We start from the raw sequence: 114,256 nt of genomic DNA on the forward strand, positions 1-114,256 counted from the left end.
TATTCGTGGCCATACCTTTCGACTCTAAGGTCAGCGCAGGAAACCTTCATAGTTCCGGTTCAGCAGCTGACTCTCGATCTGTTTGACCGTATCAAGGCCGACGCTCACCACGATCAGCACCGACGTGCCGCCGAGCGCCAGGGTTTGGGTGGTGTCGGTGGCGCCGAAATGCAGCAGCAGGTTCGGCAGCACCGCGACCACGCCCAGGTAGAGCGATCCGGGCAGCGTAATGCGGCTCAGGACGTAGCTGAGGTAGTCCGAGGTCGGCTTCCCCGGGCGATACCCCGGGATGAACCCGGCGAACTTCTTCATCTCGTCCGCGCGCTCCTCCGGATTGAAGGTGATCGCGACATAGAAGTACGTGAAGAACACGATCATCGCGAAGTAGACCCCGACATACACCGGGCTACTCGGATTCACCAGATACTTCTTGATCAGCACCTGCCACGTGGCCGGGTCACCCGAATCACTTTGAGTCAACTGCGCCAACAGATTCGGCAGATACAGCAGCGATGATGCGAAGATCACCGGAATGACCCCGGCCTGATTCACCTTCAACGGCAGATACGTCGACGACCCGCCATACATCTTGCGCCCCACCACGCGTTTGGCGTACTGCACCGGAATCCGTCGCTGCCCTTGCTCGACGAACACCACCCCGACGATGGTCAGCAATGCCGCACCGCAGATTCCCGCGAAGACCAGCGCCCCTTGACTGTCCAGAATCGCCATCCCCTGCGTCGGAATCCGAGACGCGATCCCCGCGAAGATCAACAGCGACATCCCGTTTCCCACACCCCGCTCGGTGATCAGCTCACCGAACCACATGGTCAGCGCCGCCCCGGCGGTCATGACGAGCACAACGATGATCATCGAGAACAGCGAACTATCCGCCAGCACCGACTTGTCACACCCCGGCAGCAGCCGCCCGTGCCCGGCCAGCGCCACCAGGGTCGAGGCCTGCAACACCGCCAGCGCGACGGACAAATACCGGGTGTACTGCGTAATCGTGTTCTGCCCGGTCTGCCCCTCCTTGCGCAGCTCCTCGAACCGCGGAATCACCACCGCCAGCAACTGAGTGATGATGCTCGCGGTGATATACGGCATGATCCCGATCGCGAACACCGTCAGCTGCAACAGCGCCCCACCGGAGAACAAACTGATCAGCTGATAGATCCCACCCGACTGCCCACCCGACGCATTGTCGACACAGTCCCGCACGCCCTGGTAATCCACCCCGGGCGACGGCAACGTGGCCCCGAGCCGATACAGCGCGAGCAATCCGAGCGTGAGCAGAATCTTCCGCCGCAGATCCGGAGTCCGCAAAGCCGGTGCGAGGGCGGAAAGCAAGAGTCCTCCTGTGAACGTTGCTGTTGCACAGGCGAATCCCGCTATGAGTGATCAGCGACGAGCCTGCCGGGACCCCCGACGCTACGGATCACCCACCCGACTCCACGTCGCCCGAGAGGCGGACATATGCCTCCCTCGATCGGGGGAGGCATACGTCGCGTCAGACCGGCTTTCGCGCGGCGATGAACAGGTCGGGTTCCGGCGTGGCGTCCGGGTGATCGGGCTGGAATTCGACGACTCGCTGGCGCAGCACCTCGAGGCCTGCGTCGGTGAGGCGGCGATGGAACTCCTCGGGTGGATAGCTGCTCACGGTGACCGGCTTTCCCATGAATTCGATATCGATGCCCTCGATGTCGGCAGGTACGGTCGCGAGTACGAAGATGCCGCCGGGGACCAGCCATCGAGCGAATTCGACCAGGGCGGCGTCGATTTCGGCCCTGGTCAACTGCAGCAGCGGGAAGAACGCCGTTACCGCATCCCAGCTGCCCTCCGGGTAGGACAGTGTGCGCAGGTCCGCGATCTCGAAACGTGCGCCGGGGACCTGTGCGCGGGCTATCTCGATCATGCCGGGCGATACGTCGCATCCGGTGACCTCGTGCCCTGCGGCCACCAGCACCTCGGCGGTCGGGCGACCGGTACCGCAGCCGACGTCGAGCACCCGCGCTCCGTCGGAGAGCTGGGTCAGCAGCCATTCGAGTTCCTCGCGATGCGCCGAATGCCCGGCGAAGGCCTTTTCGTAGTCTCTGCCCAAGCTGTCGAATACCTCAGCGGCCGAAAGTCCCATGTCGCCCAACGTAATCGAGTGGGCGTGCGGAGGCAGCGGTGATCGGTGATTCGGGCGATTTCGGATGGTGGCTCGAAATTCGGTGGTCGGGGGTTCGGTGGCTCGGACACACTGCCGGGCATGGCCATATCGGAGAAGCGTGCTTGGGTGCCCGGCCGTAGCCGGGCGACCACGCTCAGTCTGACCTCATGGGTCTTGTTCGCGAGCTCGGGTTCGCTCGCGGCGGCGGTGATGGCGGCGGGCTGGTCTCCGGCGGCGGTGACGTCGGTGCGTATCGTGCTGGCCGCGGGATTGCTGGTGCCCGTCGTTGCGGTGTTGCGGCCGCGGGCGCTGCGCTTCGCTCGGGCCGATCTCGGGTTCCTGCTGGGCTACGGACTATTGGGAGTCGCCGGAGTTCAGCTGTTGTTCTTCATCGCGGTCTCCCGCATTCCCGTTGGGGTGGCGATGATCCTGGTCAATATCGCCCCCGTATTGGTCGCGGTGTGGGTGCGAGTGGTGCGGGGCACCTTGCTGCCCGAATTAGCTTGGGCCGGAATATTATTGGCCATCGCGGGGCTCATGATGGTCGCGCAGCCGTGGCGGGTGACCGGCCTGGATCAGCTCGGCGTCGCCGCCGGGATCGGTGCGGCGATCTGCTCGGCCGGATATTTCCTGATCGGCGAACACGTTGCGGGCAAACATGATTCATTCGGAGTGACCGCCGCGGGATTGGCTATCGGCGCAGTTCTGGTGGCGCTGATCGCCCCGCCATGGTCACTTCCATTTCGACAGCTCGACAACGTCGCGGCACTGGGAAATACGCATTTTCAAGTATGGCTCGTGCTGTTGATACTGGCCGTGGCGGGCACCGTGCTGCCATACGTGGCGGGACTATTGGCGCTACGAGAACTCCCCGCGGTCCTGGCGAGCGTGCTCGCCCTGGTCGAACCGCTGGTTGCGGCCGTACTGGCCTGGCTGCTGCTGGGCCAGGCGATCGGCCCAGCGCAATTGGCCGGTGCCGCAGTGCTTCTCACCGGCGCGGTACTGGTGCAAACGGCCCTGCCCGCGCCGGATCACAACTCCTAGTCGGACCGGTTGGCAGTACCCGCGGCGCGCGGTTGTTCGCGATTGATCAGGAGGGTGCGGCGGCGTTCGGCCATTGCCTCGGACGGTGATTCGTCGGTGGTCAATGCGGTGAACAGGGTAAGCGCATCCTCAATCGCTTCACGCGCACCGCGTACGGCGGCGGGCGTGATGGCGTGGTCGGCGTCGCCGATCAGGATGACCGGTGGCGCGGGTGGGCGGGCGTCGGCGAGAGGGACGCTGCGGGTATTCGAGACGTGAATCGTGGTGGTGGCGTCCAGGATTGCGCCGATCAATGCTGTCGCGGTGGGATCGGCGCCGAGGATCGTCTCGGCCCAGTCCGCCGCGGGATGAAAGCCGGTGTCGCTCTCGGCAATCGGTTCCCGGGTGAGGCGGGTGAACCAGAAGACCGTCTTGTCTGTGGCGAGATGCCCGAAGGAGCTCAGCGGCATGGGGCCCGGGCCGAACTGGCCATGGAAGTGCATGACGGTCGGATCGGTAGGCAGCGCGACGGGATGTGAGGTCTGGCCGTAGATGACGATCTGCCCGGCGTAAACCGGTGTGCGCGTGGGCTCGAGCAGCCTGCGAGCGAGCGAATCGATACCGTCGGCGGCGATGACCAACCCATCGCCGGGCAGCTCACCATCGGTACCGCGCAGCGCACCGGTGCCCAGGTCGATATCGGTGATGGTGTGCCCGTAGCGAATATCCGTGGCTGCGGCACTGGCGAATTCGGTGAGCACACGCATCAGTTCGGTGCGTTCGTAGAGCCGATGCCCGCGACTGGGCCCGGTATTGCGGCCCTCGGGCAGATAGTGGAACGCGAAGCCGCCGGGAATCGGGTGCGATGCGGCGTGCAGCGCCTCGAGCGACACACCGAGTTCGCTGAGCGACCCATGGGCGTCGCCGTCCAGAACCATGAACGCGCCGGTGGCAGGACCCGTCCGGCGTTCATACACGGTGACCGGATGTTGTTGCCGGGCAAGGGCTCCACCGAGAACAGTGCCTGCGATACCACCACCGAGAATGGTGACCATGACGAGTCTCCTTAACGCTGGATGAGTCGGGTATAGCTGCGAGCAAGGTCGACCAGGTGATCGGTACCCAGGCTATCCGCGGTGAGGATGGCGACCGGTGTCTTCGAATATCGCCGCAGTGACCTCAGTTCGATGAGCTGTCCGGCGGCGGGGTTTCGGGGTGGTGGGCTCCGATCGCGACGAAGAGTCGTTCGACGGTCTCGATGGACGCGTCGGTGATCTGGAAGTGGGTGCCGTCGGGGAGTTGGACGTTGAGTGATTTGATTCGGTAGCGGCCGACCCAGTCGCGCAGGATTTGGATGAGCATGGTGATCGCTCCACCGGCTCCCAGCGCACCGAGCAGCAGCTCGGTGGCCAGGGCCGGTTCCGTGGAGCCTCGCAGTAGGTAGGCGTCGTCGAAGGTTGCGGAGTTGCCCGATGAGGTTGCGCGAGTGCGGATATCGGTCCACAGCTCGTTGTCTGTCCCGTCATCCGCCCAGAAATGCACGCCCAGCGAATCCTCGCGGTGCACGAAGAATTCGACCTCGATCTCGGGTACCGCGGATTCCCGATGGGATCCGATGTCGGAGTTCGGCTCGCTCACCGCTACACCCTGTCAGTAGTCGCGCGGTTCCGCAGCCCATGTACCGGTCCGACATCGGGCAGACCATCGGTGTCGAGTCAGAGACCTGCCGGAACAGGCTCTGCCACAGCGGGTTCGGGTGTCCGGCTGCGATCGGACCGCAGGGTGAGCAGGGCGATGGGGATGCCGAATGCGACGATCGCCGCGGCGATGATGATCGCGAAGCGGTAGCCGTCCAGGAATGCGGGCAGGGGTGCCGCGCCGTCGTGGGCGGAGGCCGCGGCTCGGGTGGTCAGGATCGCGCCGACGATGGTGACGCCGAGCAGGGCGGAGATTTCGCGACTGGCGTTGATGACCGCGCCCGCCGCACCGGCCGAGGCCGCCGGCATCTGGCCCATGATGGCGGTGTTCAGAGGCGCCATCAGCAGGCCCGAGCCGACACCGAAGGCGACGAACGGTGCGATCAAGTCGACGAAGCGACCACCCTCCCCGACCGTCGAGATATCCAGCAGCGCGCCGACGATACCGGCAACGCCAAGTGCCACAGTGATATTCGTGCCGAGTCGGCGAGCGGCAAGGGGCGCGACGGGCGAGATCGCGACCATACTCAGCGCCATCGGGATGAATGCCGCGCCCGCCATGGTCGGAGACAGGGCCAGCACATTTTGCAGGTACATGGCGGTGAAGAAGTAGATGCCCATCACGCCGAAGCCCCACAGCATCATGGTGACCACGCCACCGCTGAAGACGCGCGAGCGGAACATCGACATATCCACCATCGGGTCGGCACTACGCGATTCGACGATGATGAACGCCGCCAGCGCGACCGCGCCGAGGGCGAAGCAACCCAGGATGACCGTCGAGGTCCAGCCCCGGCCCTGTCCTTCGATGAGCGCGTAGGTGATCGCGAAGAGTGCGACCGTCGAGGTCACCAGGCCGGGCAGGTCGAGACTCGGCCGCGCCTGATCGCGGGTCTCGTCCAGGGTCAGGGCGGTCAGCGCGAAGGTGGCGATGCCGAACGGGACATTGATCAGGAAGATCCAACCCCAATCCGTGTGCTGGCTGATCACCCCGCCGGTGAACGGCCCGAGCGCCAAAGCCAGTGCGCCGATGGCACTCCAGACCCCGACGGCTTTGGTGCGCTCGGACTCGTCGGGGAACAGCCCGGCGATGATCGCGAGCGTCGGTGGAATCGCCGCCGCCGCGCCCACGCCCTGTAGTACGCGCGCGCCGATCAGCACGGTTTCGTTGCCGGCCAGCCCGGCCAGCAGTGACGCGAAGGTGAAAACGGCCAGTCCGCTCAGGAACATTCGCCGCCGTCCGAACAGGTCGGCGAGTCGTCCGCCGACCAGCATGAGCCCGGCGAACACCAGGATGTAGCTGCTGACAACCCATTCCAGGGCCGAGATGGACAGGCCGAGATCCCGCTGGATCGACGGCAGCGCCACATTGACCACGTTGTTATCGAGAAAAGTCATGAAGGTCGCCAGCGAAACCCCGATCAGGGCCCACCAGCGACGCGGCAAGGTCAGCACAGTACTGCTCCTATACGTCGTTCTTATACGTTGTTCCTGTACTGCGTACATGTACGAGGCAATCAGACCTGTACGGTGTACATTTGTCAAGTGGCGAAAACGGAGAATCGACTGAGCCGGGAGTCGGTGGCAGAGGGCGCGCTGGCGCTGGCCGATGCCGAGGGCCTGGACGCGCTGACCATTCGGCGGTTGGCGCAGGAACTCAATGTCACGCCGATGGCGCTGTACTGGCACTTCAAGAACAAGGACGAGTTGCTCGACGGCGTACTCGGCCGACTGTGGGCGCGGGTGGACACCACCCGCGATCGCTCACTTCCGCCGCTGGGGCAATTCCGCGTCCTGACCGAATCACTACTCGGCGTGCTGCGCGAACATCGCGCAATGGCTCCGCTGCTGCAGATTCCACGCAGCGCTGAACCCTCCCCCGGGTTCCTCGATGCCGTCGAGACCGCACTCGACATCCTGGTCGAGTTCGGATTCGATGTGCCGACCGCCGCCTCGATCTGCACGAACGCGCTGCGAACCACGACCGCGCTGGTGCTCGGCGAGCCGGGAGCCGCCGCGCCGCAGCAGAGCGCCGACGAAGCGGCCGAAACCACCCGGCGCAAGCGTCTCGCGTTGGAAAGCCTTCCGCCGCAACGTTATCCGCACGTTGTGCAGGCGGCGCCGTTCCTGACCTTCTGCGCCGATCCGGAGGATCACTACACCTTCGGTGTCGACTTCTTCATCGGCGGTATCGCCGCCCTCCCACTCCCCCGGTAGGCGGGCGGCGAATCACCTTCTAGGAGTGCAGGTGTACCGGCAGTGAGCCGTGCCCGTTGGAGATGAACGACGCGATCGAGCCGAGTTCGGCCGGATCCTTGGCCAGCCGCATCTCCGGGAACCGTTCGAACAGCGCCGACAGCGCGATTTCGGCCTCCAGACGGGCCAGCGGTGCACCCAGGCACAGATGGACACCGTAGCCGAAGGCCAAGTGCGCCTTGTTTTCTCGCGTCACATCGAAATCACCGGCGGTCTCGCCGTGTACCTTGGGATCGCGGCCCGCGGCGGCGTAGGAAGCCAGAATGGGTTCGCCCGCGGCGATCTGCACCGGCCCCGCGTCGGTGCCGACCTCGATACCCTCGACCGCGTAGCGCAATGGCAGGTGGGCGACCGGCGCTTCGAATCGCAGTGCCTCCTCGATGACATCGGACCAGGTCACCTCGCCGGCGTCGAGCTTGGCGCGCTGTTCGGGCTGGGTCAGCAGCAGGAAGATGGCCTGGTCGAGCAGGTTCACGGTGGTCTCGTGACCGGCACTGATGACCAGCAGCAGGGTGTCGACCAATTCCTGTTCGGTCAGCGCGGAGCCGTCATCCTCGTCGCGGTGCGAGATGAGCACACTGGTCATGTCATCGGCGGGATGCTCGGTGCGGTAGGCCACCAGCTCACGCAGAATCCGTTGCATCTCAACGAAATTGGCCAGCGCCTGCTCGGCGGTGAAGGTGGTGTCGAAGATGCCGTCGACACAGGTGCGCAAACCCGCGTGCAGCGAATCGGGAACCCCCATCAACTCCGAGATGACCCCGATCGGCAAAGGGTAGCAATAGGCTTCGCGCAGATCCACGGGTTGCCCGGCCGGGGTCAGGGCCAGCTTGTCGAGCAGATCCGAGGCCAGCGCCTGCACCTGCGGCCGCATCGCCTGGGTGCGGCGAGAACTGAACGCGGGCCGCACCAGCTTGCGCAGCCGGGTGTGGTCGCTGCCGTAGGCGGTGAACATATTGGCGACCGCGACCCAGGTGTAGAGCGGCCAATCCTGGCCCACCGCACCGGATTTGAAGGCGGGCCAGTGCTGCCGGGCATCCTTGGACACCCGGGGATCGCGTAACAGATCGTGCAGGATCTCCTGATCGCTGACCGACCAGGCGTGGATCCCACCGGGCAGCTCGACCTTGGTGACCTGGCCCAGTGCGCGAATCCGCGCCGACTCACCTTGAATATCTTTGCCGGTCGGGTCCAGCACCAGCGGCGTCGTGTGCTCCATCGTCATTTCCTCACTCGAGTGGATACGGCATATGCGGAGTAGGGGGGAATTCGACGGGCAGCGCGGTCAAAGCTCGGTTGAACGGGCCGGGCCGCCAGACGAGATCATCGATGGCGACGGCCAATCGGAGTTCGGGCAGTGCGTCGAGCAGGTAATCGATTGCGTCCATGGCGATTTGGTAACCGAGCTGCCGGGCGGGGCACTGATGGGGACCGCCGCCCCAGGCCAGATGTGATCGGTTGCCGAAGCGATCGTGTCGATCGAGCCGGATGGTGGGGTCGGCATTGCAGGCGGACATGCTGATCAGCACCGGCTGGTGCGCGGGCAGCCAGACACCGTCGATCAGCATCGGCTGCGGCGGGTAGCTGACGCAGTAGTTCGCCATCGGCGGATTGGTGAACAGCACCTCATCGAGGGCATCGCGGGTGGACAGGCTGCCACCGATGAGGTCACCGGCGAAGCGATCGTCGGTCATCAGCAACAGCAGGGTGTTCGAGATCAGATGGACCTGCGGCTCGCTTCCGGCGCCGTGCAGGGTGACCAGTTGATGAATGAGTTCCTCGGTGCTCAGGTCGGTGGACCTGAGCATTTCCGAGGTCACGTCGGCGCCGGGATGGGCGCGCTTGCGTGTGATGTGCTCGGCCAGCGCCGCCGCCATCATGGCGCTTCCGGCCTCGGCCTCGCCGCCGGAGTCGAACATCAGGGCCATACCCTTGGAGACCAGTTCCAGGGTGTCGTCGTCGAAGCCCAGGATGACGGCCAGCACCCGATAGACCAGCGGATAGATGTACTGGCCCAGCAGATCCGCCTGTCCGGTCCCGCCGGCGAATTCGGCGATCAACGGTCCGGACAGCCGCTCGATGACCGCGTGCATACCGTAGAGATCGACGGTATCGAGTGCGGAGACATTGGCCGTGCGGTAGCGCGTGTGCTCATATCCGCTGCTGCGCAAGGCATTCGGACGCCATTCCATCATGGGTCGCACCGGGCAGCCGGCGGGCACGGAGTCCTGCCAGATGCGCGGGTCGGCGGGAAAATGCTGCGGATCGTTGAGAATCCGCAGCGCGGTCGCGTAGCCGATGACGAGGGTCGCGGGCACGTCCGGCGCGAGCTCGATCGGCACCAGGGACCCGTGCGATCCGCGCCAGCGCTCATAGAGCTGATGCGGATTCGTGGCGAACTCGGCGGTGTACATGGGTTCCCGCAGGTTCGAGATGGTCACAACACTCCCTCTGAGAAGATGAGTTGACAGACGATCAAAGCACGGCGGCACAAGCGAAATTGACTCCGGGACGGCTGTTCGCTCATGGAAATGAGCTGAGCCGCAAAGCAATCGGACCTCCCCACGCCCTCCCGGTATCGGTGTTACCACCCCGTCGGCAAGCCGGTCCTCACATCGGTTGCCCCGGAGCAACTTTCACTGCGTCCGACCCTACGTTAGCCACTCGGATACTGTGTCGCAGCATATTCCCAGACGGCACACCCATCCGGCGCCCGGCATCCGCGGGCCGATATGCCGCGCTTGCTGCGGCGAAGCGAATCTCGTCCGTTTCGCAGGACGCCCAAACATGCGTCGGCCGGTTGGCTGGAACCCGCAGTTCCGCGCCGCCGAGCGGCGGAGGCCGGTATGAGGTGATGGAGGGTCATCATGGCGCCATCCGTTCCGCGCGGGGTATTGGCCCCGCTCGCGTTGGCGCAGTTCATCTGTAGCTTCGCGGGCTCGAACATGAACGTGATGATCAACGACATCAGCACCGACCTTGGGACCACGGTGCAGGGCGTGCAGGTGGTGATCACACTGTTTCTGCTGGTGATGGCCGCGTTGATGATTCCGGGCGGCAAGCTCGCGGACCGGTACGGACGCAAACGCTGCCTGCTGGCCGGACTACTCGTGTACGGGGTCGGCGCGCTGGCGAGTGCGCTCGCGCCCGGGCTGGGCGTGCTGATCCTGGGAAACTCGATACTGGAAGGCATCGGCACGGCGCTGTTGATTCCGCCCGTCTACATCCTGACGACGCTGCTGTTCACCGAATCCGTCGCGCGGGCGAAGGCATTCGGCATAGTGATGGCGATGGGCGGTGTCGGGGCGGCCGCCGGACCGCTCATCGGCGGGCTCATCACCACCACACTTAGCTGGCGTGCGGCCTTCCTGTTCCAGGCAATCGTCGTCGGGTTGATCGCGGTGCTGGGGCGGCGTATCGCGGATCCATTGCCGCCGGACCCGGAATCGTCCTTCGATGTCCTCGGCGCGCTGCTCTCGGCGTGCGGTCTGATCCTGGTGGTGGCGGGAATACAATTGGCCGACAACGATATTCGACTCACGATTGCATTGATCGGAGTCGGAGCGCTGGCGTTGGCGGGCTTCTTCGTCAACATTCGCGCCAAGGAGCGCCGCGACCGCGAACCGCTGATCGCGACGAGAATGTTCACCGATCGCACGGCCAACCTCGGCCTGATCACGCAGCTGCTGCAATGGCTGCTGCTCATCGGCACATCCTTCACGGTCGCGACCTATCTGCAGGTGATACGCGGATACAACGCCGTGCAGACCGGGGTGATATTCACCGCGGCCACCGCTGGATTGCTCGTATCCTCGCTTGCCGCAGCACGTTTCGCACGCAAACGCAGCCAGCGCACCCTGATTCGAGTCGGCTTCTTCGCCAGCGTCCTTGGCCTGGGCGCGCTCGCCGTCTCGGCCGGGCGCTCCCAGAATCCGTGGGCGCTCACACCTGGACTGCTGGTGCTGGGCCTCGGGATCGGGCTCATGCTCACCCCTTCGGTGACCGTCGTGCAATCCAGCTTCGGCGAGGATGACCAGGGCGAGATATCGGGCCTGTCCCGCAGCGCGTCCAATCTCGGCTCCGCACTGGGCACCGCTCTGGCGGGCACCATCCTGGTCGGCGCTCTCACCACCCACGCCTACGCCACCGCGACGCTCGCATTGGCGGGGATCGGTCTCGCGGGCTTTGTGGTGGCATCACTTCTCCCGTCACGCGCCGTCACCGACAATCACCCGACATAGCAAGACTCGCTATTACCTTACGGTCACACCGATGCAACGTGAGCAGGTGTAACTGCGCATATCACACAGACTTTCGTGAAGAATACTCAATAACATAACGGTTGCGCACCGGGTTGTTCTCTGCCAAGATCGACGCCAGTTGCGATGAGCGAACCGGCATGAGGGGCAGCGCCGCCCGGGGAAGCCGGTTCCATTCGATTGCTCGTCGGCAACCATCTGCCATCGTTTCGGGAGGGAACTGTGCCGCATACCGAAAGTGCGCCGGACACACTGCGACAATGCGATTCGCTCATCACCGCGGCCGCCGAGGACCTGGCGGCCGGACGCTATCGGGCCGTACTGGGCGAGCTGCTGCGCGCCGGGGTCGTGGAATCGATACTCGATCCCGCTGCGGGAGTGGGTAATCCAGCGCGCGAGTGCTGTATCGCGCTGGAGCGAATCGCCAGGCACTCGGTGGAATTGGCCGAGGCGGTCCAGGTACAGGCGTTGGCGGCCAATACGATTCGCCGTCACGGCTCCGATCGACTGTGGTCGGCGCTGGGGCCGGGATTGCGCACCGGGGAGATTCTCGCGGTCAACTGCATGAGCGAGCCGAACGCGGGATCCGATCTGTCCGCGCTCGAACTCACGGCGGTGCGCGATGGTGACCGATACCGCCTCACCGGGTACAAGAATTGGGCCGCACATGCGGCGGTCGCGAACGAGTTGATCGTGTACGCCCGAACCAGCGATGCCGGGATCGGCGGTATCACCGCGTTCCTGGTACCCGCGGATACGCCGGGAGTACGCGTGTCCGCACCGTTCGAGCAGCTGCGCGGGCTCGCGATTCCGGTGTCCGACATCGTCTTCGACGATGCCAGCGTGCCCGCCGAACGGATCCTGGGCCGCCGCGACCGCGGTGCACTGGTCTCCGACATCCTGGTCACGCAGGGCCGACTCGGGTTGGCGGCCTGCGCGATCGGGCTGGGCGATGCCGCGTACGAGCGGGCGCTGGACTTCGCCGGGTCGACCGTCAGATTCGGGCAGGTACTCATCGAACACCAAAGTGTCGGTTTCACTTTGGCCGATATGGCGACCGGTCTGACGGCGGCACGGCAACTGCTGTATCACGCGTGCGCGGGCTTCGACCGGGATCCGCTGACCTCGACCCTGGTGTGCGCGCAAGCGAAATTGTTCGCCACCGATACCGCGGCGCGCATCACCGCCGACGCGGTCGAACTACTGGGCGCGAGCGCGTACCTGCCCGGCGAGCCGGTCGAACACTCGATGCGGCAGGCCAAGCTGCTGCAAACCCTGCAGGGCACCAACAGAATTCAACGCCTGACCATCGCGAATCGGCTCCGGACCGATGCCGAGCGCTAGGAACGCCAATGCTGCTGTATGAGAGCTTGATCGCCGCGATGCTGCGGTATCCACACACCCGGGTCATCGGTTCGAGACAGACACGGACCTACACCGAATTGCTCGACGAACACATCCAGAAACGCGACATCCTGCGGGCGACATTCCCGCGAGATGGCGCGCGCATAATGATTGCCGCCCAGAACTATCCGGGGTATCTGTCGACCCTGCTGGCGGTATGGGCCGGCGGCGCGGTGCCGATTCTGGCCGATCCGGCGCTGACCGCACACGAACGCGCCGCCTTGATCGACGGTTGCGGCATCGATGGCGTGATATCGGAACCGGCCGAGAGCGATCCATCCGATGGCGCGACTGTTGCCCTGGATGCCCGGACTTCGTTGCGTCCCAGCGGATTCAGGGGAACGGTTCCGGATATCGCGTGCGACACCGAATTGGGCAGGTTGACCTCGGGATCGACGCGCACACCGGCATGCATCGAATTCTCCGCCGCCGCGGTGCTCAACGCCGCCACGACCTGGGCCGCCGCTGTCGAGTTGACCCCAACCGACCGAACCCTTTGTCTGGCGGGCATTTACAACGGGCTGGCCTTCAACACGACCGTGATACCGAGCCTGCTGACTGGCGCGGCCATGGTGCTGTCGTCCGCACCCCCGACGGGTGGCACCGTCCTGCGATTGATCACCGCCACCGCGCCGAGCATCCTGGTCGCCTTTCCCGCCGCATACGAACGACTGGCCGCACACCCAGCTGAGTCCATGCCACTCGCCACGCGAGAAGCATTGGCGGGCATTCGATTACGACTGTCGTCGGCTGCACGGCTGCCCGAATCCACCGCGACGCGATTCGAGTTGCTGTCCGGACCGGTATGCGACTACTACGGTCTGGCCGAAACCGGCCCCGTCACTTTCGATTCCGCGCCCGAAGACGGTCGCCATGGCCGTCCCCTGCCCGGTACCACGATCCGCATCGCACCGCGTGCGCACGACGGTGTGCCGATCCTGCATGTGCGCACCGCGTCGATGGGCACCCGATACCTCAACTATCCCGGCGAATTCGAACGCAACCTCGCCGAGGACGGCAGCTACATCACCTCCGACACCGGCACATTCGTCGACGGCCGACTACGCCTGGACGGACGGGCCCGGCCGACCCTGGAGGTCGGCGGCCGCAAGTTCAGCATCGAATCGGTGCGCACCGCGATCCTGGACTATCCCGGCGTCAGTGACTGCCATATCGCCCAGCTCACCACACCCACCGGCCGCGACTGTGTCGGAGCACTGGTGGCCGCCGACTCCGGATTCGACGTCACCGCGCTCACCGGCCATCTGCGCGTCCACCTGGCCCGCTTCAAGGTGCCCGAGGTGATCCTCGTGGTGCCCGAACTTCCGCGCGGCACCACCGGCAAGGTGCGCGCCGTAGCCGCGCGGTCCCTGCTCACCGCGACTTTCGATCGAACCGGAAGCGAGAACTCCTGATGCGGCACATGATTGCCGACGACCTCACCGGCACGGTTTCCGCACTGGTGGCCACCGCCACCGACGGCACCATCGACGCCGATACCGCCCGCCGCTCCGAACACACCTTCGCCGACGCGGGGATGACCTCGCTGTCGTTCCTGCGATTGATCGACGCCCTGGAGATCACCTACGGCCTGGAAATCGACCTGGAGACCGATCTGGATTCGATGCGGACCGTCGCGCTCATCGTCGCCTACCTCGCGAAGCAGGGCGTCAAGTGACCCGGGACGGCATCGGGATCGTTGGTGCGACCGGCCGACTGGGTTCGGCGATCGGGCAGGTCTGCGCGGCCCGCGGGGTGCCGCTGCTGGCCGCCGCCTCGACCAGCGGCTGGACCGTCGGCACCCGCGCACCGGCGGTACTGATCGATGCCAGTCGACCGGCAGCGTTGACCTCGACCATCGCGTTCTGCCGTCGTCACAGCAGCGCGCTGCTGTACTGCGTCTCCGATCCCGGTCCGGAGGATCTGCTGCGACTACGCGAACTCAGCACCGAGGTCCCGGTCGGGTTGATCGCGAATCTCAGTCCCCTGCAATGGATTCAGACCCGAGCGGTGGAGCTCTCCGGCCACCTCGCGCACGCGCTGGAGCTCGATGCCGAGATCACGGTCGTCGACCGCCACACCGCCGCCAAGGTGGATGCGCCGTCGGCCACCGCCCGGCTGCTGTCCGAGGCGCTGGAAAAGCGCGCGGAGGTGATCTCCGAACGCTTCGGTGTCCGGGTCTGCGACCATCGCGTGCTGTTCGCCTCCGGCGGAGAAACCTACGAAATCACGCATTCGGTAAGGGATCTGGCGGTCGCCGCGGCGGCGGCAGTCCGACTGGGCGAGCAGCTCGCCCGCGCGGGTGCGGGCTGGTACACCACGGACGCGCTGTATTCCCGCATTACCGCACTCTACGAAGGAGATTGACGAATATGGCCGCGTCCGCTCCCCTCGTCATCCAGGCCTGCGTCGGCGCACGAGCGCTGTCCGCGAGTGGTCACGACGATTTCAACCAGGGCCAGATATCGTGCCGCCGGCCCGGCAGCGCACAGTTCCACATCAAGGGCGCTCTCACCGGTTTCGATGAGGCAACCCCGGCCGATTTCGTCGTCGCCGATACCGATCCGTGCGCCCCGGCGGATGTCAAAGCGCCACCGGAACTTCCACTGCACCAGGCCATTTACGCCGCTCGCCCCGAGGTCGGCGGCATCGTGCACTCGCACGCCCCGGCAGGTCTGGTCTTCGGCGCGCTCGATGCCGAACTCGAACCGCTCAGCCACGAGGGCGCACTGCTCGCCGGGGAGGTGCACCGGTTTCGCGAGACCAGCAATACCGTGCTCAGCATCGAAGTCGGCGCGGCCATCGCGAAATGCCTCGATCAGGGCATAGCGGTGTTCCTGGTCAACCACGGCAGCGTAATCACCGGGCGCAGCGTGCGGCACGCGGTGGTGTTCGCGCTCATGCTCGAACGGGCCTGCCGCCTGCAACTCGACGCGCTCGCCGCGGGCCGCGCCTATTCGGTCTCGAACGCGATCGACGTCATCGCCAAGCGCGACTTCATCTTCGCCGACCTGTCGGTGCGCTCCTACTGGGAACACACCCAGCGCGGCGTGCGGCGCGAACACCCCGAGATCGAAAGCTGGACCTGAGATGAGTTCCATCGCGATCGCGCGGCTGGGCTGGTCCGATCTGATCGAACCGGTCCCCCAGCCCATTGCCGGGATCGAACCGCTGACCGGCACCCTGGCCGCGGTGGTGGCACGCATCGAGGAGATGATCGGCCGCCACGGTGATTCCCAGGCCCGACGAGTGCCTTCCGCCGGCGCCACCTATCCGTACGAAATACTGCTCACCGCAGCCGATTCCGGTCCGCTCGCGCTGGTGGATCTGTCCCGGCGGCAGGTCGTGGTGCGTGTTCACGATCGGTTCCCGGTCGATGCCGCCCGCTATCGATGCCTGCTGGTGGGCAGGCCCTGGCTGTCGATGCGCAAGTACGGGCCGCGCGGGTATCTGTATCACCTGCTCGACTGCGGTCACGCGGCTTTCAATTTGGCGCTGCTGTCCGCGAATACGACCGGTGCACAGTCATTTACCGAACAATTTGATCCGACCCCATTGCGCGAGAATGTCATTGGAGACATCCTGGCCGCTGGATCGGTCAACCCGCCGACAGCACCCGGACCGACAGCGGGCTGGCGCATGGTCCGCGCGGGAGATACTCGACTCCAGGCCGGACGGACCGCCTTCGAGAAGTGGGCGAGCCGAATCAGCCCGCCGGGGCTCGAGCATCCCATTGCGTTCGACAGCGTGCGGCAGCTTCCCGGGGAACTGTTCGATGCGGTGCCCGAGCGACGTTCCGCGGCCGCGCTGAGGTCCGGAGTAGATCCGGGAACGCTGGACGCCGTAGTCGCCGACGCGGTTCACGCCGCGAATTCCGCACTGGCACAACTGAACCTGCCCTGGCCCGGAATCGCAGTTCTCGGTAGCGCGGGGCTCGGCACACCCCTGCTCGACGGCGATCTACTCACCGGCCTCAGCGGGCAGGAGCAACTCGTCGACGCCGATGCCTTCATCGTCCTGAGCGCTCCGCGCGGTGCGGACGAGAACATCGACGAACAGCGCCAAACTCTGCTGTTCGCCGCCGGGGTGGTGGGGCAGACGATCTATCTGACCGCCACTCGGCACCGGGTTGCCGTCACCGGTATCGGCGGGATCGAACCCGAGTTCTGGAATCGCGCGCTGCCGCCGGGCCATCAGGCTGTGTACCTGCTCGGCCTGGGACATCCGGCCGCCGGGGCGAAACGCGACGCACTGTACCCGGGAGCGCACGGATGAACCGCGACTCCTCCCGCTATGAAAGGCATTTCGAGCCATGACATCCATCGAACCCGTGACACCGGCCTCGTGCCTGACCCGCGACACGCGGCGGCAGGCCGCGCGAATCCTGGCACAGGCGTTCACCGCCGATCCCGTCTGGGCCGAGCTGAAACCGCGCCGCGAGACCCGCGCCCATCGCGCGCTCTACTGGGTCTTCCGCGGCGAGATCACCATCGCGGCGGTGCTGGGCGGATACGTGGCGATGACGTTCGACAGTCAGCACAATGTATCCGCGGTCGCGATTGCTTACATACGCCGTCGTCCACGCGGATTCCCCTGGTGGACAGCGTTTCTCCGCATTCCCGCGATAGTCCTTCTCGGGGTGTCGAGAACCTTCCAGTCGGCGCGTATGGGATTGGCGGCAGAGGCCCACCAGCCGGACTATCCGCACATCTACGCCTACTACGCCGGATCGACCACCCTGGGCGGCGGCACCGTACTTGTCCGGCGGCTCATGAAAATGGCCGCCCGCGAACACCTTCCGATCTACAGCGAGGCCAAATCGGCGGAAATGCTGGAGATGCTGCGGATTCTGCACTGGCGAATCGCGGCACCTATCGATATCGGCTACGGACGCCAACTGATCCCGGTCGACTGGGCTCCACCCGGCCTCGACGCCGGTATGTACCAACCCATTCCACGCACGTCAGTCCGAAGGATCGGTCAGCGATGACACTTGCCAAATTTGCGAAGCGCATCGAATTCGCGGGTATGCGACTGCTCGTCCGCGACCTGGAAGATATGCATCGGTCGCCGATCTTCCGGATCATGGAGGCGGCGACCACCACCCACGTCCGGGTCGGCGGATCCGCACGCATCATGTTGAGCTCCAACAACTATCTGGGCCTGGCCAGCCATCCGAAAGTGGTCGAGGCGGCGCATTCGGCCATCGACCGGTTCGGTAGCGCCAGCACCGGCAGCCGGGTCGCCAACGGCAGCTATGCGATTCACGCCGAATTGGAGGCCGAACTCGCCGACTGGCACGGTACCGAGGCCGCCATGGTGGTGACCACCGGATACCAGACCAATGTCGGGACGGTCAGCGCACTGGCGGGTCCCGGCGATACGGTCGTGCTGGATTGGGCGGCACATGCCTCACTGCACGACGGTGCGAAAATGTCCGGGGCCGCGGTCGAACGGTTTGACCACAATGACACCGGCCAGCTGCGCGCGATTCTGGCCCGCACCGCGGCCACGCCCACGCTGGTGATCATCGACACCGTCTATTCGATGGAGGGCGATGTCGCCCCGCTCGACGAAATCGCCGGGCTGTGCACCGAATTCGACGCGATGCTGATGGTCGATGAAGCGCACGGGGTGGGCATTCTCGGCGCCGAGCGAACCGGAGCGGTGGAACTGTACGGGGTGAGCGATGCCGTGGACATCCGGATGGGCACCCTGTCCAAAGGCATCGGATCCATCGGCGGGTATGTGGTCGGATCACGCGATCTCATCGACTATCTGCGCACCCATGCTCGCGGATACCAGTTCACTACTTCGGCGACGCCCTCGTCGGTCGCCGCCGCCCTGGCCGCGGTGCGCGTTATCCGCTCCGCCGAAGGCGCGGAATTGGCGCAGCGACTGCTGGTGAACGCGCGGTTCCTGCGAGATGCGCTGACCGCCAAGGGAATACCCGCGCTGGGTAGCACACCGACACCCTGGGGCACCGAGCTCGTCGGCCCCATCGTCCCGGTCCCGGTCCTGGATGAGGTCGCCCTCATCGACCAGTGGAATCAGCTCTTCGAACGCGGAATCTTCATCGGCATCAGCGTCTTTCCGGGCGTGCGAATGGGTAAACCGCTGCTCCGGCTGTGCGTGCAGGCCGAGCATTCGACCGCTGACCTCGAATTCGCCGCCGACACCATCGCCGAAACATACCGGCACGCAGCCGAACCCGCGTCCGTCTGATTCGACGCGCCCGCACCGACAAGGATCTCCATGGGAACCATCGCCATCACCAAGAACCTGCCCGGCACCCCCGAGGTATTGTTCGAGACCATCACCCGCCCGAGCACCTGGGATCAGTGGTTCAGCATCCACCGCGATTTCGTGGGCGAGCCGCCCGAAAAGCTCTCTACCGGAGCGGAACTCGTCTCCAAGGTCACCCTGCTCGGCATGAACGGCGAAGTCCGGTGGTCGGTACGGGAATTCGACCGGCCGCACCGGCTCGTACTGCGCGGCAAGGCAATGGCCGGGGTGAAATGCGAATTCACCTATCTGCTGCGCGCCATCGACACCGGAACCGAGATCACCGCGGGCGGGGACTTCAGCGGTCCCCTGATCACCGGCGTGCTGGCCACGACACTGGAAAAGCATGGGCTGGAGCAGCTCATCGTGACCTTGGACCGGCTCGCCGATCTAGCGGCGCGGGGTTGACATGACCACGTCCAAAGCGGCGGTCGGCATCGGTGCCGAATCGCCCGAACACGCCCGGCCAGTCCACGGAATCATCGCCAGGATCGCCGCGGCCGCGATGCGGGCACCGAAGATCACCCTGGCCATCGCCGCCGCACTGCTGGTGGTGAGCGGTGCCCTGGGCAGCACGCTCACCGAGAAGCTCTCGGCCGGAGGGTTTCTCGAACCCGATACCGAGGGTTCGCGGGCGGCCGCGGTGCTGGCGGAGCACTTCGGATTGACCAGCATGCAAATGGTCTTCACGGTGACCGGCCCGGCGGGCGCGACCGGGCAGCCGGTCATCGACACCGGGCGACGTATCGCGACCGAACTGCGCGCCGAACACGATGTCGCCGGTGTGCTGACACCGTGGGACGGTACGGCGGCGGGAGCGGCGCTGCGCAGTACCGACGGCACGATCGCGGCGATCATCGTGAGCCTGCACGGCAACGATAACCAGGCGATGAACACCTCGCACCGGCTCGCGGAACGATTCACCGGTTCCGATAGTGCGGTCACCGTCGCCGCCGGCGGGCCGGCGCTGGCCTACTACGAGGTGAATCACAAAGCGACCGAAGACGGTTCGCGCGCCGAGATGATCACGCTGCCGCTGAGCCTGCTGCTGCTGGCGCTGCTGCTGCGCAGTGCGGTCGCGGCCGCGATTCCGGTTGCCGCCGGATTCGTCGCCATCGGCGGCACGGTCGGGTTGCTCACCGCGCTGTCGACGACGACAGACGTCTCGGTGTTCGCCGTCAATGCCAGTGCGGCAATGGGTTTGGCGCTGTCCATCGACTATGCGCTGCTCATCATCAACAGGTTCCGCGAATACCTCGACGACGGCAGTGAGCAACACGCCGCGATCCTGCTGGCGGTTCAAAGCAGTGGACGCGCGGTGGTGTTCTCCGGCATCACCCTGGCACTCTCGCTACTGGGTGCGATGTTCTTCCCGATGGGGTTCGTGCGGTCGATGTCGATCGCGGGCATCGCGGTGGTCACACTCTCGGTGGTGCTGGCGCTGACCTGTGTTCCGGCACTGCTGGTGCTGTTCGGCGAACGCGTCGAACGCCGCCGCAATCCCGGTCGGCCGGTGCAGGAGAGCCGCTTCTACCGCATCGCGCGGTTCGCCCAGCGGCGGCCGATCCTGGTGACGATCGTCATCGTGGGCTCGCTGCTGGGACTGGGTACGCCGATGCTGGGCATCCGATTCGGGCTGCCCGATGACCGGGTGCTGCCACGGGACGCGGCCGTCCACCAGGTCGGGGATACCCTGCGCGAACGCTTCCCCGTACAGTTGGCCGGAACGATTTACGTTGCCATGCCCCATGTTTCGCCACAGCAGATGGCCGGGGTGCGCGAGTATGCGACGGCGATCTCCCAATTGCCCGGCGTGACAGGGGTGACCGGCACCGTTGGCAATTACGGCGGCGGCGCACAGCTCTCCGCGCCGGCGGAGGCGATCGACGGCCCGGCCTATCTGGCCGTGGCCACACCCCTGGACCCGAATACCACCGCGGGCAAAGACCTGCTCGGCGCGGTGCACGCACTGCCCGAGCCCACCGAGGTGCTGGTCGGCGGCCTGGCTCAGCAGAACGCCGATATCGTCGGCGGCATCCGGCAGGCCTTTCCCCGTGCGCTGGCCTGGATCGTGATCTCCTCGTTTCTGCTGCTCCTGCTGCTGACCGGCAGTGTGCTGCTGCCCTTGAAAGCCGTTGTACTCAACAGCCTTTCGCTGTCGGCGAGTTTCGGCGCACTGGTCTGGGTGTTTCAGCAGGGACATCTGGGCGGGTTCGGCACCGTCACCACCGGGGTGACGGTGTGCACCATCCCGATCGTGCTGTTCTGCAGCACTTTCGGGCTGTCGATGGACTACGAGGTCTTCCTGCTGTCCCGATTCAAGGAGGAATGGCAGGCCTCGGGCCGCACCCGCGCGGACAATGATCGTGCGGTGGCGATCGGCATCGCCCGCAGCGGCCGGGTGATCACCGCGGCGGCGGTGGTCATGGTGGTCGCGTTCTCCGGGCTCATCGCCAGCGGCATCGCCGTCAACCGGGTACTCGGGGTGGGCATGACACTGGCTATCCTGCTGGACGCCACCGTCATTCGGCTCTTCCTGGTCCCCGCCGTCATGCGATTGGCGGGCACCTGGAACTGGTGGGCGCCCGCGCCGCTACGACCGCTGCTGGCGAAATTCCAACTCCAGCACTGACGGTCGCGTCGGCACGGCGTCCACCGGACCGGCCGGGGTGCGCCCGGCGGCGATCAGGCGGTATCGAGCTCTCGGCGCGCGCGCAGCGATTGCGCCTTCGCGCGGGTTCGCAATCGCTGCGCGGAGCGGGAATCGCCACACAGTTCCGCGAGATCGGCCAGCACCGCGTCCACCGGGCCGAATGTCGCTACGCCGCTGTCGAATCCGATGAGGGTGCCGGAGTGGGGCTCGAGGGCGCGGTAGAGATCGGCTGCCGCGTCCACCGCGCCGAGCTCGATCGCGGCGTATGCGCGGAACGCCGTCATGAGTTGGCGGTAGAAGTCGTCTCGTACGTGGGGATGCCGATCGAAGAGCTGACGTGCCCGAACTCGGTCGCCCGCGTGCAGGAGCGCGAGAATGTATGGCTGGGCGACCAATTCGGGCTCCACCCGATAGAGCGATTCCAGCCGATCCACCAGACCGGAGATATCCCCGCGCGCCCAGGCCACCACCAATTCCCCGAGTAGCAGCACCTCGCTCTCGTTCGCGATACCGGACCTGCCGACGCGGACGCCGAACTGCCGATAACCCGCCTCGGCCGCATCCAGATCACCGCACAGCACCGCGGTGACGGCCGAGAACGCGGACAGCGTATCCAGCAGCGGGCGCACCTGTGCGGTGGTGGCGCATTCGACCGCACAGGCCGCGTGCAGGCGCGCGGCGGCGACGTCGGCGTCGCGGCAGGCGCTCCGGAACCGCAGGTAATGCGCCATGGCCTGATAGCCGAACGAGCGTGCGGCACGTGCGGCGTCCATCAGGTCATCGGCGACCGTCCGCCAGCCGTCGAGCATCGCGGGACCGGTCACCGTGAAAGCGAGCGCACCCAGTGCCGCGCAGAGCAACTCGGCATCACCCGACGCACGCGCCAACTCGACCGCGATGCGGGCGCGGTCGTGCGTTCCCGGCACATTGCCCTCGACCTCGGATTCGTACACCAGTGCGATCAGCAGCCGACTGCGCTCGGCCACCGTTGTCTCCCCTGCGAGCATCGCTTCCAAGGCCAGACGCATTCGGGCATCGGGGGTGCGCCACTCCCGGATCGACCAGAGCGTCGATGAGCGCCAGCAGGTGATCGCCTGGATCAGGTAGGTCCGATCGCCGAGTGACTCGGCCAGATCCAGGGCGCGTTCCCGGGTGGCGCGGGCAGCCGCCGCGCTGCCGTCGTGCGCCAGCGCGTCGGTGAGCGCGCACAGCGCGTCCAGCAGCGCCACGGTGTCGGGGCGGTCGGCGGATGCGCCGGCGTGACCGGCGAGTTCGTGTAGTTCCACGGCATCTCGCCATAACCGCGCGGCCGCGCCCCGCGCGCCGTCACGATCACGGCTGCGGGCCGCGATGATGACATAGTCGAGTGCGTGCGCGGCGGTGGCACGGGTGGCTCCGTGAAATGCGTGCCGCGCCGCCAAGGTCGGATCACCGGCGTCCAACAGCTGCGGCGGCGCGATCTGCTCGATGAACTCCAGTGCACCGCAGTGCATTCGCTGACGCCGTAGCGGAGATATGCTGCGGTACAACGACTCCTGCGCCAGAGCGTGGCAGAGTTCGATGCGCCCGTCCGGGTCGAATCGCACCAGTCCGCCCACCATCGCGGCTTCGACGCAGTCCACGATCAAGTCCTCCGGCAGGGCGGACAACCCGGTCAGCACGTCGAGGTCGATCGCCCGGCCCCACACCGCGATGTGCTGTAGCACCGTTCGCACGTCCGCCGGAAGCCGCTCGATTCGCTCGGCCAGCACCGCGCGAATACTGTCGGGCATCGACTGCCGATCGCCGTGCGCCGCGATACGTTTGGACAGCTCACGAATGAAAAGTGGGTTGCCGCCGGTCATTTCGTGCAGCGAACGCACGGTGTCGGCATCGACCGACACCAGCCCGGCCGCGCGGGCGATCTGCCGGGTTCCGGCCGGATCCGCTCCGGTCAGCTCCAGCCGTGCGGCGATGCGATCGGCGAGCACCGCTTCGGCGGCGCGGACCGCGGGCGGCAATTCCCACTCCCGCGCGGTCACGATGATCAGCACCGGCTCATCGAGCAACCAGGTGCCCAACTGGCACAGCACCTGGAGCGTCGCGGCATCGGCGCGGTGCACATCCTCGAGGACCAGCACGACGGGACCACCGCGGGCGAGTTCGCGGCATCTGAGGCGGACCGCGCGAACGAGGGTGAAAGGGTCGGGCGAGGCACCCCGATCGTGTTCGGACATCGACTCGTCGCCCAATCCGGCGAGCAGCTCCGACCACGGCCAGGCGGGCGGCGCGCCGTCCACTTCCGGGCAGCGTCCGCCCGCCGTGGTCCAGCCCTCCCCGGCCAGCGTCGCCGCGACACTCGCCGCGAGCGTGGTCTTACCGGTGCCGACATCACCGACGAGCCAGATCAGGCGGAGCCCGGCGGCGCGAACCTCCTGCGCGGCCGACCTAGTGATGGCGAATTCGTTTGGATAGCAAGTGGTTTCGGTGCTGGACGGCGGGTAAGTCGGGCGCGGTGCCTGTTCGACAGGTGTGCCGTTCTCGCGAGTGTCCGAGGCGGTCACGACGATAGCCGCGGGCCCGTGATCCACGCGTTGATCGGGGCCGCCGGGATTACCGCGCTCATCGGCGATTCCGGAGTGGCCGCGTTGATCGCCCGCCACGGATTGACTCAGGATGGCCGATTCGAGGTCGTTCAGTTTCGCCCCGGAATCGATGCCGTATTCGGTGCGCAGAAACTCGCGGGTGCGGCGCACGGTCGCGAGCGCGTCCACCTGCTGGCCGAGCCGATACTGCGCCAGCGCGAGCAGTCGCGCGGTTTCCTCGCGGCCGGGGAATTCCTCGATATGACGGCGCAGGGTGGTGACGACTTCACCGAATCGATCCAGTTCCAACGCGGCCTGCGCCCGCAACTCAATGGCGCTCGCGTGTAGATCGGTCAGTCGCGCGACCTCCGAAGCCGCCCAGGAGGCGTCGGCGAAGGATTCGAAAGCGTCTCCGTGCCAGCACTTCAGCGCCTCACCGAGAATTCGATAGCGTTCCACCGGGCCGGGGTGATCGGCCGGATCGTGAACGCGTTCTTCGTATTCGCGCATGAGCGTCTCGAACTGCCAGGCATCGACATTTCCCGAGTCCAAACGCAGGGCGTACCCACTGCCTTCGGAGACCAGAATCCGAGCGGGCGTTCGAGGTCTTCGCGTCGGCTCCAGCACTTTTCGCAGATTATGGATCTGAACCTGCAACGCGGTCGGCGCGTGCGGTGGCGGACTGCCCTCCCACACGTCCTCCACCAATCGGTCGACCGCGAGAGTTCGCCCTCGGGCCACCACCAATCGACCCAGGATCGCCTGTTGGCGACCCGCTCCTATCCGCGCGGTCCGGCCCGCCAGCACGACTTGCAACGGGCCGAACACCCGCACCTTCGGCTCTGTAATCACGCGGCGTTCCTCCGATCTCGAACTATCGGTAGCACTTTCCCAGACAGTGGTCGGTAAATTACCTCCGTACCACAGTCTTGACAAATCTCGGCCAATCTTTGATGCGTCATCAAAGCCATTGCCCGACAGCACCGCACGCCGCCGGCCCGAACACACCGGCACCGTCGCAACTGTATTCACAGAATCCGACGGTGTCGCCACACGGCAGAATTACAAGATCGCATCGAATTGAATGGGAAGTCACGGGGAAGTCACGCGTAAGCAATCGGGAAGCGGCCCAACGGATAATCGGCGGGACACATTGCCACGACCTCGGGAGTTGAAGAGTATGGGAATCTCGGCCGATATCCGACCCGATCGGGAAATCTGCGATACGAATGTGATCGGGCGATTCCAGGATGCGCGGCAACAAGCCATCCTGACCGGATTACTGGGCGTCGCCGAACGTGTGATGGAGCTGACCGGATATCTCCTGACACCCGCCGCCGATGCGAATTCCGCACCGGACCTGGAGTTTTCGGAAGTTTCGGAACCGGAAGCCCTCGGCCTGTATCGGGACCGCGACGGCGATGTATGGCAGCGTACCGGCACCGGCTGGCGACTGTGTATCCAGCAGGGTGTAGCCGTGCACGACACCTCGCGCTGGAATTGGGCCGACGGTCATATGAGCGAGTACGGACCCTTCGTACCGATCGCATCGAGCTGAATTCAGTACATACGCAATCCTTTCTGCCGAATCGAGAGTGGGACGATGACCGATTCATCACGCGCACATATCGCCCGAGACGAGTTCACGCCCATCGCACGTCCGGAGCTCTACGCCCGGCTCGACGCGGCGGTGGCCTCCCCCGTCGGTCACGTCCTGCGGATCTCCGCACCGGCGGGCAGCGGGAAGACCGTCCTGATCACCGACTGGCTCGGCAATCGCCTGCGGCACACACTGCCCGGTGTGCACACTGCCCAGTTGACTCTGACCGATCACAACAGCGCCGCGGGCGAATTCGGCAGGGCACTACTGGAATGCGCGGGTGCGCGTGAGCGGCCCACCGTTCTGGTGATCGACGACGCGCACCGAATCACCGATCCCGAATCGATCGCACTGTTGGAGGAGTTCATCGACAATGCCCCGGCCACCCGCACCACGGTGCTCGCGGCCCGGCACGATCCACCGCTGCGCTGGCACAACTCGGAGCTGCGCGGCGGTGTATCGGACTTGCGCGCAAGTGATCTGGCTTTCAGCCCGGCGCGGGTGCGGGAGTTGTGCGAACGGCACGGTTACCGGGCCACCGATGCCGAACTCATCACCATCATGCGATTGACCCGCGGCTGGGCCGCGCTGGTGCGGATGGCGGTGCGGCATCTGGCCGCGCATCACGATCGGCCGACCGCGCTGGCCGAACTGGCGCTGGTACCGCCCGCGATCGCGGACCTGTTCGACGCGGATATCCTCGAACCGCTGCCCGAGCACATCCGCCACTTCGTGACCACCCTGAGCGTGCCTGCCTCGTACACCGCCGCACAGGCCGAATTCGTCACGGGCACAACGGCGCAGCCGATTCTCGACGAACTGGTTCGCACCCGGTTCCCGATGCGGAGCGTCGCGCGCGAGGGCGATCTCCGGTTCACCTACCATCCGCTCTTGCGCGCGTATCTGCTCGCGCAGAACCGCAGGCTCGGTCAGCGCACCTGGGCGGAACTGCACGCGCGCACCGCGCAGTGGTATCTGTCCACCGGGCAGCCGATGTCCGCACTGCCGCATCTGCTCCAGGTCACCGAACCGAACGCGCTGCGACAGTTCCTGCGCGAGCACGGATTGCGGCTGGTGCTGGAGGGCAACGGCCCCGGTCTCTTTCGGCAGCTCGAGCACGGCAGGCCCACCCTGACCGCCGATCCGTACCTGCGCGCGCTGCGCACCGTGGCCGCACTGGAACAGCGCGATATCAGCAGGGCGACAGTGCATTTGGATCTGCTGCTGCGCCGTCCCACCGAGCCGGGTGTCCTCGCGCCGACGTCGTGGCTGACGCCGCTGTCGCTGGCCACGAGTGCCGCCATCGCGCTATCGACTGGTGCTGGGATATCCGAATTCCTTATCCCGCAGCGCATTCCGCTCACCGGCCAACCCGATATCGACAGCTACACCGCCATTCAGATCGGCACCGTCATGATGGCGCGCGGCGATATCGCTTCCGGTGACGTGCAATTCCGGCGCGCACACGCGCTCGCCGACTCCACCGGCAACCCGCGCCTCACGGTGCGAGCCGATATCCGCCGCGCGGTGGTCGCCGGACTCGGCGGCGCGGTCGGGCGCATGCGGAGCCATGCCGAGCACGGCATCGACGTCGCTTCAGCACACGATCTGCGCGACTCCCACGATGCGCGCCAAGCCACGGCGATCGCCGCCTTCGCCGAATACCTTTGCGGGGAAACGGTTTCCGCCACGCAGACGCGGGCGCGACGCGCACTCGGCACCGAACTCGCGCCGGGGCCATACACGGAGTTGTTGGAACGTCTGGTCGCCTTCGACGAGGCCGACGACAAATACGATGCGGCCGAATCTCTCCGTCGCGCACTGTCGGTGCTGTTGCGACGCCCACCCCTGCTACCCGCCGTGCTCGGCCGACTGGTGCCGCATGTGGTCCGCGTCCTGATCGAGGTCGACGCGACCCACTCCGCGCGCCTGCTCATCGATCAGTGTGCGTCGCGGCTGGGCGATACCCCCGACATCGTGCTGGCGCGGGCACTGACCCACATCACCGATCGCCCGGAATCGGCTCGAGCACTTGTCGATCCGCTGCTTGCGGCGGATCTTTCCCGCCATCCGGTCAGCATGATCACCGCATGGCTGGTCGAAGCGAGCGCCCGCGCCGCGCTGCGAAATCCGCCGAAGGCCCGCGCCGCCATAGCCACCGCGGTGCACCGCGCCGCGCCCGATCACCTGGTGCGGCCCTTCCTCGATGTCCCGGGCGCGGGTGCGCTGCTGGACGAGCACAGCGGAACCTTCGGACGCGACAACGCATTCGCCGATGCCGTCCGTGCCCATCCCGCCATCCGCCGCCCGCGCTCGCTGCCGAGCCTGACCGCCACCGAGCTGACCGTGCTGAACCAGTTGCCCTCGGGGCGAACCGCTCAGCAGATCGCCGATGTGCTCGGCGTATCGATCACGACGGTCAAGACGCACCTGCGCGGTATCTACGCCAAACTCGGCGCGAGTTCCCGCGCCGGTGCGCTCGACCTCGCCCACCGCAGTGGACTGCTCTAGCCGCGGTTCACGACGCCCGGCTGTGCCAGGACCCGATCGCCCAGATGATGACCACATCCAGCACGATGATGAGCATCGACCAGGCCGGGTAGTACGGCAGCGACATGAAGTTCGCGATGATCGACAGCGATGCCACGGTCATGGCGGCGACTCGGCCCCACGCGGTGCCGCTCATCAATCCGATTCCGGTGAGTACCAACACGATTCCGGTCACGATGTGTATCCAGCCCCACGCCGTGGTGTCGAACCGGTAGATGTATTCGAGCCCGGCGACGTACAGCTGATCGGCGGCCACCGCGGATATGCCCTGCAGCAAATCGAGCACGCCGACGGTCACCAGCAGGATCGCCGCGGCGATGGCTCCGCCCGGTACCCGCTCCTGACGCACCTCGCTCTCTGCGCGCAATGTCATGGTCAGCCCTTTCTCGACAGTGATGGGTGCACCACGAAACCTGCGCCTCGGCACCGCCGCGCGCCTCCCCCGATTCGGATGAGCCCGGCACCGGGCACGGACCCCGATGCGGCGAGCGCGGCCGAACTCATCCGGGGCGGAGGAGGAGTGCGGACGGCCGCGCCCGCACCGTCATTCGATATCACCCATTCCGGGTTCAGCCCGGGTCACCGAAGGGTCGTCGATATGTCGTTCTGGGACATCGTGTGGTTCATCGTGCTGAGTTTTCTGTTCTTCGCCTATCTGATGCTGCTGTTCTCGATCCTTGCCGACCTGTTCCGCGACAGCGGCGTCTCGGGCTGGGGCAAGGCGCTCTGGGTGCTCTGCCTGCTGTTCCTGCCGTTCGTCACCGCGCTGATCTACTTGATCACGCGCGGCGGTTCGATGGCGGCCCGATCGACCGCGGAGAGCATCCGCCGGCAGGAGGCGCAGAACGACTACATCAGGCAGGTCGCCCGCGCGGACACCACCGCACAGCTGTCCGATGCGAAGAAGCTGCTGGACGAGGGTGCGATCACTTCGGATGAGTTCGCGAGTCTCAAACGGATGGTGATCGGATGAGCTCCCCCGTGCTGTCCGGAGATGAACGCACCGAGCTGGAACGCCTGCGCGCCGCCGTGGCCGCCGAATCCCGCGGACCCGGGCCCGCGCTGCGCTGGGCCGCGGCCGGAGTGCTGCTGACACTCATGGGAATAGTGTTGCTGGGCGCGGTCACCGCCCGATTCGCTCGCGGTGAGATCTTCGATACCGATCGCTATGTCGCCACCGTCGCACCGCTCGCCTCGAATCCGGCGATCCAGAGCGAGCTGGCGGACCGGCTCACCGAGACGATCGTGACCCATGTCGATATCGCGGGGGCGACCGCGCAGGCCGTCACCGCGCTGACCGATAACGCCGGGCAACTCGCGGACCGGCCGCGCATCGCCGCCGCGCTGGACAATCTGCCGACACTGGTTGCCACACAGGCGGAATCATTCATTCATCAGACCGCCGCGACGCTGGTGGCCAGCGACGAATTCGAACATGCCTGGACCACCGCGAACCGCCTCGTGCACCAGAGCCTGGTCGGGGTAGTCACCGGACAGACCAGACCAGGGGTGCAGGTCGACGCGAACGGCACCGTGAGCATTGCGCTGCAACCGATCCTGACCACCGTGCGCGAGCGGCTCGATGAGCGCGGGTTCACCTTCGCCGATCGGATTCCGGAGGTGGATGCGCGATTCGTGCTCTTCGAGGACACTCAACTGCCCAAGGCGCAGCGCATCGTGCGCGCCCTGGACCGGGCCGCGACCCTGCTGCCGTGGATCGCGGCGGGGTGCGCCGTCGGTGCGGTCGGGTCCGCGCCGAGGGGGCGTCGACTGCGCGCGCTGGCCTTGACCGGGCTCACGGGCGCGCTGTCCATGGTGGCGCTGGGGGTCGGCCTGGTCATCGTGCGCGGGCTGTACCTCGACGCGATACCGCCGGACACCACCTCACCCGAAGCCGCGCGGGCCATGTTCGACACCGTGGTCGCACCGCTGCGCACCAGTATGCGAGCGGTCGCGACCGTATCGCTGTGCACGGCGCTGGCCGCCTATCTGGCCGGGCCCTCGTATTCGGCGCGTGCGGTGCGCAACGACTTCCGGCGGGCGGTCACGGCGGTGAAGCGTCGCACCGGCGACCGGAAGCCCAGCGCCGCAGCACAATTCATCGCGCGCCGGCGGATGCCGCTGCGGCTGGCCGTGCTCACCATCGCCGCGCTGGCATTGCTGTTCTGGTCCTATCCGACCGCCATGGTCGTGGTGGGAATCGCGGCAACGGCGGGACTGTCGCTGATGGCGCTGGAGGGTATCGCGCAGTCCGTGCCCGGCTACGAATCACGCAGCTCCACAATCGAATTCACCCGAGGAGATGACCGATGAACCGTTACCCGTCCATCGCCGACCACGGCCTGATCGGTGATCTGCAGACCGCCGCGCTGGTCTCCACCGAGGGCACCATCGACTGGTTCTGCCATCCCCGTTTCGATTCCCCCAGCGTATTCGGATCGCTGCTCGATCATCAGCGGGGCGGGCACTGCCGGGTTCGGCCCGCGCAGCGGCCATTTCGCACCCGGCAGATGTACTTTCCGGACACCGCCATCCTGATCACCCGCTTCATGACCGATATCGGCACCGGTGAGGTGATCGACTTCATGCCGCCCGCCGGGCGCGACAGCACCGACAGTCATCGGCTGGTCCGCATGCTGCGCTGCGTGCGCGGGCGCATCACCTTCGAACTCGACATCGCCCCGCGCTTCGATTACGGACGTCGCGGCCACGCGACCCAAATCACCGCGGACGGCGCGATATTCGATGCCGGTGACACCGGTCTGACGCTGCACGCCGTACGCGAACCCGAGGATCCACGGCTCGCACAGGTACAGATCTCCGAGGACAACGCCCTGCACGGGTTGCTGCCGCTGCATGCCGGACAGGTACGCGGATTCGTGCTCGAAGCCGGTGCGGTGCGCACGCCGCAGGCGATTCGAGTACCGGAGGTGGAGCGGATATTCGACGATACGGTGCGCTTCTGGCACGGGTGGATCGCGCACTCCACCTATCGCGGCCGGTGGCGCGAGATCGTGCACCGGTCCGCGATCACGCTGAAGTTGCTGACCTACGCCCCCACCGGCGCGATTGTCGCCGCACCGACCGCCGGACTGCCGGAACAGCTTGGCGGCGAACGCAATTGGGACTATCGGTACACCTGGATTCGGGATGCGTCGTTCTCGGTGTCGGCACTGCTCGCACTGGGTTTCACCGTGGAGGCCGCGGACTACGCGGCCTGGTTGCGCGGACGCTATCAGGGCAAGGACTCGCGGCTGGAAATCATGTACCGGGTGGACGGCACAGCCGATCTGCGCGAGGAGACACTGCCGCACTGGGAGGGCTATCGCGGCTCCCGCCCGGTCCGCATCGGCAACGACGCGGCGGGACAACTTCAGCTCGATATCTACGGTGAACTGCTGGACAGCATCGATACCGCGGATCGGCAGGGACTGCGCATCAGCCATCAGGGGTGGCAGCGCGTGACCGAACTGCTCGACTGGCTCACCGACAACTGGGATCAACCCGAGGAGGGCATCTGGGAAACCCGCGGCGGCCGAGCCGATTTCACCTACGGCAGGCTGATGAGCTGGGTGGCCTTCGATCGCGGCGTGCGGCTGGCCGAGCGGCACAGCCTGCCCGGACCGGTGGATTCGTGGCGGCAACAGCGCGACCGCATCGACGCACAGGTCTGGGAGCGCGGCTGGAATGAGCGCAGGCACTCGTTCGTACAGCGCTATGACTCCGATGTGCTGGACGCGGCGCTATTGCGTATGGCCCAGGTCGGATTCGTCGCACCGCGCGATCCGATGTGGCTGTCCACGCTGTCGGGAATCCGCCGGGAACTGATGACCGACAGCCTCGTGCACCGCTACGACCCGAGCGCCTCCCCCGACGGGCTCGCCGGTTCCGAGGGCACCTTCTCCCTGTGCACCTTCGACTATGTCAACGCCCTGGCCCGCGCGGGCAATCTCTCGCAGGCCCGGCTGGTATTCGAGAAGATGCTCACCTACGCCAACCACCTCGGCCTCTACGCCGAGGAAATCGCCCTCACCGGTGAGCAATTGGGGAACTTCCCCCAGGCCTTCACCCACCTCTCGCTCATCGACGCCGCGCTCACCCTGGATCGAGCTATGGACGCCAGCCCACAACCTGTCGGCTGATCCGGCACTACTCGAGATCCGGTCTCGGTACACCTGGCAAGCACGCCGCACCCGATGCGGATAGGTTGCCTATCGTGCACCGAGGCCGGAACCACAGCGCCACAACCCACATATGGCGTGTGGAAGCACGGCGTTGTCCGGCCTGATCGTCACGATCGGCAAACTCGCCCCGGTGGCCTTCCTGTTCGCGGCCGGGGCGCTGTTCGCCCGTCGTGGAATCATCGCCGGGGAGGTGTCGAAGGCTTTCTCCGAGTTCGCGTTTCGACTGGCGATTCCCGCCTATCTGCTCGGCAGCCTGTATGCCGCCGATCTGCGCCGGGTGTTCAATGTGCCCGCGCTGGCCGCGTACACCGTCACGGCGGTCGTGGCGGCGGCCGCGGTGGCGGTGATCGCCCGGGCGCGGGGCCGGACGACTCGTGAGATCGCGCTGCGCATAATGGCTGCCTGCCAGGTCAATACCGCGTACATCGCCATCCCGGTATTCGGGTTGCTGTTCGGGGATGTGTCCCCGATCTTCCCGGTGATCCTGTTGCAAGGTGTGCGTGCTCACCACCGTGGTGATCGCCATCATGGAGTCCGCGTCCCGCGATTCCACCGTTCACAGCGGATCCGCTGTCCTGCATGGCATTCGGGCAGCCCTGACCACGCCGCTCGTGCTGGCCTGCTGGGTGGGGATCGCCGCCAACGCCGCGAATGTTCCCGCCCCGCGGTGGCTATTGGACTGCCTGTCGATGGCGGGCGCGGCGGCCGCACCGGTCGCCCTGTTCGCACTCGGCCTGCATCTGGGCGCAGCCGGACTTCAGCTGCGCGGCGCCGACCGCGACGAGTACTGGCTGATCGCAATGAAATGCGTCGCGTTCCCGGTGCTGGCATACACCGTGGCGCACTTCGGTTTTCACCTCGCGCAGCCGTGGCTCGGCTACGTCGTGCTGATCGCCGCCATGCCGAGCCCGCAAAACCTGTTCATTTTCGCCCAGACCTATGACACCGACGTCGATCTCGCCGCGTCGGTGGTGGTGAAGTCCACGCTGGTCACCCTCCTGCTGCTGCCGCTGTGGGCGGTGGCCGTGGTGCGGTCCTGAATTCGGTTACGGCAGTGCGCGCATGGTCAGCTCCTGACCGTCGCTGGTGCGGATCACCAGATCCGAGGTGGTGGCGCTGACCGTGATATTGCGGAAACGGCCGGTGCCGGTGAGTTGTTCGACGACCGGGCGCAGGCGCGCGGAGCGGTGGTCCAAGGAGTTGGATTCGTCGGGGGTGAGACCGAGGATGCCGTGGTAGGTGCGCGGGGTGGTGGTCAGACCCTCGGGTTGCCAATTCATGCGGGTGTCGCTGGCGAGCATGGCGTTGAGGGTGGCGCACGCACCATCGGTGGTGCACAGGCGCAGCGGGACTTCGTCTGCGGCGTAATCGAAGTCGCGGGTGGTCAGGGTCCAGCCCTGCGGATCGCGGTAGGTGAAGTGCACACCCGAGGGCGGCGCCAGGGTCAATGCCGAGGTATCGGAGGCGCGGTTGTCCAGGACCGGGGCGAGCATCGGCTGGTCGGTCGGGGTGAATTCCCACTCGACGGCGGGGTCGATCGGCTTGTGCCAGAAGCCTGTTCGCTCGGCGTCACGGCCTTCCACCCGCAGTTCACGCTGGAACGACCGGTTGCCGGTCTGATGGATGCTGATCGTCGAGGTGATCTCGCCCGGGATCTTCGGCTGCCGTACCCAACGCGGCGCGGGCAGTTGGATATTGGCGTATTCGTTGAACGGCGGGCGCAGTTGCGGGAAGCGGGAGAATTCGTGCTCGAAGTTATTGGGTGCGGAGTCGTAGGCGGATTGGTCTTCGTACGAGTACGAGAAGAACAGGGTGTCCGCACCGGAGATGTCGAAATCCCAGAGCCGAGTGAACAGATCGCCGTATTCGTTGATCACGAAGGTGGTCGAGCCCGCCGAGCTGAGGTTGATCGCGCGGAACCGGCCGTTCAGCGGGCCCGGCACCTCGTAGCTGTAATCGTCTGCGAGCGTCGGGTCTTCGGGATGGAATGGATCGCTGCCGGGCAGCCACGGGTCGAGGATGACAATCCGGTTCCCCTCGGGCGACAGCACGTACACCGTGGTGACTCCGGCTCCGCCGACCGGCACATCATGTCCGGCCGTATCGGTCCAGGATCCTTCCTGACGGAATGGCAGGACCTCCTTGTACACCGGGTCGAGCCAGGACAGGCTCCACGCCCGCGAGCCGGACCGCACCCGCTGGCCCGAGGGATCCAACCAGACCGGTGCGCCGAATCGCATTGTCCACCACCAAATCTCCGGTGTCTGATCCGCCGACTCCAGGCTGTACACCCGACCCTCCGGCCCGGTCGCGGCCAAGCGCCCGCCGTCCACCGAAATGCCGGTGAGCTGCCCGCGCAGGCAATTCGGCATCGGCGGAATCCGCCACCCCGATTCGCCCTCGGTGGCTTTGACATACAGGTTCTGATCCAGCAGCGCGAACTGCCATGCGTCGTTCCAGCCGCCCGCGCTGGTGCGCAGATCGATGTGCCGGGGCAGCCGGGCCGCGATATCGGCGGGGACGAGTGGCATTGTCCACAAACCGATTCCGACATTCGGATAGTGCAGCGGCACCGGCCACGCCCCAGCACGCCCGGGCAGGGACAGCGCCGCGCAGCTGAATACCGGCGGCAGGATCCCGAACGGCAGATACTCGTCGGCCGCGGCGGGACCGGCGCACAGCAGTGACAGTGCGGTGAGCCACGCGGTGAGCCCGCCGCGCCAGCTGTTACGCATCGAATGTCCTTCCGTTCCTGGTGAGTCGGAGGTCATGACCGCGACATGGGGACGTTCACGCCCTCGTCGGTACGCACCCGCAGCATCGAATTGGTCGCGGTCACAATGGCATTGCGGAACCTGCCGGTTCCGGTGAACTGCTCGACGATGGGCCGGAGGCGGTCGTTCATGGCATCCCACTCGTCCTGCGCGATGACCACGAAGCCGTGGTATTCGCGCGCGGTATCGCTCAATCCCTCCGGCTGCCAGCCCAATCGAGGAGCGCTGGCGAGGTAGGCGACCAGATCGGTGCACGCCTGCCCCGCGCACAGCCGCAGCGGCAGTTTGTCGGTGGCGTAGTCGAAGTCGCGTGTGCTCAGCGTCCATCCGGCCGGGTCGCGGTAGTCGAAATGCACGCCGGTCGGTGCGGCGAGCGTCGCGGCGGCGGTATCGCCCGGTCGATTGTCGAGCGGATCACCGGTGAGGATCCGGTCCGTCGGCGCGAAGACCCATTCGGTGTTCGGGTCGATCGGCTTGTGCCAGAACCCGGTTCGGTCGCCATCGCGACCCTCCACCCGCAATTCCCGCTCGAAGGAACGACCGCCGGTCTGATGAATGCTGATGGTCGAGGTGATATCGCCCGGAATCTTCGGCTGCTTGATCCAGGAAGGCGCGGGCAACTGAATATTCGCGTACTGCGAGAAGAACGGCCGCAGGAACGAGAACCGGGCGAACTCCCCCTCGAAATTGTTCGGCGCCGTATCGTGCGCGGTTTGATCCTCATAGGAGTATGAGAAGAACACGGTATCCGAGCCGGAGATATCGAAATCCCAGAGCCTGGTGTACATATCGCCGAACTCGTTGATCAGGAAGGTGGTCGAACCCGCCGCACTCAGATTGACCGCGCGGAAGCGGCCGTCCAGTGGTCCGGGCATTTCGAAGCTGTAATCATCGGCGCGAGCGGGATCGTCCGGATGCAGTGGATCCCCGCCCGCCAGCCACGGATCGAGAATGACGATCCGATTGCCTTCGGGCGAGAGCACGAACACCGTATGCACGCCCGCACCGCCGACAGGCTGGTCATGTCCGGCGGTATCGGTCCAGAATCCGTCCTGGCGAAAGGGAATCAGCTCCACATAGCGCGGGTCCAGCCAGGACAGGCTCCACGCCCGGTGGCCGGGGCGTACCCGCTGACCGGCCGGATCCAGCCAGGTCGGTGCGCCGTACCGCATTGTCCACCACCACAGTTCGGGTGTTTGATCGGCGGATTCGAGGGTGTAGACCCGGCCCTCGGGACCGGTCGCGACCAGACGGGAGCCATCCACCGAGATGCCGGTGATCTGCCCGCGCAGGCAATTCGGCAGCGGTGGAATACGCCAGCCGGATTCACCCGCGACGGCCTTGACGTATAGATCGTTTCCGAGCAGCGCGTACTGCCACACCTCATTGAATCCGCCTTCGGCGGTGCGCAACTCGATGCGTTGCGGCAGTCGTGCCGCGACTTCGACGGGTGCGAATGGCATGGTCCACAAACCGATCCCGGTATTCGGGAAATGCATCGGCAAAGGCCATGCGCCAGCGCGTCCCGGCAATGTCAGCGCGGCGCAGCTGACCGGCGCGGGCAGCACACCGAAGGGCAGCCATTCATCCGCTACGGCCGGTGCGGCGCTCGAAACACACAATGCCGCAGCGGCTGTCGAGATCAGGGCGGACCTGCGCTTGCCTGGCAACGATTTCATCCTTCCGCTGAAATTCGGGGAGCGCGTCGCGCCCGCATGACACTGCCGGGGAGGACATCGAACGCGTATTGCTCGTAATCACTTCGGCGAATCGCCGTGGATCATCAGGAATCGGCCCGTGCGAAATCGGCCGCGCGCACAGTATCACTCACGAGGCGCGCTGATCCCGAGGCAGGCCGGAGCCGAATGGGTGGCGGGCGGGGTGCGCGGTAGTCAGGGCTGGGAATGCCATCGGCGGGTGCCGGGGCAGAAGATGAAATCTTGGCTCGGTGAACGCGAATGTCGAGGGCGTGGCGAGCAACCCGAGCACTCCGCAGCGATTGCTGTTGCGGATCCTGGGTTCGGGGTGGCCGGGTGGTGCGGCGGTGGTCGGCCGACCCGAGCTGTCCGACCCGATCTATGACGCGGTGGTCGCGCACCGCGACACCGATATCCGAGGGTTGCTGGCGCGCAGCGTATCCGCGCCGGGCGCGCAACGGGCACGGCTGGCCTCCGATACCAGCGCCGTCATCCGGCTGTTCGTCGCGGCCGGACCGATCGCGTTCCGCACCAGGGTGGAACCGCTGCCCGATCACACCTACCGGGAATTGGTGGCCGACGAGTCCGCGGCCGTGCGATCCGCGGCATGCCTGAGCTGGCCCAATCCGCCTGCGGCAGTATTGGATCTGCTGCTGCACGACCCCGATCTCGAGACGCGGACGGCGGCGGCCACCCGCAGTTGGCGGCGACTACCCCGGCTGCTGTCCCAAATAGCCACCGTCAGAGATGATTTGGTGCACCTGTGGTCGGAGGCGATCGCGACCGCGCCGCTGGACCCCGCCACCGTCGCAGCGCTGCTGACCCGGGACGAATGGGTGCGGCGACTGCTGGCCGAGAATCCGTATCTGCCCGGGGACGCCATCGCCAGGCTGATCGCCGATCGGAGTCACGATGTGCGCGTGGCCGTTTCGATGCGACAGGAACTGGGTGACCGGGTGCGCGGCATCATCGCCGTCGATATCGATCCCGCCGAACAGATCACCCCCGCGTTCTGGCCCAGCACCACCGACAACCCCGCCCTCATGCGCAGAGCGGTCGAATCCACCCATCTGGGCCTGCGCCGCAGCGCCGCCTACAACCCCCGGCTCCCCCGGAATCTGGTGCACCGACTGGCGGCCGACGACGACGCGATGGTCCGCCTGATCCTGTGCGAGACACACCCTTACGCCCCCGCCGATGTCCTCTGGGACGTACTCCGCGAAACCCGCATGCTCACCCGAGCCGACCTCATCACCCACCCCAACTTCCCCATCCACCGCCTCCGCGAACTCGCCGCCAGCCCCGACCCCACCGAACGAGCCCTGGTAGTCCACGACCCCATCGCCTCGGCAGAACTGATCGAACGCCTCAGCCACGACATCGACCCCCGAGTCCGCCGCGCCACCGCTGCGGACCCCCGCCTGAGCCGTCGCCGCCTCCTCGAACTCCTCGACGACCCCACCACCTCCTACGGCGCGGTCCGCAACCCCAACCTCCCACTCCCGATCATGGAATCGGTCCTGTCCGCCGCCGGAATCGCCTAACTCAGTTCGGCAGTTGGCCACCCAGGAAGTAAACGACCTCCCAGAGGTGTCCGTCGGGATCGGCGAAGTAGCCCGCGTAGATGCCCCAGGGCCGTTCCAGAGGTGCGCGCACAATGGTGCCGCCCGCCGCTTGCGCGCGTTCGAGGATGCGGTCGACTTCGTCTCGCTCACCGACGAAGTACCCCAGGCTCATCGGTGATCCGGTGATGCGTTCGGGCGCGACTCCGGCGTCCTTGGCCAGGTTCTCGCGCTCGTACAGTGACAGGATCAGCCCGCTGTCGAGGGTGAACATGGCGACGGCACCGCCGGGAGTAGTGTCATCGGCCTCGAATTCGGTGCCGATGACGCCTGGGGAGGACAGTTCGAGTGCTTCCCGGTAGAAGCGCAGGGAGCGTTCGAGGTCGTCGACGCCGAGGGTGAGTGCGGCGATATTCGCTTTCAACGGTGTGCCTCCTGACTGAATACTTTCGGTCCGTCCTGAAGCTAACTGCTGGGCGGCCGCGTGGTCTTGAACGAATCGGACAGGACGAAACTCCGTCCTACTTCCCGCCGATATAATGCGGACATCCGCCGACAGGTTCCATATCGGCCCCCTCGAGGGCGGTCTGCAGGTCCGCAACCGTTCGGGCGACGTTTTTTTCGCCTTTCAAAGCAGCGTATGTGTTGTTACGCAACGCTTTAGAAGCAGCGGGATAAGACGGGGTGAGTGGCCGCGCTACCGCGCTCCGGAGGGAAACCGCCAATGTCGGCAGGTAGGGAAACTTCGCGATCAACGCGGCATCGGTGTAGAGGTCGGCGACAACCGGGGCGCTCGATGTCTCGACGAGCAAGGTCGCCTGTTGTTCGGCGTCAGTTAGAAACTTCAGGAAATCAATGGCGGTCGATTTATGTTTGGTGGTCACATTGATGCCCGCGCTGCGCCCCCCGAGCGTTGATACACCGGAGCCGCTCGGGCCGGGTAGCGGAGCGACCGCGAATTTGTCTTTCACCAGCGAAGTGCCTTCGGTTGCGACCAGATGGTAGGCCTCGGACCAGTTCCGCAGGAATAGCAACTGTCCGGCCTCGAACGCCTGACGGCTCTGTTCGGCCCGATAGCTGATCGCTTCGGACGGGATACTGCCGTTCCTGAACGCCTCGACCAGCTTGCCGAGGCCGATTTCGGCCTGAGGTGTGTTCACAGCGGCCTTACCCGACTCGTCCAGGATCCTGCCGCCGAAAGTGCTGATCGCCTCCACCGCGTTCACGGTGAGGTCCTCGTCATTGTCGAATTGGCCGGCGTAGCAGCCGATTTTGTTCTGAACGGCGATCTGGCAGTACGCCATCATCTCATCCCAGGTGGTAGGCGGGACGGGGACGAGATCCTTGCGGTAGTAGAGCATTCCAGCATCGGTGGTGAGTGGTACCGCGTTGAGCGTGTGGGAATACGTGGCGCCCCGCACGATGGGGGCCGGGATCTTCGAGGTATCCAGCGTGAGTTTGCCGCTCAGCGGCTGCAGCCACTCATGTGCGGCGAACTCCGTGGTCCACACGGTGTCGAAGGTGACAACGTCGTATCCGGAATCCCACTTGAAGTTCCACAGGTGCTCGGCGATGTCGAGACGTTGCTGATCGGAATCGCCGGATTGCGTTGTGAGCGTGACGTTCTCATGAGGATGCGCCCGGTTCCATTTGTCGATGATCTTGACCCAGGTGCGGGAATCGCCCTCGCGGGCAACGAAGGTTATCGGGCCGCGGCTGCCGATCCCATCGGTCAGGTCGAAGCAGTCGTAGGGGTCGTGGCATGATCTGGCGAGCAGCGACAGCACCAGGATCGCGACTGCGGCCTGGAGAACGATCCCGCCGAATATCACAAGGGCTGATCCGAACTCACGGAGCCTGCTGAGCATCCTGCATATTGTTCCTCATGCTGGTTCAAATGTTCTGGCGTTCAAACCACTTCACGCATCCCCGCATGCGTATCCGACCATCGTCAGAATACCGATTCAGCCAGGCGGGCGGACCGGCATGAGGACATAGAGCAGGCCGTCGCGGTGTCGATCTCCGGAAATGCAAGAGCCGGGGCGCAGAACTGCCGCTCTGGTGGGTCCATTGAGTGCGAGTTCAACGGTGTCCGTGCGGATGGCTGCGAGTCCGTCCAGCAGGTAGCGAGGGTTGAACACGATCGTCAGGGGATCGCCGTCGAACTCGCAGGCGAGTGTTTCCTCGGCGTTCCCGTCGTTGTCGGTGCCCGCCGAGACGAGGGTTTTGGTTGTGGTGCAGCTCAATTGAACCTGCGCTCCCCGCGTGGAGAGCAGCGACACTCGTTTGAGGGCGTCTGCCAGCGCGGTCGTGGTGAAACGTGCTGTCGCGGTGCGGCGGTCCACCAGGTATCCCTGATAGGGCGCGTAGGCCATATCGAGGGTGCGCAAGGTGACCCGCTGACTGTCGGATGCGAGACCGAGAACGGTTTGGGCGGGGCCACAGGCGAGTTCGAGGCGGGAGCCGGACAGGGCTCGGCTGGTGTCGGCGAGGGCGCGGGCGGGGATCAGTACGGTGGCGGGCTGGTCACCTGTGATCGGGCTGCTCGGTTGCCAGTCGAGTTCGCGGATCGCTATGCGGAAGCGGTCGGTGCTGACCAATCGCAGGAAGTCGGCGTGAAACTCGAGATTGATGCCGAGCAGCATCGGGAGGGTGTCGTCTTTGCCCGCGGCGACGGCGACCTGAGTTACGGCGTCGCAGAACTCGGTGTAGTCGACGGTGCCCGTGGTCGGGGGTTGCGGTGGGAGCTCCGGGTAGTCTTCGACGGTCATCAGCGGCAGTGTGAATCGTGCTGGTCCGCAGACGATTTCAAGCTGTTCGCCGCTGTCGCACAGTTCGACCGGATAAGCGGGCAGCGACTTTGCGATCTCGGTGAGCAGGCGTCCGGAGACCAGCACCTCGCCGGGCTCACTGACTTCGGTGCCGGATATCGCGGCGTGCGAGGAGATCTCGTAGTCGAACGCAGCCACCGAGGCTGAATTCGCTTCCGCCCGTATCCGAATGCCCGCAAGCACCGGGACGGATGGGCGGCGCGGCACCGCCGGGCCGACGACCGATAGCGCCTCAGTCAGGCAGTCTCGTGCGACACGTATTTTCATCGGGGTTCTTCCTCGTCCAGGGTGCGGTGTTCCAGGCGGCGATGCAGTGCGGCCGCTCGGGCGTGCGCGGCCTGTTTGGAGCGGTGGCCGAAGGCTTCGGCGATCCAGCTCCAGCTGTTGCCGTGTTCGCTCGCGGCGCGCATGAGTTCGAGTTCCAGGCGATCCAGTTCGGTGCGCGCGGCCATCAGTTGGATGACCGCGGCGTAGATGACGCGATGCGGCAGCTCGGCGGTGTCGGCGGCGGCCAGCCGGTCCAGGACCGCGCGCACGACGGCTGCCGGATTGTGCTGGGGCGCTTGGCTCGACGGTGGCGCGGTAGTTGCCAGCCAGTCGGTGAGCAGCGCCGCATCCGGTTCTTCGGGATCGGGCATGGTCGGAGCATACCTCGAGCGTCAAATAATTTTTGACGGACGGGTATTGACCTCCGGCTGATGCGTTGAGAAGCTTCGGGTTCCATTTACTCATCGATGAGGAGAACGCGGATGAGCGACGGCGATGCGGGCGCGACGGAGTACTCGACGATCACCTATGCGGTCGCCGACGCGATCGCGACGATCACGCTGAACCGGGCGCACGCGCGCAACGGATTCACGCTCACCATGGCTGATGAGCTCGGGGCTGCGGTGACGGCCGCGGACCGTGATGACTCGGTGCGGGTGATCCTGCTGGCGGCGGCGGGCGAATACTTCTGCGTCGGTATGGATTTCGCGGAACCGTCGATCGGAGACACCAGCGATCCGGACTGGGATGAGCCGTCCACGCGGGTGGTGCGTCCGATCGTGAACTCGAACAAGCCGGTGATCGTGGCGATCCAGGGCGCGGCCGTGGGAGTCGGCATCTCCATGACATTGGCGGCGGACTTCCGATTGGCCAGTGCGGAAACGAAATTCGGCTTCGTCTTCGCTCGTCGCGGGCTGTATCCCGAAGGCGCCTCGACCTGGTTCCTGCCGCAGTTGGTCGGCCTGGCCAAAGCCAAGGAATGGATGCTCACCGGCCGAATCATCAGCGCCCAGGAAGCTTTGGACGCGGGCCTGGTGACCAGCCTGCACACGCGCGAGGACCTCCTCCCCGCCGCATACGAGCTGGCCCGGGACATCGCCGTGAATATCGCGCCGACCTCGGCGGCGGTCATCCGCCGCGCCCTGGTGGCCATGACCGCCCACGGCGATCCTGAAGCGGCATTCGCATTGGACCGCAAGACGATTCCGCACGCGTCAACCAGTCCCGATCTGGCCGAAGGCATCTCATCGTTTCTGGAGAAGCGCCCACCGCGCTTCACCGGTGTGGCGCGCACGGACGTGCCGGACCTGGAGGACTGGCTGCGCTGACCCGACCTAGTCCGGCGCGGACCAGAGATGGTCCAGCACCGGCAACAGGAAGTTGCGGGCGTAATTCTCCGGCCCGTCGGGCTTTTCCAGATCGAGCACCCCGGACGGGATCAGGATCAGCGTGTGGAACGCGCGGGCGACGTGCTCGGCGAACTGGTTCGCGGCCGCAGGAGTGGACCAACCGTCCAGCGGCAGGAACGTGGCGACGAACATCCGCCCCCAGTTCAGCGCCTGACTGTCGGTGGTGATGACGTACGGCAGGAACAGTTCCGGGTTCAGGGTCAGGACCGGGCGGACAGCGGGGTGCCCGCTCAGGCGGCGGTAGGCCTCGGCGAAGGAGTGGACCAGCCGGTCCGAAGGGTCGTCGTAGCGCTGCGCCACGAGCTGGACTTCGGCGAAGAATCTGGCCAGCTCTTCCTCCACCAATGCACTGATCAGGGCATCTCGGCCCGCGAAGTGCTTATAGAGCCCCGCGCGGCTGATGCGGGCCTGCCGGGCCACCTCATCCATGGAGAGTTTGCGCATGCCCGTGGTGGCGGCCAGCTCTCGGCACGCGTCGAGAATCCGCTCGCGGGTGCTGTTGGCCGCTGTGCTGGGTGTGACCGTCGGGCTCATGAGGCATATCCTACGAAGTAGACACATAGGCAATAACTGTCTACTCTTCCACTATTGAATCGGCAGCGTCGCCGAACCCGGCGACACCGTGACGCGTGACCGGCTGCCGATTCGTGTCAGGAGGAATGCACGATGTCCGCATCGACCGACGCCACCGACCCCCGAACCGCGAACGCCGCCGGGCGCGACGCGGTCGCCGACCGTCTGATCGGGGGATCGCTACGGCGTTCCTACAATTCGCTCATCGATGTGGATTGGGACGCGCCGCAGGATCCCGCGCTGTTCTACATGCCGCCGCAAACCATCTCGCTGTATGGAACACCGTTGTGGGAGAGCATGTCTCACCTCGAGCGGGTGGAACTGTCGCGTCAGGAACTGGCCAACATGCTGAGCCGGGCGGTGTGGTTCGAGAACACGCTGAACCAAGGTCTGTTGCGGGCCATGCTGTATCAGGATCCGACCTCGCGCACCGTGCAGTACGCGCTGACCGAGATCGGTGACGAGACCCGGCACATGATCATGTTCAGTCGGGTGATCACGGCCATCGGGGCACTGCCGTACCGACTGTCAACGCTGGAAGCGATGACGGTGCAAGGGTTTCCGTTCTTCTACCGGGGTTTGTTCCTGTGGGTGGCGGCGCTGTGCGGCGAGGAAGTCATCGATGACGCGCAACGCAACTATGCCCGGCATCCCGACCTACAGCCGATCGTGGCGCAGATCATGCGCATTCACGTCACTGAAGAAGCTCGGCATATTCGATATGCGCGCGAAGGGGTGCGCCGCCGGGTACAGCACGCGCCCTGGTGGGAACGCCAGCTCGCGGCGACCGCGAATGGAGCGGCGGGATTCGTGTTGCGCCGCTTGATGTATGACCGGCGGGTCTATGAGCGCTGCGGACTCGATGTCGGCGAGGCGATGCGCCAAGCCCGCGCCAATGAGCAGGTCAATGCCCGCCGGCGGGAGGCTTTCGAAGGGCTGCACGGGTTTCTGTCCGAGAACGGGCTGATGAATCCGGTCTCGCGGTTGCTGTGGCGTCGATTCGGATTCCTGTGATGAGTGCTGGACGCCGGTACGACGTCATTGTCATCGGAGCCGGATTCGCCGGGCTGTGCGCGGGGATCATGTTGCGACGTAAGGGGATCGACAATTTCGTCATCCTGGAGAAGGCGGAGGAGGTCGGTGGGACGTGGCGGGAGAACACCTATCCCGGCGCAGCCTGCGACGTGATGTCGCTGATGTACTCGTTCTCATTCGCACCGAACCCGAACTGGACTCGCGGCTATGCCGGGCAAGCCGAAATACTGGCGTACTTGCGCGAGGTCACCGACCGATTCGATCTGCGGCGCAGTATTCAGTTCGGTGCCGAGGTGGTGTGCGAGCGTTTCGAGGACGAGTCCGATACCTGGACCGTCACCACCGCAGACGGGGTCGAGCGCACCGCACGCGTGGTCATCGCCGGAACCGGGCCGCTGCACATTCCGCAGATACCCGATATCCCGGGCGCGGAATCGTTCGCGGGCAATGTCTTTCACTCGGCGCGGTGGGATCATTCGATCGATGTGACCGGTCGGCGGGTTGCGGTTATCGGGACGGGCGCATCGGCCGTGCAGTTCACGCCCGCACTGGCCGAGTGCGCCGCGCACGTGGACGTATACCAGCGGACGCCGAGTTGGGTACTGCCCAAACTCGACCGGCCGATCACCGCCGCCGAGCGCACCGCCTATCGGGTGGTGCCGGGACTGCGGAAACTCGTGCGGGCCGGAATCTACTTCAGCCATGAGGCTCTCACCGGCGCGTTTCTGAATCCCAAGTACATGCCGATTGTTCGATCCGTCGCGAAAACCCATCTGCGACAACAGGTACGTGATCCAGGGCTACGGACACAGCTGACTCCCGAGTACGAGATCGGCTGTAAGCGAATGGTTATGGACAATCGGTACTACCCCGCGCTGCAACGCGAGAACGTCGCCCTGGTGACCGCCGCGATCACCGGGATCACCGAGACGGGGATCCAGACCACGGACGGGGTCGAGCATCGCGCCGATGTCATCGTGTACGGCACGGGGTTCAACGTGGTCGACAAGGCCGTGGGACAAAACTTGATCGGCGCGAACGGGCAAACCATTCAACAGCTTTGGCGCGATGGTCCGCAGGCGTACCTCGGGCTGGCCACGCACGGACTGCCGAACTACTTCCTGCTGATGGGTCCCAATACCGGAGTCGGCAACCAGTCGATCGTGTTCATCATCGAAGCGCAGGCCCGGTACATCGTCGAAGTCATCGATGCGATGCGTGCCCGCGAGGCAACCCGCGTGGAGGTGAAATCGCATGTGCAGCAACAGTTCAATCGAAACCTCCAGCGCCGGTCACAGGGCACGGTGTGGACAACCGGCGGTTGCCGCAGCTGGTACCTCGACGGCGACGGAGTGAACCGGGCGATCTGGCCCGGTACGACGCTGGACTATTGGCGGCGCACGCGCACGCCGCGACTCGCCGACTTCGAATTCACCCGGCCCGAGGATCGAGAGGACGAGGACGAATACCACGGCCCGGCATTCCTCAGCGGTGATGACTGCATCGAGTATCCGGTGCGCGCGCACCTGCTCGCGCTGTATCAGCCCGTCGACAATACGGTCCACTGGTCGGGCAGAATCGACGCCTGCGCCGACCTGGCGCGGCTGCACAGAGTCACCAATCAGAATGTCCGACTGCGCATTCCGAACCGCGACGCGGTACCGGCGTTGCTGACCGACAGTGATCCCTGGGGCGGTTCGCACATCACCGGCACCGGCGCGTTCCCTTATGCGCATCCACTGGACATCGACATATCAGCCGCGTTCGACGCGTGAATCGCAAGGACTTCCATGACCTACGTCATCACCCAGAACTGCTGCAATGACGCCTCATGCGTGGCGGTATGCCCGGTCGGCTGCATCCACCCCACCCCCGACGAACCCGGATTCGCCACCGCCGAACTGCTGCATATCGACCCCGCCACCTGCATCGACTGCGGGGCATGCGCGGATGCCTGCCCTGTGGACGCGATCCGCCCCGAAGCCACGCTCACCGCCGCAACCCGGCCGTTCGCGCGGGTGAATGCCGACTACTACCGCGATCACGCACCGACGCCGAATTTCACACGGGCACAACACCCGGGTGAATTGGTCACCGGGGCGACGCCGTTGCGGGTGGCCGTCATCGGTTCCGGTGCGGCCGGGCTCTACAGCGCCGCAGCCCTACTCCGGCACCCCGGCGTCAAGGTCGACATGTTCGAAAAGCTCTCCGCGCCACACGGTCTCATACGTCACGGGGTAGCCCCCGATCACCCGGCGACAAAACGGGTCATCGACCAATTCGACTTCACGCCCGCCAAGCGCAGCCGATTCCAGCTGCACCTCGGCGTAGCGGTCGGCACGGATATCAGCCACGCCGAGCTACTGACACGCCACCACGCCGTCATCTACGCCTGCGGCGCCGAAAACCACAATCAGCTGGGCATTCCCGGTGCCCCATTGCGAGGTGTCCACTACGCCAACGCTTTCGCGGGCTGGTACAACAACCATCCGATCCATCGCGACCTGTCCCCCGACCTGTCCGCTCGCCGCGCCGTCGTCATCGGCAACGGCAACGTCGCCCTCGACATAGCCCGCATCCTCGCCACCGACCCCGCGCGCCTGACCGCCACCGACATCTCGGACACCGCCCTGAAAGCACTGCGGCACAGCAATATCGAAGAGATCATCATCCTCGGCCGCCGCGCCCCCGAACACGCCTCCTTCACCACCCCCGAACTCCTCGGCCTACTCGAGCGCCCCGACATCGACATCCTCATCGACCCGGCCGACCTCCCCCACCAGCCACCCACCGACCCCGCCGCCCGCACCCGCCACGACCTACTGGCCACCGCCGCCACCACGCCCCCCACCCCTGGCAACCGACGCATCACCCTCCGCTTCCACACCACCCCCACCCACATTCTGGGCACCGAAGCGGTAACCGCCATCCGCACCGAACGAACAACCCCAACCTCCCCGCCAACCCCCGACGAAATCACCACAACCATCGTCATCCCCGCAATCGGCTTCCGCGGCAAACAAATCCCCGACCTCCCCTTCAACCCCCGAACCCACACCATCCCCAACACCCGAGGCCGAGTCCTCACCCCCACCGGCACCCCCCTCCCCGGCGTCTACACCGCCGGCTGGATCAAACGAGGCCCCACCGGCGTAATCGGCACCAACCGCACCTGCGCCGAAGAAACCATCACCTCCCTACTCGCCGACCACCGCGCAGGCCTGCTCGCCGAACCGACATCCCCCAGGCACTGACCCATACGCTTACGCTTCCCCCGCACAACAAGTCTGCCGTCGGAGGAACAATGCGCCGCCTGGAACGCCCCGAGATAGACGACCTGCTGAACCTGGATGTCGTTGCGCGCCTGGCGACTATCGACGCCCACGGCTTTCCACACGTCACTCCGATCTGGTTCTGTTGGGAAGATGACCGCTTTTACCTGACCAGCTTCGCGACTCGCCCGCACCTGGGTCGCATCATCCGGAATCCCAAGGTGGGCTTGGTGATCGATGTCGAGGATGAGTTGCGACCGGATGGGGAACGGCCGAATAGGCAGGTTCGAATCGTGGGTGAGGCGAGCGTCTCAGCGGATTCGGAGGGGATGTGGACTCGCCGCATTCGAAGCAAATACATTGACGGCTCGATCGCGCCCGGCGCGGCCGAGCGGGCCGTGGGCCGGGCAAGATCGCTTGTCGTGATCACTCCGCGTGAGATCACCGGTGTCGCCAGTATTTGATCGCCTAAAGATTCGAAGGATCGTCCGGGTGGCGTTGCGGCGGTTGCGGGTACCGGAGTATCGGACTCAGGAGATCGAAGGGGCATGCGGGAGTGCCGCCGGAGGTGCGTATGTGGGGGGTGAAAGAATGCGGAGGTGAGTGGGCGTCGGATATCGGTGGTGGGAACCTCGGGTTCGGGGAAGAGTTCGCTGGCGCGGCATATCTCCGAGGTACTCGGGATACCGCATATCGAGCTCGACGCGATCCACCATCAGGCCGACTGGACGCCCATGCCCGCGCACGAGTTTCAGGTTGCCGTCGCTGAACGGCTGGCGCCGGATGCGTGGGTTGCCGATGGGAACTATCACGGCAAGCTCGGGGATCTGGTATGGCGGCGGACCGATACGGTGGTCTGGTTCGATTTGCCGCGGCGCGTTGTCATCCGGCAGATCACGAAGCGGACCATCGTCAGAGCGGCGACGCGCCGCGTGCTGTGGAACGGCAATCGGGAGGAGTGGCGGAACATGCTCTCGCTCGATCCCGAACGCTCGGTGATCGTGTGGGCGTGGACAACCCACGCCCGAAACCGCGAGCGTTATCTCAGCTTCCAAGCCGATCCGGCATACGGTCATCTCGAATTCATACGGTTGCGTTCGCACCGCGATGCCGCGAGGTTTCTCGCGGGTCTCGCCGAATCATCGAGTGCGAGAACGGAACCATAGCGGTTCGCCCGCCGACCATTCGATCTCGTTCCGTCAGAAAGAACTCGTCATCATTTTCGTCGCATCCCCCCAGCAGTATCGGCATGACCTCGATGGTCTGCGTGGCCTCGCCATCGCGCTCGTGGTGGTCTTCCACATCTGGTTCCGCCGGGTGTCCGGTGGGGTGGACATATTCCTGGTGCTCTCCGGGTTCTTCTTCACCGGATTGCTGTTGCGACGCAACGATTCCACCGGCGCGGTCGGAGTGCTGTCCACTCTGCGACGTACGCTGCGCCGTCTGCTGCCCTCGATGCTCATCGTGCTGGTCGCGGTCGCGGTGGCCACCGTGCTCATCAGTCCGTACACGCGGTGGGCCGATGTGGCGGACCAATCCCTGGCTTCGCTGTTCTACTACCAGAATTGGCAACTCGCGCTGTCGTGGTCGGACTATCTCGCGGCCGATCCGTCGGTGAGCCCGCTCCAGCACCTGTGGTCGATGGCGGCGCAGGGCCAGTTCTATCTCGCCGCAGTACTTTTCATCGCAACGCTGGCGTGGGGATGCCGACGCATCGGTAAGCCCACACTGCTGCGCCCGGCGACGCTGATCGCGGCGGTCGTCTTCGGGGCGATGTCATTCGGATACGCCGCGCACGGGGCGATCACCCAGCAGGGCTGGAATTACTACGACAGTTTCGCCCGCGCATGGGAATTGCTCGCGGGCATGGCGCTCGCCGTCATCGCGCCGGCGCTGACTCCCTCGCGGATCAGCCGACTCGTGCTTGCCGTACTCGGCGTATCCGGTGTGCTGGCCTGCGGATGGCTGTTCAACGGCGCCAACGTTTTTCCCGGTCCCGCCGCGCTGTTTCCGGTCGCCACCGCCGCCGCGCTGATTATCTCCGGCACCGGGTTGCCCACTGCCGCGCTGCCCTGGCCGAACCGGCTGCTCGCCACTCGGCCTATGGTCGAACTCGGCGCGCTCGCCTATCCGCTGTATCTGTGGCACTGGCCCATGCTCATCTTCTTTCTCATCGAATTCGAGCAGCGCACAGTCAATTTCAGCCAGGGGATAGTGATCATCGGGCTGTCGCTGATACTGGCCTGGATGACCCATCACGGGATCGAACAGCCGGTGCGAGCGGCATTCCGGCGGGAATCCGGTTCCGCCCCACGCACCTACCGCTGGATCGCGCGTGCGGGGGTAGCGCTCGCGAGCGTGCTGGTGATCGCTGCCGCATCGGTATGGCATGTGATAGTCGATTCCCAGCCCACCGCGCCCGCGGCAGCCCTGGACCCGGTGCTCTATCCGGGAGCCGAGGCATTGAGCGCCGGCATCGCCGCACCGCCGGCGACGATGCGGCCGACCGTCTTCGAAGCGCCCTCGGAACTGCCGCCGCCGACTCTCCAGGGCTGTATCTCCGATTGGACCACCCGCGCGGTCATCACCTGTGCCTACGGCGATCAGGAGGCCGAGCGCACCCTGGCGGTGGTGGGCAGCTCACACGCCGAACATTGGCTGCCCGCACTCGATCTGCTCGCGACCGAGAACCATTTCCGCATAGTCGTCTATCTCAAGATGGGCTGCCCGCTCACCGTCGAGAGTGATCCGGCGTACGCGGGCGAATCCACGCCCGACTGCGTGAGTTGGTCCCGCGAGGTGATCGACCGGCTCGGCGCGGAGCAACCGGACTGGGTGTTCACCACCGGAACACGCCCCGTGGACGAGGGCGGCGACGAAACCCCCGCCGAATACCTCGATGTGTGGAACGAACTCACCGCCCGCGGCCTCGATGTGATCGTCATTCGAGACACTCCGTGGTTGCGGCACAACGGCGTTCGCTACCGCGCCGTCGACTGCCTCAGCAAGGGCGGCGACCGCCTCGGCTGCGGAATGCGCCGCACCGATGCCCTGAGCCCGGTCAACCCGGCCATCGAAGCGGCGTCCACGTACCCGAACATCTACCCCATCGACCTCACCGACGCCGTCTGCGAACCCGAGATCTGCCCCGTCGTCGAAGGAAATGTCCTGATCTACCACGACGAACACCACCTCACCGCCACCTACTCCCGCACCCTGGCCCCGGCCCTGGGCCGTCAATTGGCCCCGATCCTGGGCTGGTGGTGAGACCGGGCGGAGACGCGCTGGGAGATGAGTGCGGTGACGATGCCCAGGGCCGTCAGGACTGTGATGCCGATGGTCATCAGGCGGGCGGAGTCGACCGGGGTGGTGTCGCCGAGGCGGATGAGGGTGCCCGCGATGGCGGAGGTGACTGTGTAGGAGATCAGCTGGGTGGTGTTGAGGGCGGCGGCGGCTTTCGCGCCTTCGGCCGGGTCGTCGGTACTGCTCATCGCGGCCACGCTCAGGTGCGGGAAGGCCAGGCCGATGCCCGCGCCCGCGAAGAAGAGCGCGAGGGCCCAGATGATCATGCGGGCGGTGGACGCGCTGTCGGTTTGCAGGAGGCCGTAGGCGATCAGACCGCCGGTGAGCATGAGTGGTGCGAGGCGGATCGCGCGGCGGGCGGCCGAGGGGGCGAAGTTGACGCTGACGGTTTGCGCGACCACCCAGCCGACCGAGAGAGCCGCGCCCAGCAGGCCCGCGACCAGGGGTGAGAGACCGCCGAGTTGCTGGCCGAACAGGGGGATGAAGTTCTCCGTCATCACGCCCGCGCACAGAGCCGCGACGGTGAGGTAGATCCACTTCAGTGAATTACCTTTTGCGTAAGTGAGTTTCGGGAGCACGCTGGCGCGCCCGCGCTGCTCGGCGACCAGGAACGCGGCGATCAGGACCACGCCCACACCGAGCGCGATCGCGGTGGGCGCACCGGGCGACACCGCCGAACTGAGGCTGAACGCCGTGGCCGCCAAGGTGAGCAGTGCCAGCGACAGCACCGGGACGGGCGACTGATCGGAGGCGGAACCGCCACCGCGCGGCAGCGCCCAGCGGGTGAGACCGGCCAGCACGATCGCGACGACCATCAGCAGCACATAGGCCCAGCGCCATGCGTCGAGTTGGGCGAACAAGCCACCCGACGCCGGTCCGATGAGCGTCCCCACACCCCACATGGCCGACATCAATCCGGCCGCGCGCGCCCAGAGATTTTGCGGCAGAGCGGTTCTGATCACGGCGTAGCCCAGACCCGCGAGCAGGCCGCCACCGAAACCCTGAATCACCCGACCGGCCAGGAGCAGCTCCATGGTGGGACTCGCCGCATTGATCCCCGCACCGACCGCGAACACCAGAAACCCGGTCAGATAGGCGCGCGCCCCGCCCCATGAACCGAGGATTCGACTCACCAGCATCGACGCGATGACCGCCGCCATCAGGAATCCCGTTGCGACCCAGGCGTAATAGCGTTCGCCACCGATATCGTCCACGATCGACGGCAACAGCGCGGCCGTGAAATACAGGTTCATCGCATAGAGCGCGACACCACCCGCCAGGATCGACACCACCACCGCATGACGGCCCGAGAACAGTTCCGACCAGGTTCCAATGCTGTTCGCAGGCGGTTCCTGAGATCGATCATCGGGCGAATTCGTGGTCTTCACGCTGGCATCAAAGGTATTTCGCGTCACGGGAGCTACGCTAGAACTTCAAGTTATGTTGAAGTCAAGCGAGAGTGTGCCGAGTGAAGAGAACTCCGACCGACCTGCTGACCATCGGCGATCTCGCCGAACGCGCGGGCGTGGCGACCTCGGCCATCCGCTTCTACGAGGAACAGGGATTGATCACCTCGATCCGCACCTCGGGCAATCAGCGCCGCTATCCCCGCCATGTCCTGCGCCGACTCTCCCTCGTACTGTTCGCGAAGCGCCTGGGTATCCCCCTCGCGGAAGTCGCCGAGGCCTTCGCGACCCTGCCCGAGGACCACATGCCGAGCAAACGCGATTGGGATCGCATCTCGCGCCGCTGGAGTGATCACCTCGAGGCCCGTCGCCGCGAACTCGAACGCCTCCAGCACGAACTCACCGACTGCATCGGCTGCGGCTGCCTGTCGCTGCGCCGTTGCTACGTGCTGAACCCCGCGGACAGCCTGGCCGAACAGGGCGCGGGACCGCAGCGGCTGCTGCACCCCGATATCGTCACAACGACGGTCGGAGACTCCGAGACAGCGGAACGGAAGCGGCGATGAGCGAAGCGAGTTCGACCATGCAGTCCGCGGCGGGAACGCGCCTGAACCGCAAGGGTCGCGAGACGCGGCAGCGGCTGCTCGACATCGCCATCGTCTGTCTTGCGGATGGTTCCGGAGAACCGTTGTCGGCCAATCGGATTGCCCGTGAGGCCGGGGTGAGCTGGGGCACGCTCAAACATCAGTTCGGCGATATCGACGGACTGTGGGCCGCGGTGCTCAACGAGTTGACCGATCGCAGTGGCGCGAACAGCCCCGAGATCTGGCCGCGGGTCACCGGTTCGATTCGTGAGCGCGTGTGGGAGATGGTCGATGCCATCTGGACCATCCTGGATACCCCCGAAGGGCGAGCGGTCGAGGCGCTGCGGGCCGGACTGCCCGCTGCCCGGGACGAGCGGCGCGCGGAATTCCCCCTGACCACCGCGGCGATGGCCGGATACGAGAACGCCTGGCTCCGGGCATTCGAGTACTTTCTGGCCGATCTGCCGCTGGATTCGGAGAAGGTGCATCGGGTTCAGGCGCTGATTCCGATGGCCATACGCGGGATCAATAACGAGCGCAGGCTCGCCGCACCCGCCGAACTGACCGATGCCCGGCACTGCCTCGTCGACGCGATGGCTCTCTACCTGGGCTGACACACATTCTTTGAGAACCCTCGTTGACAATTGCGCAGGGGAGGTCCAGTCTTACCTCCACCCTTAGCAATTCAGTCAGGAGTGATCCATGTCTCCGTCTCCCGATGATCAGGGCATGCGCCTACAGCGCAGCAGCCGCGACCCCGCCGCCCTGATCCCGCGCCTCACCGCATGGCTGGCGACCCAGCTGCCCGATGGGGCCGATCCGACGCTCACGCTCGGGTCCGGCATCGACAGCAATGGGATGTCCGCGGAGACCCTGACCCTCACCCTGCGCTGGCAGGAAGCCGGCGAAACGCAGGTCGCGGAACTGATCGCCCGGGTGGTCCCGGCTCCCGGCGACTTCCCGGTCTACGAGAACTACAGTCTCCCCGACCAATTCGAGGTCATGCGCATCGTCGCCGACGCCAGCGCCGTCCGCGTCCCGCGGGTGCGGTTCCTCGAACCGACCGGTGAGGTACTCGGCACGCCGTTCCTGCTGATGGACCGCATCGACGGACAGGTTCCGCCCGATGTCATGCCCTACACCTTCGGCGGCAACTGGCTCTTCGACGCCGACCCGGAGCAGCAGCGCCGCGTGCAGGAAAGCACCGTCGAGACGTTGGCGGCACTGCACGCGATCCCGGACGCGGCAACCACTTTCGCGTTCCTGGACCCCGCACAGCCCGGTGCCGACGTGCTCGAGCGAAACCTGAATCGCGCCCGTGCGTGGTACGAGTTCGCGGCGCGCGATATCGGCCCGTCGCCGCTGGTGGAGCGAATCCTGAAGTGGCTCAGCGCCAATCTTCCCGAGCCCTCGTCCTATCAGACCGTGCTCTCCTGGGGCGACGCGCGGCTCGGCAACCTCATGTACCGGGATTTCACACCGGTCGCGGTGCTGGACTGGGAGATGGCTACCATCGGCCCGCGCGAGCTCGATGTGGCCTGGATCGTGTTCGGACATCGCGTCTTTCACGCGATCGCGAACAACTTCGGGTTCCCGGGCATGCCGGATTTCATGGGCGAGGACGACGTGCGAGCGAGCTACGCCGCGCACTCGGGCGTGGAACTCGGCGACCTCACCTGGTACACGATGTTCGCCGCCCTGAACTACAGCGTCGTCTTCATGCGCGCCGGTGGACGGCAGATCCACTTCGGCGAGATGGAACGCCCCGACGATATCGAAATACTGCTGCATCACCGGGCTCTCGTCGAAGAGCTGCTCGCCGAACTCGGCGCCTGAGAATCACGCCGCACCGAAACCCATTGGGAAAGACACACTCTCGTGACTGATCAACTGAACGAACTTGCCTACTACTGCATTACCCGCCACCCGGCCGACGCCCGCGTACTCCTGCCCGAGGCCCGCGACGCGGAACGGCTCGGCCTCGGCTCGTGCATGATCGGCGAGCGCATGACCGTCAAGGACTCCGCGGTGCTGTCCGGCGGCCTGGCCGGATGCACGACCGACCTCGGAATCGCCGCCGCGGCAACGAATCACCACACCCGGCATCCGATGGTGACCGCGACCATGGGCTCCACCATGCAGGCCATCACCGAGGGCCGATACGCCATGGCGTTCGGCCGCGGCATGGCGGCGAACTGGAAGGCGATCGGCCTGCCCGCCGTCACCGAGGCGCAATTGCGCGATTTCGTGGGCATCCTGCGCCGCCTGTGGGACGGCGAGACCATCGTGAATCATGATGGCCCGGCGGGTAAATGGCCCGTGCTGTACCACCAGAACGGTCTCGACGAGGCGCCCCCGATCGGCTTCGTCGCCGTCGGCCCGAAGACCATGGAACTCGCCGGTGAGATCGGCGACTTCGTCGTACTGCACACGTTCTTCTCCGATGAGGCCACCGCGAATTCCATTGCGGCCGTGCGGCGTGGCGCCGAACGCGCGGGCAAGGATCCCGACAGCGTCCGGATCTGGTCCTGCCTGGCGACCGCGAGCGACGCGCTCTCCGAGGCGGATCAGCTGCGCCGGCGCACCGGCCGCCTGGTGACCTATTTGCAGGCCTATGCCGACATTCTGATCAGCGCCAACGGCTGGGATCCCCAGGTGTGGGAGCGAATTCGCGCCACCCAGCTGTTCCAGGACGCCGCGGCGGCGGGTCCCATCGACGCGTCCGCCTCGGTCGAGGTGCTCGAGCAATTCGACGCCCTCATCCCGGACGAATGGCTCGACTCGGCCGCCTACGGCACACCCGAGCAGTGCGTGCGCAAGATCTCCCGCGAATACGACCTCGGCTGCCATTCGGTGATCATGCACGGCGCGAGCCCCCATGAACTCGAGTCGGTGGTCGACGAGTACCGCGCCAACCGCCCCGTCCTGCGCCGGGCCGTCGCGGCGAATCCGGGCAAATTCGCCTGAGCGAACCCCTGCCGCCCGCGCCGCGCGCCATCCCGGTGCGCGGTGCGGGCGTCCGCCACCGATATCGGGCTCCGCGGTGAAAGAATTCTCGCGGCACCGATGAATTTCGGATGGCTCCGCCGTCGATACCTCCGAATGCACCGGCAGCGGTGCATCAGCGCAGGAACGAGTGCTCCGGACAGCGATCCGGACCGGCGAGCAGGAGACGCAGTGAGCGGTATCAAGGTCTTGGTGGCGGGCGCGAGCATCGCGGGTCCCGCGCTGGCCCATTGGCTGCACCGGCGCGGGGCCGAGGTGACGGTCGTGGAGCGCGCGCCCGAGCTGCGTCCGGGCGGGCAGGCGGTGGACGCACGCGGGGTGACCAAGGAGGTCATCCGGCGCATGGGCCTGGACGACGCCGTACGCGCCGCGCGCACCGAGACCGCCGGGGCGCACACCGTGGACGCGGAAGGTCAAGTGCTGGAGACCTTTCGGGCCGATGACGACGGCGGCGACGGCTACATCTCCGAGATCGAGATCCTGCGCGGCGACCTGTCCCGGGTGATCTACGACGACACTCGCGCGGGCGTCGAATACATCTTCGGTGACCGGATCGCCGAACTCACCCAGGACCCCGACGGGGTCGACGTGGTCTTCGAAGGCGGCGAACGACGGCGCTTCGACCTGGTGGTCGGCGCGGACGGCCTGCATTCCTCGTTGCGCGCGATGGTCTTCGGCCCGCACGAGAAGTTCGTCCGCCATCTCGGCATGGCACTCGCGTTCTTCACCGTGCCCAATGAATTCGGGCTCGAACGCTTTCTGATGGACTACCAGGAGTCTGGCCGCACGGCGGGCCTGCGTCCCATTCCGGATCCCACGCACGCGATGGCCATGTTCTCCTTCCCCCTCGCCGAATTCGATGTCGACTACCGCGATATCGAAGCGCAGAAACGCCTACTGCGCGAGCGCATGACCGGCATGGCCTGGAAGGCCACCGACATCCTCGAACACCTCGACGACACCCCGGACTTCTACCTCGACCAGGTCGCCCAGGTAGTCATGGACCGCTGGTCAAACGGCCGCGTGGTCCTGCTCGGCGACGCCGCCTTCAGCTCCTCACCGATGTCCGGACAGGGCACCGGACTCGCCCTGGTCGGCGCGTACCTGCTGGCCGGAGAACTCGCCGCCGCCAACTGGAACCCCGAAGCCGCCTTCGCCGCCTACGAAAAGGGCATGCGCTCCTTCGTCGAGGCCAACCAGGAAATCGGCCGACAGCACGCAGCCAGCATCCTCAACCCTCCCCCGCCCGCCGAACCCGGCACCGAGCCCGAATGGGACATGGACCTGATCAACCGCGCGATCAACGGCGTGGAACTCCCCGACTACGAGAGTGTTCCGGACTCGCGCGCCTAACCGGAAGTAACCCCGCCGACAGTCCTGCCACCACACCCGGCAGGACTGTCCCGCAGTACATTTCACCGATTGCCACGTGCATGCCACGCTCAACCGCCTCGACTATTCGGCGGCGCGGGCGGCGAAGTCGAAGGAGTCGCCGTCGATGCCCCAGGAGATGATGCGTTCGGGGCGGATTCGGATGATGGCGCGCTCCTGGGGCGGGAAGGGCGGCTCCTGATCGTCGAGGGCCTGGGCTGTGCCGCGTACTTCGATGCCGCGAATCACGTAGGGGTCCAGGGAAACCTGCTGATCGACGACGAACGAGACTCGGCTGCCCGCTTCGACATTGCGGTATTTGCGGCTGCCGCGCATCCGCATGCCGCCGATGTCGATTGTGCCGTCGGTGTTCACGCGGTAGCTGGTCGGGTTGTTCTGTACGACTCGGTCGGGTGACACCGTGGCCAGTCGGCCGAGTCCGGCCTCGGCGAGGAAATGCTGCTCGTTGCTGGTGAAGGTCATTTCGATTACTCCCTGGCGCGATATCCGACTTGCTGAGTTCTAGCGTTGCTAGAACATGGAGCAACGGTAACAGTTGATCGACAGCCTGTCTAGCGCTGCTAGATTTTGGATCGGCCAGGGTGGACGTCAGTCGCGCCAGTAGTTGTTCGCCGCGGCGATGGTTTGGAATTCCACGGCGACCACGTGCCCGGCGGCGATCAGGTTGTCCGGGTTGGCCGAGTAGATCGGGCGGCCCTCCACGAGGCGGTCCAGGTCGGGCTGGATGTTGTGGATGGTGTGGCGGGCCAGGGTCAGCGCGAGGGCTCGGCCTTCCTCGGGGGTCGCGGTGATCAGGGTGCCGCCGGGGACCAGGACCAGTTCGGATGCGGGCAAGGCTGTCATGAGGACTCCTTCGATCGTGCGGGCCGAGTGCGAGGGATGGGAGTCGCCGAGATCAGGCGCGGAGCGGGCTTGCAGCCGAAGAGCTTCCGGCCACACGTTACGCGCGGGGTCGGCGCTCACGTGACCACGACACGGCCACCCGAATCCGCCCGCAATGTCCGCGCGGCGCGGGCCGCCTACTGTGTGAGCGTGTTCATTGCTGAAGTGGGAGCGTTCGTCGCGGGGCCGGGTCCCGACGGGCAGACGCTGTGGTCTGTGCAGGGGCCGGTGGTCAGCGCCCTCTATTCGGGGCCGGTCGAGGTGAATATCCTTCTCGGCGAGCGGGAGTCGGTGGATGCGGAGCTCGTCGCGGAAGTGGTTCGGGATATCGACGGGTACCTGACGGCCGGGCTGCAATTCCTGCATGCGGCACTGCTCGAGGATCCGGCGGTGTTCGGGCTGGATGCGGTTGCGGCGGAGCGGTTTCGGGAGTTCGACGCCTCGACGTTCCCGGTTGATCTGCCGCAGTTGAACTTCTACGCCGATGGCGAATGGCTCCTCCGGTTCGCCGAGGGCGCATTGCCCATCTGCGAACCCTACGGCGTCGGTGTGACTTTCGAAGCCACCGAACCGGTACGGCTCGAGGACCTGCGCACCTATTGCTGATCGTCGACTTGCTGATCGTCGACGCCGCGGTCCGCGTCGGGATTCGAGGAGCTGGACAGGGCGATTCCGGTCCAGTCGGCGAGTACCTCGAGCACCTGGTCGCGATCGACCGTCGTCTTGGAAGTTCCTGCCTGCCAATCTTTCTCGCGTACCGAACGATCGGCAATCAGGCGCTTTTCGGAATCGCGGAACCGGGCGGCCGCAACCCAGTCCTCGGCCTCGACGGCGGCGAACTTGGCTTCGAGCGCGGCGGCGATTCCCTCGTCGAATTCGCGCAGGTCCGGCAGATCGGCGATGCGGGCGCGGGCGGCGGCTTCATCGATCAGGTTGATTGCCTTCTCCGGAAGCCTTCGCGCACTGACGAATTGGTGGGACAAGGTGACGGCCGTGGTCACCGCCGCGTCGGTGATCGTCACACCGTGATGAGACTGGTACGTCTTGCGCAGCCCGCGCACCATGTCGATGGCCTTGTCGATTGTCGGTTCGAGAATATGAATCGGCTGAACTCGATGGCGCAGAGCGGGATTGGCCGCGATGAGCGAGTCATAGCCGTCCGGGGTGGTCGCGCCGATGAACCGCAGGTCACGCCGGGAGATCCTGGATCGCATGGCCTCGGCCAGATACATTGCGGTCGGACTCGAATAGCTGTCGCCCGCACCGATCAGCGTGTGCAGGTCATCGAGGAACACGATGACGTCGCCGCGCCCGGTGATTTCCTCGAAGATCGGTTCCAGGCGTGCTTCCACCTCATCGCGGTCGCGGCTACCGACGACGAGAGAATCCAGCTCGAGCGTGTAAAGCTGCCAGCGCGCCAGGCTTTTCGGGACGGGCCCGGAAACCATCGCCCGCGCGAGTCCCTCGACAACCGCTGTTTTGCCGACGCCGGGTTCACCGATCAGCATCGGATAGGGCGTCGCGCGTCGCAGCAGAGCGCACATCAGCTCGCGAATTTCGTTGTCACGGCCGATGACGGGCTCGAGGCGGTCCGTCGCACCGGTCAGATTGCGGCCGAACCGTTCCAGCGGAGACTTCTGCGCCCACCTCGGAGCGGTCGATCTCGGACCCGGCCCGCTGTAGGCGGTGAGCAACCGGAGTATCCAGGCGCGCACCCGCTCCAGATCGGCGCCGAGCCGCATCAGCACCTGCGCCGCGACGCTATCGCCCTCGCGGACCAGACCCAGCAGAATCGTCTCACTGCCCACGTACTCCAGCCCGATCCGCCGCCCCTCCTCGAGCGCCAACTCCAGCGCTTTCGTCGCACCTGCGGTCCGGGGTAGCTCGACCAGCGGCGGCCCCGGCTCACCCCGCCCGATAATCGCGTCGACCTGCGTCCGCAGCTCATCGAGCGAAATATCAAGCCCTTCGAGCGTTTTCGCCCCAATACCGTCGCCGTCATCGATCAGACCCAGCAGCAGATGCTCACAACCGATCCGGTCGTGCCCGCGCGCTCTGGCCTCCGCCGCGGCGAAATCGACGATGCGCCGCGCGCGCTCGGTGAATCTCTCTGACATACGCACTCTTTCGCTCGCCGAGCCACCCACCCCGCCGGACCGACCCCGCTGTGGCCCAATATAGGGCTGGCCGACCGCGCTCGGAAAGAACTTTGAAATTCATGCACGCGAGATGTCGAGAACGCGCGGGCGGCTCCGTCCCAGAGGTACGAGCACCCGAACGGGCCTCGGATACACCGAACCGAAGGAGAATTCCCATGGCCGTCCGCCGTATGGATCACGCCGGAATCGTCGTCGAAGACCTCGCGGCCGCCGTCGCGTTCTTCATCGAACTGGGCCTGGAACTGGAGGGCGAAGCAAGCGTAGGCGGTCAATGGGCCGACGAGCTCCTCGGCCTGGAGGGCGTCAAAGCCGACATCGCCATGGTCCGAACCCCCGACGGCCACACCCGAATCGAACTCTCAACCTTCCACTCCCCCCTGTTCACCGGCACCACAACGCCATCCCCGGTGAACGTCCCCGGCATCCCCCGCCTGACCTTCGTCGTAGACGACGTCAACGACACCCTCACCCGCCTGCGCCCCCACGGCGCCGAACTCGTCGGCATAGTCACCCACTACGAAGACATCTACCGCTACTGCTACATCCACGGACCCAATGGCGTCACGATCGGCTTGGTGCAGGAACTCCGCACATCATCCGATGCGGGGTAGAAACTCAGATCAATTCGGACTCGCTGGTCAATCCTGTTCTGCCACAGTCCGAACGAAGTTGCCGCACCGCCCGGGGCGGTGCGGCAGGCCAAGTTATTCCGCGTAGGGCTGATCGGTTCCCTGATCGCTGTAACCCACGCTCCAGATGTAGCCATCGGGATCAGCGAACGTACCGCCGTATCCACCCCACGGCAGCGCCGCGGCGGGCTTGAGGATTGTGGCACCGGCCTTTTCGGCCTCCGCGACAATCTCGTCGACCCGGCCCTCACTGCGGACCACGTAGGTCAGCACCAGCCCGCTGAAGCCGCTGCCTTCCGCCTCCGCGCCAACCTGCCCGGCCAAACCCTCACGGCCGTAGAAGCCCACCGGCGACGCGCCATCCGACTCGAAGAACACCGAGATCCCGAAGTCCTTCGCGATCTTCCAGCCCAGCCCCTCGGTATAGAACTGCTTGGCCCGGTCCAGATCCCGGACGCCGAGGAGAATTGAACTGACGTGCGCTTTCATGCCCTGCTCCTTCATTTCGAATGTCCCGGCCGACATTACGAAGCACACCCCGGGCACGGTATCCGTCAGATGCCTTAATCAGCAGCCCCGGTCATTGCCCGCCGACCAGATCGAGCGGTCAGCACACGACACAATCTCCGCACGACCCCAACGACTTTGGACCGTTTCCATGGTCGCGTAACCCCGGCCGCGTCGGCTCGGAGGCGGCATCATGACTGTTATGGGTTCAGCAGTGCCGCCGTGGTGGCGGCGGCGGTTGCCACCGGGGTCGGTCGGACGGATCGTGCGGTGGGATGGTTGGGGGCGAGTGGGGCGGGGCGTCGCCGGGGTTGCCGCGGTGGCGGTGGCGGTGGCCGCGGTGGCGGGGGTGTGGTTCACGGGGCAGAGTTTGCTGGCTACTCGTGATCAGTATCGGCTGTCCGAGCAAGGGCAGGTGACCGAGCGGTTCAGTCATGCGATCGATAATCTCGGGTCCGACAAGCTTGATGTGCGGGTTGGCGGGATCTATCTGCTGGAGCGGCTCTCGGCGGGTTCGCCGGCGGATCACGCGACCGTTGTCGATATCGTGTCGGCATTCGTGCGCACGCACAGCCCGGTTTCGGTGTGTCCCGCGGCGGGGACGGTGATCGACGCCCATAATCCCGATAACCGACTTCCTACCGATGTTCAGGCGGCGTTGACCGTGATCGCCCGGCGCGACATCACCGGCGAGGATGGGCGTCAAATCGATTTGCTGCGAACATGTTTGGCCGGTGCGCGGTTGAATGACGCGAAACTCGCCAACGTGAATATCTCCGGGGGTGATGTGCGTGGCGCGCAATTTTCCGGGGCCGATATGGAGGTCGCGGCACTGGTCAATATCGAAGCCGCCGGAGCCGAGCTGGACAATGCGAATTTGTCCGGCGCGCTGTTCACCCATGCGAGCCTGACAGACACGAACTTCAGCCATGCTGATCTGTCTCACGCGGTCTTGCAGCGAGCCAATCTGGCCCGCGCGAATTTGGGCAATGCGAATCTCTCCGGCGCCTTCCTCGACGGGGTCAATATGGCCGGGGCCAGTCTCGCGGACGCGGATCTCTCGGGCACCAAGCTCGATACGGTGACCCTGGACGGCATCTTCTACACCCCGAAGACGGTGTGGCCCAAAGGATTCACTCCACCTCCGAGTCGCGCCTCATTCCGCTGAGAGCGAGGCATGTACCTGCCCAGGTCAATCGGCGGGCAGCAGGTTGTTCATCAGCAGGCCGAGGGCGAATTCGAAGCGGTCCTGTCCGGTGCCGGAGATCAGGTCGGCGGCATGGCGTCGTGTCTCGGGGAATTTGTCGGCGGGCAGCGCGGTGAAGCGGTCCAGCAACTCCTCGTGGCTGAGCACCCATTCCTGATCCTGATTCCGGCGGCGCTGCCGGACCAGTGATTGTTCGAGCGCGTACGCGCTGACGTACAGCGAGAGTGCATCGCGTGCCCATCCGGCCGTCTTCGGCTCGACACCGCCCGCGAGCAGAATCGCGAGGATGCCTTCGCCGACCCGCAGCGTTTCCAGGTTCGTCGACACCATGGCCAGCGCGGCGCGCGAGATTCCGGGGTACTTCAGGTACAGGTCGCGAATCTGGGCGTACACATCGAGCAACTGCTCACGCCAGACTCCCGAATCAGGTTCGGGGAGAACGACTTCGGCATACAGCCTGCCGATCAGCAGATCGTCGATGTCGTCCTTGTTCACGATGTGCGCGTACAGCGATGACGGCCCGGTGCCGAGCACTGCGGCGACGCGCCGGATGGTCAGCGCGTCATACCCCTCGGTGGCGACGACCTGCAACGCGGCGTCGGTGATCCGGTCAACGGTGATCGGCGCCTTGCGGGGCGTTGGTGCGGCGGACTCCGCGGCGGGTTGGGCATGGCGGGCGGCGCGGCGTTGGCGGGCATCGGCGGACATGCTCGAACTATAGCTTGACACGAACTTAGTTCGTCGATTAGAACTTAGATCGTCAGAACGAACTTAGTTCGTGTCGATGTTCCCGGAGGTGTGTGATGCGAGTTTCCGTTATCGGAGCGGGCCTGGGCGGTCTGGCTCTCGCGCAAGGTCTGCGCGGCGCCGGTATCGAGGCCGAGGTGTTCGAGCGCGATCCGGGCATCGTCGCCCGCTTCCAGGGCTACCGCCTCGTGCTGAACCCGGTCGGCTTCCAGGCCGTCCGCGACTGCCTGCCCACCCGCTGGCATCCGCTGCTCGACGAAATCGTCATGGAGGCCTCCGCCGAACAGCTGATCCTGGACCCGCAACTGAACGAGATCGGCAAGCTCGGCGCGGCCCGCACCGGCATCGTGGTCGACCGGCAGGTGCTGCGGCATCTGCTGCTGACCGGCCTGACCGTGCACACCGACGCCGCCCTGACCGGCTACGACGTACTGCCCGACGGCCGAGTCCAGGCCAACTTCGCCCACCGCGAACCGGCCACCGCCGACCTGCTCGTCGGCGCGGACGGCGTCACCTCCGCGGTCCGCGGTGTCCTCTCGCCCGACACCATCCCAACCGACACCGGCGTCCGCTTCGTCATCGGCCGCACCCCGCTGACCGACGAATTCGCCGACATCTCAAAGGCTTTCGGCTCGAAGATCGCCGGAGACGGCGTCAGCCTGCTGCTCGGCGCGATGCAGTTCCGCACCCCGCCCAAGCAAGCCGCCGAACAACTCGCCCCCGAAGTCACCCTCCCCGATATCGGCGACTACGTGCGCTGGGCCATGATCCTGCCCCCGAACGGCTCACTCGACAACGCCACCGCCCAGGACGCCGTCCTGTCCCACATGCAGGGCTGGCACCCGCAACTCCGCGCCCTGATCGAACAGGCCGACCCCGACAACAGCGCCCTGCTGTCCATCCGAGTCGTCCACCCCGGCCGGCGCTGGACCACCGGCCCGGTCACCCTCCTCGGCGACGCCATCCACGCCACCTCCCCAACCGGCGGCAACGGCGCGAACACCGCCCTACGCGACGCGGACGTGCTGCGCCGCAGCCTGATCGAGGCCGCCGAAGGCCGCCGCGACCTCCTCGGCGCGGTCGACGACTACGAACGCCACATGTTCGAATACGGTGCCGAAGCCGTCCGCACCAGCCTCGAACGCCTCCCCGCCTTCGCCCCCGAGGCGAAACTCTCCTGAGGGTGTCAGGCCGATTCGTTCAGCAGGTGCGCGTTCCATACCGCCGCCGCCTGCTCATGGGAGTCGACACCCGCGTAGAACGCCTGCCCCAGGATGTCGAAGTCGGAATCGCCGAAACCGTGTGCCTCCAGGAACTTCGGCCGGTACACCGCGAAACCCTCCGCCGCCGAATGATGCCGGTAGGGAACGGCTATCCGCATCGACCGGGGATTCAGGGCGAATTCGACGGCCTTGATCATCAACGCATCGGTTCGTCCCCTGTCCAGGTGCAGGTAGGCATCAACCACGAGCACGGCCCGTAGCCAGCCCACTGGGCTATCGGCGAGCCTCTCCTCGGCTGCCGCTGCCGAGTCACCGACATCGTCGTCGAGGAAACGCTCCATACCTTTGGTCCCGTCGGCATGGGCGTACCCGATCAACGGGATCAACACATCGGAATCGGACACACTCCAGATCCCGTGTGCCGCACAAAAACCCGCAAGCTCGGCAATCTCGTACACGGACACACACGATATCCCTGCGCACCGACACTCGACACGGAGCTAAAGCCTTTGCCCGGCGCCGGGGTGCGCTGCTACAGTCCTGGGGCCGTGTGAGCGAACGAGGAGGTGGTACCCGTGAACGTTGTATCGATATGGGTGCTCCCCTCTGGGGTCACGGTCGGGCGATAGGTCGCCCGGGAGCGCCATTCATGAGCACTCCCGAAAGGCACGACCATGCAATTCACTTCCGAGAAGCTGCTCGATGACGGTGTTATCGAGCGCGAATTCACTCTCGGCGAGGTTCCGGGCATTCTCTGGGCCGCCGAATCCGCTACCGCACCAACGCCTTTGATCCTGGTTGGGCACGGTGGCGAACTACAGCGCATGTACCCGCGAGTGGCGGGGAGGGCGCGGGACGCGGTTGCGCAGGGGTACGCCGCGGCCACCATCGAACTCCCCGGCAGCGGTGCTCGCCCCCGATCCGCCACCGCGGATCAGGCCCGCGCCGACCTGCGGCAGGCCATCCAGGCCGGCGAACCGGTCAGCGACGATATCGTCGACCGCCTCATCCTTCCGCTGGTCGAACAGTCGGTTCCGGAATGGCAGGCGACCATCGACGCATTACTGGAATTGCCGGAGATCGAGGGCCCGGTCGGATATTCGGGCGGGGTGATCTCCATCGGTGTCCGCCTGGCGGTGGTGGAGCCGCGCATCCGCGCCGCCGTGCTGTTCGCGGGAAGCTATGTGCCGCGCGGCATTATCGAGCAGGCTCGGCAGGTCGACATTCCACTCCATGTGCTGCTGCAGTGGGACGACGAAGGCAACGATCGCCAAATGGCACTGGATCTGTTCGACGCCTTCGGCTCGAAGGAGAAGGCGCTGAACGCCAATATGGGCGGGCACACCGGCGTACCGGACTACGCGGGCGACGCGGCGAACCGCTTCTTCGCCCGCCATCTGAGGTAGGGCGGACCGTCGCGCCGACCCACAACGGTCGGCGCGACGGCGGACCGAGTCATCCTCGATGCCGTCCGATGGTCAGGTCCAGCAGTGCCGCGGCATCGCGGCGCAATCCCTCGACCGCGTCGGCGGCACCGGAGTGGTGCAGTAGCAGCGCGCGCTGGAACAGTCCGTCGAAGGTGGCGTAGGCCATGGATTCGCTGATGAGCAAAGGACTTTCGGCCAGTTCGGCGTAGCGCACCACGACATTGGCGATCATGCGTTCGCGGCGGGCGTCGATATCGACGACGTCCTCGCGGAATGATTCCTCGAACAGTCCCTGATTGCGCAGGTCGTACCAGAGGCGGTGCAGGGCGGCATCGGATTCCAGGGTGCCCGCCATCGCGTCGCTGAAGGTGCTGCGCAGCTCATCCGCGCCGGTCGCGGCGGCGACGATCTCGTCGTACCTGGTCACGCAGACCGCTTCGTACTGCTGCACCGCGTGCGTGAGCAGTTCGACCTTGTCGCTGAAGTAGTAGTGCAGCAGCCCGTGCGTGAACTCCGATTTCTGCGCGATCTCGCGCAGGCTGGTGCGGGCGTAGCCGAGTTCGGCCAGCGCATCCAGTGCGGCGGTTGCCAATTGGGCCCGCCGTTCCGCGAACTTGTCGACTTGACGGCGGGCGACACGAGCCCGCTTCTCGACGATTTCGGTCACCGCGCCACCTCTCATCTGCCTCACCGCACCCGATCAACCTGTTCAGTCTATCGCGGGTCGCGAATCCTTCGCCGTTAAAATTTTGACAGTTGTCCAAGAAACTCTTGACGACTGTCCAAAGATTTGCGTACTGTGATTCACATCTCATCCCCAGCTAGCGAGTTATGAGTGATCAAGTAGCACAAGCCATCTCGAAGAGGAGACCCCTGATGAGTGGGTATGACCTGGCCGGGCGCAGCGCGCTGGTCACCGGAGCGGCGCGCGGCCTGGGCGCGGGCATGGCCGAGGCGCTGGCTCGCGCCGGTGCGGCCGTCGCCATCGCCGATGTCAACGAGGATCTCGGTAAGCAGACCGCGGAGGCACTGCGCGCGACGGGAGCCACCGCCGAATTCATCCCACTCGACGTCGCCGACGACGACCGCTGGGAACACGCCATCGCCGATACGGTCACCGCGCTCGGCGGTCTGGACATCGTGGTCAACAATGCCGGTGTCGAAATCACAAGTCTCGTAGTCGATCTCGATCCCGCACAGGTGCGGCGCATGCTCGAGGTGAATGTGCTCGGCACCGCACTGGGCGTCAAGCACGCGTTCCGGGCAATGCGGCCCGGTGGCGCGGCAGGCCGGGGCGGTGCCATCGTGAACATCGCCTCGGTCGCCGCGACTATCGCGTTCCCGGGCATTTCGGTGTATTCCGCGACCAAGTCCGCGGTGGACCGGCTCACCAGGGTCGCGGCCATGGAATCGGGCAAGCTCGGCTACGGCGTCCGGGTCAATTGCGTGTACCCGGGGTTGGTCCCCACCGAGATGGGCGCGCAACTCGCGAACGATGTCGCCGAGATCGGGCTGTTCCCGAGCGCCGAGGAAGCGGTCGGCGCGGTGATCGCGCAAACGCCCCAGGGCCGTCTCGGTGAAGTCGCCGATATGGCCGACGCCGTCGTTTTCCTCGCCTCCGACGCCGCCCGTTTCATCACCGGGGCCGGTCTGCCGGTCGACGGCGGCATGGGCATGTGAGCACCGGAATCACGAAAGGTCCTGAGAGCATGAGCACCAAACCCGTTGTCGTCTACGGCGCTTCCGGCTACACCGGCCGCCTGATCTGTGAATACCTGCGCGAGTACGGAATTCCGTTCATCGCCGCCGGGCGGGACAAGACCCGCTTGCAGGAGGCGATCGACCACATCCCCGGCATCGACACCGTCGAGTACGAGATCGTCGAGGTCGCGCACTCGGTGGAATCGCTGACCGAACTGTTCCGGGGCACGTCGGTGGTCTGCAATACCGTCGGCCCGTTCGCGCAATACGGCCACGAGGTCGTGCAGGCGTGCATTGCCGCGGGCACCCATTATCTGGACACGACCGGCGAGCAGGATTGGCTCATAGACTGCGATGAGCAGTACGGGGCCGATATGGCGGCCCAGGGCTTGCTGCTGTCCCCCGGTATCGCGCAGATGTACACCACCGGTGAGATCGCCGCCCAAATCTGCTTGGAGACACCGAGTTTGGATACCCTGGACATCCAGGTGATCTGGAAGGGCTTCCCGACCGTCGCGTCCACCAAGACCATTCTGGTCAATGCCGCGCTGGCCAAGGCGTACTACCTGGAGCAGAACCGGTACGTGGAATGGCCGGCCGATGCCGGTTTGTACAACGTGGTGGTACCCGGCCAGCATGAGATCGGCCTCGCGCTGCCGTGGGGCGGGACCTCACATCCGGTGTGGTTCAAGCACGATCCGCGCGTGGCGAACGTCAAGGTGCTCGGCGGAGTCGCGGACCGCGCACTCATGCAGGGCGTGCCGTTGATCGTGGCCGCGGTGCTCGAGCAGGTGAAGGATCTGCCGCCCGAGGAGAAGCTTCGGGTGCTCACCGAACAGGCGGCGGCCGTCCGCGATGAAATGCCGCCGCGCGAGAACCCGCGCATCAACACCTCGCTGGACTCGGTCCACGCGTCGGGGCCGTTGGGGCGCGCGCACTGTGTGATCTACGGGAATTGCAACTACAAGCAGACCGGACTGCTGCAGGCGTACGCCGCCAACGCCCTGTTGCAGACGCCGCCGAAACAGGTCGGATTCGCTTCCGCCTGTCAGGCTTTCGGGCACCGGGAACTGCTCGGGGTGCTGCGTGCGTTCGGATTGGTTTCGGAGCCGATTCTGACCGTGCATCGTTGATCACGCATCGGGCCGCCGGCGCACCCCTGCGCGTCGGCGTCGGCGGCCCGAACCCTCTTGTATCCCAATAGCTTCCACGGAGGTTGTGCAATGCGCCTGACCGACTACCTGGACAAGGGCGCGTCCCTGGGTCCATCGGCGCGGTGTCTCACCGCGAACGGGGAGAGCCGCACCTATCAAGAGGTGCAACAGCTTTCGTGGCAGGTCGCGCGTGCGCTGCACCTGTCCGGGGTGCGCCCCGGCGATAAGGTCGCGATCCTGTCGGCCAACGACATCACGGCCTTCACTTGCGTTTTCGGTATCGCACGCGCGGGTGCGGTGTGGTGCCCGATCAATCCCCGCAACGAGGCCGCCGAAAACCGGGATCTGCTGGAGCTTTTCGACTGCACGTACCTGATCTTCCAGCAGTCGTTCGCGCCGCTGGTGAAGGAGATTCTGCCGCAGCTGCCCGGGGTGACCACGGCGATCTGCCTGGACGGCGCGGTCGAGGGTGCCATCGGCTTCGTCGAATGGATCGGGAAGATCGCGCCGACACCGTGGCAGGCCGAGCCGATCGACGATCTGGTCATGCTGGTCGGCACGGGCGGAACCACTGGACGCCCCAAGGGAGTTCGGCTCACCGGCCACAGCATCGAGACCATGACGGCGCTCACCTTGATGAGCTACCCGTTCGATGAGCGGCCCCGCTATCTCGCGCTGGCCCCGCTCACGCACGCCGCCGGGGTGCTGTGTTTTCCGATCCTCGCGCTCGGCGGAGAGATCGTCATCCTGCCCGCACCGGATCTCGGTGACTATCTGCGCCGGATCGAACAGCACCGCATCACGCACTCGTTCCTGCCGCCGACGCTCATCTATATGCTGCTCGATCACCCCGCGTTGTCGAGCACCGATCTTTCGTCGCTGCAATGCCTTTGGTACGGCGCGGCCCCCATGTCGACCACCCGGCTGACCGAAGCGCTCGAACGAATCGGTCCCGTCATGGGCCAGCTATTCGGGCAATCCGAAGCCCCCATGATGGTCTCCACCCTCTCCCCCGCCGATCACTTCCACCGCGACGGCACCGTCGCCATCGAACGCCTGGCCTCCGCGGGCCGCCCCACTCCCCTGACCCAGGTGGCCATCATGGATGACTCGGGCAACCTGCTCCCCACCGGCGAGCGCGGCGAAATCGTGGTCAAAGGCCCGCTGGTCATGGCCGGCTATCACAACAACCCCGAAGCGACCGCCGACGCCTCCCGCTTCGGCTGGCACCACACCGGCGATATCGGCTACCTCGACGCCGACAACTACCTCTACGTCGTCGACCGTGCCAAAGACATGATCATCACCGGCGGCTTCAACGTCTACTCCGCCGAAGTGGAGCAGGCCCTGCTGAGCCACCCGGCGGTGCAGGATTGCGCCGTCATCGGCCTGCCCGACGACAAATGGGGCGAACGCGTCACCGCGGTCGTCCAACTACACGCGGGTCACACCGCGAACCCCGACGACCTCCGCACCCACGCCCGAACCCTGCTCGGCGGAGTGAAATCTCCTAAGCAGGTGGAGATTTGGCCCGACCTACCCCGATCCAAGATCGGGAAGGTCCTCAAACCTGATATCCGAAGTCGTTTGCGCGCAACTTGATTGGTTCCTAAGGGTTCGCGTCGTCGGCATGACTCGGGTTCGACTCAGCCCAGTCACGGAACGCGGCGACGAACTCCTCGGGTGCGTCGGACTCCACATAGGTTCCAGCGCCCTCGACGATGACGGTGGTGTGGTCGGGGAAAGTCGCTTCCAGCCGCTCGCGCTCCTGGGGACGGAAGGCGATGTCCGCATCACCCCAGATGATCAGTGTCGGCAGGTGAGCGAGGTCCGGCAGACCGGCTTCGACCTCGGCGAAGAAATCCCGGCTGGCAAGGACTCGGTTTGGAAAGACAGCCGAGGCATGCCGCCGATCCGGGGTGTCCATGGCCCGGAGATAGTGGTTCATCTCGGCCGCGCTCGGCTTGCGCCGGCGATGGCCGGTGGGGATGAACGCTTTCACGACGAGATTGAATTGCCGAGCCAGAAAGCGTCCCGCGAGTCCGCCGACGGCGCGGGAGAATCCCTCGAAGTGCAGGCTGCCATTGACCGGCCAGGCCCAGGTGTTGGCCAGCACCAGGCGATTGAAGACGCCCGGCCGCCGTTCCGCGACCGCCAGGCCGATCATGCCGCCCCAGTCCTGTCCGACCAGGGTGATGTCCTCGAGACCGAGTGTGTCGACAAAACCGGCGACGATATCGGCGTGTTCCTCCGGGTAATAGCGATAGCCCGGGGCGGCCGTCGACAGCCCGAACCCCGGATAGTCCAGGGCGATGCACCGGTAGTCCGCGCGCAGCGCGCCGATCACATCGCGCCACAGGAACGACCAGGTCGGATTGCCATGCAGCATCAACAGCGTGGGACCCGACCCCTCATCGACGTAATGCACTGTGTGCCCGTCGATTTCGATGAATCTGCTCTCGAATGGAAATAGCGCGTCGTCGACCCAATCCGGCCGCACGCTCGTGGTGGCATCGCTCATCGTGACCCCCTGTTGGACTTCGATATCCGATATGCTTGAGACTCTCACGTGCACTTGAGATTCTCAAGCGAATGAAGGAAATGATGCGTAGTTACGGCCAGTACTGCGGGCTAGCTCGGTCCCTCGAGGTCGTCGGCGACCGCTGGAACCTGCTCATCGTCCGCCAACTGCTCATCGCCCCCGCCCGCTACCGCGACCTGCTCGAGGGCCTGCCCGGCATCGCGACCAATATGCTCGCCGATCGGCTCCGCGACCTCGAGACCGCAGGCGTACTCGAACGGCGACTGACGGGCGAGGGCTGCGCGGTCGAATACGCCCTGACCCCTTGGGGTTCGGAGCTACGCCAGCCGATCGAGGGCCTCATCCGCTGGTCCACCCCGCTGATGATCCGCGGCCCCGAGGCCGACGCCTTCCGCCCCGAATGGCTAGCGCTCGCCGTCCCCGCCCTGCTCGACACCCGCGTCACGACTCGCCCTTCGGCGACCATCGGCCTCGAAATCGGCGACGCCCCTTTCCAACTGCGCGCCTCGAGCTCCGGCTTCGAGATCGGCGCGCAGGACGGCAGCGCACTCGACGCCACCGTCCGCGCCGACCCCGCGTACATCCTCGGCCTCGCCGCCGGTGCACTCACTCTCGGCGACGCGCGCGCTCTCGGGGTGGTCGAGGTCGACGGTGACGAATCCGTGGTTCTCGCGGTCTTTGCCGCCTGAGCCCGGTGGCAGGGCGAGGAAGTGTTGGTCGCACAGGCTCTCGGGCCGATGATTTTTGCCCTGCCCCGTCGTCGTAACTCCGGATACCGACTGACAGGAGTGCGGCATGGCGGGATCGTTTCAATCGGGTATGACGTCGATACAAGCCAACGACGTGGATCTCGGAATCGAGAGCTTCGGCCGCGTCGACGATCCGCTTGTACTGCTGGTCGGCGGCACAACAATGCTGTCCTGGCCCGACGCGCTGTGCGAGCGGCTCGCGGCAGGCGGACGACGCGTGGTCCGCTACGACCTACGCGACTCCGGTGCCTCGACAACCCTCGACCCGGAGAATCCATGCTATGACCTGCGGGATCTGGCGGCCGACGCCACAGCGCTCGTTGCGACTCTCGGTGCCGAAACCGCGCATATCGGTGGCATCGGCGTCGGCGGAATGGTCGCTCAGGTTGCCGCGCTCGACCACCCGGATGTGTTTGCCGCGCTGACCCTCATCGGCACCCGCCCGATCGCACCGGGTCCGGTCGATGCGGACCTACCTGACCACGACCCCGCGGTCATAGGCGCGGTGTTCTCGCGCGCCCTGCCGGACTGGGCCAACCGCGATGCCGTCGCAGCCTTCGCCGCCGAGGGTGCCAAGGCAATGGGCAACGATCCCGATCAGGCGCGAGCGACCGCCGCCCGAATCTGGGACCGGACGCCATCGACCGATCCCGCGGTGCAGCAGGCGAACCAACTCGGCATGGTCTTCTCCCGCATCAACTGCGCCCCGCGCTGGCGTGAACGGCTCGGCGACATCGCCATCCCCACGCTCGTGGTGCACGGGCGCATCGACCCGTTCTTCCCGCTCGGCAATGCCGAGGCCCTGGCGGCCGAAATTCCCGCGGCAAAGCTGCACGTCGTCGACAACATGGGAACCGCCCTGCCGCATAGCGCATCCGGCGCGGTCGCGGCGGCAATGCTCATCCTGTGACGATGTGTTCAGGTCCTCATCCCACCGGCTGATTCCGAGTCAGGGCGTACTCGATGTCTTGGGCGAGGAGATAGTGATTCACCGCGATGGCGGACCGCGATCCGGCTGCGGCGGCACCGATCAATTGCGCCGGAGAATCGACTACGTTTCCGGCCGCCCAGACTCCTGCCACGTTCGTGAGGCCCGTCGGATCGACAGTGACCCAACCGTTCTCGCCGAGATCGCAGCCCAGATCCTTCAGCAGTTCGTGCCGCGGGAGGAAGGTTGGGCCGACGAATACTGTCCGGCGTGGCACCGATCGGCCATCGATCAGGTCGACGGCGTGAACTCGACCCGCCCGTACGGCTATCCGCGCGACGGGTTCAGTGTCGATGCGAATATCGCGGGCCAGCAGCGCATGTCTCTCCTGCGTGGTGAGTTCGATGCCGTTCGGGAAGAAGATCACATCGTCGGACCACTGGCGAACAAGGGCCGCCTGATGGAGCGTGAACGGCCTGTTCTCCCCGCCGATTACGGCAATCGGACTGTCACGGACCTCGTAGCCGTGGCAGTACGGGCAGTGCAGCACATCGATGCCCCACTGCTCCCGCACGCCCGCGATGGACGGTAACTCATCACGCAGGCCCGTCGCTACCAGCACAACGCGGGCCGTCAGGACCAAATCCGTTGTGTGTATGACGAACCCGCCGTCGGACCGTTCGATGGACGTCACCAGTCCGGACAGGAAGTGTCCGCCATAACCGACCATCTCGGCTCGGCCCGCCGCGAGCAACTGTCGGGGTTCGACGCCATCTCGCGATAGGAAGCCATGCGTATGCCCGGCGGGAGCATTACGCGGTTCACCGCCGTCGACGACAACCACGGTGCGGCGGGCGCGCGCCAAAACCGTTGCCGCGCTGAGCCCGGCTGCCCCGCCACCGATTACCACGACATCGACCCGCATACCCATCCCCTCCGGTGCCACGACTACTATCGAACCTAACGGATTGTTCACCAGTTAACAAAAAGGAGGTGGTGGTCGTGACGACACTGCGCGAACGCACGATCGAGCGCTGGCGCGAGCACAATCCGGCGCTCGACACCTCTCCGATGCAACTCGTCAGCCAGCTGAAACGCATTTCCGGCCTGCTCGACCGCGCCGTCGAGCCCATCTACGCCGAAGCGGATATCACCTCATCAGAGATGGAATTACTTGTGCCTCTTCGATATTCAACCGAATCGATCACAGCAATCCGCCTCGCGGAACACCTCGGCATGTCACGCGCCGGAGTGAGCAAGACCCTCACCAAGCTCGAGCAGAAGGGCCTCATTGCCCGCACGCCGAATCCCGACGATCGACGCTCGGCCCTGGTGCACCTGACAGACACCGGCATCGCGGTGACCGATGAGGTCTTTCCGCACGAACTCCGCTGCCATGCAGCACTACTCGCTGAACTCGGCCGCAACCGGGCCCGTATCCTCCAGGCACTCGAGGACCTGGCCGACGCTCTCGAAACCCGACACCTGTAGATCCAGATCAAGATCTCGTCGTACGGATCGTGTCAGGAAACGACTGGGCCGCGTCAAGGGTTCGTCAATTGGGGCGTTATGCCTGATGGAGAGGCCTATCGTCCAGTTTCTGACCGGTTTGGATTCCGGCGGCGAGGAGACGATTCAGATGATTGGCGACCGTGACGATCAGGGGATGCTGGCCGAGTTGATGGCACAGCGCCACGCCGTGGAGATCCTCGATCTGGTGTCCGAGTCGGGGTGCGGCACAGCGTTGCTGGTGAGAATGGTGGGCGGATCGCATAGTGAATTGGTGTCCGCGCTGCGTGTGATCGCGGGGTATGGGTTGCTCGCCACCGACGACCCGGAGGAGTGGGCCGATCCGGTAGCGATTCCCGGATCGATTCGACTTTCGGACAAGGGTGAGGTGGTCGCCGAGGCGTTGTCACCTTCGCGGACGCACCGCACCCCGCATGTCCGGAGCTGGCGATCCGGGCGTGATCTGATGCTGCGTGGATTCGCCCGTCACGCAACGGGATCGCCGACCGCGCCCGTTCCGGGGTGACCGCCGTCGACAGTTAATGCAAGCAACGTCGCGAGTCACACCGAGGGCATGATGAAACCGATCGCTCCCCACATCGACCTGTCCGCATTCCAGGTGCGCTGGTCTCCGCAGGACGCCGCGTTCGTCGCGCATTCCGCGCGATATCCCGGATTGACCTACGCCGACGAGTGGTCCTCACTCGCGGCGGTCGACGGCCTCATCGACACGATCGAGCAGACCCGCACCCTCGGATAGCGGGTGTGGTTCACACCTGGCTCTTTATGTTGCCGGGATCGACGAGGTCGTAGTACGGCGTGATGTACTCCATGTGGGTGCTGACGATGTCCCACACGGGGATTGGTGCCGCGCGGACGGTCATCCAGCAGGAAGTCGGTCACGCCGCCGGGATGGCGGCCCCAGTCGAGGTTGTCGATGTCGGTGAAGTCATATCGATACCTCAGCGCCGGATTTACGCAACTGTTCGAGCCGCGTCGACTCGGTCCACGATGACGGGTCCATGCGGGTTGTCCGGCTCATAGAATTCCACGAACGGCCGAGTCCCGGGGCTCAGCGTCCACATTGGAATTGGCGTGAAATTTCCGGTCAGCCAGTCTACGAGGTAGCTGGTCACAGTCCCGGCGTAGAAGCCCCTTTGAATTTGATCCGCGTCGGTGAACACCAGGGTCCACTTGTCCGGATCCGGGTCATGCGCATCCCACAGGCAGTAGTTGCCGCCGAATGACGCACCCCATTGGATGAGCGTGGACGGGTCGACCGAGACACCGGCGGGTATCTGCCCGGGTGGATCACCGATGTCGTCGGCCGCCAGATTCTCCCGTGAGGCGAAGGTGACTTCGGCCAGATCCACATACTCGTTGGAACTCGGCCGAAACAGACACAGCCGATCGCAAAAGCTCACATCTCCGTATGCCTCGAAGAAGAGCTTGAAGTCCTCAGGAATCGTGGCGACACCGAGCCCCCGCTCGACGGTCGTCCAGTCGAAACTGCGGCCGTACCCGGATGGTGGGGGCAACAGTACTTTCAGATCGTCGAGCGCGGTCATCGTTTCCTTTGGCGGACAGCGCTCCCAGGGGCACTGAGGAGTGTGGCGAGGACGGCTAACAGGCGATGGGCTGAATTCATTACAGCAGAACGCATTTGATCCCTCTATGAACGAAATGCCGCTCGAAGCAGATCACGCTCGCTGATGCGGGGACAAGGCTGAGCACAGCCGAACGGCTGTGTGATGGAACACTTTTCGATGCAGCGCAGGATCTGCGGGTTGCGTCGCGAAAGGCTCGGTTCGAATGCTACTTTTCGTCGACAGGTGTGGGGGCACCGTGGATGCGCTCGCGCCATTGGGCTGTGGCGCAGCCGATTTCGGTGGTTGGGGGTTCGGCGTAGAGCCATTCTCGGGCTATGCGGTGCCAGTTGTTGGTGGATTCGAGTTGGCCGAGGGCGGCGAAGGTGAAGAGGTCGGCTCGGCGGGAGAAGACGTGTTCGGGTGGGAGGAGTTGTTTGCGCATGCCTTGGAATTCGGCGGAGCGGGGGTTTACGGCGAGGATTACCGCGCCGGTGGCGAGTTCGGGGGTGATGGTGATTTCTTCGTCCAGCAGGTGCCAGCCGGTGGCGGCCCAGACGTAGTCGAGGCATTCCTGGGGGGTGACGCCGGCGCGGGGGTCGATGATGCCGCGCTCGACCCATTGGCGGTGGATGTCCTCGCCGCGGTGTTCGGCGGCGGCTTGCAGGGCGGTGCGCTCGAAGCCGACGTGCAGCGGGTCCATGCGGTGGTAGAGGCCGAAGTCCACGAAGGTTACGCGGCCGTCGGCGGCGAGCAGGATATTGCCGGGGTGCGGGTCGCCGCAGAACTCGTAATCGGTGAAAAGCGAGGTGATGTAGAAGCGGTAGATGAGTTCGCCGATATGGTCGCGGTCGGCGTCGGGCAGCGTTCGCATATGGTCGAACGGTCGGCCCTCGACGAATTCGGTGACCAGCACGTGGTGTCCGCAGAATTCCTCGATGCTGTCGGGAACGGCGATGTAGGGGTGGTCGCGGTAGCGGGCGGCTACCCGATGCTGGGTGCGGGCTTCGCGCGGATAGTCGAGTTCGGCACTGATATTGCTGGCTATCTCGTCCAGTACGCCCGCGTCGGCGGCGCTGGGTAGCGCGGATTTCCATAGCTTGCTGAAGAATTCGAGATTGCGCAGGTCGGCGGCGACGGCTTCGTCCACGCCGGGATATTTCACCTTCACCGCGACATCGCGACCGTCATGCAGTCGCGCGCGATAGACCTGGCCGATCGAGGCCGCCGCCACGGGCGTCTCGTCGAAATCGGCGAACACTCGCGACAGTGGCCCGAGGTCGTCCTCGATAACCTTCCGCATCGCCGGAAATGACACCACGGGAGCCCGGTCCCGCAATTCGGCGAGTTTGACCCGGAACAGTTCGCGATGCGATTCGGGCACCAGGCCGACATCGAGCACGGACAGCATCTGCCCGATCTTCATCGCCCCGCCCTTCATCCCGCCCAGAATGGTCACCAGCTGTTGCGCGGCCTGCAATGCGGAACGTTCGGCGAGAATCGCGCGCGCTTCCTCGGGCTGGCCGATCATCGCCAGGCGGGTGCCGGCGCCCCGGAGGGCCTGTCCGGCGGCCAGGCGACCCATCCGGCTTCCCCTGGTCAGCCGTCCCTTGGGTACCCGACCTGACGCCATGCGCACCTCCATGGGCCTGCGCGCGGGGGTGCATGCCATCAGCCCTGTGGCGCAATAACTTACAGCATCTCGAAACGATCTTCGAGAGCCGGAAAATGAGCAATACTCATCCTTACTGAAAAGTAGGGAGGGAGGTCGAGATGCCGCCCAAGAATGCAGGTCAGCGCCGCCGTCCGGCTCAGCAGCGTTCGAGAGAGACCAGGGAACACATCCTGGACACCGCCGCGCGATTGTTCGGCGAGCGCGGTATCAATGACACCTCGACGAATCGCATCGCCGCCGAGGCCGAGGTGAGCATCGGCACCGTCTACCGCTATTTCGCCGACCGCTCGGTCATGGTGGACGAATTGCTCGGCCGACTGCTCGAACGCATCGAGCGCAGGTTCACCGAATGGCTGTCGGGCTTCCCGCAGAACTCGATCGCCGCACAACCGGATTTCACCCGGGCGGCCGTGGTCATCGAAATCCTGGAGGTGTTCACCGAGGAGCTGGTCACCAACGCGAAACTGGTGCGCGCATTGGTCGGCGGCGTGCAGTTCTACAGCAGCGGCATACCCGAATTCGAGCCCCGTCTGCGGCTACTGGTGAAGGTGCTGCTGATTCAGATCCTGGGCCCCGGCAACGACCGCAAATACGATGTGATGGCCTTCGTCTTCGTCAATACCGGGTTCGCGGGCGTACTGCGCGCCTCGGCGCTCGAGGTCGACAGCACCGAACGCACCGAGATCGTCACCATGACCGGCAAGATGATGGCCGCGTGGATCGAGGCCGAAATGGCAGCGGATCAATTACCGCCTGGCACGCCGAGACCCGCCGCCAGTACCGGCCAGGACCGCACCAGAGCGTCTTTCCAATAACCCCACGAATGCGTGCCCGTCGGCTGGAAATCGAAGGTGGCGGGAATCGCGAGACTATCGAGCCGCGCCTGGAGATTGTGCGTGCACCAGTTCACCGCCGCCTCGAGCACGCCGCCGATCACCAGTTGATTCACGAATCCTCGTGGCCCACTTTGCATGTACTGACCGTTGTAGATGTCGTACATCCCGGGCACCCCGGTACCGGTGGAGACGAATAGCGCGGTTCCGCGCAACTGATCCGCGTGCACGTACGGATCGTTCGCCGCCCACATCGGATCATCGTCCGGCCCATACATATTCATCGTATCGCCGCCGCCCCAGCCCTCGACCGCGGTCTTCACGAACTGTCTGCCGATGGGATCGCTGATCTGCGCGCACCCGCTATAGGCCGCGACCGCGCGGTACAGCCCGGGTGCCGCGATCGGCAACTGCAAGACCGATGTACCCGAAGTCGACAGTCCGGCAAGGGCATTCACACCATTGGTATGGAACTGCGCGTCGATCAGCGGTGGCAACTCGGCGGTCAGGAACGTCTTCCATTTGTACACACCGAGTTTCGGATCGGGTGCGCGCCAGTCGGTGTAGTAACTCCACCGGCCCCCGATCGGCTGCACCACATTGACGTTCTTGTCCGCCAGAAATCCCAGCACATCGGTATTGCGCTGCCAGGTGGCGCTGTCCTGACCGCCACCCCCGCCATTGAGCAGGTACAGCGTCGGCGAAGACACCGAAGTATCTGGCGGCCGTTGCACATTCACCATGATGTCGGTGTTCATTGCCGCCGAGTGCACCCGCAATTGCACGGTGCGCCCATCGAGCGCCCACGAGCCTGTGATCGCGGCAGCCCCCTCGGGAGCCGCCGTCGCGGGCCCAGGAACAAGCATCGCGAGCAGGACCGTACCGGCGGCGAACACACTGCGGCACAGCAGATTCAGGGATCGAACAGACATCTGCGCTAACTCCTCGGAATGGAAAATGACGCGAGGCCCACCGGGGTCAGGGAGCCCCCGGCGGGCCTCGCGCGCAGGCTGCGGAGCTCCGGCGAGAGCACGCACGGGTCCAGCGGCACTCGGCGAAGTGCGGGCCTGCGAGGTGTACCGGACGCCGTCAGGGTGCGTGGACGGCCCGGTACACGTGTGTGGATCGGCTACAGCGAGCCGCCGCCGCCGACCAGCGGCGGGTTGAAGGTGCACTGCAATGGGACGCTGTGCGCCGGGTCCAGTGCCCGCAGCGCGATCGAGAGCGCGCGCGGGGAGTACATCATCGTCAGGTGGTCGGACAGGTCCTGGTCACAGCCGTCCTGCAGCACGATGTTGTCCACGTGCGCCCCGGGGACCGCTTTGAGGAAGGTCAGCTCGAAGGGGTTGGTGACCTCGTCATAGCGGGTGCCGACGATGGTGTAGTCGATGCCCAGGATGGTGTCGCCGTTCGCGTTGAGCTTGTTCACGAAATCCGAGCCGATGGTCTGCTGAATTCCCGCGTGGCCCACGAAGATTTCGACCAGGCCCAGTACATCGATGCCCGCGTTGTTCACCATGCGGCCGAGCGCGCCGATGCCGTCGAGCGAGGTGCCGTGATGGGTCGCCCCGAAGGTGACCAGGTGTTGCACCTTGGGACCGCCGCCCTCGAACTTGGTGTACCAGTTCGCCATTGCCCCGCCCTGCGAGTGCGCGACGATATCGACCTTCGGCGCGCCCGTCGCCGCGAGGACGCGATCCACGAAGGCGGCCAACTGTTTCGCCGAATCCTGGATATAGCCGGTGCCCATCACGCCCGGCAGTACCGAACCCAAACCGCCGCCCTCGATCAGGTTGGAGCGGCCGTAGTTGAAGGTGAAGGTGCAGTAGCCCGCGTCCTTGATCGGCTGGCCCATATAGGCGTAACCGTTGTAGGCGTTCATCCAGGTGCCATGGATGAGCAGCACCGGGCGCGGATGTTCGGCCGTCGGCTTGCAGTTCCAGTCGTTGGCCCCGGCCGGGGTGGCGTCGGGGTGGGCGAGCCCGTAGCCGAACGCGGCCAGCCACGAGGTCATTGTCGGCCCGTAAGTCGTTGTGTCGGAGGAGTATCCACCCGACGAGCCGGAGCTGGAACCGGAGCCGCCGTAGCAATCACCCGATCCGTTGCCCGATCCGGCACCGCTGCCGGAGTTGCAGGAGGACCCCGAGCCCCCGCTGCCGGAATCGGCGATCGGTCCGCCTTTGAGGCCCGCGTTGATGTAATCGGCGAGTTGCTGTTCGGTGGGTGCGGGACCGGGGGCCGCGGTGGCGGTCGTCCCGGCGAATCCGACCGCGAGCAGTGAAACCCCGGACAGAATCGCCGACCGTAATGCCCGTGGGCGGGTACTTCGTCTCATTGTGTGCCTTCCTCCGGCCCGATGTGCTTCGAGTTCGGTTGCCGCACAACGGTTGGCGGCATCGAAACCGGGATCAAACTAGGCCGGGGAACGTGCCTGCCAGAAGAGACCGCGACGGGATTTGGGTGGGTCACCAAATCGGTGGATCTGATTCATGAAGCACAACAGCGTATTTCCGACAGCGCGATTGGCATCGATTCACCTGTGCCCGAGCATGATTCGACAGCCCCTCACAATTGCGAACGGGCACGGTGGTGATTCTTCCAGTTATGGCAATCAATTCCGGACTTTCGTCCCCGCCTGACGAATCATCGAGAAACGCCCGGCGGTTCCACCGGGTATTCCCCGCATGGCATTTCTGGAGTTCCCGTGCGCCACTTCGTATTCGCTCCCCTGTCCCGCCGCGCCCGCCGTGTGGCCGCGACCGCGGTACTCGCCACCGGCATCGCCGCCGCCTGCGTGACGCCCGCCCGGGCCGAGTTCCCGCCCGCGCTGGGTCCGGATTCGGCCATCGTCATCCTGGGATTCGGGCTGCTGCCCGACGGCACCATGCGCCCGGAATTGATCGACCGATTGCGGGCGGGCTACGTGGAAGCACTGGTGTCCACGGCCTCGCCGATCATCGTGACCGGCGGAAATCCGCAGGCCGGGGTCACCGAGGCGCAGGCCATGGCCGAATGGCTGATCGCGCGCGGCATGCCGCGCGAGCGCGTGCATCTGGAGCAGGCCGCGCGCTCGACCGTCGAGAACGCCGAATTCTCCGCCGAGGTCATGGGCGCGCTCGGCAGTCGCGACGCGGTCCTGATCACCTCGGGCTATCACCTGCCCCGCGCGGTGGCCTCCTTCGGCGCGGCGGGGGTTACGGTCAGCGGCACGTACACGCCGGATGAATTACTCGAACTGGTAAGAGTTTTCGGCCCTAGCGTTGATCGTTGAATGTTCGGGCGATCAGCGCCGAACGCAGTTGCCACAGTCCGGAATTCGCGGCCGGATCGAATCCGGTGAGCTGGCGAACGCGTTTGATCCGATAGTCGACGGTATTGGTGTGGATATGCATCAGATGCGCCGTCCGCTGCCGGTTGAGATTATTGCTGATATGACAGCGCAGGGTCTGCAACAGTTCGGGATGATCATCCAGCGGATCCAATAGCGCGCCAAGGGTTTCACGCCCCGGCCCCGGCCTGGTGAGCTGATATTCCAGCGCCATATCGGTGAATCGGTACAACCGCGCCACACTGTGCAGCCGCTTGACCATATCGAGCAACTCGTGTGCGCGATCGGCCGCGGACGGCACATCATCGGGCGCACTGGTCACCACCGTGGCCATGACCGGCACGTGCGCGGCCGTCGAGAGCCGCGCGAGCAGTTCGTCGAGTTCGCCGTCGGCCATCGCGGTGGTCGGAATCAGCACCGTGCCGCCGTCCACGCTCAACAGCGCCAGCGCTGTTCCGGCGCAACGTGTTGCCAGCTCGGCCTGGAGTCGCCGCAGTTTGCGCCGCGCCACCACCTCACCATCGAGCATGGGATGCAGTTCATCGGGGTGACGCGGAATATCAAGCGCCAGAACGGAATACTCTGTCGCGAGTTCGATGCCGCATTCGCGCGCCATGGTCGAGGTCGAATGTCCGCCCAGCAGCGCCGAAGTCAAGGTGTGCACGGCATTGTGGTGTTCGCTGACCACCGCCTTGTGCTCGCGCACGTACGCGTGCGCGACGGTGACGCTGATGGCGTCGAGCATCTCGATCACCCGCTTCGCGCCGTCCATCAGATTGGTGTGGTCCTGCGCGGAGGAGTTCGCGGAGATGAGATCCATCCCGTACTTGAAGCCCTCGTGAATGGAGTGCAGGATGCTGTCGATCGGCACGCCCTCGCGCGCCCAGCCCCCGGCCGCCTCGGCCAGCCGCCCGATCTTGGCGGGCATGTCCTGTCCGTCCAGCATTCCGACGGCCATCTCCAGGCATACCCGGGTCACCGAGGTGACATCACCGGAGAGGAAGTCTCCCGGCATGGTGCCGCAGGGCGCGACCTTGTCGACGAAAAGCCCCACCAGCTGTTCCGATACCGTCCGCACGTCCGCGAGTGGATTGGACATTGGTCTGCCCGACACGGTCAGGCCCGTTCTGAGTGCTCCCTCGGTGGTCATCGTTGACTCCTTCCGTTGTGGTCTACCGCACGTCAACGGTGGAGTTCGAACTCTAAAGTGGTCGAGGGCTCACTTTCTACTCTCGTTCACGGCGCATACCGTGTGATCGCCAATCAGGTCCTCTACCAGCATCTGAGTAGCAAACAGGCGTGCACGGCAGCATGGTGATCGCGAACTTTCGACATCAATGCTCACCTTTTTCGCGATAGCGCGGCGCAACCAGCCCGGTGGCTGGACCGTGGCCCGATGGAAAGATTTGGGAGAGTTCGTCAGTAACGCCCCATCCGCGCTGGTATTCACCACAAACCTGTTCCGCCTGCCGCCCGCGGCCGAATTGCGCTGTTACCGTTGATATTCGGAATCCGCCGTCGCATTCCATCTTCCGAGTGCGCGGCCGTCCCGATCATCATGGACACCTGGTAGAACGGCCCGCGAAATTGGTTACCGAAATCTTCGATACGACAGTGGATTTGCCGGCCGCACCGGAATCGGTCCGGGAGCTGCTGGTCGATCCGCAGCTGTATCCGAGGGTGTTCGCCGGAGTCGGCGCGTGCGAACAACTCGAGACCCTGCTCGACGGCCTGACCTGGTTGATCCGCATCGGCACCCCCGCCACCGGGGTGAGCTCCCGCCGCGCCACCTTTCGCCCCGACCGGCGCGGCGGGATGCAATTGCGCTGCCTGGAGACCGGCGCGCTGGTGAATGTGCGAGTGCGCAAGCGGGATGAGCACACCCGGCTGACCGTCACGTTCTTCGGGGCCGGGCAGCTTCACCCCGCGGTGGCCGCACTGTCCAATACCGAGGTCATCGCCTGGGTCGAGGCGGGACTGCACCGGGTGGCGGAATTGCTCTCGGGTGCGGACACTTCCGTCGTGGTCAATGGCGAGGATCGACCGTTGCGGCGGCGGGCGCAGGTGGCCGGGCAGATCGTGTCGACGGGCGTGGTGCGGCCGCTACGACCGGTCCGGTCGCTCAAACAGATCGGCGGCCTCGCGAAGTGGGGGTTCAATCTGGCGGGCGGGTACGCGGCCGCGGCGGCCTACGCACCCGACCGGATCGCGGTGATCGACGATCGTGGCTCACGGACCTTCCGGGAGATGCACCGGCGCAGCCGGGCCTTGGCGGGCGCGATGTCCGACCTCGGGCTCGGTCCGGGGGATGCGATCGGCCTGCTCTCGCGCAATCACGCCGAGATGGTCGAAACCATGGTCGCCGCAGGCAAACTCGGTGTGGATGTGTTCCTGCTCAATGCCGGGCTCTCGGCTCGGACCATCGAGGATATCGTGCAGCGGCACCGGCTCACCTCGCTGTTCGCCGATCAGGAATTGGTGCCGTTGATCGACTATCTGCATCCCGATATCCATCGCTATCTCACCGACGTACCAGAGCAGCACGACTCGGTGGACGGTTTGATTGCGCAGGCCGACAGCGGCTTTCGCGCCTCCTCGCGCCGTGGCCGACTGATCGTGCTCACCTCGGGAACCAGCGGCACGCCCAAGGGCGCGCGCCGCCCGCATCCGCGCGGGTTCGCCACCATTGCCGCACTGCTGTCCCGAATCCCGTTGCGCATGAACGAGACCATGGTCATCCCCGCGCCGCTGTTCCACACCTGGGGTCTGGCGGCTTTGCAGCTCAGCACCGCGCTGCGCGCAACGGTGGTGCTGCCCAGTCGATTCGATGCGCAGGACTGCCTGCGCCTGATCGCCGAGCATCGTGCCAGCACCCTCATTGTGGTGCCGACCATGGTGCAGCGCATCCTCGATCTACCTCTCGAGGTGCGCAAACGGTACGACCTGTCGAGCCTGCGGGTGGTCGCCAGTTGCGGTGCGCCCCTTGCAGGTACGACGGTGCTGCGTTTCATGGACGCGTTCGGTGACATTCTCTACAACACCTACGGTTCCACCGAGGTCTCCTGGGCCACCATCGCGACCCCCTCGGACCTTCGGGTCTCCCCCACCACCGCCGGGCAGCCACCGCTGGGCACGCGGGTCGCCGTGCTGAATCAAGACCGGCACGCCGTTCCGATCGGCGCTATCGGCCGCATTTACGTCGGCAACCACATGCTCTTCGACGGCTATGTGAACTGCCCGCCGCCGGATGAGGCTCGGGGACTGCTCGACACCGGCGATCTCGGCTACCTCGATGTCGCGGGCCGCCTGTTCATCGCGGGTCGCGACGACGAGATGATCATCTCCGGTGGCGAGAACGTCTTCCCGCGCCCCGTCGAGGAAGCCCTGTCCCACCTCCCGCAAATCAGCGAGGTGGCCGTCGTGGGCGTCCCCGACCAGGAATTCGGCCAGCGGTTGGCCGCCTACATCGTCAAACGCGAAGGCTCCGACCTGGATCCGCACATGATCCGCACCTATATCCGCCATCGCCTGAGCCGCTTCAGCGTGCCGCGCGACATCGTCTTCCTGCCCTCCCTGCCCCGGGGCGAGACAGGCAAGGTCGTCAAGCGCCTGCTGACCGGCGGCCTGGCCGATAACCTCGCGCCATCGCCCTACTGAGCGCCCGTGCCGAGGTGCGCGAGGACGGCTTCCACTGCGCGCGAGGCACTTTCGGCAGCGGCCTCCATGGTCGAGGGCAGTTCGGTGCGGGTCCAGTCCCCGGCCAGGAAGAGGCCGGGGATCGAGGTGCGCTGGGGCAGGCGCAGGTCTTCGAAACCCGGCTGGGCGGAGAAAGTGGCGCGGGGCTGGTGGATGACGTGGGTGCGCAGCACCTCCGCGTCGATGGAATCGGGGTAGTGCTTGTGCAGCGATTGCAGTGCGCGGGAGACGAATTCGGCGTTCTTCAGGTGCAAGACCTCGTAGGAGGCGCTGACCGCGAGGGCATAGCAGTGGCCGTCGGCGGTGTCGCCGTGCATGCCACCGGTGTCGAACACCCACTCGATGGTGGTGTCGCGCAGGTTTTCCGCGAGCCGTCGCATGCGCAGCGGGCGGTCCAGCCAGACGTAGACGCTGGAGATCGGAGCGGCGTCGATCTTGCGGACCGGAGCGAATTCGTCGAAGCGGCCGAGGTTTCCGTTGTCGATCAGCGTGGTCAGCGACCAGGGCGGAACCGCGAGAACAACCGCGTCGGCGCGGATGCTCCGGCCGTCGGAGAGTTGTACGCCGGTGGCGCAATCGCCGTCGAGTACGACGTCGGAAACGCCCGTCCCGGTGCGAATTTCGGCATGTCGATCACCAAGGAAGCGTTCGGCCGGGGCGACGAACAGCTCGTGCAGGCTCACTTTCGGCCAGACCGCGTCTCCCGCACGGGGATTCCCCGCCAATGCGCGGCCGGTCAGAAAGTGCAGCGCCTGCGCGAAGGTGTAGGCGGACACTCGCTCCGGCTTCTCATTGAGCAGTCCGATCACGAATTGATCCAGCACCAGAGCACGCAACGACCGTGGCGCACCGATGCGGTGGAACCAGCGATCCACCGTGACCGAATCCAACTCCGCCCGTGGCTTGCGCGCCGCAGCCGCCAATGCCAGCCAGGTCCGCACCGCCGCGGGCCGATCGCGCAGCGGAATCGGCGGCCAGGCCAGCCAGGCCAACCCCAGTACTCGATGTGTGCGGCGTGGCAGCCACTTCGGCGATCGCATGGTCAATAGCCGATCCGGACCCGTCCGCACCGCGAAAGGCGGTGCATCCCAAAGCAATCGATCTCGCGTCCCGATCGTCCCGGTGTATCTCAGCAACGCGTCATAGCACCCCGCGAACAGATGCGGCCCATTGTCGACCAACCCCTGCACACCCGCGACCTCGAACGACATGGTGCGCCCACCGAGCCGACCACGCTTCTCCACCAACGTAATTCGGAATCCGCGCTCGGCAAGCCACACCGATGTGGCGAGCCCCGCCAGTCCCCCACCCACCACGACGATATGCGCCGCCTGGTCCGCGGGCCGTTCCGAACGCCGGTGATACGCCATGGTCGCCTCCAGTCCGATCCGCGACTAAGTTAACACTGATTCTATCGATATGTCTCTACTGATCTGGAGCACTATGCAAATATGTGCTCCGATATTCTTGTTCTGACAAGGAGAGCTACATGGCCGGATCCGATACGAGCGGCTTCAACCGCAGAAGGTCGAACGGCGCGCGACCCGGCGCACTCGTCCCGGTCCCCAGCGGTCCGCTCGACGCCCGCACCGAGCGCGCCCTCGTCACCGAACTGCTCACCCTGCTTCCGGCGACACCGACTCCCGAGTTGGCGAGGATCGCGAACATGCCCGAGGCGGCGATCAATGACCTGCGAATCTCCCTGCTGCTCAATGATGATTCGAAGCCGACCCGCATCGCGCGCTATCGCCGCCGCGCCCTCCGCGTGGCCCGCATGAGCGAACCCGCTGGATCACCCCCGACGACCATGAGTCCCTCGCCCATGCTCCGCGAACTGCGCCGCAATTCCACCCTGCGCGACACCGAATCCGGTCGCCGCCTACTGCGCCGCCTCGACCTCCCCAACTTTCAGGACCCGCACTGGGAACGCATCCTGGGCGAACTCTCCCCGCACCGCATGGCCATGCTCGCGAGCCTGGCCCGAGACTGCGCCGACCGCTGGCGCGCCCTCGCCGAGACATTGGAAACCGGAACCCGCAACCAGTATGGCAAACTGTCTGAGACAAGATCGCTCGCGGAGTCGCCCGACCCGGACAGGGCGTGATCCAGCGAATCCGGGAGCGAATCATGACCATCAGCAGAAGACAACACCGCGCCGAACAAGCACTGATCGCGGGCAAAACCCCAAAAAACCCGGTCGTCATCACCACCCGCACCCCCGACAGCACCCGAGCCCGCCTCTTCGGCCTCGGATTGGCTGGGACAGGTGCCGCCCACTTCACCGCCCCCCAAATCTTCGACCCCCTCACCGGCAAAGCCTTCCCGGACTCGACCCGAACCTGGACCTACCGCAACGGCTTCACCGAACTCCTGGTCGGCCTGGCCATCACCTTCCGCCGCACCCGGCCCCTCGGCGCGATCGGGTTCCTGGCCTACATCGCCTTCCTCACCAGCCGCCTCACCGCGAGTTCAGAGTCTTCGCGTCCGCAAGGGTGACTCCTCCGGCATAGCGGGCCTGGGTGCCGAGTTCGGCTTCGATGCGCAGGAGTTGGTTGTATTTCGCGGTGCGGTCCGAGCGCGAGAGTGATCCGGTTTTGATCTGGCCGCAGCCCAGCGCGACGGCGAGGTCGGCGATGGTGGTGTCCTCGGTCTCGCCCGAACGGTGCGAGATGATCGCCGAATATCCGGCCCGCCGGGCGATGTCGGCGGTGTCGAAGGTTTCGGTGAGGGTGCCGATCTGATTGAGCTTCATCAGGATCGAGTTCGCCGCCCCGGTTCGGATACCCGCGCGCAGCAGCTCCGGGTTGGTGCAGAACACATCGTCGCCGACCAGTTGGCAGCGGTCGCCGATCGCCGCGGTGAGTTTCGTCCAGCCTTGCTGATCGTCTTGCGCGAGAGGGTCTTCCATGGACGCGATCGGGTAGGCGTCGAGCAGTCCGATCAGGTAGTCGATGTGTTCGTCGACGGTCCGGACGGTGCCCTCCCCGCGATAGTGATACGCGCCGTCGACGTAGAACTCCGAGGCCGCGGGGTCGAGCAGGATGACGACATCGGTACCGAGCCGGTAACCGGTGGCCTCGACCGCCGCCACGATGTAGTCCAGCGCCTGCTCCGCCGTGCGCAGGTTGGGCGCGAACCCGCCTTCGTCGCCCACATTGGTGTTCTCACCGGCGGCGGCCAAGTCGGCCCGCAGGGTGTGGAAGACTTCCGCGCCGATTCGCACCGCGTCGCCGAAGGTGTCCGCTCCGACGGGGGCGATCATGAATTCCTGGAAATCGAGCGGGTTGTCCGCGTGCGCTCCCCCATTGACGATATTGAACATCGGCAGTGGCAGCAGCCGGGCGGCGGCTCCACCGAGGTAGCGGTACAACGGAATTCGATGGGCAGCGGCGGCGGCCTTGGCCACTGCCAGCGACACTCCCAGCGTGGCATTGGCGCCGAGTCTGGATTTGTTCGCGGTGCCGTCCAGCGTGATCATCGCGTGGTCGATCGCGACCTGATCCTCGGCCTCCATGCCGAGGACGATCGGCGCGATTTCGGCGTTGACGTGTGCCACTGCCCTGCTGACCCCGCGCCCGTGGAAGCGTGACCGATCTCCGTCGCGCAGTTCGACCGCCTCCCGCGTTCCCGTCGACGCCCCCGATGGCACGCTCGCCCGGCCGATCGAATCGTCCTCGAGTCGCACGGTGACTTCCACGGTCGGATTGCCTCTGCTGTCGAGGATCTCGTACCCGACCACCGACTGAATTCGCGTCACTGACGATCACTTCCTGTCCTGGATGGTGTGCCCGATTGGCGTGATCAGTGTCTCGGGGGCGAACACACCGGCGGTAGAGCATGTTTCGCCGGTGGCCCATAAGGTTGCCCTATGGGTCTGTCGCCGAGAGTCTCCGATCTGGGACCGTTCGAATTGCTCGCCACGATCGCCGCCACCGGCAGTATCGGCGCGTGCGCCCGCCATCACGGCCTGTCCCAGCCCGCGGTCAGCACCCGCATCCGCGGACTCGAACAGCGCTTGGGACTGGCGCTACTGGACCGTCACCCGCGCGGGGCCACTCTGACCGAAACCGGACAGCTGGTGCTGCGCTGGGCGCGCCCGGCGCTGGAAGCGACCGCCGGACTCGACCAGGCCCTGAACACCTTGACCGGAGCTTCCCCGGCCCATCTGCGTCTCGCGGCGAGCACCACCATCGCCGAATTCTTCCTGCCCACCTGGTTCACCGCGCTGCGAAATCGCTTGCCCGGCACCAATATCAGCCTGCTGTGCCATAACAGCGCCGACACCGTCGCGCTGATCCGCCGCGGTGGCGCGGAATTGGGATTCGCCGAAGCCGGACACATCCCCGCCGACCTCGAACACTGCCCCGTGGTGCGCGATCGGCTCGTGGTGGTCGTCGCCCCCGATCATCCCTGGGCCGACCGCCGGGAAGTCACCGCCACCGATCTGGCCACCGCCCCCTTGATCCTGCGCGAAACGGGCTCAGCCACCCGCTCTGTCCTGCATGACCGGCTCGCGAGCCTGCCCGATCCCTTGACGGTTGTTCCCGCGATGGAACTCACCTCCGCCACCGCCATCAAGAACGCCGCCGCCCGCGGTCTCGGCCCCGCGGTCCTGGGCGAACTGACCGTCCGTGACGAACTGGCCGACCGCACCCTCATCGAAGTCCCCATCCCCACCCTCACCCTCGAACGCAACCTGCACGCCTGCTGGCGACCACATCACCGCTTCACCGCACCGGCCCGCCACCTACTCGAGATCGCCACCGCGCAGGCCCACGGCGGTTAGCGCGCGCGGACCGCGTAGGTCAGGTGGGTGGCGCGTTTGCCTGGTTCGGCGCTGATCTGTTCCAGCGCAACACGACTCGCGTCGATACCCTCGAACAGACGGATTCCGGAGCCGAACAATACGGGTGAGAGGGCGATGGAGAATTCGTCGATCAGACCCGCGTTGAGGTACTCCAGGATGGCGGTGCCGCCGCCCGCGATGCGGATGTCCCGGTCGCCCGCAACAGAGCGAGCTTGGTCGAGTGCGGATTCGATGCCGTCGTTGATGAAGTGGAACGTGGTGCCGCCCAAGCGTTTCCAGGGCTCGCGGGATTCGTGGGTCAGAACGAAGACCGGGGTATGGAAGGGAGCGTCCTCGGGCCATGCTTTCTCACCCGCGTCGAACATGCGCTTGCCCATGACGCTGGCGCCGGTGCGCTCGAAAGTCGCTCGGGCGATGTCGTTTTCGCGGCCTTCCTCGCCGCCCTCGCCGAGACCGGCGTTTTCGCGGAAGAATCGCAGCGGGAAGACCCACTGCTGCAACTCCATCCACTGTTGACCCATCAGTTCCTCGGGGGATTCGGGTGCGATGAACCCGTCCAGTGACATCGATACGCTGAAGAAAACCTTGCCGGCCATTAGTTTCGTGTTCCCTTCGAAGTGATTTCGGTGATGTAGGCGGCCAGCTTGTCCAGGGTCTGCCGGCCGCCTTCGATTGCGTGGTACTTTTCGGCCGCTTCGTCACGAAGTTCCTTGGTGGGGAATACCGTGCGCATTTCCAGGCGAGTGGCCGCGCCGTCGGGCGTGAAGGTCAGGATCGATTCGAAGGCGTTGGGATCGTCACGAAATTCTCCGTGCCGCAGTCTGATTCGCTCCGGCGCCACAATCTCGGTCCAGGAGATCCACTCCGGGTAGTCCGTTCCGTCGGGACCGTGCATCTCGAAATCCCATGTGCCGCCGACACGGAAGTCGAACGCCCGCGTGGTGGTGGTGAACCCCTCCGGTCCCCACCATTGCGACAGGTGGCGGATATCGGTGAACGCCTCGAACACCAGCTCTCGCGGGGCGCCGATGTTCCGGGCGATCACGATCTCGCGGTCGGCCGTTGTCATTCGTCCCGTACCCATCCGGTCTTCCCTTCAGCTGCCGTAGTTGGTGGTGCCTGTTCGAGTGTCTGCACGTAGGCGTCCAGCCGGTCGAAACTCGCGTTCCAGAACCGCTCGAAACCACCGGCCCATTCGTGGATCGGTCGCAACCCGGTGGCATCGAGGCCGTACAGGCGTTGCTTGCCCGCCCTGCGGTCCCGTACCAGGCCGACCTCCCGCAGCACCCGCAGGTGCTTGGAGGCCCCCGGCTGGGTGAGCCCCAGCTGCTGGGCCAGCTCGGTCACCGGGCGTTCGCCCCCGCGCAGCAGTTCCAGGATCTGCCGGCGCTGCGGTTCGGCGATCGCGTTGAAGACGTCCGATGTCGTCGCTGCTCGTGCCATGCGCCCATCATATTCCGATATGGGTATGCGTCAAGCGCACGAACTCACCGCCGAGGGGCCGTGACCGGGGTGTCGCAGCTGGCGGGCGGATCCACCAGCTCGCAATCGGCGACCGGGCGGATCGGCAGGTAGTCGGCCGCCACACCGTCGCGGGCGATGATGTCGCGATAGGCGGCGACCGCATCGGTGGGGATGCGCTTCAGAGCCGGATCGGTGCGGACGTTAACCGTGTAGAGGCCGAAACGCGGCGCGTAGGAACCCCATTCGAAGTTGTCGGTCAGACTCCAGTAGTTGTAGCCGATGAGATTCATCCCGTCGGCCTTGGCACGTTGCAGCCAATAGACGGTGTCCCGCAGATGATCCGAGCGGGTGTAGCCGTCGGCGCGTGGTTGCCCGTCGTAGGTGGGCATTCCATTCTCCACTATCCACAACGGCTTGCCGGGGAACAGTCGCGAATAGTGTTGCAGCGCAAAGTAGATGCCCTCGGGGCTGATCGGCAGATCCCACATGCCCGGCGGCGCCGCCGCCGCGCCCCGGGTATCCGCGGCGAGTTCCGGTGCGGCATAACCGAAGTAGTAATCGACGCCGATGAAATCGAGCTTGTCACCGATCAGCGCCATCAACGGACCGTTGACCTGCGACTCCGCCCCGGCGACGTAACCGACATTGCTGGTGACCTGCGCATTCGGCTGCACCCGATGGATGTAGTCGTAGATGCCGTTGTGCGCCTGCGCCACCAGCGCCAGCATCTGATCGGCATCGGTCCCGTTCTGGTTGACCTCGTGCATGATGTACGCGACCGGCTCATTGATCGTCACCCAGACCGGATTGCGAGTCGCGTACCGGTCCACCACCTTGCGCATATTGGTGATCCAATCGGCCACCATCGCGGGGTTGCGCCACCCGCCCCGATCGACCTCCCATCCCGGATACACCCAGTGATCCAGTGTCAGCATCGGCCGCATACCGGCCGCGACAATGGCGTCGACCAGATCGTCGTAGAACGCGAAGGCAGCCGAATCCCACACTCCCGCTTGTGGTTCCAGTCGTGCCCACTCCACACCGACACGAAAGACCTTGACGCCCAGCTGCTTCGCCAGCGCGATATCGGACCGATACCGCGATCTGAAATCGACCGAATCGCCGAGTCGATCCCACCCCGGATTGGCCTCGATGTAGCGGGTCCAATTGCTATCGGGTGACTGACCTTCGGATTGAAATCCGGAAGCCGCCACACCCCAGAGGAAATCATCACCGAGCGCACCCGCGAGCCGCTCCGGCGCGGTACCGGCCGTCCCCGGCACCAGGAATAAAACAGCGACCATGACCAGCAAGGTCGCGACAAGACAACGAAATCGAGTGCGCATCAGCACTTCCCCGGAGACTGCACTCGAATTGAGTGAAAACTGCTACTGACTCCTGGATAGCTGCGCTTTATCTCGGGAATGTGCCGGGCAGATAGTGGTTTGGCGCAATATCGCGCCCGTCAAGGTTGCCGAAACGTCGCCCGGCGCACCGCCCACCGCGTTATCATTCACTCGGACACGACATTTGGCCTGGAGGCGCGGTGTTGCAGTACATTGCTTTGGCAACCCTGCTCGCCACCGCCGCCACCGGTCTGATCATTCTCGGCGCGTGGCTGACCCGCAGTGAAGTCCGCCGCGCCCGCACTCGGCACGGCCGTCACCGCCGGCTCCCCCCGACCCTGGTCTTCGGGCATGTAGTCCTGGCCGGTGGCACCGTCGCCACCTGGACGTTCTTCCTCCTCACCGGCACCCGCCTCATAGCCGCCGTCGCGGTCACCTTTCTCCTGCTGACCGCGGTTCTCGGGTTCACCATGCTGCTGCGCTGGTATCCCACCTACCGCACCGCCGAACCATTCGGCACCGGCCCCGGGGCAGCGCACCGCCTCCCCCCGGCCCGCAACCTCCCCCTGCGAGTCGTGATCACCCACGGCTGCTTCGCGCTCGCGGCCGCCGCGCTGATCCTCACCGCGTTCATCTCCACCCGGTGACCGTCGGCAGCAGCAGCCCCATACGACACTCGACGGCCCGCGGCACGGTTGTGCCAGAACACTGCGAACTAGAACTCGTTCTAGGTACGGTCGGGGTATGAACAAGACCGGGTCGATCGTGCGCGTCGGGATCGCATATTTGCTCGCCTTCGGGGCGGGCGGAGCGTGGCTGGCGTGGGGGCCCGAGACCGCGAGTGTGCTGCTGGACGGGTTGATCGCGGATGTGATCGCCACGCTGGTGGTGTTCGCGGCCAGTCGGGTGTACAAGAATTCCAGCTTCTACGACGCCTACTGGAGTGTGCTGCCGCCGCTGCTGATGGTCGCCTGGTGGGTGAAACTGGATTCGGGTGGCGCGCGAGCCTGGCTGGTGCTGGGCGTAATCGTGTTCTGGGCCGTGCGACTGACCGGGAACTGGGTGTACGCGTTTCCCGGCCTGCACCACGAGGATTGGCGCTATCCGATGATTCGGGCGCGCGCGGGTAAGGCCGAGGCGATCGCGGATCTGGTGGGGATTCACCTCTTTCCGACCTTGCAGGTGTTCGCCGGAATGCTCCCGGTGTACGCGGTGCTGACCCATACCGAGCGCGGGATCGGGTGGCTGGACATCGTCGCCGCCCTGATCGGCATCGGTGCGGTGGTGCTCGAGTTCACCGCCGATCTTCAGATGTATCGCTTTGTCGCGCACCGTCGCCCGGGTCAGGCCATGGACCAGGGGTTGTGGAGTTGGTCGCGGCATCCGAACTACTTCGGGGAGTTCGCCTTCTGGCTCTCGCTGGGCCTGTTCGGCCTGGCCGCGGCTCCGCACGCGTGGTGGTGGGTGTTGCTGGGCGCGGTGGGTATGTACGCGATGTTCCAGGGCGCGAGCATCCCGATGATGGAGCAGCGCAGCCTCGAACGTCGGCCCGAATACCAGCGGGTGATCGACCGGGTGCCACGCTTCGTGCCGCGACCGCCGCGCACGGTGAATCGCGAAGTCAGCGAGCACAGCGCATGAGCCGGCCGCGCGTGCTCGTCGCGGGTCTCGGCGATACCGGACTGTTGACCGCTATCCATCTCGCCAAACACGTTGACGTGGTGGGTATTTCCGCCAAGCCCGGCCTGGTCAGCGGTCAGGAACTGGGTATGCGTCTGTCGCGTCCCGGCGAGTGGGCACGCGACTACTGGGTGCCTTTCGAGCGCTTTCACCGACTGAACTCGGTGCGTACCGTGCACGGCAGCCTCACGAGCGTGGATCTCGACGCACGTCGAGTCCACCTCATCGCGCCCGATGGCGTCGAGGCTACGGAATCCTATGACGCCCTGGTGATTTCGACCGGTGTGTCCAACGGCTTCTGGCGTCGCCCCGAGCTGCAAACTCCGGACCAGGTCGACGCCATGCTCGCCGCAGACCACGCGCGCCTCGCGGGAGCCGATTCGGTGATCGTTCTCGGCGGCGGCGCGGCAGCGGTGAGCACCGCGTTCAATATCGCCACCACCTGGCCGGACAAGCAGGTCGACCTGTATTTCCCAGGCGAGCAGGCACTCCCCCACCATCACCCCAGAGTGTGGCGCACCCTGCGCGCCCGACTGGATCGCCTGCGAGTCGGCCTGCATCCCGGGCACCGAGCCATCATCCCGAATGACTTCACTGGCGACGAGATCACCAGCGACCCGGTCGAATGGAGCACCGGACAGCCGAAAACCAAAGCAGCGGCGGTACTCTGGACAATCGGACGAACGACGCCCAATACCGCCTGGCTCCCCCGCGAACTCCTCGACGACGCCGGATTCGTCAAGGTCGATCAATACCTGCGGGTCCCCGGCGCTTCGGGCGTGTACGCGATCGGCGACGTCGCCGCGACCGACCCGCTCCGCACCTCTGCCCGCAGCCGCGCCGATTCCCTACTGGCACACAACATCCGAGCCGACCTGACCGGTGGAGCCCCCAAGCCCTTCACCCCCGCACGCCGCCGCTGGGGCTCGGTGGTCGGCACCCAGCACAACACCCTGGAGATCTTCACCCCCACCGGCCGAGCCATCCCCATCCCCGCCTGGTCCCGCCTGCAACCATTTATCGTGCGACGAGGCATCTACGGCGGAATCCGCCCGTAGACACCGGGTCAGTCCGTCGGAAAGGCGTAGGGCAGATCATGTTTGATGATCTGCTTGGCGGCGTCGGCGGGCCAGCCACTGCTCGGACGGGCCCGGCCGCGCACGTTGTAGACCACGAATTGTGCGTCGTAGACAGCGTTCTCGACTCGCTGGACCGGGTGGTCATCCGCACCCGCCACCACGACCGCACCCGACCACTCGTCGTGGCCGCACGCCCCGCGACCGGCGCAGCCCGTCTGCAAGCAATCATCAACCACTGCAACGAACTTCACGACCCGCTGCCGATGAGCCTGCACTTCACCCGCTCGCCGGCCGCCGCCGTCCGCGATCAGCTGGCAGACATCGCATTGACCTGCACCACCGAGGACACCGACGGCCTGTCCCTGGAAGAACTCGACGAGTACCCCACCCTGGCATTGCTCGCATCCACCCATCCACTCGCGGCCGCGCCCGAGCTGACACTGGCCGAATTACACAGCGCCCCGGGCTTTCTCGCCGACTGCCCCGACCTGCCCCTGGACGAGCTCATCGCTATGGTTCGCTTCCAAAACGCCACGATCCTGGTCACCGGCGACCTATCAACGTCCCTCGATGATCAGCTGCGCGCAATCCCCGTCACCGATGCCCTCACCACCGTGCTGTGCCTCGCCTGGAATCCGGAAGCAACGCACCCGAGCCTCACACCGTTCCTGAAACAGGCCCGCCGCAGCGCATATCACCGCTGAGACCGCCACCGGCGGAGTCGACGACTAGGTCGGCTTCGACTCGGCTCCCTCGAGGGATTCCGCCAGGGCGGTCAGGGCTTTGTGTTTGAGTTTGCCGGTGGTGGTGCGCGGCAGCTCGGCGACGAAGTGGACGTCTCGGGGGACCTTGTAGCGGGCCAGGTTTCGGTTGACGTGGGCGCGGACTTCCTCCGGGGTGAGGTCGGTATCGGGTTTGGGGATGATGAAGGCGGCCAGGCGTTGGCCGAAGTCGGGGTCGGGAACGCCCCAGACGGCGGCTTCGGCGATGGCGGGGTGGGTCAGGAGGGTCTCTTCTACTTCTTGGGGGTAGACGTTCTCGCCGCCGGAGACGATCATTTCGTCGTCGCGGCCGTCGATGAAAAGTCTTCCGGCGGAGTCGAAGTGGCCGACATCGCCGGTGCTCATGAAGCCGTCGATCACTTCCTTGTTGCCGCCGCCGCTGTAGCCGCTGAATTGGAAGGGATTTCGGTTGAAGATGCGGCCGGTGGTTTCGGGCGGGACGGGGGTGCCGTTGTCGTCCAGCAGGCGCAGGCGGACCAGACCTCGGATGGGACGGCCCACGGTGCCGGGGGCGGCGCGCAGGTCTTCGGGGAGGGCGACGGTGCAGGGGCCGATTTCGGTGGAGGCGTACGCGTTGAAGAGGATGTCTCCGTATGCGTTCATGAATTCGGTGCCGAGGTGCGGGGGTAGCGGCATGGCGCCGCTGGGGACCGAGACCAGGGTGGTGGTGTTGTAGCCGGTGCGAATCTCCGGGGGCAGGTCCATGATTCGCTTGATCATCGTCGGAACCAGGAATGCGGCTGTGGCGCGGTGCTTTTCGATACTGGCCAGCACCCATTCGGGTGAGAAGCGCGCGGTCATGATCAGGGGCGAGGTGGTGGCCAGGCCGCTGACAAGGCCGAGCATGCCCATGACGTGATGCATGGGCGGTGCGAGCACCATCGGCCGTCCGGGGACCGGGATGGCTCGGAGGCGGGCAAATCGCGGCGCTTCGGCGGCAAGCATCAGCAGACGCGGATGCAGGTAGGACGCCTTCTCGCGCAGCTCGCGAATTCCCATGCGCCGCAACGCGCCCTTGGGTGTGCCGGTGGAGCCGGACGTCAGGATCACCAGTTGGCTGCCACGTGCGGGACGCACCGCACCGCGCCGGGTGCGGGCCACCAGTTCGTCGATCGCGGGCACCGGTGCACCAGAGACTGTGGAAACCGGTGGCAGGCCAGCGTGTTTCGCGATCACGCGCACGCCGGTGAATCCGGCGTGCTCCACCCGCTGATGGAATTCGGCATCGTAAATCAGCACGTCGATACCGTCGCGTTCGATGACCCCGCGCAATTGCGGGCCGGAGAAGTCGTAATTCATCGGCACCAGGTCGGCCGACAGCCGCGCCCCGGCGAGCAACGCCTCCACGAATCCGCGGTGATTGCGGCACAGCACGGCGACTTTCGATCCCGGACCGACCCCGTAGTCGTCTCGCAGCGCCACCGCGAGCCGAATCACCCTGCGCTGCAGTTGCTCCGCCGTGATCGTGCCATCGTCATCGATAACGGCGGCTCGATTCGGATGCCTGGCCGCCGACAACGCGAGCAGCGTCGCCAACCCGACGCCGTGCCGCAGCGCCGCGACTGTCGCGGGGGTGCGGCGCACCGGCACGGTCCGCAGCGCCGCCCGGGTGAGCGGCCCCCAGTATCGGGCCGCATCGGCCAGCACGGCGGTCGGTGACGCGCTGCCGCGCCCGGTGTCAGTCATGAGTCATCCATTCCGGCGGGAAGTTTCGATCGGCGTACCCGGTCACGGCGGGGTCATTCACTTCAGCGGCAGCGCCGCGGCCGTGCCGCCGACATCGGTGATCTTCCAGTCCGCGTTCTTGTCCACGGTGATGTTGTAGGTGACGGTCGTCTGTACACCCTGCGGGTTCTGCGCGTTGGTGGAGGTGACATTCACGAATACGTCCACCTTGTAGCTGCTGCCGGAGACCGATTCGGTCTTGGCGGCGATCGGCGACGCGGTGGAGGTCCACTGCAACGGCACCATCAGCTCCTGCAATTTGGGCGCGGTCGCGTCGAAGGTATTGGCCAGCTGCGGAACGGTATTGGTCTTGAGCTTGGCCACCCAGGAGTTGAAATCCTTGTAGTTGATGGTCGCCGCGCCGACCGCGTAATCGGTGGCGACCTGCTCGGCACGCTTGTCATCGGCCGCCGCGGCATTGTGATCGCCCAACTCGCCCCGGGACTGCCACAGCAGCACACCGAGGGTGCCCGAGATGAGCAGCAGCACCACCGCCACCGCACCGGCGATCAGGGTGGACACCGGCAGCGATAGCGTCACCGCCGCCTTGCCCTCGCGCGGGGTCTTCGAATCATGCTGCGCCGCGGTGGTTTCCTCCACGGCGTCAGCGCTCGTCTGCTCCAGTGTGGTCATGGTCTTCTCCCAGCTATTTGACTTGGATTTGCAGCCGGACGCCGCCATCCGGTTTCACCGATTGCAGGGCCTGCGCGATCAACGCGGACAGATCGATTCCCGGCAGCGAGTTCGACGCCTGCGAAAGCAGTGGCGCGACAGCGGGATAGGCCGCCCCGAGATCGGGACCGATGGTGCGCAGGTATTCGGTGAGCTTGGGCAGGAACACCAGCAGACCGTCGCCGGTGGTGTACGCATCGGGCACCTGGCGCGCGTTCAGCAGCGTCTCGAGCGATTTCACGACGCTCTGCACCTTGACCCCGAATTCGCCCCACTTCGGCCCGGCCGTCGCCATATCCGAACCGGCCTTGGCCACATCGGGTCCGGGCACCTGCGCGTTCTGCAGGATGTCACGCAGCTGCGGCGCACGGCTGAGCAGCGTGGCGGACAATAGATTCGAGGCGCGGATCAGATCGGGCAGCACCGCATCGGTGCCCGCCAGCGATTGCGAGAAGGTATTCACCAGCGAGCTGATGGACTGCGGATCGAACTGCTCCAGCAGCCGGGTGACGGTATTGGCCATCTCGGGAATCGAGACCGGCATCCTGATGGACTTGGCGTTCACCTGCGCCCCATCCTCCAGATACGGCGCACCCGCGCGCTGCGGCTGGAACTCCAGATACGGCTCGCCGAGCGCGGACAGGTATTCGATGGTGACGATGCTGGCCACCGGAATCCGATACTCGCGCTCGACCCGGAAGTTCACCCGCACCCCGCCGGCCGAGTTCTTCACCTCGGTGACCTCACCAACCCGCAAGCCGGACAACAGGATCGGTGAGCGTGGAACCAGATTCGCCGCGTCGCTCACCTCCATCGACGCACTGATATACCGCTGGAACAGATTCACCCGTGCGATCCCGAAGGTCAGGTACACGCTCCCGACCACGAAGATCACCGCGATCGCGCCCAGCGACAGCACCGATCCCATGCGCGCTCTCATCGGACCATCCCGATCATGCGCAGGGTCGCGATCATGGTCGCCACCTGCTGATCGGTGGACACGACCGGCGCACCCGCATCGCCCTGCACGGACAGCCCGTCGACGGCGACCTTCGGCCCGTGCTCGAAGAACGGAATCAGCTTGTCGCGCAAGAATTCCGTCAGCTGATTGAGATTCGAAGGCGCATCCAGATTCAACGGCCGCCCCGCGTTCAACACCAGCGGCACGAATGCCGTGGCGGCCGAATTGCCCGCCTGCACCAGCGGCGTGAGCCAGATCAGCGCATGCGCGATCCCGCCGATCGCGCCGATAATGCCGATGGTGTGGATCAGCGTCTGCGCGAGCTTGGTGATGTCCTGTGCGCCCTGCGTGGTGAGCAGCACGTCGAGCGCCTCCCGATTGTTCTGTATGGCAGCCACATTCGATTGCAGTCCGGTCAGGAACGCATCGGATTGATCCAGATGCTGTGACACATCGATGAGGTCGTCCTTGAGCACCCCCGCGATGCGCGCGGTCTCGGCCGGATCCTGCGGCAGCGCGGAATTGAGTTGGTCGACAATGTCCTGCGCCGAGCGCAGCGCGCCTCCGGACACGAAAGTCGCAAGCCCGGAGATGACGTCCTCGATCTGCAAAGCGGGCACGGTGTGCTGTACGGGAATGGTGTCGCCCGGCCGCAACGTGCCCGACCCACTCGCGACATTGGTATCGAGCGAGATGTAGATATCGCCCAGAATGGTGTCCTGCCGCAGCTGCGCACGCGTCTCCGAGGGCAGCGAAATCGACTGCTGGATATCGACTTCCGCTGTCGCCGACCCCGGGCCGGTAGCGGTCGGATCGGCAATCGAAATCCGGTTCAGCTGCCCGATCCGCGCGCCGTTTGCCACCACCTTCGCCCCCGAAGGCAGGTTCAGCGTGCTGCTGAATCGGATATCGATCCGATACGTCTGTCCCGATATCCCGGCACCGGGCAGTGTGAACCGCGCGGGATCCACCCCGCAGCCGACCACCCCGACCAGCGCCGCCTGCGTCAGCGCCGCCGCGGCGAGCGCCCGCCGCCAGCGCCTCGAACTCACCCGAAATGTCATCGCACACCTACCGATCCGAGAATCAGGGGCACCAGATCCACCGAGGTCATACCGTCCGCCGTTCCGCCGCAGCGCCCCGGCGCGACCGCGTTGAGCGCCGCGCACACCTGCTCGGCCTGTGGCGCGGGCAATGCCACCCGCGGCGCGGCCCAGCTCACCCCGATCGCACCGGTCTGCGGATCGGTCGCGGTGCGGAACATTCCGGCGATCGAGGGCACCATCGAGACCAGCTGTTGCAGCCCACCGACATTCGCGCCGAGCAGATGCACCAGCGGCACCGACGAATCCAGCAGTTGCAGGATCGGCCCGCCGTATTTCGTGGTGACGTCATTGAGCCAGGGCAGAATGGTGACAATGGAATTCACCAGCTCGGTCACCTGATCCCAGACGTCATTGACCGTTTGCAGAATCGGGGCGAACCCGTCGAGCATCTGCCGCAGATCACCCCAGTTATTGGCCACGCTGGCGATCAACTCGTTGAGTTTGTCGATCAGCGAACCGATATGGCTGACAGCGGCATCCGGACTGCGCAGGGCGGCGGACAGCTGGGTGATGATGTCGTTGATCTTCGGCCCGCTGCCCGCGGTTGCCCGATCGAACAGTGTGATCGCCTGTTTGATCCGGTCCGCCTGCGCCGGATCGTCACCGCCCTGGAGTTCGTCGGCGACCTTCGACATGGCGCTGAAGGTCTGCGTAAGGCTCTTGGGCGTCACGGTTTTGGTGATGCAGTCGGCGTTCTTCCAGTCCGCGCCCTTGGTGCCGAACACCGCCAGCGTGCGATCGGCGACGATACTGTCCGACACCGTGGTGGCACTGGCCTCCCCGCGCAGCGGATGCGCGGCCTCGACCTCGAAATCGACTCGGACCCCGGTGCCTTCGGGCCGCAGATCGGTCACCGACCCGACCTTCATCCCGCGCATCTTCACATCGTTGCCGCGGTACAGCCCGATCCCGTCGGGCATGATCGCGCAGTACGCGATCATCTTCTTGTTCGGTTCCAGGAAGTACACCGCGCCTACGGCGGCCACGATCACGGCGAGCACACCGGCCATGATCGAGACGAACGCTCGGGAGGCGATGAAGCTGCGCAACATCAGCAATCCCTCCCCGGCACCGGAATGCAGAACGATGACGCCGAAATGCTCTGCGCCGATTGATCTATCGCGATTCCGCCCTGCGGACCGCGCAACCCTTGTATCCGCGTGCCGAGTTGATTGAGCGAATCGATCACCACGCCGAGCCGCTGCCCGAGCTGATCCAGCGACGGCTTGGTCTCGATGAGCTTGTCCAGCAACGGTTCCAGATGTTCGCGGTACGCCGGCTCGATGGCCGCGATGCGCGAAAGCAGTTCGGTCACAATGCGCAACGCGTCCAGCACCTCGGCGCGCCGGTTGAGCACCGTGGTCTCCATCGCCCCGATCTTGGTGAGCATGGCTCCGATGGCTTTGCGGTAGTCGCCCAAGAGCCCGATGTACTCGTCGGCGACATCGAGCGCCTGATTGACCTCGGCGTTCTGCCGGTTCACCACATCGACGAAAGCCGCCATGGCATCGGTCATCTGGCCGATCGATCCGGGACTCTTCTCCAGCGCGCCCGCGAGCGCGTTGAGATTGGCGCGCATCGTGCCGCCGTCGATGGTGGCCAGCGGTTGCGCCGAATCCTGCATGGCCTTGGCCAGGCTGTACGGCAGGGTGACATGATCGGGCGGAATCGCCCTACTGCGCAACGGATTGCGACCCGAGGAGAAGACCGCCACATAGTGGCCGCCGATCGCGGTCAACATCCGGATATCCAGGGTGGTCTGATCACCGACGAAGATCTTGTTCTCCACCGTGAACGTCATGCGCACCGAATCGTCGCGCAGGTCCATCCCGGTCACCGAGCCCACGGTGATACCGGCGATACGCACCTCGTCGCCGACCTTCACACTGCCCGCCTCGGTGAGATCGGCGGTGTAGGTGTTCTTTCCAAGCGGGATGAAATACATGATCGCGCTGGCGATCATGAGCACCACGACCACGGCCATTCCGCCCAGCCCGAGCACCAGCTGCCGCCGTGACGCCACCGCCTCGTGCCGATCATTGCCGAGCACGAAATCCTTGAAGCGAATGCTCCCGCGCCTCAACCGTTCTTGCATACCGCGATCCTTTGGCCCGAGATCAGAATGTTCGCCACCGCGGGCAGTTCGGCCTGACCGTGTGAACAGGTGAGATTGACGCCGGTGCCGGAGGGGACGGCCGCGACCAGCGACTGCAGAAAGGCGGGCAGCCGCCCCATCACATCGAGCAGCGCCTGCGGATCCGGGAACAACCGGCGCAGATCGGCATTCAGATCCGGGTTGTCGGGGTGGGTGAAACCCAGCGACGCCAGCAGACTGTTGAGCGCGCCCAGAATCGGCGGTGCGACATCGACGGCATCCATCAAACCGTCGAATTGTTTTTGCAGACTGACGAATACGGTCGAAATGCCGTCGATGAGCATGCCCGCTTCCGGCGACTTGCCGCCGATCTGATCGGCGATCCGGCTGAAGTTGTGCAGCAGCACCGATATCACCGCCTGCCGATCGGTGGCATAGGCGCTGAGCACCCCCACCGCGTCCAAGGTGGCGCCGACCCGGCTGCCGTCACCCTCGAGCACCGCCCGCGCATTGACCGCCAACTGATTGACCGCCTCGGGCGAGAACTCCTTGAGCACCGGTTCCATACCGTTGAAAAGCGCTGTGATATCGAAGGATCCGCTGGTGTGCTCGAGTCCGATGGTGGTGCCCGCCGCCGCCGGTGACCCGGCCTTGTCCGGCTGCTGAATGTCGATATAGCGCTGCCCGGTCAGGTTCTGATAGCGGATGGCCAACCGGCTGGTGTCATAGACCGGCCGATCCTGCTGCACGCTGAAGCGGACCTCGGCATTGGACCCCGCCAGATCAATGGCGGACACCTTGCCAACGGCCACGCCGTACATGCGCACGTCCGAACCGACCCGCAGCCCACTGACATCGGTGAACAACGCCCCGAAACCGCGCGTACCGCCGGCCACGGGCCGCTGAATGGCCGTCACGATACCCACGAGCAGCACCAGCATCACCGCCGCGAAAACACCGAAGCGCACGGCGATTCCGGCAATGGAGGTTTTCGGCTTCCTCATCGTTGCCCCTCCGAAGTCGCGGGCGGCAACGGCGCGCCGCCGAGCAGCGGCACCGCCACCGCGGGCACACCGCGTAGCACCACGTCGAGCCCGAGTTCGGGGCCATTGGGCGTAGCGCGGAACGAGGAGTTCAACCGCGCCAGCAACTCCGAGAGATCGGCGCTGCTCTGCGCGGGCGTGGGCACCATCTGCGCGAGCTGACCCACCAGCACCCCGAGACCGTCGGTCCAGCCGTTCAGATTTCCTTTGGCGGTCCAGCCCAGATCCGCGATCATCGGGAAGAGCTGATCGACCACCAGTCCCACTCCGGTATCGAAGCGCGGATCGCGCAGCGCCTGCATCTGGTAGACCTCGTTCACCAGCTTCACCGTGTTCTCGGCGAAAATGCCTGTGCCATTGAGGAATGAGGCGAACTGCGCGATCAGGAACGAGGACGGATAGCGCTGGGTGTCGGCCACGGATCGGCCGATGGTCACCATGGTTTGAATGAGCGGGGTGAAGGCGGCGATATCGGCTCCGGCCTTGGTGAGCAGTTCGGTGAGCTGCGGGGTCAGCACCTCGCTCGAGGTGGTGGAGAGCTGGCGCAGCAGATTGCCCATGGTCACGTCGTGCACCCGGTTCGCGGCGGTGAGGTCCACCAATTCGCCTCCGCGCAAAGGTGTTCCGCCATCGCGCCGCTTCAGGGTCACCTCGCTGATGCCGAACAGATTCGACGGCGCGTAGTCGATATCGAAACTATTGGTGAGCCCGAACAGCTCCGCGGGTTGCAGGGACAGCGTGATCAACTGCTGGCCGTTGGGCTGCCCGGCGATCTGTTCGATCCGCCCGACCTTGACCCCGTTCAACCGCACCTCGGCTCCCGGAATCACACCGTCGCCGATACCGTTGGTGCGCAGTTGAATTCGCATCTCATCCGAGGTTCGCAGGCCCGCGGTCGCATTCCATCCGATGACCAGCGCCAGCACGACCACCACCGCGATCAGCCCCGCCACCCGCGAGAAGCGCGGACCGGTGGTGACGCCGGGCATTCCATATGACGGCATCGCGCTACCCCGTGATCACGATCGGGGAATTCAGACCCCACAGCAGGATCGTGAGCACCATGTCCAGGGTGATGATCGCGATGAAGCTGGCGCGCACCGCCCGCCCGGAGGCGATACCGACGCCTTCGGGCCCGCCGGTGGCGAAAAAGCCTTGATAGCAATGGATCAGAATGACCGCGGCACTGAAGATCAGCACCTTGATCACCGCCGCGACGATGTCGAAGCCGTTCACGAACTGGAAGAAATAGTGGTCGTACACGCCGCTGGATTGTCCGTGCACCACCAGCGTCACCGCCGAACACGACAGATATGACAGCAGCAGCGCCACCAGGAAGGTCGGCACCACCGTCACCGCCCCGGCGATCAGGCGCGTGGTCACCACGAACGGCACCGATTTCAAGCCGAGCGATTCGATGGCGTCGATCTCCTCGGAGATCCGCATGGACCCGATCTCGGCGGTCATCCGGCAGCCCGCCTGCGCGGCGAATCCGATGGCGGCCGCGATCGGGGCGAGTTCGCGGGTATTGGCGAACGCCGACACCACTCCGACCATCGGCCCCATACCCAGCATGTTCAGCACGGGCACCGCGCCGATCGCGACCCCGCCGCCCATCGCGATACCGAGCACCACCAGCACCGGCACCGTGCCGCCGCCCACGATGACCGAACCCCGGCCCCAGGTCAGATCGGTGATCATGCGCATGGTCTGCGCGCGATACTTGCGCAGCGCCAGCGGAATCGAGGAGAACACCTGCCAGATGAACCCGAGGATGAACCCGAGCGAATCGATCGGGGCGAAGACGCTCTTCTCCCGCACCACCCGATACACCCGACCCAGCCCGAGCGGAACGTACGGCGCGGCCATCACGCGATCCTGACCGGTAGGAACATGGTGGTCAGCTGGGTGATGCCGACATTGACCACGGCGATGGCCAGCACCGCCAGCACCACCGAGGCATTGACCCCGTCCGCGACCCCGCGCGGGCCGCCCTTGGCCTCGAGTCCGCGCTGGCAGGCCACGATCACCACGATGAAGCCGAACAGCGCGGCCTTGACCATGGAGATGTAGATGTCGTTCATCGAGGCGAACGCCCCGAAGCTGCCCCAGTAGCTGCCCGGGGTGACGCCCTGTACGCCGGTGGCCATGGCGTATCCGGCGACCACACCGGTGAACATGATCAGGATATTGAGCAGCGGTGCGACCAGCAGCATGGCGACCATGCGCGGAATCACCAAGCGGTGCAATGGACTGATGCCCATGGTGTCCAGCGCGTCGATCTCCTCGCGAATCTTGCGCGCGCCGAGATCGGCGGCAATGGTGGCCGTGCCCGCACCACCCAGCAGCAGGCCCGTCGCCATCGGCGCGCCCTGCTGGATGACCCCCATGCCACCGGCCGCGCCGAGCAGCGAATCCGCGCCGACCTGATGAATCAGATTGCCGACCTGCACCGTGACGACCACCCCGAACGGCACGGCCATGAGCACCGCGGGAATGGCGGTGACGGTGACCAGATACCAGCACTGGCGCAGGGTTTCGCGCCATTGGAAGCGTCCGGTCAGCAGATCGGACACCGCCCCGATGACCGCCTCGAGCGCCATGGCCACCACTCGCCCGAAGGTGCGTGCGGCGGACAGGCCGGTATCGGCGACGTTGCGTCGCGCGATCCGCGCCACGCTCGGTGTGCCGGGCGGTTTCTCGGTTGTGCTCGTCATTGCCATCCCACTCCCCCGGGGTTACTCGCATCACTCACGTCGTGCGATAGGGCTTGCGTCACAGTTGAATTCGGCTAAAAAGAGATGCCCGCTTGCGCGGGCATCGGCGCGGTCCGGCAGCTTCTGGAACTCAGGTCATGGCGAGCGCGGGCTCCCGGGTGCGGGCGCTGAGCAATGCGGGCCGAGTGCTGAAGGTGTAGTGCCGGAACGGAAAATGCCGGTTACCCCACCACTGATTCAGCCCGGTGGTCGGGCGGATCGCCAGCTCACCTTGATAATTCACGTAATAGGTATTCGAGCCGGCGCACGGGGCGGTGACCCACATCGAGCCTTCAGTACGCTCGGTGCAGAACTCGGCCCAGTCGTCGTAGGCCTGCCGGTTCACATCGACCTTGGTGGCACCGCGCCTGCGGGTCTCCACGATCGCACGCCGGGCGTGCGCGGCGGTGTTCTCGATCGTCACCAGGATCGAACTCGGGATGATCGAGTTGGGACCGCAGCCGACCATGAACAGATTCGGCCACTTCGGCACGCTCACACCCTGATAGGCGTGATAGCGATGCTCGTGCCAGTAGTCGCCGAGCTCCTCGCCGGTCTCGCCGTACACGTTGAACGCGGGCGCGAAGCCGCGCTCACAGACCCGGAATCCGGTGGCGCACACCAGCACATCGATCTCATGCTCCACACCGTCGGCGGTGCGCACACCCTTCTCGGTGATTTCCTCGATGCCGTCGGTGATGAGCGAGACCCGATCCTTCTGCTTGAAGGTCGTGAAGTACTCGTTCGACATCGAGGGCCGCTTGCAGCCGGGAGCGTAAGTGGGAGTGAGCTTTTCGGCCAGCTCGTCATCGCGCAGCCACAGTTTGTACAGGGCCCCGCCCGCCCTGGTGACGTACGGCATGGCCTTGGGCATGCGGCGCAGCGACAGCAGGCCACCGATGAGTCCCATATCGATGCCCGACGCGATCGCACCGCGCACCGCCGCCCGAACCGGCTTGACCCCGCTGAGCACCCGGTCCAGTCCCCAGTCGATGCGGAAATCGGGCTTGGGGGCCAACCAGATCGGCGTGCGCTGGAACACCGTCAGATGTGCGGCCACCTTCGCCATTTCCGGAATCAGTTGCAGCGCTGTGGCTCCGGTGCCGATGATGGCGATGCGCTTACCGGTGTAGTCGTAGTCGTGATCCCAGCGTGCGGTGTGCACCTTATGCCCGGCGAAGGTGTCGATGCCCGGAATATCGGGCAGTTTCGCCACTTCCAGCAGACCGAGCGCGCCGATCACATAGCGGGCGGTGATCTCCTCACCCGAGGCGAGCGTGCCGCGCCACAGGTGGTTCCGCTCATCCCAGCGGGCCGATTCGATACAGGAGTTCAAGCGGATCTTCTTGCGCAACCCGTACGCGTCCACCACACGCTCGATGTACTGCTGAATCTCATGGCCCGGCGGGAAGAATCGCGAGGAACTGGTGAACGGCATCTTGGACAGGCTGTAGAACACCGCCGGAATATCCACGGCGATACCGGGATAGGTGTTCACGTACCAGGTGCCGCCGATGCCGTCGTGCTTCTCCAGCATGACGAAATCGTGTATTCCCGCCTCGCGCAACTCGATCGCCGCGGCGATGCCGCCGAATCCCGCGCCGACGATGATGACTTCGTAATCGGGTTGGACGGTGGTGTCCGCACCCGTGGACTCGATGGTGCTGCTCGACATACTCAAAACTCCCGTGCCGGAATCGGTGATCAGGACTTCGCGACCGCGCGAGCGGCGGCGTCCTCGAGCTTCTGGACCAGGACCGTGGGCAGCACCCGGTCGACCATGCCGACCAGCCCGTCGATATCCATCATGCGAGCGGCCAGGCGCGCACCCGCCGGGGATACCCGCCCGCTGGTGCAGGCGAGCCGCGATTCGAACGGGGTCGGGGCGATCGCGGGATTGCGGCCGGCGATGCGAACAATGTTGCGCGCCACGGTTTCCGGGCTCCGCGCGATCAGCTGTGCGGCCAATACCGAGATGTTCTTACCGCGTTCGACCGATTTGCCCTCGGTCTCCACGACCTGGGCGTTCGGGTAGAAGCCGGTATTGATGAAAGCGGGCAGCACCGCGGTGACCCCGACCCCGGTTCCGGCGAACTCCAGCCGCAGGCATTCGGTGAACATCTGCGCGGCGGCCTTGCTGGTGCAGTACGCGGTCGAGAGCGGGATGGGCAGCACCGCGGCCGGGGAGGTGACGTTCAAAATCCGCCCGCCACTGCCGGATTCGATCATCTGGCGGCCGAACAGGCGCGAGCCGTGCACCACGCCCCAGAAGTTCACGCCCATGATCCGGTCCCAATCCTGCACGGTGTGCTTGAGAAACGGCCCGGCGGTGGTGAAACCGGCATTGTTGACCACAACGGCGGGTGCGCCGTGCGCCTCGTGCACGCTCGCGGCGAAGTTCTCCATGGCCGTCACATCCGAAACATTCACCGCGTACGGGAACCCCGCACCGCCGAGAGCGGCGATCTGATCGACGGTGTCCTGCGCGGTGTCGGGATTGAGGTCGCTCACGATCACTCGCGCGCCCTGCGCGGCGAAGCGCTTGGCGGTGGCGCGGCCGATGCCGCTGCCCGCTCCCGTCACGATTACCAGCTTGTTCTCGAATTTGGCCATGTCTACCTCAGTTCGAATTCGCACATCATCGTGCTACTGTCTCAGCCAATGTACGCTGTGCAACACAGCGTGTACAACACTTCACTAAACTCGCGCCGAAAACTTGTTCAACTGCACTAATGGTCAGTTGGTGATCATTTTCTGCCATCTGCGGCCACCCGGATTGCGTCCAAGCGCATGCAATATCAGTGGAGAACAAGGTCTTTCGGAGATCGAGACTTGTTAGTGTCTCAGACACAATATACTGTGTTGCACAGCGCAGACAACGGCAGAGTCGCCGTTGAGAAGGAGTCGCATCATGCTGACCGAGCCGCAGGCCCGGGTTCAGGCCCGGAAAACGCCCTCGACCGTGACGATCGAATATCCACGGCGCGCCAGCTGGACGCTGCGAATCGCGCATCCACTGTCCTACGCCATCCTCAGACAGGGCATGAACCTGCTGGTCGGATTCGCCTGGCGCGGAATTCCCGTGCGTGGAGCCCGGATATTCCACCTGACCAACCTGCTCGACCCGCTCGCCGCGCCACTGGTGCCGATTCGCGGTACTCGCTTGCGCCGCATCGCGTTTCCGCGATTCCGTGCCGAATGGGTATGGCAGCGTGACACTTTCGATCCCGAGACCACGCAGGATGCCGCCATCCTCTACTTCCACGGCGGCGGGCTGGTCGCGTGCGGGCTCAATACACACCGCCGTCTGGTCTCGCGGATCGCGAAAGCCAGCGGTGCTCCGGTCTTCCAGGTCGACTACCGGCAGCTACCCAAGGCGCACGTCACCGAGACCATCGAAGACTGCGTCGACGCGTACGAATATCTACTGGCACAGGGCTTTCCAGCTGACCGGGTGATCGTGGCCGGCGATTCCGCCGGTGGCGGGCTGGCCTTCCGCACCACGCTCGCCATCCGCGACCGCAAGCTGCCGATGCCCGCCGGTGTGGTCGGCATCGCGCCCTGGGCCAACTACGATTCGACGCTGCGCTATGCGCACGCGAACGATCCCCTCGATCCGATGCTGGGGGCCAAGGCGCTCGATACCCCGGCCCAGCTCGGATTGCTCCGGGACGGCAGGCTCGATCCGGCGTGGTCCGCGGTCAATCATGATTTCGCGGGGATGCCGCCGACTCTGATTCAGGTCGGCTCCACCGAAGTACTGCTGGCCGACGCCCACCAGCTCGCCGAGCGCTGCGAAGAGGCCGGGGTGCCGTGCCGAATGCAGGTCTGGGACAAGGCCATTCATGTCTTCCAGGCCGGTGCGGACATCCTTCCGGACGCCCGCCAGGCCATCGGCGTCATCGGCGAGTTCGTGCGGGAACGCCTGGACGCCAATGCCGTTCAGTCGCGGTCCAGCGCCGCCTGAAATCTCTTACGGAGAAACAATGTCCAAGAAACCGTTCTATCCGGGCCTGTCCGTCGTCACCGGCGCGGGCAGTGGCATCGGTCGCGGCACCGCCAAGGCACTGGCCGATTGCGGCGCGGAAGTGATTGTCGCCGATATCGATATCGACTCCGCGCGGGACGCGGTCGCCGAGATTCGCGGGCTGGGCGGGGTCGCCTTCGCCTATCGGCTCGATGTCGCCGACACCCCGGCGCTGGAAGCCTTCGCCGAACAGGTGCGGTCCGAGCACGGCGTGCCGGATGTGGTGGTCAACAATGCGGGAATCCTGGTGGGTGGACCGCTGATCGATGTGCCGCTGCGCGACTTTGAGCGCATCACCGACATCAACCTGATGGCGATGATCCACGGCTGCCGCGTCTTCGGCGCGCAAATGGTCGAGCGCGGCCGCGGCGGTCACCTGGTCAATATCTCCTCCATGGCCGCGTTCGCCGCCGCGCCCTATACCGGTCCGTATAGCATCAGCAAGTACGCGGTGAAGCACTTCAGCGACTGCATCCGCGCCGAATTCGCCGCGCACGACATCGGTGTCACCGCCATCTGCCCCGGTCTGATCGCCACCAACCTGTCCAACAGCATGAAAGCGGACGGCATCCTCGATGCCGAACAGTCCGAGCTGGCCCGCACGCTCCTGCTCAAGGGCCAAGCGCTGCTCGGACAGCATCCGGACAAGGCCGGCCAGAGCATCGTCAACGCCATTCGCCGCAATATCGCGGTCGAACCGATCCGCCCGGAAGCCCGAATCGCCCGTCAGGTAACACGTTTCGCGCCGGGCCTGGTGCGCTTCGCGATGACCCAGGCGGGTCGGCGCGATGTCCGCAAGCTCCGCGACACCGTCGCCGGACCGCAGGCGATCGGACGTGCCGGACAACTGGTCGAACGCCTGCCCTTCCGCGCGGGCCACGGGGTCGATACCGCCGATGGCGCCTTCAACTCCAAGCTCACCGGTGCGCTGTGAGTAGGCCGTTCTATCCGGAATTGGCGGTGGTGACCGGCGCCGGGAGCGGTATCGGGCGCGGCACGTCCAAGGCCTTCGCGGCAATCGGCGCGAAAGTGATTGTGGCCGATATCGATCGCGAGCACGCCGACGAGACCGTTGCGCTCATAGAAGCGGCCGGGGGTACCGCGGCGGCCTACACCGTCGATGTCTCCGATACCGCGGCACTCGAGGATTTCGGTGCGCGCGTCGCGGCCGAGCACGGGGTACCCGACGCGGTGCTCAACAATGCGGGGATCTTCGTCGGTGGGCCGTTTCTGGAGACCGCCGATGCGGACTTCCAACGCATTATCGACATCAACATGATGGCGATGATCCACGGCTGCCGGATCTTCGGCGCGCAGATGGTCGATCGTGGGCGCGGCGGGCAACTGGCCAATGTGGCCTCGCTGGCCGCGTTCGGACCGGCCCGATTCACCAGCGGGTACAGCGTCGGCAAGTACGCGGTGAAGCATTTCGGGGATTGTCTGCGCGCCGAGTTCGCTCAGCACCGAATCGGCGTCACCACCATCTGTCCCGGTCTGATCGCGACCAATCTGGCTGATACGGCCACGGTTTCGAGCATCGATGCCGAGCAGGCCGATATCGGCAAGGTCGCCACCCGGCGTGTGATGGCCCAGCTCGGCATGCATCCGGATAAGGCCGGGCGCATTGTGGTCGATGCCATGCGCCGGAATCTGCCCGTTCGGCCGATTCGCCCCGAGGCCTTCGTCTTCCAGGCGGCCGGGCGCTTCGCTCCGGGGCTGTGGCGCGGCATCGCCCGCACGGCCATGGGACCGGAGTTGGAGCGAGTCGGGCGCGCGTTCCTGGATCGGCCGGACGCCACCGCGCGGGCGGCGGCGCTGGTGTCCAGGCTCGGATCCAAGGATGTCGGCAATCCGGCCGAAACGTCTTATCCGGCAATTGATTCGGTGTCCGGCAGTGGCCGGATCACGGGGAGGTCGTCATGAAGAATCTGGGAGCGGCGGTAGCCGTTGTGACCGGCGCTGGGAGCGGCATCGGTCGCGGTACCGCCAATGCCCTTGCGGCCGAGGGCGCGAAAGTCATTGTGGCCGATCTGGATATCGCGGGCGCGGAGCAGACTGTCGCCGGCATTCGTGCCGGCGGGGGGCGGGCGGCCGCCTATCGGATCGATGTCTCCGATACCGAGGCGCTGGAAGCCTTCGCCGACACCGTATCCGCCGAGCACGGGGTCCCGACCGTGGTGGTCAACAACGCGGGGATCCTGGTGGGCGGGCCGATCCTGGATGTTCCGCTCGCCGATTTCGAACGCATCATGGCCGTGAACACCATGGCGATGATCCACGGCTGCCGCATCTTCGGTGAGCGCATGGTCGAGCACGGGCGGGGCGGGCATCTGGTGAACATCGCCTCGATGGGCGCGTTCGCACCGTATCGACTGGGGACGCCGTACTGCGTATCCAAGGCCGCGGTCAAGCATTTCAGCGATTGCGTGCGGGCCGAGTTCGCGCAGTACGGGATCGGAGTCACCGCGGTGTGCCCGGGTTTGATCGCCA

Annotated in this window: 112 protein-coding genes (2 of these 112 cut by a window edge); 60 read left to right on the forward strand and 52 right to left on the reverse strand. The window is 65.5% G+C overall.

All coding sequences use genetic code 11. The features are described from left to right. The 3 genes from ACFVUS_RS24680 to ACFVUS_RS24690 form a co-directional block, all read right to left on the reverse strand. Positions 1-13: the beginning of a LuxR C-terminal-related transcriptional regulator gene (locus tag ACFVUS_RS24680; protein WP_387770848.1), read on the reverse strand. 833 nt of this gene lie to the left of the window's left edge; the window shows 13 of its 846 coding nt (coding positions 1-13); its start codon is at positions 11-13; its stop codon lies off the left edge, out of view. A 17-nt stretch (positions 14-30) separates the two neighbouring features. Then, positions 31-1,350 (reverse strand): preprotein translocase subunit SecY, encoded by a 1,320-nt coding sequence (secY, locus tag ACFVUS_RS24685; protein ID WP_387770851.1) that lies wholly within the window; start codon positions 1,348-1,350, stop codon positions 31-33. A gap of 160 nt (positions 1,351-1,510) precedes the next feature. Beyond that, on the reverse strand, positions 1,511-2,134 hold the full coding sequence (locus tag ACFVUS_RS24690; protein ID WP_387770853.1) for a class I SAM-dependent methyltransferase: 624 nt from the start codon (positions 2,132-2,134) through the stop codon (positions 1,511-1,513). Between the two features lie 120 nt (positions 2,135-2,254). On the opposite strand from ACFVUS_RS24690, the gene ACFVUS_RS24695 reads away from it, so the two are divergent. Continuing rightward, on the forward strand, positions 2,255-3,199 hold the full coding sequence (locus ACFVUS_RS24695; RefSeq protein ID WP_387770856.1) for a DMT family transporter: 945 nt from the start codon (positions 2,255-2,257) through the stop codon (positions 3,197-3,199). Here ACFVUS_RS24695 and ACFVUS_RS24700 read toward each other — a convergent pair. The 3 genes from ACFVUS_RS24700 to ACFVUS_RS24710 all read right to left on the reverse strand — a co-directional run bounded on the left by ACFVUS_RS24700 (position 3,196) and on the right by ACFVUS_RS24710 (position 6,330). Then, on the reverse strand, positions 3,196-4,233 hold the full coding sequence (locus ACFVUS_RS24700; RefSeq protein ID WP_387770859.1) for an FAD-dependent monooxygenase: 1,038 nt from the start codon (positions 4,231-4,233) through the stop codon (positions 3,196-3,198). The two genes, ACFVUS_RS24695 and ACFVUS_RS24700, sit on opposite strands and share 4 nt — an antisense overlap. A gap of 124 nt (positions 4,234-4,357) precedes the next feature. After that, entirely contained in the window at positions 4,358-4,816 is a 459-nt protein-coding gene (locus tag ACFVUS_RS24705; RefSeq protein WP_387770862.1) for a hypothetical protein, read from the reverse strand. 77 nt (positions 4,817-4,893) lie between these two features. Continuing rightward, positions 4,894-6,330 carry a DHA2 family efflux MFS transporter permease subunit gene (locus ACFVUS_RS24710; protein ID WP_387770865.1) on the reverse strand — a complete coding sequence of 479 codons (1,437 nt, stop codon included), beginning with the start codon at positions 6,328-6,330 and terminating at the stop codon, positions 4,894-4,896. A gap of 90 nt (positions 6,331-6,420) precedes the next feature. Between ACFVUS_RS24710 and ACFVUS_RS24715 the strand changes: the two genes are divergently transcribed. After that, positions 6,421-7,092, forward strand: a complete 672-nt coding sequence (locus tag ACFVUS_RS24715; protein WP_387770868.1) for a TetR family transcriptional regulator — start codon at positions 6,421-6,423, stop codon at positions 7,090-7,092. A 19-nt stretch (positions 7,093-7,111) separates the two neighbouring features. On the opposite strand, the gene ACFVUS_RS24720 is transcribed toward ACFVUS_RS24715, so the two are convergent. Both ACFVUS_RS24720 and ACFVUS_RS24725 read right to left on the reverse strand, forming a co-directional pair. Next, positions 7,112-8,350 carry a cytochrome P450 gene (locus tag ACFVUS_RS24720; RefSeq protein WP_387770871.1) on the reverse strand — a complete coding sequence of 413 codons (1,239 nt, stop codon included), beginning with the start codon at positions 8,348-8,350 and terminating at the stop codon, positions 7,112-7,114. 10 nt (positions 8,351-8,360) lie between these two features. Continuing rightward, positions 8,361-9,572, reverse strand: a complete 1,212-nt coding sequence (locus tag ACFVUS_RS24725; RefSeq protein WP_387770874.1) for a cytochrome P450 — start codon at positions 9,570-9,572, stop codon at positions 8,361-8,363. A gap of 426 nt (positions 9,573-9,998) precedes the next feature. Here ACFVUS_RS24725 and ACFVUS_RS24730 point away from each other — a divergent pair, with 426 nt between their 5' ends. The 11 genes from ACFVUS_RS24730 (at position 9,999) to ACFVUS_RS24780 (ending at position 21,711) form a co-directional block, all read left to right on the forward strand. Next, on the forward strand, positions 9,999-11,372 hold the full coding sequence (locus tag ACFVUS_RS24730; RefSeq protein WP_387770877.1) for an MFS transporter: 1,374 nt from the start codon (positions 9,999-10,001) through the stop codon (positions 11,370-11,372). Between the two features lie 240 nt (positions 11,373-11,612). Beyond that, positions 11,613-12,734, forward strand: coding sequence for an acyl-CoA dehydrogenase family protein (locus ACFVUS_RS24735; RefSeq protein ID WP_387770880.1), 1,122 nt, complete (start codon positions 11,613-11,615; stop codon positions 12,732-12,734). A gap of 8 nt (positions 12,735-12,742) precedes the next feature. Further along, a complete protein-coding gene (locus ACFVUS_RS24740; RefSeq protein WP_387770883.1) occupies positions 12,743-14,209 on the forward strand; it encodes a class I adenylate-forming enzyme family protein in 1,467 nt (488 codons plus the stop codon). Beyond that, entirely contained in the window at positions 14,209-14,472 is a 264-nt protein-coding gene (locus ACFVUS_RS24745; RefSeq protein WP_387770886.1) for an acyl carrier protein, read from the forward strand. The genes ACFVUS_RS24740 and ACFVUS_RS24745 overlap by 1 nt, the downstream gene beginning before the upstream one ends. After that, entirely contained in the window at positions 14,469-15,161 is a 693-nt protein-coding gene (locus tag ACFVUS_RS24750) for a dihydrodipicolinate reductase C-terminal domain-containing protein (protein ID WP_387770889.1), read from the forward strand. Before ACFVUS_RS24745 ends, ACFVUS_RS24750 begins: the two co-directional genes overlap by 4 nt. Before the next feature lie 5 nt (positions 15,162-15,166). Next, complete coding sequence (locus ACFVUS_RS24755; RefSeq protein ID WP_387770892.1) at positions 15,167-15,883, forward strand: class II aldolase/adducin family protein; 717 nt, start codon at positions 15,167-15,169, stop codon at positions 15,881-15,883. A gap of 1 nt (position 15,884) precedes the next feature. Further along, on the forward strand, positions 15,885-17,069 hold the full coding sequence (locus tag ACFVUS_RS24760) for a hypothetical protein (protein WP_387770895.1): 1,185 nt from the start codon (positions 15,885-15,887) through the stop codon (positions 17,067-17,069). 37 nt (positions 17,070-17,106) lie between these two features. Continuing rightward, the gene (locus ACFVUS_RS24765; RefSeq protein WP_387770898.1) at positions 17,107-17,784 is read left to right on the forward strand and encodes a hypothetical protein; all 678 of its coding nucleotides are present in this window, start codon (positions 17,107-17,109) and stop codon (positions 17,782-17,784) included. Continuing rightward, a complete protein-coding gene (locus tag ACFVUS_RS24770) occupies positions 17,781-19,019 on the forward strand; it encodes an aminotransferase class I/II-fold pyridoxal phosphate-dependent enzyme (protein WP_387770901.1) in 1,239 nt (412 codons plus the stop codon). The genes ACFVUS_RS24765 and ACFVUS_RS24770 overlap by 4 nt, the downstream gene beginning before the upstream one ends. Before the next feature lie 30 nt (positions 19,020-19,049). Then, entirely contained in the window at positions 19,050-19,487 is a 438-nt protein-coding gene (locus tag ACFVUS_RS24775; RefSeq protein WP_387770904.1) for an SRPBCC family protein, read from the forward strand. Between the two features lies 1 nt (position 19,488). Next, positions 19,489-21,711, forward strand: coding sequence for an MMPL family transporter (locus ACFVUS_RS24780; protein ID WP_387770907.1), 2,223 nt, complete (start codon positions 19,489-19,491; stop codon positions 21,709-21,711). Between the two features lie 53 nt (positions 21,712-21,764). On the opposite strand, the gene ACFVUS_RS24785 is transcribed toward ACFVUS_RS24780, so the two are convergent. Continuing rightward, positions 21,765-25,148, reverse strand: coding sequence for a BTAD domain-containing putative transcriptional regulator (locus ACFVUS_RS24785; protein WP_387770910.1), 3,384 nt, complete (start codon positions 25,146-25,148; stop codon positions 21,765-21,767). Between the two features lie 328 nt (positions 25,149-25,476). Here ACFVUS_RS24785 and ACFVUS_RS24790 point away from each other — a divergent pair, with 328 nt between their 5' ends. Beyond that, on the forward strand, positions 25,477-25,854 hold the full coding sequence (locus ACFVUS_RS24790; RefSeq protein ID WP_387770913.1) for a hypothetical protein: 378 nt from the start codon (positions 25,477-25,479) through the stop codon (positions 25,852-25,854). Positions 25,855-25,899: 45 nt separating this feature from the next. After that, positions 25,900-28,407 (forward strand): LuxR C-terminal-related transcriptional regulator, encoded by a 2,508-nt coding sequence (locus tag ACFVUS_RS24795; RefSeq protein WP_387770916.1) that lies wholly within the window; start codon positions 25,900-25,902, stop codon positions 28,405-28,407. A 7-nt stretch (positions 28,408-28,414) separates the two neighbouring features. Here the strand turns inward: ACFVUS_RS24795 and ACFVUS_RS24800 are convergent, their stop codons facing one another. After that, positions 28,415-28,819: a hypothetical protein gene (locus ACFVUS_RS24800; protein ID WP_387770919.1), complete on the reverse strand. Its 405-nt coding sequence runs from the start codon at positions 28,817-28,819 to the stop codon at positions 28,415-28,417. Positions 28,820-29,044: 225 nt separating this feature from the next. On the opposite strand from ACFVUS_RS24800, the gene ACFVUS_RS24805 reads away from it, so the two are divergent. The 3 genes from ACFVUS_RS24805 to ACFVUS_RS24815 are packed head-to-tail and all read left to right on the forward strand — an operon-like array spanning position 29,045 to position 32,588. Next, the gene (locus tag ACFVUS_RS24805; protein ID WP_387770922.1) at positions 29,045-29,419 is read left to right on the forward strand and encodes a PLDc N-terminal domain-containing protein; all 375 of its coding nucleotides are present in this window, start codon (positions 29,045-29,047) and stop codon (positions 29,417-29,419) included. Further along, complete coding sequence (locus ACFVUS_RS24810; RefSeq protein ID WP_387770925.1) at positions 29,416-30,759, forward strand: hypothetical protein; 1,344 nt, start codon at positions 29,416-29,418, stop codon at positions 30,757-30,759. Before ACFVUS_RS24805 ends, ACFVUS_RS24810 begins: the two co-directional genes overlap by 4 nt. Continuing rightward, entirely contained in the window at positions 30,756-32,588 is a 1,833-nt protein-coding gene (locus ACFVUS_RS24815; RefSeq protein ID WP_387770928.1) for a glycoside hydrolase family 15 protein, read from the forward strand. Before ACFVUS_RS24810 ends, ACFVUS_RS24815 begins: the two co-directional genes overlap by 4 nt. Positions 32,589-32,595: 7 nt before the next feature. On the opposite strand, the gene ACFVUS_RS24820 is transcribed toward ACFVUS_RS24815, so the two are convergent. Next, positions 32,596-33,156 carry a hypothetical protein gene (locus ACFVUS_RS24820; protein WP_387770931.1) on the reverse strand — a complete coding sequence of 187 codons (561 nt, stop codon included), beginning with the start codon at positions 33,154-33,156 and terminating at the stop codon, positions 32,596-32,598. On the opposite strand from ACFVUS_RS24820, the gene ACFVUS_RS24825 reads away from it, so the two are divergent. Then, the gene (locus ACFVUS_RS24825) at positions 33,131-33,670 is read left to right on the forward strand and encodes an AEC family transporter (RefSeq protein WP_387770934.1); all 540 of its coding nucleotides are present in this window, start codon (positions 33,131-33,133) and stop codon (positions 33,668-33,670) included. The two genes, ACFVUS_RS24820 and ACFVUS_RS24825, sit on opposite strands and share 26 nt — an antisense overlap. Positions 33,671-33,676: 6 nt before the next feature. On the opposite strand, the gene ACFVUS_RS24830 is transcribed toward ACFVUS_RS24825, so the two are convergent. Together ACFVUS_RS24830 and ACFVUS_RS24835 are read right to left on the reverse strand one after the other, a co-directional pair. After that, positions 33,677-35,365 (reverse strand): hypothetical protein, encoded by a 1,689-nt coding sequence (locus ACFVUS_RS24830; RefSeq protein WP_387770937.1) that lies wholly within the window; start codon positions 35,363-35,365, stop codon positions 33,677-33,679. A gap of 32 nt (positions 35,366-35,397) precedes the next feature. Then, the gene (locus tag ACFVUS_RS24835; RefSeq protein WP_387770940.1) at positions 35,398-36,867 is read right to left on the reverse strand and encodes a hypothetical protein; all 1,470 of its coding nucleotides are present in this window, start codon (positions 36,865-36,867) and stop codon (positions 35,398-35,400) included. On the opposite strand from ACFVUS_RS24835, the gene ACFVUS_RS24840 reads away from it, so the two are divergent. Beyond that, a complete protein-coding gene (locus ACFVUS_RS24840; RefSeq protein WP_387770943.1) occupies positions 36,866-37,123 on the forward strand; it encodes a hypothetical protein in 258 nt (85 codons plus the stop codon). The two genes, ACFVUS_RS24835 and ACFVUS_RS24840, sit on opposite strands and share 2 nt — an antisense overlap. 229 nt (positions 37,124-37,352) lie before the next feature. Continuing rightward, on the forward strand, positions 37,353-38,645 hold the full coding sequence (locus ACFVUS_RS24845) for a hypothetical protein (protein WP_387770946.1): 1,293 nt from the start codon (positions 37,353-37,355) through the stop codon (positions 38,643-38,645). 1 nt (position 38,646) lies between these two features. Here ACFVUS_RS24845 and ACFVUS_RS24850 read toward each other — a convergent pair whose 3' ends face one another. The 4 genes from ACFVUS_RS24850 to ACFVUS_RS24865 form a co-directional block, all read right to left on the reverse strand. After that, the gene (locus tag ACFVUS_RS24850; RefSeq protein WP_387770948.1) at positions 38,647-39,087 is read right to left on the reverse strand and encodes a VOC family protein; all 441 of its coding nucleotides are present in this window, start codon (positions 39,085-39,087) and stop codon (positions 38,647-38,649) included. A gap of 97 nt (positions 39,088-39,184) precedes the next feature. Beyond that, entirely contained in the window at positions 39,185-40,531 is a 1,347-nt protein-coding gene (locus ACFVUS_RS24855; RefSeq protein ID WP_387770951.1) for an ABC transporter substrate-binding protein, read from the reverse strand. Between the two features lie 96 nt (positions 40,532-40,627). Further along, positions 40,628-41,761, reverse strand: coding sequence for a DNA polymerase III subunit beta (dnaN, locus tag ACFVUS_RS24860; protein WP_387770954.1), 1,134 nt, complete (start codon positions 41,759-41,761; stop codon positions 40,628-40,630). Further along, positions 41,758-42,132, reverse strand: a complete 375-nt coding sequence (locus ACFVUS_RS24865) for a hypothetical protein (RefSeq protein ID WP_387770957.1) — start codon at positions 42,130-42,132, stop codon at positions 41,758-41,760. The genes dnaN and ACFVUS_RS24865 overlap by 4 nt, the downstream gene beginning before the upstream one ends. A 111-nt stretch (positions 42,133-42,243) precedes the next feature. Between ACFVUS_RS24865 and ACFVUS_RS24870 the strand changes: the two genes are divergently transcribed. After that, positions 42,244-43,089, forward strand: a complete 846-nt coding sequence (locus tag ACFVUS_RS24870) for an enoyl-CoA hydratase-related protein (protein ID WP_387770960.1) — start codon at positions 42,244-42,246, stop codon at positions 43,087-43,089. A 6-nt stretch (positions 43,090-43,095) separates the two neighbouring features. On the opposite strand, the gene ACFVUS_RS24875 is transcribed toward ACFVUS_RS24870, so the two are convergent. Next, a complete protein-coding gene (locus ACFVUS_RS24875; RefSeq protein ID WP_387770963.1) occupies positions 43,096-43,704 on the reverse strand; it encodes a TetR/AcrR family transcriptional regulator in 609 nt (202 codons plus the stop codon). 132 nt (positions 43,705-43,836) lie between these two features. On the opposite strand from ACFVUS_RS24875, the gene ACFVUS_RS24880 reads away from it, so the two are divergent. The 6 genes from ACFVUS_RS24880 (at position 43,837) to ACFVUS_RS24905 (ending at position 51,317) form a co-directional block, all read left to right on the forward strand. Beyond that, on the forward strand, positions 43,837-44,757 hold the full coding sequence (locus tag ACFVUS_RS24880; RefSeq protein ID WP_387770966.1) for a diiron oxygenase: 921 nt from the start codon (positions 43,837-43,839) through the stop codon (positions 44,755-44,757). Beyond that, a complete protein-coding gene (locus tag ACFVUS_RS24885) occupies positions 44,757-46,553 on the forward strand; it encodes an NAD(P)-binding domain-containing protein (RefSeq protein ID WP_387770969.1) in 1,797 nt (598 codons plus the stop codon). The genes ACFVUS_RS24880 and ACFVUS_RS24885 overlap by 1 nt, the downstream gene beginning before the upstream one ends. A 15-nt stretch (positions 46,554-46,568) precedes the next feature. Beyond that, on the forward strand, positions 46,569-48,032 hold the full coding sequence (locus ACFVUS_RS24890) for an FAD-dependent oxidoreductase (protein WP_387770972.1): 1,464 nt from the start codon (positions 46,569-46,571) through the stop codon (positions 48,030-48,032). Between the two features lie 50 nt (positions 48,033-48,082). Continuing rightward, positions 48,083-48,514, forward strand: a complete 432-nt coding sequence (locus ACFVUS_RS24895) for a pyridoxamine 5'-phosphate oxidase family protein (protein WP_387770975.1) — start codon at positions 48,083-48,085, stop codon at positions 48,512-48,514. 135 nt (positions 48,515-48,649) lie between these two features. Next, positions 48,650-49,216, forward strand: a complete 567-nt coding sequence (locus tag ACFVUS_RS24900; protein WP_387770978.1) for a hypothetical protein — start codon at positions 48,650-48,652, stop codon at positions 49,214-49,216. Continuing rightward, entirely contained in the window at positions 49,197-51,317 is a 2,121-nt protein-coding gene (locus tag ACFVUS_RS24905; protein WP_387770981.1) for an acyltransferase family protein, read from the forward strand. The genes ACFVUS_RS24900 and ACFVUS_RS24905 overlap by 20 nt, the downstream gene beginning before the upstream one ends. On the opposite strand, the gene ACFVUS_RS24910 is transcribed toward ACFVUS_RS24905, so the two are convergent. Further along, positions 51,287-52,768 (reverse strand): MFS transporter, encoded by a 1,482-nt coding sequence (locus ACFVUS_RS24910; protein ID WP_387770984.1) that lies wholly within the window; start codon positions 52,766-52,768, stop codon positions 51,287-51,289. The genes ACFVUS_RS24905 and ACFVUS_RS24910 overlap by 31 nt on opposite strands. Before the next feature lie 53 nt (positions 52,769-52,821). Here ACFVUS_RS24910 and soxR point away from each other — a divergent pair, with 53 nt between their 5' ends. From soxR to ACFVUS_RS24935, 5 genes are all read left to right on the forward strand, one after another. Further along, positions 52,822-53,325: a redox-sensitive transcriptional activator SoxR gene (gene soxR / locus ACFVUS_RS24915; RefSeq protein ID WP_387770986.1), complete on the forward strand. Its 504-nt coding sequence runs from the start codon at positions 52,822-52,824 to the stop codon at positions 53,323-53,325. Further along, positions 53,322-53,957, forward strand: coding sequence for a TetR/AcrR family transcriptional regulator (locus ACFVUS_RS24920; protein ID WP_387770989.1), 636 nt, complete (start codon positions 53,322-53,324; stop codon positions 53,955-53,957). Before soxR ends, ACFVUS_RS24920 begins: the two co-directional genes overlap by 4 nt. 88 nt (positions 53,958-54,045) lie before the next feature. Continuing rightward, on the forward strand, positions 54,046-55,179 hold the full coding sequence (locus ACFVUS_RS24925) for a phosphotransferase family protein (protein ID WP_387770992.1): 1,134 nt from the start codon (positions 54,046-54,048) through the stop codon (positions 55,177-55,179). Positions 55,180-55,221: 42 nt separating this feature from the next. Further along, the gene (locus tag ACFVUS_RS24930; protein WP_387770995.1) at positions 55,222-56,310 is read left to right on the forward strand and encodes a TIGR03857 family LLM class F420-dependent oxidoreductase; all 1,089 of its coding nucleotides are present in this window, start codon (positions 55,222-55,224) and stop codon (positions 56,308-56,310) included. A gap of 210 nt (positions 56,311-56,520) precedes the next feature. Next, entirely contained in the window at positions 56,521-57,702 is a 1,182-nt protein-coding gene (locus tag ACFVUS_RS24935) for an FAD-dependent monooxygenase (RefSeq protein WP_387770998.1), read from the forward strand. 102 nt (positions 57,703-57,804) lie between these two features. On the opposite strand, the gene ACFVUS_RS24940 is transcribed toward ACFVUS_RS24935, so the two are convergent. After that, positions 57,805-58,203, reverse strand: coding sequence for a PPOX class F420-dependent oxidoreductase (locus ACFVUS_RS24940; RefSeq protein WP_387771001.1), 399 nt, complete (start codon positions 58,201-58,203; stop codon positions 57,805-57,807). A gap of 126 nt (positions 58,204-58,329) precedes the next feature. Next, positions 58,330-58,584, reverse strand: coding sequence for a hexameric tyrosine-coordinated heme protein (locus ACFVUS_RS24945; RefSeq protein WP_387771004.1), 255 nt, complete (start codon positions 58,582-58,584; stop codon positions 58,330-58,332). 189 nt (positions 58,585-58,773) lie between these two features. Here ACFVUS_RS24945 and ACFVUS_RS24950 point away from each other — a divergent pair, with 189 nt between their 5' ends. Next, positions 58,774-59,229 (forward strand): hypothetical protein, encoded by a 456-nt coding sequence (locus tag ACFVUS_RS24950; protein WP_387771007.1) that lies wholly within the window; start codon positions 58,774-58,776, stop codon positions 59,227-59,229. Here the strand turns inward: ACFVUS_RS24950 and ACFVUS_RS24955 are convergent. After that, entirely contained in the window at positions 59,220-60,740 is a 1,521-nt protein-coding gene (locus tag ACFVUS_RS24955) for a Clp protease N-terminal domain-containing protein (RefSeq protein WP_387771010.1), read from the reverse strand. The two genes, ACFVUS_RS24950 and ACFVUS_RS24955, sit on opposite strands and share 10 nt — an antisense overlap. Positions 60,741-60,937: 197 nt before the next feature. Between ACFVUS_RS24955 and ACFVUS_RS24960 the strand changes: the two genes are divergently transcribed. Next, complete coding sequence (locus ACFVUS_RS24960; protein ID WP_387771013.1) at positions 60,938-61,393, forward strand: VOC family protein; 456 nt, start codon at positions 60,938-60,940, stop codon at positions 61,391-61,393. 93 nt (positions 61,394-61,486) lie between these two features. On the opposite strand, the gene ACFVUS_RS24965 is transcribed toward ACFVUS_RS24960, so the two are convergent. Beyond that, positions 61,487-61,900, reverse strand: coding sequence for a VOC family protein (locus ACFVUS_RS24965; RefSeq protein ID WP_387771016.1), 414 nt, complete (start codon positions 61,898-61,900; stop codon positions 61,487-61,489). 220 nt (positions 61,901-62,120) lie between these two features. Here ACFVUS_RS24965 and ACFVUS_RS24970 point away from each other — a divergent pair, with 220 nt between their 5' ends. Further along, positions 62,121-63,086, forward strand: coding sequence for a pentapeptide repeat-containing protein (locus ACFVUS_RS24970; RefSeq protein ID WP_387771019.1), 966 nt, complete (start codon positions 62,121-62,123; stop codon positions 63,084-63,086). A gap of 24 nt (positions 63,087-63,110) precedes the next feature. Here the strand turns inward: ACFVUS_RS24970 and ACFVUS_RS24975 are convergent, their stop codons facing one another. Further along, positions 63,111-63,833: a TetR/AcrR family transcriptional regulator gene (locus ACFVUS_RS24975; RefSeq protein WP_387771022.1), complete on the reverse strand. Its 723-nt coding sequence runs from the start codon at positions 63,831-63,833 to the stop codon at positions 63,111-63,113. Positions 63,834-63,928: 95 nt separating this feature from the next. Here ACFVUS_RS24975 and ACFVUS_RS24980 point away from each other — a divergent pair, with 95 nt between their 5' ends. Beyond that, complete coding sequence (locus ACFVUS_RS24980; protein WP_387771025.1) at positions 63,929-65,053, forward strand: FAD-dependent oxidoreductase; 1,125 nt, start codon at positions 63,929-63,931, stop codon at positions 65,051-65,053. 5 nt (positions 65,054-65,058) lie between these two features. On the opposite strand, the gene ACFVUS_RS24985 is transcribed toward ACFVUS_RS24980, so the two are convergent. Further along, a complete protein-coding gene (locus tag ACFVUS_RS24985; RefSeq protein WP_387771027.1) occupies positions 65,059-65,499 on the reverse strand; it encodes a hypothetical protein in 441 nt (146 codons plus the stop codon). Between the two features lie 270 nt (positions 65,500-65,769). Here ACFVUS_RS24985 and ACFVUS_RS24990 point away from each other — a divergent pair, with 270 nt between their 5' ends. Next, on the forward strand, positions 65,770-66,501 hold the full coding sequence (locus tag ACFVUS_RS24990) for a dienelactone hydrolase family protein (protein WP_387771030.1): 732 nt from the start codon (positions 65,770-65,772) through the stop codon (positions 66,499-66,501). A 49-nt stretch (positions 66,502-66,550) separates the two neighbouring features. Here the strand turns inward: ACFVUS_RS24990 and ACFVUS_RS24995 are convergent, their stop codons facing one another. Further along, positions 66,551-67,189, reverse strand: coding sequence for a TetR/AcrR family transcriptional regulator (locus ACFVUS_RS24995; RefSeq protein ID WP_387771033.1), 639 nt, complete (start codon positions 67,187-67,189; stop codon positions 66,551-66,553). Between the two features lie 209 nt (positions 67,190-67,398). Here ACFVUS_RS24995 and ACFVUS_RS25000 point away from each other — a divergent pair, with 209 nt between their 5' ends. From ACFVUS_RS25000 to ACFVUS_RS25010, 3 genes are all read left to right on the forward strand, one after another. After that, the gene (locus tag ACFVUS_RS25000) at positions 67,399-68,202 is read left to right on the forward strand and encodes an SDR family NAD(P)-dependent oxidoreductase (protein WP_387771036.1); all 804 of its coding nucleotides are present in this window, start codon (positions 67,399-67,401) and stop codon (positions 68,200-68,202) included. 29 nt (positions 68,203-68,231) lie between these two features. Further along, complete coding sequence (locus tag ACFVUS_RS25005; RefSeq protein WP_387771039.1) at positions 68,232-69,356, forward strand: DUF5938 domain-containing protein; 1,125 nt, start codon at positions 68,232-68,234, stop codon at positions 69,354-69,356. 90 nt (positions 69,357-69,446) lie between these two features. Next, entirely contained in the window at positions 69,447-70,979 is a 1,533-nt protein-coding gene (locus ACFVUS_RS25010) for a long-chain fatty acid--CoA ligase (RefSeq protein ID WP_387771042.1), read from the forward strand. A gap of 7 nt (positions 70,980-70,986) precedes the next feature. Here the strand turns inward: ACFVUS_RS25010 and ACFVUS_RS25015 are convergent, their stop codons facing one another. Continuing rightward, entirely contained in the window at positions 70,987-71,898 is a 912-nt protein-coding gene (locus ACFVUS_RS25015) for an alpha/beta fold hydrolase (protein WP_387771045.1), read from the reverse strand. Positions 71,899-71,978: 80 nt separating this feature from the next. Between ACFVUS_RS25015 and ACFVUS_RS25020 the strand changes: the two genes are divergently transcribed. Both ACFVUS_RS25020 and ACFVUS_RS25025 read left to right on the forward strand, forming a co-directional pair. Next, entirely contained in the window at positions 71,979-72,608 is a 630-nt protein-coding gene (locus ACFVUS_RS25020) for a winged helix-turn-helix transcriptional regulator (RefSeq protein ID WP_387774672.1), read from the forward strand. A 106-nt stretch (positions 72,609-72,714) separates the two neighbouring features. After that, positions 72,715-73,578 (forward strand): alpha/beta fold hydrolase, encoded by an 864-nt coding sequence (locus ACFVUS_RS25025; RefSeq protein WP_387771048.1) that lies wholly within the window; start codon positions 72,715-72,717, stop codon positions 73,576-73,578. A 16-nt stretch (positions 73,579-73,594) separates the two neighbouring features. Here the strand turns inward: ACFVUS_RS25025 and ACFVUS_RS25030 are convergent, their stop codons facing one another. Next, a complete protein-coding gene (locus tag ACFVUS_RS25030) occupies positions 73,595-74,521 on the reverse strand; it encodes an NAD(P)/FAD-dependent oxidoreductase (protein WP_387771051.1) in 927 nt (308 codons plus the stop codon). A 77-nt stretch (positions 74,522-74,598) separates the two neighbouring features. Between ACFVUS_RS25030 and ACFVUS_RS25035 the strand changes: the two genes are divergently transcribed. The 3 genes from ACFVUS_RS25035 (at position 74,599) to ACFVUS_RS25045 (ending at position 75,865) form a co-directional block, all read left to right on the forward strand. Then, positions 74,599-75,087: a MarR family winged helix-turn-helix transcriptional regulator gene (locus ACFVUS_RS25035; protein WP_387771054.1), complete on the forward strand. Its 489-nt coding sequence runs from the start codon at positions 74,599-74,601 to the stop codon at positions 75,085-75,087. Between the two features lie 148 nt (positions 75,088-75,235). Continuing rightward, positions 75,236-75,631 (forward strand): hypothetical protein, encoded by a 396-nt coding sequence (locus ACFVUS_RS25040; RefSeq protein WP_387771057.1) that lies wholly within the window; start codon positions 75,236-75,238, stop codon positions 75,629-75,631. 48 nt (positions 75,632-75,679) lie between these two features. Then, positions 75,680-75,865 (forward strand): hypothetical protein, encoded by a 186-nt coding sequence (locus ACFVUS_RS25045; RefSeq protein WP_387771060.1) that lies wholly within the window; start codon positions 75,680-75,682, stop codon positions 75,863-75,865. A gap of 214 nt (positions 75,866-76,079) precedes the next feature. On the opposite strand, the gene ACFVUS_RS25050 is transcribed toward ACFVUS_RS25045, so the two are convergent. Together ACFVUS_RS25050 and ACFVUS_RS25055 are read right to left on the reverse strand one after the other, a co-directional pair. Further along, entirely contained in the window at positions 76,080-76,673 is a 594-nt protein-coding gene (locus tag ACFVUS_RS25050) for a hypothetical protein (protein WP_387771063.1), read from the reverse strand. Between the two features lie 247 nt (positions 76,674-76,920). Further along, the gene (locus ACFVUS_RS25055; RefSeq protein ID WP_387771066.1) at positions 76,921-78,324 is read right to left on the reverse strand and encodes an ABC1 kinase family protein; all 1,404 of its coding nucleotides are present in this window, start codon (positions 78,322-78,324) and stop codon (positions 76,921-76,923) included. A 140-nt stretch (positions 78,325-78,464) separates the two neighbouring features. Between ACFVUS_RS25055 and ACFVUS_RS25060 the strand changes: the two genes are divergently transcribed. After that, on the forward strand, positions 78,465-79,181 hold the full coding sequence (locus ACFVUS_RS25060) for a TetR/AcrR family transcriptional regulator (RefSeq protein WP_387771069.1): 717 nt from the start codon (positions 78,465-78,467) through the stop codon (positions 79,179-79,181). Here ACFVUS_RS25060 and ACFVUS_RS25065 read toward each other — a convergent pair. Further along, on the reverse strand, positions 79,109-80,131 hold the full coding sequence (locus ACFVUS_RS25065) for an alpha/beta hydrolase (RefSeq protein WP_387771072.1): 1,023 nt from the start codon (positions 80,129-80,131) through the stop codon (positions 79,109-79,111). The genes ACFVUS_RS25060 and ACFVUS_RS25065 overlap by 73 nt on opposite strands. A 197-nt stretch (positions 80,132-80,328) precedes the next feature. Continuing rightward, complete coding sequence (locus ACFVUS_RS25070; protein WP_387771075.1) at positions 80,329-81,534, reverse strand: esterase/lipase family protein; 1,206 nt, start codon at positions 81,532-81,534, stop codon at positions 80,329-80,331. A 369-nt stretch (positions 81,535-81,903) separates the two neighbouring features. Here ACFVUS_RS25070 and ACFVUS_RS25075 point away from each other — a divergent pair, with 369 nt between their 5' ends. Next, on the forward strand, positions 81,904-82,470 hold the full coding sequence (locus tag ACFVUS_RS25075; protein WP_387771078.1) for a YdcF family protein: 567 nt from the start codon (positions 81,904-81,906) through the stop codon (positions 82,468-82,470). Here ACFVUS_RS25075 and ACFVUS_RS25080 read toward each other — a convergent pair. Next, positions 82,454-83,677 carry a PucR family transcriptional regulator gene (locus ACFVUS_RS25080; protein ID WP_387771081.1) on the reverse strand — a complete coding sequence of 408 codons (1,224 nt, stop codon included), beginning with the start codon at positions 83,675-83,677 and terminating at the stop codon, positions 82,454-82,456. The genes ACFVUS_RS25075 and ACFVUS_RS25080 overlap by 17 nt on opposite strands. Positions 83,678-84,147: 470 nt before the next feature. On the opposite strand from ACFVUS_RS25080, the gene ACFVUS_RS25085 reads away from it, so the two are divergent. After that, positions 84,148-86,184 carry an AMP-binding protein gene (locus ACFVUS_RS25085; RefSeq protein ID WP_387774675.1) on the forward strand — a complete coding sequence of 679 codons (2,037 nt, stop codon included), beginning with the start codon at positions 84,148-84,150 and terminating at the stop codon, positions 86,182-86,184. Here the strand turns inward: ACFVUS_RS25085 and hpnE are convergent. Beyond that, complete coding sequence (hpnE, locus tag ACFVUS_RS25090) at positions 86,178-87,593, reverse strand: hydroxysqualene dehydroxylase HpnE (protein WP_387771084.1); 1,416 nt, start codon at positions 87,591-87,593, stop codon at positions 86,178-86,180. The two genes, ACFVUS_RS25085 and hpnE, sit on opposite strands and share 7 nt — an antisense overlap. A gap of 119 nt (positions 87,594-87,712) precedes the next feature. Between hpnE and ACFVUS_RS25095 the strand changes: the two genes are divergently transcribed. Continuing rightward, positions 87,713-88,327 carry a hypothetical protein gene (locus ACFVUS_RS25095; RefSeq protein WP_387771087.1) on the forward strand — a complete coding sequence of 205 codons (615 nt, stop codon included), beginning with the start codon at positions 87,713-87,715 and terminating at the stop codon, positions 88,325-88,327. A gap of 23 nt (positions 88,328-88,350) precedes the next feature. After that, entirely contained in the window at positions 88,351-88,719 is a 369-nt protein-coding gene (locus ACFVUS_RS25100) for a hypothetical protein (RefSeq protein WP_387771090.1), read from the forward strand. On the opposite strand, the gene eno is transcribed toward ACFVUS_RS25100, so the two are convergent. Continuing rightward, positions 88,682-89,980, reverse strand: coding sequence for a phosphopyruvate hydratase (eno, locus tag ACFVUS_RS25105; RefSeq protein ID WP_387771093.1), 1,299 nt, complete (start codon positions 89,978-89,980; stop codon positions 88,682-88,684). The genes ACFVUS_RS25100 and eno overlap by 38 nt on opposite strands. Before the next feature lie 111 nt (positions 89,981-90,091). On the opposite strand from eno, the gene ACFVUS_RS25110 reads away from it, so the two are divergent. Beyond that, positions 90,092-91,009, forward strand: coding sequence for a LysR family transcriptional regulator (locus ACFVUS_RS25110; RefSeq protein ID WP_387771096.1), 918 nt, complete (start codon positions 90,092-90,094; stop codon positions 91,007-91,009). Here the strand turns inward: ACFVUS_RS25110 and ACFVUS_RS25115 are convergent. The 4 genes from ACFVUS_RS25115 to ACFVUS_RS25130 are packed head-to-tail and all read right to left on the reverse strand — an operon-like array spanning position 91,006 to position 93,798. Continuing rightward, positions 91,006-91,626 carry a dihydrofolate reductase family protein gene (locus tag ACFVUS_RS25115; RefSeq protein ID WP_387771099.1) on the reverse strand — a complete coding sequence of 207 codons (621 nt, stop codon included), beginning with the start codon at positions 91,624-91,626 and terminating at the stop codon, positions 91,006-91,008. The genes ACFVUS_RS25110 and ACFVUS_RS25115 overlap by 4 nt on opposite strands. Beyond that, positions 91,626-92,114 carry an SRPBCC family protein gene (locus ACFVUS_RS25120; RefSeq protein ID WP_387771102.1) on the reverse strand — a complete coding sequence of 163 codons (489 nt, stop codon included), beginning with the start codon at positions 92,112-92,114 and terminating at the stop codon, positions 91,626-91,628. Before ACFVUS_RS25120 ends, ACFVUS_RS25115 begins: the two co-directional genes overlap by 1 nt. Next, positions 92,096-92,473, reverse strand: a complete 378-nt coding sequence (locus tag ACFVUS_RS25125) for an ArsR/SmtB family transcription factor (protein ID WP_387771105.1) — start codon at positions 92,471-92,473, stop codon at positions 92,096-92,098. The genes ACFVUS_RS25120 and ACFVUS_RS25125 overlap by 19 nt, the downstream gene beginning before the upstream one ends. 44 nt (positions 92,474-92,517) lie before the next feature. Continuing rightward, positions 92,518-93,798 carry a family 1 glycosylhydrolase gene (locus ACFVUS_RS25130; protein ID WP_387771108.1) on the reverse strand — a complete coding sequence of 427 codons (1,281 nt, stop codon included), beginning with the start codon at positions 93,796-93,798 and terminating at the stop codon, positions 92,518-92,520. Positions 93,799-94,040: 242 nt separating this feature from the next. Between ACFVUS_RS25130 and ACFVUS_RS25135 the strand changes: the two genes are divergently transcribed. The 3 genes from ACFVUS_RS25135 (at position 94,041) to ACFVUS_RS25145 (ending at position 96,578) form a co-directional block, all read left to right on the forward strand. Next, positions 94,041-94,487, forward strand: coding sequence for a hypothetical protein (locus ACFVUS_RS25135; RefSeq protein ID WP_387771111.1), 447 nt, complete (start codon positions 94,041-94,043; stop codon positions 94,485-94,487). Between the two features lie 97 nt (positions 94,488-94,584). Beyond that, positions 94,585-95,481: a DUF1295 domain-containing protein gene (locus tag ACFVUS_RS25140; protein ID WP_387771114.1), complete on the forward strand. Its 897-nt coding sequence runs from the start codon at positions 94,585-94,587 to the stop codon at positions 95,479-95,481. Beyond that, positions 95,478-96,578: an FAD-dependent oxidoreductase gene (locus ACFVUS_RS25145; protein WP_387771117.1), complete on the forward strand. Its 1,101-nt coding sequence runs from the start codon at positions 95,478-95,480 to the stop codon at positions 96,576-96,578. The genes ACFVUS_RS25140 and ACFVUS_RS25145 overlap by 4 nt, the downstream gene beginning before the upstream one ends. 8 nt (positions 96,579-96,586) lie before the next feature. Here the strand turns inward: ACFVUS_RS25145 and ACFVUS_RS25150 are convergent, their stop codons facing one another. After that, on the reverse strand, positions 96,587-96,850 hold the full coding sequence (locus ACFVUS_RS25150) for a hypothetical protein (protein WP_387774762.1): 264 nt from the start codon (positions 96,848-96,850) through the stop codon (positions 96,587-96,589). Here ACFVUS_RS25150 and ACFVUS_RS25155 point away from each other — a divergent pair. Further along, a complete protein-coding gene (locus ACFVUS_RS25155) occupies positions 96,782-97,303 on the forward strand; it encodes a LysR substrate-binding domain-containing protein (RefSeq protein WP_387771120.1) in 522 nt (173 codons plus the stop codon). The genes ACFVUS_RS25150 and ACFVUS_RS25155 overlap by 69 nt on opposite strands. 24 nt (positions 97,304-97,327) lie before the next feature. Here ACFVUS_RS25155 and ACFVUS_RS25160 read toward each other — a convergent pair whose 3' ends face one another. From ACFVUS_RS25160 to ACFVUS_RS25215, 12 genes are all read right to left on the reverse strand, one after another. Continuing rightward, positions 97,328-99,067, reverse strand: a complete 1,740-nt coding sequence (locus tag ACFVUS_RS25160) for an AMP-binding protein (protein ID WP_387771123.1) — start codon at positions 99,065-99,067, stop codon at positions 97,328-97,330. Positions 99,068-99,124: 57 nt separating this feature from the next. After that, entirely contained in the window at positions 99,125-99,739 is a 615-nt protein-coding gene (locus tag ACFVUS_RS25165) for a hypothetical protein (protein WP_387771126.1), read from the reverse strand. Between the two features lie 13 nt (positions 99,740-99,752). Further along, positions 99,753-100,718, reverse strand: a complete 966-nt coding sequence (locus tag ACFVUS_RS25170) for an MlaD family protein (RefSeq protein ID WP_387771129.1) — start codon at positions 100,716-100,718, stop codon at positions 99,753-99,755. Continuing rightward, positions 100,715-101,803: an MlaD family protein gene (locus ACFVUS_RS25175; protein WP_387771132.1), complete on the reverse strand. Its 1,089-nt coding sequence runs from the start codon at positions 101,801-101,803 to the stop codon at positions 100,715-100,717. Before ACFVUS_RS25175 ends, ACFVUS_RS25170 begins: the two co-directional genes overlap by 4 nt. After that, positions 101,800-102,897: an MlaD family protein gene (locus ACFVUS_RS25180; RefSeq protein ID WP_387771135.1), complete on the reverse strand. Its 1,098-nt coding sequence runs from the start codon at positions 102,895-102,897 to the stop codon at positions 101,800-101,802. The genes ACFVUS_RS25175 and ACFVUS_RS25180 overlap by 4 nt, the downstream gene beginning before the upstream one ends. Further along, complete coding sequence (locus ACFVUS_RS25185; RefSeq protein ID WP_387771138.1) at positions 102,897-103,940, reverse strand: MlaD family protein; 1,044 nt, start codon at positions 103,938-103,940, stop codon at positions 102,897-102,899. Before ACFVUS_RS25185 ends, ACFVUS_RS25180 begins: the two co-directional genes overlap by 1 nt. Continuing rightward, complete coding sequence (locus ACFVUS_RS25190) at positions 103,925-104,944, reverse strand: MlaD family protein (RefSeq protein ID WP_387771141.1); 1,020 nt, start codon at positions 104,942-104,944, stop codon at positions 103,925-103,927. Before ACFVUS_RS25190 ends, ACFVUS_RS25185 begins: the two co-directional genes overlap by 16 nt. Next, on the reverse strand, positions 104,941-105,987 hold the full coding sequence (locus ACFVUS_RS25195) for an Mce family protein (RefSeq protein ID WP_387771144.1): 1,047 nt from the start codon (positions 105,985-105,987) through the stop codon (positions 104,941-104,943). The genes ACFVUS_RS25190 and ACFVUS_RS25195 overlap by 4 nt, the downstream gene beginning before the upstream one ends. A gap of 4 nt (positions 105,988-105,991) precedes the next feature. Continuing rightward, a complete protein-coding gene (locus ACFVUS_RS25200) occupies positions 105,992-106,855 on the reverse strand; it encodes an ABC transporter permease (protein ID WP_387771147.1) in 864 nt (287 codons plus the stop codon). Then, the gene (locus ACFVUS_RS25205; RefSeq protein ID WP_387771150.1) at positions 106,852-107,700 is read right to left on the reverse strand and encodes an MlaE family ABC transporter permease; all 849 of its coding nucleotides are present in this window, start codon (positions 107,698-107,700) and stop codon (positions 106,852-106,854) included. Before ACFVUS_RS25205 ends, ACFVUS_RS25200 begins: the two co-directional genes overlap by 4 nt. 130 nt (positions 107,701-107,830) lie before the next feature. Next, a complete protein-coding gene (locus ACFVUS_RS25210) occupies positions 107,831-109,414 on the reverse strand; it encodes a flavin-containing monooxygenase (RefSeq protein ID WP_387771153.1) in 1,584 nt (527 codons plus the stop codon). A 29-nt stretch (positions 109,415-109,443) separates the two neighbouring features. Further along, the gene (locus tag ACFVUS_RS25215; RefSeq protein ID WP_387771156.1) at positions 109,444-110,352 is read right to left on the reverse strand and encodes an SDR family NAD(P)-dependent oxidoreductase; all 909 of its coding nucleotides are present in this window, start codon (positions 110,350-110,352) and stop codon (positions 109,444-109,446) included. Positions 110,353-110,650: 298 nt separating this feature from the next. Here ACFVUS_RS25215 and ACFVUS_RS25220 point away from each other — a divergent pair, with 298 nt between their 5' ends. The 4 genes in view from ACFVUS_RS25220 to ACFVUS_RS25235 are tightly spaced (at most 19 nt apart) and all read left to right on the forward strand, a layout consistent with a single transcriptional unit that may run on beyond the window. Continuing rightward, positions 110,651-111,706: an alpha/beta hydrolase gene (locus ACFVUS_RS25220; RefSeq protein WP_387771159.1), complete on the forward strand. Its 1,056-nt coding sequence runs from the start codon at positions 110,651-110,653 to the stop codon at positions 111,704-111,706. Between the two features lie 19 nt (positions 111,707-111,725). Further along, positions 111,726-112,700 carry an SDR family NAD(P)-dependent oxidoreductase gene (locus ACFVUS_RS25225; RefSeq protein WP_387771162.1) on the forward strand — a complete coding sequence of 325 codons (975 nt, stop codon included), beginning with the start codon at positions 111,726-111,728 and terminating at the stop codon, positions 112,698-112,700. After that, positions 112,697-113,689 carry an SDR family NAD(P)-dependent oxidoreductase gene (locus ACFVUS_RS25230; protein WP_387771165.1) on the forward strand — a complete coding sequence of 331 codons (993 nt, stop codon included), beginning with the start codon at positions 112,697-112,699 and terminating at the stop codon, positions 113,687-113,689. Before ACFVUS_RS25225 ends, ACFVUS_RS25230 begins: the two co-directional genes overlap by 4 nt. Continuing rightward, positions 113,686-114,256, forward strand: partial view of an SDR family NAD(P)-dependent oxidoreductase gene (locus ACFVUS_RS25235; protein WP_387771168.1) — the 5' portion only. The gene runs 377 nt beyond the window's last position; only the first 571 of its 948 coding nucleotides appear in the window; the start codon lies at positions 113,686-113,688; its stop codon lies off the right edge, out of view. Before ACFVUS_RS25230 ends, ACFVUS_RS25235 begins: the two co-directional genes overlap by 4 nt.

It is taken from the genome of Nocardia sp. NPDC058058, assembly GCF_042885355.1.
Classification (GTDB): Bacteria; Actinomycetota; Actinomycetes; order Mycobacteriales; family Mycobacteriaceae; genus Nocardia.

Coding starts and splice junctions, on each gene's coding strand:
- ACFVUS_RS24690 (WP_387770853.1), bottom strand. CDS start 2,134: ATGGGACTTTCGGCCGCTGAGGTATTCGACAGCTTGGGCAGAGACTAC.
- ACFVUS_RS24695 (WP_387770856.1), top strand. CDS start 2,255: ATGGCCATATCGGAGAAGCGTGCTTGGGTGCCCGGCCGTAGCCGGGCG.
- ACFVUS_RS24700 (WP_387770859.1), bottom strand. CDS start 4,233: ATGGTCACCATTCTCGGTGGTGGTATCGCAGGCACTGTTCTCGGTGGA.
- ACFVUS_RS24720 (WP_387770871.1), bottom strand. CDS start 8,350: ATGGAGCACACGACGCCGCTGGTGCTGGACCCGACCGGCAAAGATATT.
- ACFVUS_RS24730 (WP_387770877.1), top strand. CDS start 9,999: ATGGCGCCATCCGTTCCGCGCGGGGTATTGGCCCCGCTCGCGTTGGCG.
- ACFVUS_RS24740 (WP_387770883.1), top strand. CDS start 12,743: ATGCTGCTGTATGAGAGCTTGATCGCCGCGATGCTGCGGTATCCACAC.
- ACFVUS_RS24745 (WP_387770886.1), top strand. CDS start 14,209: ATGCGGCACATGATTGCCGACGACCTCACCGGCACGGTTTCCGCACTG.
- ACFVUS_RS24755 (WP_387770892.1), top strand. CDS start 15,167: ATGGCCGCGTCCGCTCCCCTCGTCATCCAGGCCTGCGTCGGCGCACGA.
- ACFVUS_RS24760 (WP_387770895.1), top strand. CDS start 15,885: ATGAGTTCCATCGCGATCGCGCGGCTGGGCTGGTCCGATCTGATCGAA.
- ACFVUS_RS24765 (WP_387770898.1), top strand. CDS start 17,107: ATGACATCCATCGAACCCGTGACACCGGCCTCGTGCCTGACCCGCGAC.
- ACFVUS_RS24770 (WP_387770901.1), top strand. CDS start 17,781: ATGACACTTGCCAAATTTGCGAAGCGCATCGAATTCGCGGGTATGCGA.
- ACFVUS_RS24775 (WP_387770904.1), top strand. CDS start 19,050: ATGGGAACCATCGCCATCACCAAGAACCTGCCCGGCACCCCCGAGGTA.
- ACFVUS_RS24780 (WP_387770907.1), top strand. CDS start 19,489: ATGACCACGTCCAAAGCGGCGGTCGGCATCGGTGCCGAATCGCCCGAA.
- ACFVUS_RS24790 (WP_387770913.1), top strand. CDS start 25,477: ATGGGAATCTCGGCCGATATCCGACCCGATCGGGAAATCTGCGATACG.
- ACFVUS_RS24795 (WP_387770916.1), top strand. CDS start 25,900: ATGACCGATTCATCACGCGCACATATCGCCCGAGACGAGTTCACGCCC.
- ACFVUS_RS24800 (WP_387770919.1), bottom strand. CDS start 28,819: ATGACATTGCGCGCAGAGAGCGAGGTGCGTCAGGAGCGGGTACCGGGC.
- ACFVUS_RS24805 (WP_387770922.1), top strand. CDS start 29,045: ATGTCGTTCTGGGACATCGTGTGGTTCATCGTGCTGAGTTTTCTGTTC.
- ACFVUS_RS24810 (WP_387770925.1), top strand. CDS start 29,416: ATGAGCTCCCCCGTGCTGTCCGGAGATGAACGCACCGAGCTGGAACGC.
- ACFVUS_RS24815 (WP_387770928.1), top strand. CDS start 30,756: ATGAACCGTTACCCGTCCATCGCCGACCACGGCCTGATCGGTGATCTG.
- ACFVUS_RS24820 (WP_387770931.1), bottom strand. CDS start 33,156: ATGGCGATCACCACGGTGGTGAGCACGCACACCTTGCAACAGGATCAC.
- ACFVUS_RS24830 (WP_387770937.1), bottom strand. CDS start 35,365: ATGCGTAACAGCTGGCGCGGCGGGCTCACCGCGTGGCTCACCGCACTG.
- ACFVUS_RS24840 (WP_387770943.1), top strand. CDS start 36,866: ATGGTCCACAAACCGATCCCGGTATTCGGGAAATGCATCGGCAAAGGC.
- ACFVUS_RS24835 (WP_387770940.1), bottom strand. CDS start 36,867: ATGCCATTCGCACCCGTCGAAGTCGCGGCACGACTGCCGCAACGCATC.
- ACFVUS_RS24855 (WP_387770951.1), bottom strand. CDS start 40,531: ATGCTCAGCAGGCTCCGTGAGTTCGGATCAGCCCTTGTGATATTCGGC.
- dnaN (WP_387770954.1), bottom strand. CDS start 41,761: ATGAAAATACGTGTCGCACGAGACTGCCTGACTGAGGCGCTATCGGTC.
- ACFVUS_RS24865 (WP_387770957.1), bottom strand. CDS start 42,132: ATGCCCGATCCCGAAGAACCGGATGCGGCGCTGCTCACCGACTGGCTG.
- ACFVUS_RS24870 (WP_387770960.1), top strand. CDS start 42,244: ATGAGCGACGGCGATGCGGGCGCGACGGAGTACTCGACGATCACCTAT.
- ACFVUS_RS24875 (WP_387770963.1), bottom strand. CDS start 43,704: ATGAGCCCGACGGTCACACCCAGCACAGCGGCCAACAGCACCCGCGAG.
- ACFVUS_RS24880 (WP_387770966.1), top strand. CDS start 43,837: ATGTCCGCATCGACCGACGCCACCGACCCCCGAACCGCGAACGCCGCC.
- ACFVUS_RS24885 (WP_387770969.1), top strand. CDS start 44,757: ATGAGTGCTGGACGCCGGTACGACGTCATTGTCATCGGAGCCGGATTC.
- ACFVUS_RS24890 (WP_387770972.1), top strand. CDS start 46,569: ATGACCTACGTCATCACCCAGAACTGCTGCAATGACGCCTCATGCGTG.
- ACFVUS_RS24895 (WP_387770975.1), top strand. CDS start 48,083: ATGCGCCGCCTGGAACGCCCCGAGATAGACGACCTGCTGAACCTGGAT.
- ACFVUS_RS24920 (WP_387770989.1), top strand. CDS start 53,322: ATGAGCGAAGCGAGTTCGACCATGCAGTCCGCGGCGGGAACGCGCCTG.
- ACFVUS_RS24925 (WP_387770992.1), top strand. CDS start 54,046: ATGTCTCCGTCTCCCGATGATCAGGGCATGCGCCTACAGCGCAGCAGC.
- ACFVUS_RS24940 (WP_387771001.1), bottom strand. CDS start 58,203: ATGACCTTCACCAGCAACGAGCAGCATTTCCTCGCCGAGGCCGGACTC.
- ACFVUS_RS24945 (WP_387771004.1), bottom strand. CDS start 58,584: ATGACAGCCTTGCCCGCATCCGAACTGGTCCTGGTCCCCGGCGGCACC.
- ACFVUS_RS24955 (WP_387771010.1), bottom strand. CDS start 60,740: ATGTCAGAGAGATTCACCGAGCGCGCGCGGCGCATCGTCGATTTCGCC.
- ACFVUS_RS24960 (WP_387771013.1), top strand. CDS start 60,938: ATGGCCGTCCGCCGTATGGATCACGCCGGAATCGTCGTCGAAGACCTC.
- ACFVUS_RS24965 (WP_387771016.1), bottom strand. CDS start 61,900: ATGAAAGCGCACGTCAGTTCAATTCTCCTCGGCGTCCGGGATCTGGAC.
- ACFVUS_RS24970 (WP_387771019.1), top strand. CDS start 62,121: ATGGGTTCAGCAGTGCCGCCGTGGTGGCGGCGGCGGTTGCCACCGGGG.
- ACFVUS_RS24975 (WP_387771022.1), bottom strand. CDS start 63,833: ATGTCCGCCGATGCCCGCCAACGCCGCGCCGCCCGCCATGCCCAACCC.
- ACFVUS_RS24980 (WP_387771025.1), top strand. CDS start 63,929: ATGCGAGTTTCCGTTATCGGAGCGGGCCTGGGCGGTCTGGCTCTCGCG.
- ACFVUS_RS24990 (WP_387771030.1), top strand. CDS start 65,770: ATGCAATTCACTTCCGAGAAGCTGCTCGATGACGGTGTTATCGAGCGC.
- ACFVUS_RS25000 (WP_387771036.1), top strand. CDS start 67,399: ATGAGTGGGTATGACCTGGCCGGGCGCAGCGCGCTGGTCACCGGAGCG.
- ACFVUS_RS25005 (WP_387771039.1), top strand. CDS start 68,232: ATGAGCACCAAACCCGTTGTCGTCTACGGCGCTTCCGGCTACACCGGC.
- ACFVUS_RS25010 (WP_387771042.1), top strand. CDS start 69,447: ATGCGCCTGACCGACTACCTGGACAAGGGCGCGTCCCTGGGTCCATCG.
- ACFVUS_RS25015 (WP_387771045.1), bottom strand. CDS start 71,898: ATGAGCGATGCCACCACGAGCGTGCGGCCGGATTGGGTCGACGACGCG.
- ACFVUS_RS25020 (WP_387774672.1), top strand. CDS start 71,979: ATGATGCGTAGTTACGGCCAGTACTGCGGGCTAGCTCGGTCCCTCGAG.
- ACFVUS_RS25025 (WP_387771048.1), top strand. CDS start 72,715: ATGGCGGGATCGTTTCAATCGGGTATGACGTCGATACAAGCCAACGAC.
- ACFVUS_RS25030 (WP_387771051.1), bottom strand. CDS start 74,521: ATGCGGGTCGATGTCGTGGTAATCGGTGGCGGGGCAGCCGGGCTCAGC.
- ACFVUS_RS25040 (WP_387771057.1), top strand. CDS start 75,236: ATGATTGGCGACCGTGACGATCAGGGGATGCTGGCCGAGTTGATGGCA.
- ACFVUS_RS25045 (WP_387771060.1), top strand. CDS start 75,680: ATGATGAAACCGATCGCTCCCCACATCGACCTGTCCGCATTCCAGGTG.
- ACFVUS_RS25050 (WP_387771063.1), bottom strand. CDS start 76,673: ATGACCGCGCTCGACGATCTGAAAGTACTGTTGCCCCCACCATCCGGG.
- ACFVUS_RS25055 (WP_387771066.1), bottom strand. CDS start 78,324: ATGGCGTCAGGTCGGGTACCCAAGGGACGGCTGACCAGGGGAAGCCGG.
- ACFVUS_RS25060 (WP_387771069.1), top strand. CDS start 78,465: ATGCCGCCCAAGAATGCAGGTCAGCGCCGCCGTCCGGCTCAGCAGCGT.
- ACFVUS_RS25065 (WP_387771072.1), bottom strand. CDS start 80,131: ATGTCTGTTCGATCCCTGAATCTGCTGTGCCGCAGTGTGTTCGCCGCC.
- ACFVUS_RS25070 (WP_387771075.1), bottom strand. CDS start 81,534: ATGAGACGAAGTACCCGCCCACGGGCATTACGGTCGGCGATTCTGTCC.
- ACFVUS_RS25080 (WP_387771081.1), bottom strand. CDS start 83,677: ATGACCACCGAGGGAGCACTCAGAACGGGCCTGACCGTGTCGGGCAGA.
- hpnE (WP_387771084.1), bottom strand. CDS start 87,593: ATGGCGTATCACCGGCGTTCGGAACGGCCCGCGGACCAGGCGGCGCAT.
- ACFVUS_RS25095 (WP_387771087.1), top strand. CDS start 87,713: ATGGCCGGATCCGATACGAGCGGCTTCAACCGCAGAAGGTCGAACGGC.
- ACFVUS_RS25100 (WP_387771090.1), top strand. CDS start 88,351: ATGACCATCAGCAGAAGACAACACCGCGCCGAACAAGCACTGATCGCG.
- ACFVUS_RS25110 (WP_387771096.1), top strand. CDS start 90,092: ATGGGTCTGTCGCCGAGAGTCTCCGATCTGGGACCGTTCGAATTGCTC.
- ACFVUS_RS25115 (WP_387771099.1), bottom strand. CDS start 91,626: ATGGCCGGCAAGGTTTTCTTCAGCGTATCGATGTCACTGGACGGGTTC.
- ACFVUS_RS25120 (WP_387771102.1), bottom strand. CDS start 92,114: ATGGGTACGGGACGAATGACAACGGCCGACCGCGAGATCGTGATCGCC.
- ACFVUS_RS25125 (WP_387771105.1), bottom strand. CDS start 92,473: ATGGCACGAGCAGCGACGACATCGGACGTCTTCAACGCGATCGCCGAA.
- ACFVUS_RS25130 (WP_387771108.1), bottom strand. CDS start 93,798: ATGGTCGCTGTTTTATTCCTGGTGCCGGGGACGGCCGGTACCGCGCCG.
- ACFVUS_RS25140 (WP_387771114.1), top strand. CDS start 94,585: ATGAACAAGACCGGGTCGATCGTGCGCGTCGGGATCGCATATTTGCTC.
- ACFVUS_RS25145 (WP_387771117.1), top strand. CDS start 95,478: ATGAGCCGGCCGCGCGTGCTCGTCGCGGGTCTCGGCGATACCGGACTG.
- ACFVUS_RS25160 (WP_387771123.1), bottom strand. CDS start 99,067: ATGACTGACACCGGGCGCGGCAGCGCGTCACCGACCGCCGTGCTGGCC.
- ACFVUS_RS25165 (WP_387771126.1), bottom strand. CDS start 99,739: ATGACCACACTGGAGCAGACGAGCGCTGACGCCGTGGAGGAAACCACC.
- ACFVUS_RS25170 (WP_387771129.1), bottom strand. CDS start 100,718: ATGAGAGCGCGCATGGGATCGGTGCTGTCGCTGGGCGCGATCGCGGTG.
- ACFVUS_RS25175 (WP_387771132.1), bottom strand. CDS start 101,803: ATGACATTTCGGGTGAGTTCGAGGCGCTGGCGGCGGGCGCTCGCCGCG.
- ACFVUS_RS25180 (WP_387771135.1), bottom strand. CDS start 102,897: ATGTTGCGCAGCTTCATCGCCTCCCGAGCGTTCGTCTCGATCATGGCC.
- ACFVUS_RS25185 (WP_387771138.1), bottom strand. CDS start 103,940: ATGCAAGAACGGTTGAGGCGCGGGAGCATTCGCTTCAAGGATTTCGTG.
- ACFVUS_RS25190 (WP_387771141.1), bottom strand. CDS start 104,944: ATGAGGAAGCCGAAAACCTCCATTGCCGGAATCGCCGTGCGCTTCGGT.
- ACFVUS_RS25195 (WP_387771144.1), bottom strand. CDS start 105,987: ATGCCGTCATATGGAATGCCCGGCGTCACCACCGGTCCGCGCTTCTCG.
- ACFVUS_RS25205 (WP_387771150.1), bottom strand. CDS start 107,700: ATGACGAGCACAACCGAGAAACCGCCCGGCACACCGAGCGTGGCGCGG.
- ACFVUS_RS25210 (WP_387771153.1), bottom strand. CDS start 109,414: ATGTCGAGCAGCACCATCGAGTCCACGGGTGCGGACACCACCGTCCAA.
- ACFVUS_RS25215 (WP_387771156.1), bottom strand. CDS start 110,352: ATGGCCAAATTCGAGAACAAGCTGGTAATCGTGACGGGAGCGGGCAGC.
- ACFVUS_RS25220 (WP_387771159.1), top strand. CDS start 110,651: ATGCTGACCGAGCCGCAGGCCCGGGTTCAGGCCCGGAAAACGCCCTCG.
- ACFVUS_RS25225 (WP_387771162.1), top strand. CDS start 111,726: ATGTCCAAGAAACCGTTCTATCCGGGCCTGTCCGTCGTCACCGGCGCG.